The following is a 90,932-nucleotide window of genomic DNA, read 5'->3' as shown; positions in this document are numbered from 1 at the left end:
CTTGCCTGAAAAGGTTCAAATCCGGGATAGGAAACGGTGATGATCTCAGGATTTGCCGGATCATAGGAGATTTCCACCGTATATCCGATCAGGGCAGGTTTGGTTTCATACCTTTGCCCACGGAAACTGATACAGGCACCTTTATCCACTTTTCGCTGCTCATGGTGCAGGAAAGCTTCGGCTACAACGGCTGTATCCAAAAAAGTCAGTGGACGGCTGTCCCGGTTCCATTCCTGCAGTGGTGATATCCCTTCTTCCGGAATGGCGGCACCGAGGCTTTCGTAGTATTCTGCAATGCCATCATGCTTTTTCTTGTGGTAATACTCATCCAGGTAGATTGCCCACAAACGGTTCAGTTCCTCCAATGTTCTGATATTTTTCAGCTTTGATTCCCGGATAAAAGCATCTACCACCTGATGGAACTTTTCGATTTTCCCTTTACTTTTGCCGGATCTTGGTTTTGCATACATCACACGGATGCCCAGCCTTGCAAGGGAAGAACGGATCTGTTTTGCGATATACTGTGTTCCATTATCAAAGTAACAGGAATCGAAGATTCCATACCGGGAAATCGCTTGGTGAAACGTATCTTCAATGATTGATTCTCCCTGATTGTCATAAAACCGGGATGATAGGAGATACCTGGAATGGTCATCGATTGCTGAGGACAGGTAAGTCTGTACCTTAGCCCCATTTCTTCCGATTGGAAGCTTGGGTCCATACTTGATGTCCGCCTGGATCAGCATCATACGGTGCGGTTTGCAAAAGCGTTTGGAAGAACTGTTTCTTGCATCCTGATACATTTGCATCTGCTTTTGTCCGTAACCAGCCTTATAGATATGGCGTTCCAAAGTAGAACGCTTTAAAGTACCGGGTACCGCAAGCCCTTCCGTTTCCAGAATGTAGATGATCTGGGCAACCGACCGCTCCGGAACCTCCTTGCGAAGTTGGATTGCCTGTTCCAACAGGAACGAAAAGTTTTCCGGAAGTTTTTGTGACCGGTGTTTCTCACGGTCAGCAGGTTTTAGCCCTGTAAACTGCCTTTCCGAAAAAGCTTTTTCATAGCGGTAAAGGGAACGGACAGATATGTTGTTTTCCTCTGCAATCTTTTTGCGAAGCTGGATACGCTTTGCATCATCCAGACCAGTCTGGAGAAGCGGTGAAATCAATTGAAAACGCCTGAGGGCTTCTTCCTCTTGCCATTGTTGTCTGTTTATTGTTGTATTCATAAGATAATGACCTCCTTTTGAGACCAATATACCCTTTGGTACTTTGACAGACGATGCAAAGTAGGTGCATAAGCCTTACCAGCGGATCGGGACTAAAAATCCTCCGCTGTTGTAAATCTGGCGTAAGATGATTTCCAACCAGTTTTGATATTGATTCCTGAAAAAATCGAGCAGTGAACCAGGGGAAATCCTCTCTTCATTATAACCCAGCAGGAACTCCCGGATCGTCCTTAAATATCCGTTGATACGTTCAAGATTTTCGCAGAACCATTGCAGCCAGCGGAGCATGGTAGCGCAGGACGGGTAGTCTTCAGAATCTAAGTCTTCCGGCTGTACAACGCCATCCAGCACCCCGGAGATCACTTCTGTTTCGTAATGCTTGTACGGAACAAGACAATCCGGAAGTTCATTATGATAAGAGTGGCAGTTCTTACAATAAAACCGCCGGATGATCAACTGATCTTTTAAACCGCCTTCCTTTCTACGGATGCGTGGGCGTGAATCCCGGTAACGAAGCGTAGCCTGACAGATGGGGCACATATGGGTGGTCACACTGCTCTCAACAAAAAACACCAAAATCCTCCTTGAGGACAAGTGAATAATCTGATATAATAACCATGGTTTAGTGACCAGGGTCTCAGAGTACACAACTTGCCAGGAGGGTGCTCTGAGACCTTTTCCTTTTTGTATGCTGATGACAGTATACAGGTCAATTCAGAGACAGGCAAGTAAATCAGTATTTTGATAATTTATGAGGTCAACAACATGTATTGCTGGATACGGTCAGCCCAGAGTTTTGCTTTTTCTTCTTTGTTCATAGTGTATAGAATACCTCCTGAGTTTTAAGGAGATTGTAGCAGAATAAAAAATGAAAAAAAAGATACGGATGATTACTTACTTACTATTTTTCAACAACTTCAATAATAATTCTCATTTCTTATCATATACCTTAATAGCTTTCTCCACTAGATCACAAACAAAAACGCCCCACACCTGCAGGACGTCCTCTCTCAAATATTCACTTAACTTTCACCTGTAGTAGTCTCTCCGTAGAACTCTATTAACGATTTTCCCAAGGGGTTCACATATATACTCTCTTAACGATTACTTCTACACAATCCACTTTAACTCGCCTGAGAAGTAGTCCTTCAGTAGTTCCGTGGCACTATGACTGCCGTACTATGCCCAGTTCTGCGGCACTTTTACCTACACATTCGGTAGTCCGTTCACCCTGCCGTGGCATAAAAATAAAATTTTTATCATATGATTTTCTCCTTGTGTTATTGAAAGATTGTGTAATTTGACCCCTCTATGTTCTCAATCACTTAATGATATATTTTGTTCCTCTGCCTTTTCCTTCAACTGCAATCACACCCTTTTTCTCCATAGCTTTCAGTAATTGTGTTGTTTTTGATTTGCCAAATGGGACATATGGTGCAATTTCACTTATTGGTTTCAGCATCGTCTTACTTAAAAATTTGTAAATCACTTTTTCGTCTTCGGTTAAATTGACATTCGTTTCAAATATCGGTAGTACAATTTTTATAGCATTTTCTGACACTTCAAATTCTGGTTTTATCAAACTCTCTGCATACAGTTGTTTGATTCGTGTAATTCCTGTTCCAAATATCTCTACTAATCCCAGTCTGTAAAATACATTTGCAAGATTTCTATTTCTTAAAATAGATAGTTTACCTGATAAATATTCTTCTGCCGTTATTCCCGCCGGCAATCCACCCGGAGACACTACTTCTATTCTATCATCAAACATAGAAACTCTGATGTGTGAACTAATATCCCATACCCTATGAATCAAAGCATTTGCAATTGCTTCTCTGAAAGCTGCTTCCGGTATTTTCTCTACCATCTTTCTGTCAGCTCCCTGTATTACTTCATATTGGTAATAATCTCTAAATACAGCAAGTGCTTTTTCATATATTTCTAAAACCGATATATGTTCAAACGTTACTCTTTTTTGAATAATACTGATATTCTCACCGAACTTAACAATATCAATTCCTGAAAAATGATTTTTATCTGCCAAAAGTCCCGCTGCATTATTATAACCATTTATATTGTCATACAGGTTCAATGTCTTTAAAGTATCTTGATTGAAAGTTTCAATGTAAATATTTTCTTTCAGTTTACACTGTAAAATTTCAAAAGATAGCTCCTGATCTTTACAAGGTAATTCTTCAAAGCTAATATTTTTTCCATCTAATACAAGCCTTGAAAATTCCAATGTATCTACCTCTATCGTTGCTGTATCATTTCGTTTGTATGCTTTCGATTTATATAAATACGGTTTTTGAAGACCACTTTTTACAGTAAGTTTTATCGTCTGGTCATTATTCTGTATTTCAAGTGTATAGTTTGGTTGAGGTGATATACTGTCATTGATTTTATTTTCGATATCCAGACAGGCCTGTTTTACATCTGGCAATCCTTTCACATTTCCATTATCATCAACCCCAAAAAGAATTGTTCCACCATTGTAATTCGAAAAGGCACTAACTGTTTTCAAAAAAGTATTCGTAATCGTTTCCTTGAATTCTAATATTCTTGTTTCACGCATAGTAAACGTTCCCTTTCCAACCATAATGATTATATTATATGCAAAAATGCGCAAAAAATCAATCGTATTTTTTTACGATTGATTTTTTTAATTAATTTTGAGTGTAGTATTCTTTTTTGACCAACTGAATTATGACAACTTTTTTAATTGTTCCGATCCGGTCTTCCAAAGGTATAAATAAGGTGTAAATTATTGGTTAATACTCAAGAAATCCAATAAAATCAAGGCTGTCACGACATCCATTAAACATTGCCGTGGCAGATGAATAACACTTTTATCTTACTCATTTTATCTCCTTATATCTTCTCAAAGCCTTGTAAATACTGGCTTTCCAGCCTTTATACACATTTTTCTAAAACAGCTTTTTTTCTCATAAATTCTTGCATTTTCTCATGTTTTTTCGGGCATTTTGGTTATAAATGGGTTATTTTTCTTATCCGGAAAGCCTTACGAAATAAGGCTTTCATGAGTTATTTGTGCATGTTTTTGGGTTACAAACCGGTTTTTATCCAGTTCTTTCTTTGCTTCTTTCAACCTGGCAAGTTCTTTCTTTGCATCGTCATAGCCGGTATGCGTGTAAATATTAAGCGTCACAGATACATCTGAATGGCCCATGAGATATTGCAGAGTCTTTGGATTCATTCCGGAATTTGCCATATTTGTACAATATGAATGCCTACAGATATGCGGAGTAATCAAGGGTAATTGTAACAAATGTTCTTTGTTGTACTTCTCTCTTGCATGCTGCATGTACTTTTCCCAGTGAAGTGCAACCATTGGATTCCCATTCTTATCCAGGAACAAAAATCCCCCATATCCATCCACTGTTGGCTCTTTCTTCGTCTTTTTGCGGTTCTTCAGAATACGAAGGAATGCATCTTTCACATCTTCTTCCATAGGTAGCAATCTGGTTCCACTTGTCGTTTTCGTTGATACAATCTCATACTTCATATCTCTGGTTCTCTGCAATTGATGATCAATTCGTATCACTTCATTCTTGAAATCCAGATCTCTCACGGTAAGTCCACAAAACGCTGATATTCTAAGCCCCGTTTTAAACAAAATGTAAAATGCATCATAGTAACGGTTATAGTGTGGATCATTCTTTACAAATTCCAGGAATCTTGTCTCATCCTCTAATGAAACTACTTCTCTCTTCTGACTGTCATTAACCAGTATCGTACCAAGTTCAAATCCAAATGGATTCTTAAGGATCAGATCATCATCCACAGCCATCTGGAATGCCGGTCTTAACACGCCTCTGATCGAGTGAATTGAACTGTATCCTCGTCCATCTCTCTGAAGCTTAATCAGAAATATCTTCGCATCAAACAGCTTAACGTCATCCACCTTCTTATGAGAAAATTCTTCTTTTTTCAATACATTTACGACAAAATTATAGTTTGCTAATGTATTGTGCTTCACTCCTGTTTTTAATGAAAGATATCTTTCCACCAGTTCAAGCACCGTCAACTTACTTCCGGTGATTCCCTGCATCTGTAAGGACTGTACTTTGCGTTCTTTCTCTCTCAATGAAGAATCCGCTCTTTTGCCTTCCGGCATCTTATCCGATTCTGTCAATCTCCAACTATATAATATTTTTCGCTTTCCAAGTGAATCTGTATATTTATAACGATATCTTCCACTTGGTTCCTGCCATTCTCCCTGCTGGAGAACTCTTCCTTTATCATCACGTCTCTTTGAAATCATATTCTACCTCCAAGGGGACGCAACATGATATTGTTAGTATATCACGTTGCCTCCACCTCGAACACCTCCTTCTTTTTTATTTTTAGTCTTTGTTTTTTTATATTGCACTAAGTGTATCTACAAATCGTTCAAATCTTTCTCTCTTAATCTGCACACGGTTTCCGTTCCACAACAGATATTCTGCATTGGGATTTTCGCTTACCAATTTACGAAGCTTTCCTTCTCCAATACGGAAATATGCCGCCGCTTCCTCAATAGATAATGTATATTTCTTCCAGTATGGTATTTCATAATTACTCATCTGTTCATCTCCTCTCGCATCATTTTCTTCTATGTAAATTTCTCTGACATTGGCGGCAAGCAAGTGGCTCTATACGCGTTGCCACTGCCAATGCCTTTTTTTGCCAATGTAACTGCTTAAGAATCTTTTTTCAGTGAAATTGTCTTTCTGCTTTGATACCATCCATAGTTTAACTGGTCCTCCAAATCTTTTCTCGCATCTCTTCCGGTTCTTGCCGAAATTTCATATGCCTGCAACTCTGCTTCCAGTTCTTCCAGACACATCATTTTCCTTTTTCCCAGCAATTCAAGAATAAGCTTTTTGGCTTTTTCCAATTTCGTCTCTTTCTTTGTTCCAGTATTTCCGGCAAGCAGATCATCAATGGAAATGTCATATTCTCCCATCCAAATAAGTCCTTCATCGCTCAGAGAAAAGGCTACCGGATTTTCCTTTTTCGCCAAGGAATCCTTTTGCTGATAGACCACACGAATATCTTGGCTTTTCTCTTTCTCAACTTTTTCTACAAACAAAATACTTCTGACCGCTGCAGCGATATCCACAGATCCCAGTGTACGATAATCACTCTGCACTCCCGATGCTTTGTTCAAATGTCCAATCAGTACAATGGCACAGCCTGTACGTTCTGCTATATTACTGAGATTGCGAAACAGTGGGCGTATCTCATTGGCTCTATTCATATCCACATTGGCTCCCAGATAGGTCTGTATCGGATCCATGATCATCAGCCTTACATCATTCTGCCTGATTGCCTTTTCAATCCTTTCATCTGTCATGGAAAGCTGCTTTTCTTCCTCATTGATAAAACGGACCCTTGTCATATCTGCTCCACATTTTGCAAGTCTTGGCTTGATCGTATCTCCGACTCCGTCTTCTGCGGTCTGGTAAAAAACATTAAAAGGCTTGATTGGAAGCGCATTTGGAAGTTCTCTACCTGCTGTACAATATGCGCAAAGTGCCATTGCAAGCCATGTTTTTCCTTTTCCCGGATTTCCCTGGATCAGAGTTACTTTTCCAAATGGGATAAATGGATACCATAACCACTGCACTACTTTTTCTTCCACATCTGACATTTTTATGACTGGAATTGGATTTTCTTCCTGTACTTGTTTCTTTTTCAAAGGAATTTTCTCTGCCATATCTTTTCTATCAATTCCTGCTGTCAGACATTCATTCCAGTCTTTCTTTACTGGTCTTAATCGCATCACCATCTTATCGTCAGGGATTTTTTCTGCAAGCTTCTCACAAGCGGCATTTCCGGCAGTATCATTATCCAGGCAGAGATAAATCTTTCGGATATTTTTATGATCTGCAAGATACTGCATCAACGCCTTTTCGCTGACTCCGCCCAATGAAATATAGTGATGGGTTTCCCATCCATCTCCTGTGACGCTCAGAAAAGAAAGCAGATCGATTGGTGCTTCAAAGACAAATAACGTATCATCTGTACCCGTGTGGCTAAATCCATATGCCTTTTCCGATCCCGGTGCATCTCCCCGGTATTTTTCTTTCGTTCCTCTTATGCCTGCATAACGAACCGTTCCTTTCGGATCGCAACCAATAAATATCACGTTGTGCTTTACCGCATCTTCGTAAATTTTCCCTTCTGCAAGCATCTGGTCAATAATCTTTTCAGAGATCTTTCTTTCCTTTGTCAGATACTCCCTCACTCTGTCATTGTTTTCATATGCTTTTGGAAGTTGTAATTTCGCTTTTTCTAAGGGGATGGGGCAGCCTTCATGGCTGCCTGCATCCTCCTGTTCGTTTTTTTTAACTTCCTGTTTATCTTCGCCGGGCAATTCATTGATTAATGTTTTTACAGCTTCCGGAAATGACATATTATAAAATTCCATTAAAAAATCAATGGGATGTCCTCCTTTACTTCCGCTAAAGCGATACCACTCATTATGATCGACTGTCAGACTGTCATGCTTCATCCATCGATATTCTTTTCCTGATTTCTTCAGTTTTTCCCCTCTGGCCCTCAGAAAAGAAACCAGATCTGTTTCATTTGCTCTTGCTATCTGTTCTTCTGTATATCTTGACATTTTCTGTTCCTCCTATAACTCCACTCCATATAATTTTTTCTTTACTCTATCTTTCTTTTGGATCTGATCTCTGCATTCTGTTTTTCTTCTGCAAGCAAATTCTCTGGATCTGGCTGATCTTCTATCTCCATCATTACCAGATCAACGGACCTTTGTACTTTCTGCAATGGTCGAAGCTTTTCCAGAACTTCCTTTTTCTCCGCTTCTAAAGTTTCCTTCTCCTCCGTTGCATTTATCAGATATTTTTTCCAATTGGAAACCGGCACTTTCCCTTCTGCATTCCTGTTTCCCATGACGATTCTTTTCCCTCTGTAGTACCGATTCAGTTCTTTTGCATGCCCTTTTTAAATTTTTCTTTGCCGAAAAATTTGTTTTTATACTCTTCATAAACCGGTCGAAATGTCTCATAATCATCCCATGCCTTTATCAACTTCTTCATCTCCTGAATCAAACTGTCCGCCTCATCAAGATCGTATTGCAAATCATGGCCTCGGCTGCTCAGTTCCTGAATCCGCTGTTCCAGTTCTTCTGGTGTATCAATATTTTCGTCTGACAGAAATGCGATTGTCTCAGCAAGTTGTTTCAGATTTGTGTTCATCGCTTTCTGACTTCTATATTGATAGGTTCTCGCCACTCGGTTTCTCTCGTCATAATATCGCTGTAAATACCCTGCAAGTGTTGGCTTCTGCACATAATACATCTGCCTTTTCAGTTCATATATTTTTTCTGATATCCAAGATTTCAGCACTGTGATTTCCATAGCTATCTGATTAAACTGACTGATCAGCCGGTTCAGATTTCCTAATGCAGTCCGAATTCCTTTTGCTTCCATTGCGCGTACATGTGGTCCTTCATGAATCATCGGGATTCGGTCAATCCCCCGTTCTTTGAAAGAACGTGCATCGACTCGAACAGATAATCCTTTTTCTTTAAACTTTTCATTGCACCGATTTTCCCAGTTTTTTCGCAGATAGATCAGCATCTCCTTGCTGCTCCATCCGGTTGTGGATACTGCACGGTATGCCTGTTTTCCATTTTTATCCAAAACCGGATTCCCCTGCTCATCCATCACCGATATCTTCTTTTCTTTTATCCCCCAGGTTCCATCTTCCTTCAGAGGACGGATCGGAACTAAGATGTGGATATGTGGATTAGGTTCTGCACCTTTCGGCCGCACTGGATCATGAATTGCAAAATCGGCAATCATGCCTCTGGACACCAGTTCTTCCTGGACAAATGCCCGTGCCATTTCAATGTTTTCTTCCATGGAAAACTCGTTCATGAGCGTAATATCAAAGCTGTGAGCCAGCTGTGCTTTTCTTCCGGACTCCGCCCATTCCAACGCATTCCACAAAGTTTCCCTGTCAGCATATTCTCTGGGTGCATGGTCCGGCAGACAAATTTCTGCCATGACCACGCCACGTTTTCTTGTAAAATCACTGGATTCTCCATAGTAGGTACTGTAAAGCTTTTCTCCTGCGCGATATGCCGCCTGAGCAATCACGGACTGTCCTCTGCTTCTCTTCACCTGTGTTAAATGAAAATGATAGCTTGCCATCTCCTACTCCTTTCTGCTGGACTTCCAATATCCAGCTTCTTTTAAGTCTTCAATGGTGCTTTGAAGTTCTGCTTCTCCTGCTTCTATACGATCTCTTCTTCCAACAACCATTTTTGCAATCTCATCACAAAGAACCGGATCCGAGAAAATCCTTTCTGCCAGAAGAAAGAACTCTGCTTTATCAAGCAATTCCACATCTTTGCAAATACATTCAATCGCAGCTCCCCTTGTAATCAGGCGACTCACTCTCGCTTTTTTCGATTTATTCACCTTATATTCTGTAACATTCTGCAATCACTGCATCTTGTGTTCTAATTGCAGTTTTTTCAATTCTTCCGCTTCGATTTTCGATTCAATCCCTGCGATTTCATTTTGTGTACGTGTTACATATTCCTGAAAATTTTCTTTTTTTGCATAATCAACTTCCTCCTTTTATTTCTGTTTTCGTGTTTTCTTTTTATGGGTTAGGCATCTATGCCGGAAGGGATACTCCTTCACCGGATGCAATCCGAAAACTTCTTTTGGAATAGCTTCCAGAAAGAAGTACCCTTCCGGAGGACGCACATACTTGCTAAAGTATATAAGTGCGCTCTTCCGCTTAAGCTCCAGAGATCTTTCTACTCAAACGGCAGCTCCTCATCTTCCGGCACACTCATAAATCCATCTTTCTCATCTTTTGAATCCGTATCGGATGCTTTCTTGTTTTCAGCAAAAAAATGTTCTTCCACAACAACATTGCTGCTGTATCTTTTCACTCCTTCGCTGTCCGTATAACTTCCTGTGCGGATTCGTCCGCTGATGACAATCTTGGTTCTCTTTTTCAAATAGATTTCCGCGAACTCTGCATTCTTTCCGAATGTCACGCAGGAAATAAAATCAGCTTCCCTTTCCCGGTCTTTTCCATATCTCCGGTCAACCGCTAACATATATCGCGCCATTGCGGTTTTATTATCATCCTGCAAATATTTAATCTCCGGAGCTTTTGTAAGCCGTCCCATTAAAATCACTTTGTTCATCTCATCTTCCTCCTTTTTTTGTTCTGATCTACTTGTTCCATATGAATCAGGCCTGGATTCAATTGAGAGCACAAAAACAATTTATTACCATTGCATCAGACTTTCTTTTTTACGCCCTCATATAACGAAACGCTCAGAGGGTAAAATACAGTGGGCAAATGCAAAAAATTTTATTTTTTTGTTTTTATCTCTCACATATACAAAAGAAAAACGGTGTTTTTACAGGGTGTTGGCGAATATTTTTTTATTTTTGCGCAAAAAAATAGCTATAAGACTCCATTTTTGAAATCTTATAGCTTTGCTATACATGATATTAAGTTGTATTTCTAATCATCAATTATTTCCCAATGTCCATTGGAACCACGACCAATAAATCGTATAATACCTATATCTTTGATGTGACGTTTTACAGTCTTGGAACTTATTCCTAACGTCATTGCCATTTTTTCTGTACTGATTTTATTATCCTTTTTTATCATATTCAATATTTGAATTTCCAACGGATTACTCTCTTTTTTCTGAGGGACATTCCGAGGGACATCCTGAGGGACATCCTGAGGGACATTGTAATTCAAATTTGGCATCACAACTGTAAACTGGTACCGATCCGATCTAAAAGACGGCTTTTTACTTTCATCATAGTTGATCTGAAATTCATAGCCACCGATGATTTTTCCGAATCCACTACCTTTACGTTCCATATATCCCAGCCGATTAAATATATCTGCCAAAACCGGGTTTCTTCTCGTTGATGGAACTGTAAGTGGATCTCTGTCCTGAATAATGGAACCGTCCGGCATGCCTCCTGGCGAATAAATTTCCATACGATCATCGTAAATATCAATATGCACTTCACTACCATTCACAAGATAATCTCTATGAGCCAATGCATTAACCAATGCTTCATGATAACTACGTTCTACATATTCCGGCATTTCTTCTCTGGAATTAGCAGTCTTTCTCCACATTAATTTCGCATTTCTCTTAATAAAAGCTTCTCCATTATCAATTAATGACAATACACTTCCAGAATATTCCGCATCGTCAAATGCATCTATTGTACCACCGCTTTTATTTAATCCATTCCACCGGGTACAAAATAATCTTGACCATCGAATAGGGCTTTCATCTGCAACCAAGGCTCCGGCATTTGTCAAATATCCTTGCTCATTCGCCAACCCAAATGATATAAGATCTTTCTCATCAAAACTATTTCCTGTCCATTTTTTATATCTTTCCCGGAGTTTGGAAAAAGCAAAATCTTCCACCTTATACGTAGAAATCTGTGAATCATAAGATGTATTTCTACCGCGCAACACCAGTCTTTTCAATTCCGTTGATGTCGCTTTCACACTCTCGTTTCCAACACGAACATATGCTTCCAGCACACCATCACCCGAATAATAGTACGGTGTCTCTTCACCTTTGAAAATATCCAGTATAATTAATACTTTTCCATCTTCGACCTGTTCAAATCGAAGACGAAATTCTGGAATTGGATCCATCCTTGTCTTAATGATTTCACTTATTTTCTCAGCATCACCATTCGGATTTTCAAGTCCTACAACTTCATCATTATCGGCTATTCCAAAGATTAACGCTCCACCAAGTGTATTTGCAAAAGCACTTACGCTTTTACACCAACTCTTTGGTTTCTTCGCTTCCAAAGATAGCTTTTTGTCATATTCAGTTGCTTCACCGATTAATTGTTTTATATCCAAGCTTTCCACCAACTTTCTAAATTATAAATATTCCCAACACTTTCCATTCTATAAGTCTAACTATATCTTTCGAAAATACTCTTCAACAATCTTATCTAACTGAGCTGCAATTAATTTAAACTCTTTATTCAAATCCAATGTTTTTACACTAATCTTATTTCCGCCCATCACAAAACTGCAATCTGGTGTGATTGCTTCCTCTGTTTTTGCATATAACAACATCCCAGATACATTACCTGTATTCTTCACATCTTGATTCTTAACATATGTAAAAATCTGATACATATTTCCCGAATGAAGCGTTGCCTTGTCATACTGCATCTGCATAGTATGCCCATAATATTTTGTATCTATTATTAAAATTTGCTCTTTATATCTGAGGAAAATATCTGTCTGCATAACAGGCAGAAATCGTATCATACTCTCTTCTGTATCCGAAGGCAAATCCCACTTAACCTGAGCAGCCCTTGCTTCTGACAAATAGGAATGATGTTGCTTGAAGTATTCCAATACAAATTTCTCATAAAGTCTATGAATATGCTCATCAGAAAAAGACATCATCTTATAATTACCTTTGTTTGTAGTCTGAATCATTCCATCTAATACAAAATAACAAACATTCATAAGCATCTCATAATTCTGATTGTTGCGTTGATATATCAGACTGTCCCATCTAATATTTGAAAGTCCTATTTCATCTACCTCATTAAAGAACAGAACTATCTTCTTTAACTCCGCCTTATGCAATTTTTTTACTCCAGTATCCTTGATCAGAATAGTTATTGTAGTCTTCAATATCTGATTAAAGATATTGTTTACTGAGAGTTCATCATACTCGCAAGACAAAAGCATCTTCCTTTGAATTTGGTTTTTAATAGTTCCATAAATATCCAGTTTGCCACGCAAAATGGACAAGTCTTCATTTTTCGTAATGTACTCTCGATAAAGTCCCTGTTTAAGCTGTTGCGAAACACCTTTTGCAAGAATTGCTGCAAATAAATCCTGTACATTGTCAAAATCTTCAGCTGCAACATTATCATAATTCTTCTGTCTAAGGACTTGAAATGCATAGGCAAGCATATAATAAATATTTTTGATAAAAATACCTTTATCGTTAGTCATTGAATACTCCTATTAATAGATTTTCCCACCGCTTAACCTTTTGTCTATCATCAAACCAATATTCTTGCAACATCGGAATAATATCGTAATACACAACTGCCTTCATCCATTCCTCAGTACATTCTTCCTGACCACAAAAATAACTGTGACCAATACGGAACCCCGGTCCAAGAGAATCATCTATATTGATTTCCCTATTCAAATCAATAATCTGTTCTATAAGAGTATTGAAAGTTTCATTTTTCAGTGATGCTTGATATGCTTTAAATCCTTCTGAATTAAATCCAGGCTCCATCTCATAAAAGCTGAATCTTCTTCTAAGCGCATAATCAATCATCGCCAGACTTCTGTCGGCAGTATTCATCATGCCAATAATATAAAGATTCTTTGGTACAGAAAAAGCTGTTCTTGAATATGCCAGTGTAACCGTTGTACCTCTGTAATCCTTTTCAATAAGCATCAATAACTCGCCAAAAATCTTACTCATATTTCCACGGTTGATTTCATCAATAATAAAAAAGTAGTCCTTATCCGGATGCTCGGCTGCATTCATACAAAACTGATAGAAAATGCCATTTGTAAGTTTAAATCCTTCATCTTGTGGCTTATACCCCATAATGAAATCCTCGTATGAATAATTCTGGTGGAACTGAACAAACTCAATTCTGGAATCATCCTTTTCGCCCATCATAGAATATGCCAATCTCGTAGCAGCGAAAGTTTTTCCCACCCCTGGTGCTCCTTGAAGGATTAAATTCTTTTTGTTTTTAAGAAGGTCTACTAAAGTATTATAGTTTTCTTCTGCCATATACACTTCATTAAGAAAATCTTCTTTTTTATATAAGGCAATAGAATTCTGATTACCGTCTGTTCTATACACATAATACGGCGTCAAATCTATGTCTGGTACGTATCTATGTTCTCTTTCTGCTGTCTTTATCTTAACCCATTTAGCGGTAAGTTTACTTGCCAATTCCTCTGTTATTATGAGTTTTTTCCCCAACTCCGTAAGTGTCCACAAACCGTTCTCACCTTTATCAAGAACACCTTCATAAACCAAATAATTGCGAGCCCAATCTATATCATTTAGTACCTGGGCATTACCGGTAGAATTTACCACTTTAAGTTCATCGTCTGTAATACCATAATCTTTAATAATTTTCTGGTGAACATCTGGTCTTTTTCCACTTCCACCCATTTTATACAAAGATTCGATAACAGGTGCATACCATTTTGAGAATTTTGCATCTGAATGCAAGGAATTTAGGTCAATTTCTTTTTGCTGATTATAGAATCTACTAACAAAAAATCCTACATCTAACGTCATCGTTATTTTTCTTGGATCTGGATAACAATCTTCATTCAAAACATTTTGTAAAATTTCATCAAGCTCACTGTCACTAGCAAGCTTTTTTCTAATCTCATCGTAAAGTTTATAACTATTTTCTATATTTGATACCGATCCACCTTTTTTAGGTACAAAATCGCTTCCTATCTCCCTCGCAATTGCACGCACTTCAGAATACTTATAGATGTAATATTTATCCGGATATTTAAGCCAAAGATATGTACTGATCGCATTTGCTGTCTGATAATGCTGTTTCCACGTACCATCATCATATTTGACACGTAAATTTTCTGCTGATGTTATAAATTGTTCAATACGCTGTGCCAGATTTTGAGATTCATCAAAAAGAGCCATAAACATAGATCGAACAGCTTCTGGGTCAGCCATAGCAAATGATTTAATCATACCCCGGGGATAATTATTCATATTAGCCAGCAAATTATAGGTTTTATCTGTTGCTTCCATAAACATATCAAGGAAATTCTCGGCAGATATGTTCCAATGTTCTTGGAAATACTGGATTGCCTCCCACTTATACTTTTCATCTTTCCAATGATTTGGAAAATAATCTTTATAAGCAGCAATAACTGCTACTAATTTTTCTTGGTCAAACATTTACATCCTCCATCTAATATATTCCGTCTACAGAGATATAAAAATTATAACCTATCAACATTGTCTTTTCAATTCGATTTGTTTCACAGAAAAAAGCCATAAGATTTTCTTTTCAAAATCTTACAGCTCTTCTATCATGTTGCGTCCCAAAAATCATCTATATTTACATGTAATATCTGCACAAAATACCGTGGGTTATTATCGGGTTATTTTTCAACCGCCAATGCCTTCCAGGCCTTGATTTTACTGGCTTTTTGGAGAAGCTTTCAAAGAGTGCCGTGGCATACAAACACTATTTTTACCATACACACTTTTCTTCTTGTTTTATTCGCTCTACAATCTATAAAACTCCCAGAATTCACAAAATATATTTCCGCATATCCTTCCAACAGACATTCTTCTCTATCTTCTTTTCAAAAGTTTCCTCAAACTTTGAGTTTCTACAATACGATAATTGGAAAGCCACAGCTGTTTATCTTTACCTGTCAGCTGGGGATTGTTGCTTGTCTCAAATGTATTCTGTACAAGGCTTGCCCCAACCTCATCCCATACTTCCAACGGGTCAAACAGCCAGTTTACTGTTTCTGTTTCCTTAAAATATTCCAGCAATGGCCTGAAAACTACAAATATAGGATAAATATATCCGCTGGAAATCATATACATGGTTTCTTTCTGTAAAAATCCTGTTTTTCCTCCCCGTTCCATATATTCTATACCTTTTACATTCCCAAAATGTGGATGAGAAAAACCCAGCGACTTTTTATACTCATTATATTTATTGGCAAGATCCTGTTCAATATAGTCATACAGTTTTACCAGAACAGGAAGTTCTTTTGTCAGAGCTTTATAAAAGCCGGTATTGTAGGCCTCTTTATATCGCTTAAATACCTAGGCTTTTCCGAAATAGCTCTGAATAGGCGCCATACTGTCATCCGGATATTTTTTTATATCAAATGCATACAGAAGTCTCAAAAGCTCCGAAACATTAATCGGCTTGTTTTCATTGTCCTTATATGCAATTTTTTCTGCATAAGTTTCATCTTTAATGACCCTGTGAATATCCTCAAAACTGTCTTCCAAATTAAATAGGGCAATATCTGAAACCTGTACGGATGTGTTTCTGGCATCGGAAAGCCGTGTAATGTTAAGCACATTGATAATTACTTCAATACGTACATATTTTTCGATGTTTTCCGGAATTTTATCCCGGTTCTGCATAATTGCTGTATAGGTATGTCCGCCATCCAGAATTCCATAACTGAATCTGTCATTTTCATCGTTCTGTTCTCCCAGATCAATAGTTACCTCTGAGTCTGTACTGTTAAAACTAAAGGCCTGAGCAGAAATTACAATTCCCCTGTTGTTAACATAAAAATCTGTTTCCGGCTCCACAACTGCATGAATCAGTCTCTTTGCCACATTGGTTCCCATCTTAGGAACACGGGGATTCACATCCATTGGAATGTTCTCCGGCAGATCTCTCATATTGACAAGAAGATAATAAATCGTTTCATACATTCCCGATTCTTTTTCATCTCGCCTGTAAGGGGATGTTAATGTCGGCACTGCATTTACCTTAAACGTCAATCTTTTGTTCCTATAAAATCCTCTCTTCTGATTTTTCCAAGAACTGTTGCTTTGAGTTTAGTATATATAGTAAATGCACCATAGTGCATAATTGAGGTTTTTATGTCTGAACGAAAGAAATATGATCCTGGATTAGTAAAAGTCGGAGAAATGCTCAAAGAAAAACGAAAAGCACTGGGCGCTGAATATAAAACATGAGAACATTTTATTGAACTCAGAAATTCTGAATTATTTGATAACAGCGACTGGCTTTCTCCACGTCATCTGGCAAATATTGAATCTGGGAAAAACTGGATCAGTATTGAAAAATTAATACTGCTTTCTACTGCGCTCGAAGAAAACCCTGTGGATTTATTTTCCGAAATCATCCATACCTACAGAAAAGGAAAAAATACTTTTTAATTTTACCCACTATACAGTTCTCTTCCTCCCCCTTGTTTTTCCCCGCTGAAGGAATTATAATACGCCCATACAATCACACTTACATGGAGGTGGTATTATGCACTACACCAGCCGTTATCAATCCCCTCTTGGAGAAATTCTTCTGGCAGCGGATAACATAGGACTGACAGGATTATGGTTTTATGGGCAGAAATATTTTGCGCTTCACCTAGATGAAAGTCACGAGGAAAAAACCTGTCCGGTATTAGGGCAGGCAAAGATCTGGTTGGATCTTTATTTTTCCGGACAGAAACCTGATTTTTCTGTTCCTCTGCATCTGAGGGGAACAGAATTTCAAAAAGAAGTATGGGAAATCCTTTGTGATATTCCTTATGGAACCACGGTCACTTATGGAAAAATCGCTGCTGTTCTTGCACAAAAAAGAGGTCTGGAGCACATGTCTGCGCAGGCCGTAGGAAACGCGGTGGCGCATAACCCAGTATCTGTTATTGTACCATGCCACAGAGTACTTGGAAGTAAGGGAAGTCTTACCGGATATGCCGGAGGACTGGAACGAAAAATAAAGCTTCTGGAACTGGAAAAAGTCCCCCGATACTGAGGGACTTTTTCTTTATCTGATTACCTTTTCATTTCATTTACTCAGAACATTCTTCCAAATATTTTTACCAGAACAGCGCCTCCCGGCATTCTTCTCAACCTCTCCCGAGAAGGCTTTTCCATTAAAATATATACTATAAAATAGGTTGCACCTCCCAGTGCAATGGACAGACACAGACAGATCACATTTGACTGAATCAGTTTGTACAGACCATAATATACAAGCCCTGCCACAGCTCCCATAGGTATAGATGCAAGGATTGGATTCAGGTATGCAAATCTCCACGGATTTTTATATCGAAGGTATTTTTTCATAGCCCTGTCGTTCAGAATACATACAACAACCGCATAAATAATCATTGCAACCAGCAGAGAATAAATTCCCAGATCTGTAAAGAGTAAAAGCAGAACAACAGCTACCACATCGACCACCAGCGCTACTGCAGCGGTAATCATTGGAATCTTTGGTCTTCCAATTCCCTGAAGCACTCCGTTTGAAATATTTGACATTCCATTTAACAGAATAGTAAAGGAGCCCAGCATCAGAAGCTTTCCTGCTGTACCATTGGTTCCTCCAAACAGCAGGGATACGATTGGCTGTGCAAGAACGGCTAAGCCTACTGCACAGGGAACAGAAATAAACATGGAAAGCTGCACTGTCTGATCAATTTTTCTTCTGGTTTCTTTTACTGCGCCTGTAGCATAAAGAGCCGAAACCTCAGGAATCATAGAGGTGGGCGCTGCACTGGAAAGGGTCAGAGGAATATTGATAATACTCATAAAGTAAGTTGCATACTCTGCATACATCATACTTAATTTGTCTGCATCTGCTCCCTGTGTTCCGAGAATTTCCGAATAAAGAACACCGTTCAGATACCCATTTACATTATAGATAAATGCGCTGAGAATGATCGGAGATACGATCAGCATGATCAGTTTCAGGATATCCCCATATGATTTTTCTCTGTGTCTCCGGTCACTTTTTACTCTGGCGCGGATGCCTTTCCGGTTCATTCCGTAGACCATCATCATAAACAAAAGCGCTGTCACGACTCCGGCTGTTGTTCCAACTGTTGAGCCGGCAGCTCCCCATTTTGCCACCTGTTCCGGCGTTCCATCTGAAATATTTTTGATAAAAAGCCATGCTGCAAGAAGACTTACAATAGCATTAAAAATCTGTTCAAGAATCTGAGAAACAGATGTGGGAAGCATATTTCTGTATGCCTGAAAATATCCCCTGTACACGCCGAGAATTCCCGAAAGGAATATGGTAGGGGATAAAATCTGCAAAGCCAGAACTGCATTGGGCTGATTGCGGGGAATAATAAATCTGGCGCCAAAAAGGCAGAAGAGAGCTACTGCTCCGCCTACAACAGCCGCATAGATCATAGACCCTCTGAATATTTTCTGTGCGTTTTTGTAATCTCTTAACGCAATCCTTTCTGAGATCAGCTTCGATACTGCCTGAGGAATACTGAAAGATGCGATCATCAAAAGGATCATATAGGCATTCTGGGCAAGGCTGATATAGCCCATTCCCATATTCCCTACAATGGAGGATAAGGGACTTTTATACAACAGGCCGATGATCTTGGATATCATTGCCGCGATCATCAAAAAGGAGGCATTTCTTACAAGATTATTCTTTTTTCCCATGATGTCTCCTTCACACCTGATCTTTATTTTCGATCTGCCAGTCAACTGGTTCCAGACCATTTTCTCTTAAAAATTCATTTGTTCTGCTGAAATGTCTGCAGCCGAAAAATCCTCTGTAAGCAGACAGCGGACTGGGATGCGGAGCTTCCAGGATCAGATGTTTTGGATTGTTCAGCATGGATTTTTTCATCTGGGCCGGACGTCCCCAGAGAAGAAATACAATGGGTCGGTCCTGTTCGTTGAGAATACGGATGGCTGCATCTGTAAACTGTTCCCAGCCAATTCCTCTGTGTGAATTGGCCTGATGCGCCCGCACTGTAAGCACTGTATTCAACAGAAGCACACCCTGGCGCGCCCATTTTTCCAGATATCCGTTATCCGGAATATAACAGCCAAGATCATCATGGAGCTCCTGATAAATATTTACAAGAGACGGAGGGATCTCCACATCTTTTTTTACGGAAAAACACAGACCGTGGGCCTGTCCGTCGTTATGATAAGGATCCTGTCCCAAAATCACCACTTTCACCTCACTGAGCGGTGTAAAATGAAATGCATTAAACATATCTTCTGCAGGAGGAAAAATCTTTCTGGTATTATATTCCTGCATTACTGTTTTGTATAATTTTGCATAATATGACTGGTGAAATTCGCCTTTCAGCGCTTCCAGCCACTCTCCTGACAAAGGAGCCATAACTGTCACCTCTTTATCTTCTTACTGAAATTCCTTTTTCTGCCAGGTAGTCTTTCACCTGACCGATTTCCAGTTCTTTGTAATGAAATAATGACGCAGCAAGAACTGCATCTGCTTTTCCTTTTGTAAACGCCTCATAAAAATGTTCCAGAGTGCCGGCTCCCCCTGAGGCGATTACGGGAATATTCACTGCATCCGCCACTGTCTGAGTCAGTTCCAGATCATATCCGGCTTTTGTACCGTCACAGTCCATGCTGGTTAAAAGTATCTCTCCTGCGCCAAGCGCTTCCACCTTTTTTGCCCACCAGACAGCGTCTATTCCTGTATCCAGTCTTCCGCCATGCTTGTAAATATTCCAGCCTCCGTCATCTCTTCGTCTGGCATCAATAGCAACTACCACGCACTGACTTCCGAACTTTTCCGCAGCCTCTGTGATCAACTGTGGTCTGTCAATTGCCGCAGAATTTACAGAAATCTTGTCCGCGCCTTCTCTGAGAAGCTTCTTAAAATCATCTACGGTGCGGATTCCGCCGCCTACGGTAAAGGGAATAAACACACTGGAAGCAACTGCCCGTACCATATCTGTTACCGTATCTCTGTTTTCGCAGGAAGCTGTAATATCAAGAAACACCAGCTCATCTGCTCCTGCCGCATCATAAGCTCTGGCAATTTCCACAGGATCTCCGGCATCCTTCAGGTCAACAAAATTTACACCTTTTACCACCCGTCCCCGGTTCACATCCAGGCAGGGAATGATTCTTTTTGTAAACATATCATCTCTCCTCTCTGCCAAGCTCTGCAAAATTCTTCAGAATTTCAAGTCCGTATTTTCCGCTTTTTTCCGGATGAAACTGACAGGCAAATACATTGTCTTTTTCTACAGAAGCATGGATCTCCGTACCGTATCCGGTTACTGCCTTTACAATTTCCGGCTCCTGTGCCTGAAGATAGTAAGAATGTACAAAATATACATACGTATCCTGAGGAATATTCCGAAACAGTCTTCCATTGTTCTGAAGCTGCAGGGAATTCCATCCCATATGAGGGATCTTCAAGCCCGGAGACGAAGGTATTTTCAGAATTTTTCCTTTCAGGATTCCAAGCCCCTCTGCTCCCGGACTTTCCTCACTGCTCTCAAAAAGAAGCTGCAGTCCCAGGCAGATTCCAAGAAATGGTTTTCCATCCTCTATCATGTCCCGAATCACCGGAACCAACTCATATCTGTGAAGGTTTTCCATTGCCTGCCCAAAGCTTCCCACTCCTGGAAGAATTACTTTGTCCACACTTTTCAGTATGTCCGGATCCCGGGAAACAACTGTTTTCTCTCCCAGATAGGAGAGAGCTTTTTCTACACTTCTGATATTTCCTGCATCATAGTCTATAATACCGATCATATATCTTTCCTCTTTGTTAAAAATTTACAAAAACTCACATTTTATACATTTATGTTCTTTTATTTGCAGATCCGAAAAACAGATCTCTTACAGTGCCCTGCACTCTTTTATTCATTTCCGGATTTTCTTTCTGTTTTTCAATCCCGAAACGCATCTGCTGCACACCGTCTGTCCTGTAATCCTTATCCGCTTCTGTTTTTATTTTCCGGTTCCGGAAATCTCTTCTTTCCCATGAACCTGATCTTTTTTATGTGTTTCCGTTTCTGATATATCCGGCAAAATGAATCCGTTCTGTATTCATCTCTTCAACGGCTACGTCAAGTATACCCTAAAAAAAGACAGATGCAAAGAGCTTTCTTCACATCTGTCGATTTTTGTCTCAATCTTTTATCTCAATTTGCCCTGTCAAGGGTGAACCAGAATTCCACACCATTGTCATAATTGCGGACACCGTACTCCTGATTATGACTTTCCATGATTGCCTTGACAATAGAAAGTCCGATTCCGCTTCCTCCGTATTCTCTGGTTCTTGCTTTATCCACTTTATAAAACTTTTTCCAGAGATTCGGGATATCTGCTTCCGGTATGGGGATTCCCGTATTAAACACAGTAATTTTTACTCTGTCTCCTTCCGGACACACACAGATTTCAATTTCTCTGTCTCCGTCCAGATGATTCAGCGCATTGCTGGTATAATTGGTAACAACCTCTTCAATCCGAAATTCATCTGCCCATACATACACCGGCTCCTCTGCCTCAAAGCTGACCTTTGCCTCCTTCTGCTGGATCATAATGTCCATGGACTGAAGAATGCCTTTTATCAGGCTTACAATGTCAAAGCGTTCCATTTTTACTTCGTCCCGGCCTTCTTCCAGATGATTCAGCGTCAGAAGATTTTTCACAAGCTTATTCATCTTGGCCGCCTCATCCATGATCACATCACAGTAAAACTCTCTGCTTTCCGGATCGTCTGAAATATTTTCCTTCAGCCCCTCTGCATATCCCTGCACAAGAGCGATAGGCGTTTTCAGTTCATGAGACACATTATTCAGAAACTCCTGCCTCTGCTGATCGATACGAATCTTATTCTCAATATCCTTCTGAAGCTGATTATTTACAGATTTCAGCTCGGAAATTGTCTTTTCCAGCTCTTCTGACATTTTGTTAAAATTCTCTCCAAGCTCGTCAATCTCATTTCCTGCCCTGCATTTATATTTTGCATCAAAATCAAGATTTTTCATTCTGCTGGAAAGAACCGTCAGTTCGCTGATGGGATTGGTGATCCTTTTTGTCACTGCCCATAAAATAACTGCGCTGACTGTAATGATCAGGATTCCCACAAAAAAGTAAAAGCTGTTGGAAATAGAAACACTGTCGCGAATGCTTTCCAGCGGCGTCCGGATCAGAAAGAAGCACCCGTTATCCAGCACGCCCCAGCTTTCTACATAATCCATTTCCACAAACCTGTCGCTGACCTGCTGGATCACATAAGTATCTGTTGAATCCAGAATTTTCGTCCAGCCTTTCTGCTCATCCAGATCATAGGCATAACCAATGAGGCGGGCCTGCAGCATTTTTTCATTGCCGCCCTCAGATGCAACCTCTTTTCCATCTACTGTAATAATAGTCCAGGTAAGATTATTTTCTGAACATTCTCTTTTCAGGCTGTCAGAAATCTCTGCTGTGCTGTTTCCTTCTGCATCTGTTACAATCTTCAGTTTTTGAAGATCATTGACTGCGGCCTCCAGAACCTCTGTTTTTTTTGTGATATAGTACCGTTCCAGAAACAAAAAATTAATAGCGGTGATGGTACACATAGATACCACCAGCAAACCGATAAAGAAAAATTCCAGCTGATGTCTCAGGGAACAAACCTTCTTCTTATGAGTTTTTTCCGACTTTTTTATCTGCAGGCTTTTCTTTTCTGGAAGCAGTTTCCGGCTCATGCTTCGTCAACCTCAAATTTATAGCCCATTCCCCATACTGTCTTAATATACTCGCCCTTTTCTCCCATTTTGCTTCTCAGCTTCTTTACATGAGTATCAATGGTACGGGCATCCCCAAAATAGTCATAATTCCATACAGAATTGAGAATTTTTTCCCTGGACAGAGCAATCCCCTCATTTTCCAGAAAATATGTGAGAAGCTCAAATTCTTTAAAGCTCAGTTCCATAGGTTCTCCGTCCACAGTTGCCTGGTGAGCTGCTTTATCTATAACGATTCCCCCTGCTGAAAGAATATTGTCTGCAGTATCCTGTCCTGTTCTTCTCAAAATAGCCTCTACTCTTGCCACAAGGATCTTTGGACTGAAAGGTTTGGAAATATATTCATCCACGCCAAGTTCAAATCCCAGAAGCTCGTCTCTCTCGTCACTTCTTGCTGTAAGCATAATAATAGGAACTTTGGAATTTTTGCGGATTTCACGGCAGACCTCCCAACCGTCCATTCTTGGCATCATTACATCAAGAAGGATCAGAGCAATGTCCTTTTCTTTATAAAAAAGATCCATGGCTTCCTCACCGTCTCCTGCTTCCAGAACCTGAAAGCCTTTTTTGGTCAGGAAGTCCTTTACCAGCTTCCGCATACGGCTTTCGTCATCTACTACAAGTATTTTCAGGGCTTCCATATGAATACCTCCCGTTTTGATTTATAATGATTATAAGAGATTTTTACAGGCAAAACAATTTTTATTTTACCGTTTTTCTTGTCCTGTGCGAAAGAAGTGTCTTTCCATTCAGCCTGGACAAATCTGTTTTTATTTTTCTATTTATGATATCAGAAGTTTATGTTTCTTCTGTGAACGCCCAAACAGATTTTTTAAAAATTTTGTACTTTTTGAATCCTTTTTTGTTTTTCCGCCGTCTAATAAGCAGATACACAAAAACAAAGAAGCTTCTACTTTAACATCCCAGCCACGACCGGTCAGAAAACCAGGGGAGGAAATCTATGATTGAACACTTACTGCGAAAAGCAAAAAAGGGTGATTCCGATGCCTTCTGCCGTCTGATGGATACGCAGACACAGAGCATGTACAAAATTGCCCGTTCCTATCTGAAAAACGATGAGGATGCCGCAGATGCCATACAGGATACCATCTTATCCTGTTATGAAAATCTTCTGAGTCTGAAAAACAACAAATATTTTCAGACATGGCTTACACGGATCCTGATCAACAAATGCAAGGATATTCTTCACAAAAAGAAACTGACAGTGTATACAGACAGTATTCCGGACACTCCTTTTTACGAAGACGATTTTGAAACCACCGAGTGGAATCAGATTCTGGCTCCTTTAGATGAAAAATACAGGATCATTCTCCTTCTGTATTATATGGAAGGTTTTAACACCAGCGATATCAGCCAGATTCTGAATATGAAAGAAAGTACAGTAAAAACCCGGCTTCAGCGAGGACGGAAACTGCTCTCAGAAGCCTGCCAGTATCAGACCAGGGAGGGACATGCATGATGATTACATTCAACGATAATGAAAAAAAATTAAAAGACGATCTGAACAGGGATATCGCCCTGCCGGCAGTTGTCCATGAAAGAATTAATACAGCCTACCGCATGATCGAGGAACATACGGTCAAACAGAAAAAAAAGACCCGTAATCCCTACCACTGGATGAAAACAGGGGCAAAGGTTGCCGGAGGTCTGGCAGCCGCTGTGGCAGTTGGATTTATTTTCTGCGCAGCCAACCCGGTTATGGCAAGAGAGCTTCCGCTCATCGGAGGAATTTTTGAACAGCTTCAGGATAAAGTAAGCTTTTTCGGGAATTTCTCGGATAAGGCAACCTCTCTTGAAGAGTCTGCCGCTCCAACCTCAGATACAGAGAAACTTCCGGAGACATCTTCCGCTGATGAAACTCCCCGGGAAACAGTTTTCACAAAAACACAGGACGGACTCACCATAACCCTGTCTGAAATTTATGCAAACGATCTGACCTGCTATATTACGGTAAAAGCAGTCAGCGAAGAACCGTTCCCGGATACTCTGATGGATCAGGACGGAAAACCATGCATCTCTCTTGTAACAGAACCCCGATACAGCTTCCTGGAAGATACGGGTATGAATCCTGGTATGCAGTATATCAATCCGGAAGGAGAATTTACGGATGACCATACCTACATAGCTATTTTACGGCTGGATACTCAGTTTGAAGATACCGCTGAATTTGAACAGAAATATCAGGAAATGGTGGATGAGATTCTTGCAGAAATGGGGATTACCATGGATGATATCAATGATGAAACAGAAGAAGGCCATGCTAACCTGGAAGAATTTAACGGCCGTGTTTTAGCACGGGGCGGCGCTCTCCAGTCTCAGTATGTCAAGCCCATTGTTACTCCGGAAACTTATACTCTGAACCTGACCTTTAAGGAATTTATCGGATACAAAGCAGAACCTGAATTCTGGGACAGTGGATATACCCAGGAGGAACTGGAAGCCATGTCAGAGGCAGAATTTCAGGAAATTATGAACCAGATGCCGGAAGAATATTCTCAGAATCCCAATAAATATCAGAATTACTGGTTTAAAGGGGACTGGAGCTTTGAAATCCCGGTAACAGTAGATAATTCCCTGACGGAAACTCTGGAAATCAATGAAACCAATGAAGAAGGCATCGGACTTGCCTCCATTGCCAGAACGCCTTATGAAATCACCATTACTCCTTTGTATAAAGAAGGTTCTGACAGCGACTGTTTCCTGGTTGCTCTGGATGCTGACGGCAATATGCTGCCGTACAACCGCTCTTCCTCTGACTCTTATAATTACGCGATACAGGACAAAAATATCTCATTCATAGATATCTATCTTCTGGATTATATGCAGTACATGGATGAACTGAAAGTTCAGTATTACAATGAAGAGCTGGACAATGCAGAATGGAAAGCCCTGCTGGATGCCAATGCAAGATATCACAAAACCGTCAGTTTTGACAAATAAGTTCTCATAAAAATATCCCGGAGAAGGATTTACTGGCAGACTCCAGAAATTCCTCTCCGGGATTTATAATTTTATCAGGACATCTGATAATAATGCGCGTAGATTCCGTTTTTTGCCAGAAGCTCCTCATGAGAACCGCGCTCTGCAATTCCATTATCTGCAACCACCAAAATCTCATCTGCATTCCGTATGGTGGAAAGGCGATGGGCAATGGTAATGGTTGTCCGGTTCCTGGAAAGCTCCTCCAGACTTTTCTGGATCCAGCGCTCGCTTTCATTATCAAGAGCGCTTGTGGCTTCGTCCAGAATCAGAACAGGCGGATTTTTCAGAAATACTCTGGCAATGGAAATCCTCTGCTTCTGTCCTCCTGAAAGCCTTGTTCCTCTCTCTCCTACAAAGGTGTCATATCCCTCAGGAAGGGACATAATAAAGTCATGGATATTTGCTTTTTTTGCAGCCTCAATAATCTCTTCCATGGAAGCAGAGGGCTTGCCGTAAGCAATATTTTCTTTAATGGTTCCTCCGAAAAGATAAATATCCTGCTGCACAAGACCAATCTGGCTTCTCAGAGATTCCAGAGTCAGCTTTCCTACCTCTTTGCCGTCAATAGTGATCCGGCCTCCGGTTACATCATAGAATCTTGGAAGCAGGGAACAGATGGTAGTCTTGCCGCTTCCGGAAGGACCTACCAGTGCAATAGAGCGTCCTGCAGGAATGGTAAAAGAAATATTATCAAGAACCAGAGTCTCATCATCACTGTAATGGAAGGACACGTTTTCGTAGGAAACCTCTCCTTTCACATCCGTAAGAGGCTCTGCATCCGGAGCATCTACAATATCCGGCTCTGTCTCCATTACATCCAGAAAACGCCGGAAGCCGGAAAAGCCTTTCTGCATCATTTCGATCAGCTCCACAAGAATCTGGATAGGACTTACAAAAATACCGATATACAAAGCATACATGGCCAGATCTCCGGCATTCATTTTTCCTCTGGCAATAAGAAGTCCGCCGAACACCAGTGTCACCAGGTACATCATTCCCTGAAAGAAACGGTTCCAGCCCATGAAATTCCCCATGCAGCTGTAGTTTGCATCCTTGGAGTGAAGAAAAGCCTGATTGCTTTTTCCGAATTTTCTGCGCTCCACTTCTTCATTGGCAAAGGACTGTACCACACGGATCCCTGCCAGAGTATCCTGAAGGCTGGAGTTTACATCACCGATCTTTCTGCGGTTATCCATAAAGGTTTCCTGCATTCTCCGGTTCTGCTTCATGGAAAACACCAGCATGATCAATACCAGGATCAGAAGCGGAATTGCCAGTCTCCAGTTAATAAGAAACAGGAAAACAAATGATCCCACAATCTTGATCAGAGAGATAAACAAGTTCTCAGGACCATGATGGGCAAACTCCGCAATATCAAAAAGGTCGGATACCAGCTTGCTCATCATCTGTCCGGAATTGTTCTGATCATAGTAGGAAAAGGACAGTTTTTCATAATGGTCAAACAGCTGCTGTCTCATATCCCTCTCCATCTTTGCTCCCATCATATGGCCCTGATAGCCCACATAATACACACAAAAACTCTGAATGACATACATGATCAGAAGGCACAGGCCAATGGGAAGAAGGGCCTTCAGGATAGTGGAAGGCTCTTCTGTAAAAACAGTTGCTGTCAGTGTTCTCAGAATCTGCGGAAATGCCAAATCCACCAGACTGATAATGGCGGCGCACAGAAGATCCAGAAAAAACACGGTTTTATAAGGTCCGTAGTAACGGATAAATTTTTTAAGCGTGTACATAATTACCTCTTATCCTTTCATTTTAGTCATACCTATTATAGACGCTATCTTCACGAAATACAATCGGAAAATAGACTCTTCCAGGTACTGAAGCGAGCCTAAAACAAAAAGAGGCATTCTCCCTACGGATGCAGTTTCGATACGGACAGTTCCAGGGTCACATCATAAGTGCCCGACTCCCTTTTCTCAAAAATCAGTTCTCCTCCGTGAGCCCTTACAATCTGTCTGGCAAGCCTTAATCCCATAATATGGACTTTATCTGTCTGGTTGTCCATGTTCTGCACCACAAGTTCCGGGACTCCTTTTCCCGTATCTTTTACAGAAATGTATATTTTTTCATTTTTTTCGTACAGCCTTACCATAACCTGGCACCCTCCCGGATTATGCCTTACACTGTTTCCGATCAGATTCCTCAACGCACGTTTGAGCAGACCGCTGTCTGCAAAAATACGGACCTTCTCCATGTCTGCAGGAATCAAAAGCTCCACATCCACCTCCGGTTCCTGTCCTTTATCCTGTTCAATTTTTTCATTATAAATGTCTGCCGCACACTCCCGGAGAATAAGAGCAGGAGAACACTCTTTTTTATTCAATGGCTGTGCCTCATATGCCAGCTTTGATGTAAGATTCAGATCCGTGATCAGCTGCCGGATCACTAAGCTCTGTCTGCACACCGCATCAGCCAAAGCCTTCTCCTCCTGATTAAGATTGGGACTTTTGGAAAGGCGGTCCGTATAACCTACAATTAACGCCAGAGGCGTACGAATATCATGAGAAACACCTGCAATCCACTCCGTTCTTGCCAGATCTCTTTTGGTCAGCCGTTTTTTCTGTTCCTGAAGTATTTCAGAAGTCCGGTTAAGCTGCGCTGCCAGAATACCTGTCATACCTTTTTCCCTGAGCTTTACCTCCTCTTCCCTGGATAATTTCTCAAGGCCCCTGCCCAGAGGCTTCAGCGCCTGATAAAACCGATATCCCAGCAAAAATACAAAAACAATAATCACGATCGTATTCACAATCAGAGCCCATTTCACATACTGCGGAATCATAGTAAAATTTGTAAGAGTAAGAATCTCACTGTATCTGAAAAAAAATTCCGGATCAAGTCCCACTACCAGAAGTAATTTCCCGGCTTCCCAGACCGCTACCGGATAATCATGAAGATACCATCTTGAAAACCGTGCCACTTCTGAAATTGTATAGGAGCGGTCAAAGCCTGCAGGAAGCTTCCATTCCCATACAACCTCCCCATGTTCATCAAGTGCCATACACCACTTAAAATCTGCCTCTTTCAGCTCCTGTCTCCCTGTGTCAGACAGCTGCCAGGTATCATTTTCCTGATAAAATTCCTTTCCAACACTTTCCAGAGCGCTTCTCTTAAAATCCGGGGCTCCTGCAGAAACCATGTTATGGTAGCCCACCGCCACAAAAACAGCAATATTGCTGATCAATATAACACCAATAATCATACCGGCTGTGACAGAATACCGGCTGATAATCTTAAACAGGCTCTTCATGGCTTTTCTCCCTTTCCTTCTGCCAGCCGGTAGCCCAGTCCCCGTACAGTAAGAAGCCACTGCGGATGAGAGGGATCCTCCTCAATTTTTTCTCTCAGATGCCGGATATGCACCATCAGCGTATTTTCATACCCATAATAACCGTCTCCCCAGGCCGCATTACACAAAGCATCAAAGGTAACGATCCTGCCTCTGTTTTCATGCAGCTTTAAAAGCAATGCCAGTTCTTTTGCCGTAAGAGAAGTCTCGTTTCCCTGAAAACGCACAATCCCATAGTCAAACAGCACTTCGTGGCTGCCCAGACGCAGAATATGTTCCTCCTGAGTTTTTTCTTTTTCCATACGATAGGTTCGTTTTAGTATGGCAGTAACTCTAAGCACCAGCTCCGGCGGCAGAAATGGTTTGGTAATATAATCGTCAGCTCCCAGACCCAGCCCAAAAAGTCTGTCTCTGTCCTCATCTCTGGCAGACAGAAAAAGAATGGGAATCTCTGAGTTTTCTCTCAGCTTCTGAAACAGCTGAAATCCGTCTCCATCCGGCAGCATCACATCCAAAACTGCCATGTCCGGCTTTTCCATCTGAAAAACCGTCAGAGCTTCCTGCACGCATTTTGCTTTTACTATATTTTTATAACCGCTATGTCTTAAAATGTCTGCAATCATCTCCAGAAGTTCCTGATTGTCATCTACAAGCATCAGTTTTCGTTCATATATGTCCATAAAATTTCCCTCCGGTCTGTCTCCTCTTCATTTCTTTTCCTATTATAATTTATTTTTGTACCCATTCCAACTTCTCCTGTATAAAATTAAGCTAAAAATAAGGTACTGTTAAGTCTCACATAAGCCTGATATTTTATACTGTAATCAGTTCAGAAAATAACAATTCACTTTACAGGAGGAACTTTATATGGGACCTGTCATTACCACAAATTCTCTTACAAAAAAATACAAGGACAAAACAGTTGTAAGCCAGTTGGATCTGCGTATTCCCGGAGGAAGCATTTATGGCTTTCTCGGTCCAAACGGCGCGGGAAAATCAACAACTCTAAAAATGCTTCTGGGGCTTATCAGACCCACAGAGGGCAAAATCCAGATTCTCGGAAAAGAAGTCTGCTCCAGAAACCGTCTGAGCATCCTCTCAGATACAGGATCTCTGATTGAATCGCCAGCTTATTACGGTCATCTTACAGGAAAAGAAAACCTGCAGATCATATGTACACTGAAAAATGTTCCGGAAAAAGACATTTCCAGAGTTCTTTCTATTGTTCGTATGGAAGAACAGCAAAACAAAAAAGTCAGTCAGTATTCTCTTGGAATGAAGCAGCGTCTTGGACTGGCTGCAGCTCTTCTGGGAAAACCAAAGCTTCTCCTTCTGGATGAGCCTACCAACGGTCTGGATCCGGCCGGAATCCAGGAAATGAGAGAACTGATCTGTTCCCTGCCCGAGACCCTGGGCATTACAGTTCTTATTTCAAGCCATCTTCTCTCAGAAATAGACCAAATGGCATCTCATGTAGGAATTATCAACCAGGGAGCACTGATCTTTCAGGACAGCCTTTCTGTTCTTCATGAACATAGCCGTTCAAAAATGCTGCTTCACACCTCAGATGATCAGACAGCCCTTCAATACCTGAAGCACTCCGGTATCTCCTGCCACTGGCAGAATGGCAGAATCATGCTGAATACTCTGGAAGACAACCGGATCATGCAGGCAGTTTCTCTTCTGGTAAATTCCGGTATTGGAATTTTAAGACTGGAAGAACAGCAGATGAGCCTTGAAGAGATTTTCCTTCATCTTACAGGAAAGCAGGTGAGCTTATGATTTCTATAACAGCAAGACAACTACGGGCAGAGCGCCAGAAGATCCGCCATACAAAGGCTCTTCTTGTTCCACTGGGCTTTCTGGGTTTTGAAATCCTTTGGACCATGTGGCAGCTTAGTTCTATGAAACCCTCTGAATTTTCACAGGGGTATCTGATGCTGTTCTACAATCTGCCTGTCATGAACACGCTTCTGATGCCCTTAATGATCTCTGTGATTGCCAGTCGGGTCTGTGATATGGAAGTAAAAGGAGATACCCTGAAAATTCTTTATACTATGCAGAAGCAAGAAAGCTTTTTTGACTTTAAATATCTGAACTGTCTCCGATATATAACCGTTTTTGTTATTGGACAGGGACTTATGATTCTCTTCTTTGGAACCGTAAACCATCTAGGTACCATCCGTCCTTCTATATTTTTCATATATCTGATTACAACCTTTGCGGTCAGTACTGTGGTTCTCTCCATACAGCAGACTCTGTCACTGATGTCCCACAGTCAGCTTCTTCCTCTGGGGATTGGAATTGGCGGCAGCTTCCTGGGGCTTTTTTCTCTGTTTTTCCCAAAGCCTGTAGCGCGTCTGGTTCTCTGGGGCTATTACGCAAATTTTTCTGTAGTCGGTATGAACTGGGATCCTGATACAAGAATTATTGATTATTATGTGCTTTCCTTCCCGTTGTCCCGGTTTTTGCTTTTTCTGGCGGCAGGTGTTTTCATCTATTTTATCTGTCGCATGATCGTTGTAAAAAAGGAGGTCTAACCTATGCTTACCCGCTGTATTCTTGCTGAGCGCAAAAAACTGCGTCATTCACTGATCCTGCCGGCCTGTATTCTGATTCCCATTATTCCGGCAATTATGGGAACCTTTAATTATCTTCAGAATCTGGGAATTTTAAAATCAGAATGGTATTCTCTCTGGACACAGCATACTTTATTTTATGCCAGTTTCTTTTTTGCACCGCTGATCGGACTTTACTGCTCCTACTTATGGCGTCTGGAACATCGAAACAATAACTGGAATTCCATTATGACTGCCCCAGTTCCTGTATGCTGCATTTATTTCGCAAAACTTACAGTTATCCTGACAATCACACTGCTGACACAGCTCTGGACAGGAATCTTATATCTGGTCTGCGGAAAAATAGCCGGGCTTCCCGGGTTATTCCCTCCTGATATTTTTTTCTGGCTTCTCCGGGGTACTGTGGGAGCGCTTCCCATATGCGCTCTTCAGCTTTTTCTCTCTATGAAAATACGGAGTTTTTCCATACCTATTGCTATTGGTCTGGTAGGAAGCGTTCTCGGCACTGTACTGAACAGCGAAGGAGCGGATCTCTTCTGGCCCTACTGCCTGATGCTTCTCGGAATGAATGCCAACAAATCCGAAAATACCATGTCCGGTGAAATGCTGCCGTTTTTTATTTCTGTATGCCTGTTTACTGTTATATTCAGCGCCGCATCTGTATGGGAAATGAAACATCGGGATATCCATGCCTGAACAAAAGCTTTCCCCCAGGGCATACCATGAAGCTGCCATTACCCGAAGCAATTTGGGAGATATTTTGACCAGATTAATGAAAACGGAACCAGCTGTTTCCCAAGTCAGAAGATAAATGGAAAAAACAAAACAAAAAATCTGCACTAAAACGAAAAACCACCCTTGACATATAACTGAATTTCTTCTAATATAAGGACAGAAAAGCTTACGTTCGTCTGTTTGCCAGAAGTCATCTTATTTTCAGGGGCTTGTACTGGTTTCGACGGGGGCTTTGAAGTTGGGGAAGCCATCCGCAGACTCTTGGACTGCGTACCAACCAGGAACCTAAATATAAACGCAAACGAACAGTACGCGTTAGCAGCCTAAGTGCTGCTCGTCAGCCCTGACGCACTCACACATCAGGAATCTGGCGCCGACTATGTGAGAAACCTTGCCGGGTAAGCTTTGCCCCGGTAGATGTATTATGAAGCTACTGAAGCAGTAAGCCTGTCGGTGGGCGTACTGCCAAGGGAATGTTAAATCAGCGACTGTGATGGGAGATGCCGCAAGGGATAGGCTTTCGGACGCGGGTTCAATTCCCGCCAGGTCCACTAAAAAAGCCGTGAAACCTACTAAAATCAATAGGTTCACGGCTTTTTTATTTTGCCGGATTTGATTACAAACTCTTAACTGCAACAATATCTTTTCATATCTGAAGCTTCTTTTTATCTATACTTTTCAGTAGATCCATGTCACAAAAGACCGGCGAACACCGAAGCTCCAACCACTGTGCAAAGTCCGCACACAACAATCGCAAGGCTGCTCATAGCCCCTTCTACTTCTCCCATTTCCATTGCTTTGGCAGTTCCTACTGCATGAGCTGCGGTTCCGATCGCCAGCCCCCGGGAAACTGCATGGCGAATACGGAAAAGCTTACATACTGATTCTGCAAAAATATTGCCAAGAACTCCTGTTATAATAATCGTGGCAACTGAAATTGTCACATATCCTCCCAGTTCTTCAGAAACTCCCATTCCAATAGCAGTTGTAATGGATTTTGGAAGAAGAGTTACATATTCTTTATGGCTCAGCCCAAATGCCATGGCCATAGCCAGGATACTTCCCATACTTGCAGCCACTCCTGATAAAATTCCCACCATAATGGCAACCACATTTTTTTTCAGAACATCCAGCTGAATATACAGGGGAATAGCAAGGCAGACGGTTGCCGGTGTCAGAAGATAACTTAAATATTGTGCGCTGGCATTATAGCTGTCGTAATCTACGCCAAACAGGATCAGGACTCCAATAACCAGAAGAATGGAAATCAGAAGAGGATTTAAAATTGCCAGCTTCCATTTTTTCTTTATTGCAAGCCCGATCTCATATGCCAGAAGACTGATCACAAATCCCAGTGTTGCTGAATTAAGAACTATATTTTCCATCTTTTTTCACTCCTCCCTTACTTTCCGGTTCTTTCTGCTTGTTTTTTCCTTTCGATCCATCATAAAATCCGTTACTTTTCCAGTCACAAAAATAACAATAAAAGTGGTGGATACTGTGATTACAAGAAGAGGTACCAGAAACCCCTGAAGCTCTCCCCAGGATGCCATCAGCCCCACACCTGCAGGAATAAACATCAATGGCATGATCTCAATCAGAAATTCTCCTACATCCTTTACATTTTCTACCTTAATTACTTTTGTAAGAAGCAGTACAAACATAAGCAAAAGGCCATAAATACTTCCCGGAATCGGCAGTGGAATAAAATATTTCATCAGTTCTCCTGCACAGGTGACACCCAAAATGATTCCGAATTGTCTCATATACTTCATATCCTGTCTCCTTCTCTGTGGATTCTTCAATATTTGATACATTAAAACGTTACTGTTGTAACTTTAGAATCAGTGTTTTTCATTATAGCACATATCCTTTTTTACACAATAGGAAAACTGACTGATATCCATCTGTTTTTCTTAAGAGAACATGTCAATAACGCCCAAATTGGTCTTACCAGTTTTATTTTTCCGGGAATAAAACGAACGCATCCGCTTCGAACTTCCTGGATTTCTCAACTTCCTCCACTTTACGCGCCTGATGCAGACTGCTATGGACAGTCATATTTTTCAGTCTCGGATCGCATCCTCCCGAAGCGTTTTTATTTGCCAGAATGTACTGATCTGCAAATGAACAAGTTAAAAAAGTGTACAAAATACTTGTTGTTTTGGATTTATAGGATACACAAGTTTAGAATCTTTTTATGTTCGCAAATTACAGATTCTGTTTTGCCAGATTTTGTATTAAGTAATTTATGTAGCAAAATTGTGTATGTGTAAGACTAAATTTTATTGGCGTGTAGGGGGCATGCCCATACGAAGAGTGGAATTTAAGTTTGCATTTTAGTAGTAAATAAAAAAATAATTTTTATGTAGTATCACAGCATATTTAATGTTACAATGAAGTATACTTTCCGCATATATCTGCAGGCGGAAAGCACGTTACTTTATGGAGGAAAATGAATATGAAGAAAGGAAACTGGAAGGCACTTCTTCCAATTGCAGTATTCCTGGTTATGTATCTTGGACTGGGAATTCTTTTCGAGTACGTTCTGAAAATTCCCATGGGCTTTTATAATATTCCCATTGTGGTTTCATTTCTGACTGCTCTTCTGGTTGCATGTATCCAGAACCCCAAATTAAGCTTTGACGAAAAGCTTTCTGTAATGGCACAGGGTGTAGGTGATAAGAATATTGTTACCATGATCCTGATTTTTATGGTTGCAGGCATTTTTGTGGGAGTTGTAGGAAGGGAAAGCGCTGAGAGCGTAGCGTATTTTCTTCTTTCTGTGATTCCTGCACGCTTTGCAGTAATTGTACTGTTTGTGGTAAGCTGTTTTGTTTCTCTTGCCATGGGAACCTCAGTCGGAACCATCACGCTTATTACTCCTATTGCCCTTGCTGTATCCACAGCTTCCGGCTTTGCAGCTCCGCTGTGCGTGGGCGCTGTTATGGGAGGCGCTATGTTTGGAGACAATCTTTCTTTTATCTCCGATACCACCATCGCAGCCTGCAATGGACAGGGATGTGCAATGAAGGATAAATTCCGTGCCAATTTTAAGATTGCGCTTCCTGCAGCTCTTGTTACCCTGGCAATTATTTTTATCCGTACTTCAGGCGGTGCAGACAGTGCGGCAATTATCAAGGATTACAATCTGATCCGAATTATTCCGTATGTACTTGTACTGGTGGGAGGGATTATCGGTATCAACGTTTTTGTAGTTCTTCTCATTGGAATTGTTTCCGGTTCCGTAATTGTTCTGGCAACAGGCGCAACTCAGGCAACTGATCTTCTGGCAAATATGGGAACCGGGGCTGCCGGTATGTATGAAACCACAATGGTGGCTATTCTTGTATCCGCCATCTGTGCGCTGATCCAGAAGTATGACGGATTTACTGCTCTTCTGAATTTTATCCGCCGTATCTTTAAAACTCAAAAGGGCGGAAAACTGGGCATGGGACTTCTTGTAGGCGCTATGGATATTGCAACAGCCAACAATACCGTTGCCATTGTTATGGCTAATCCCATTGCAAAGGAAATGGCAGAGGAATACGATGTAACGCCTCAGACAACCGCTTCCATCCTGGACACATTTTCCTGTGTATTCCAGGGAGTGATCCCCTATGGTGCTCAGATGCTGATCGCACTTTCTACTGCTGCAGAGCTTGGATTTGAAATGTCAGCCTTTGACATTATGCCAAATCTTTATTATCCGTATATTCTTCTAGTAAGCGCTCTGTTCTTTATGTTCTTTGAGCCCGGAAGAAAAAAAGTCAAATAAAACCATACATAGTAAAAAGCTGTGGATAATTCCAGGAAATTTCTCCTGTACATCCGCAGCTTTTTCATTTTCACATTTTACTCGCCCATATCCTCAGCGCATTTTTTCAGTTTTTCTCTGATCGGAAGATGGTAAGGACATCTCTTCTCACACTCTCCGCATTCAATACATGCAGATGCCTTTACCGGCAATGTACTGTAACGGTCTTTTGCCCAGTCTGCCAGATTATATCTCTGAAGATATCCGGCAAACAGAAATACACTTGGAATATTAATTCCCACAGTGCAGGGGGCACAGTAATTACATCTGCGGCAAAAATCTGTTCCCAGCTGTTGTTTTATTTCTTCCATTTTCTGAAGCTCTTCTCCTGAAAGAGGAGTTTCGTCCTCACAGGCTTTTATATTCTGATCCAGTTCTGTCATCTCTGCCATTCCCGGAATCACTACTGTCACATCTCTGTTTGCACAGATATATCGAAGAGCAAGTGATGCGTCCTCAATAGCGCCTCCTGCCAGCGGTTTCATATCAATAAATCCAATATTCTTTTCTGTACAGCGGCGAATCAGTTCCTCTCCCTGATTTTCTACGATATTATATGGGAACATAATTGTCTCCACCCAGTCAAGTTCCAGAGCTTTTTCAAAAACAGCTGTGGAGTGGGCAGTAAGACCGATATGCCCGATTTTTCCCTCTGCCTTTGCCTCCTGAAGAGCCTGGAGGGCTCCGTCCTCTCCCATAACCTGCTCCAGCTGTTCCATGCTGGGATTATGTACCTGATAAAGGTCAATATAATCTGTACGAAGATTTCCAAGGCTTGTTTCAATATCTGCCCTCATAGCATCTTTTGTCCTTGCCATAGACTTGGTTGCCACCACAAATTTATCACGGATTCCTTCCATAGCATATCCCAGATATTCTTCGCTGACTGTATATCCTCTTGCCGTATCAATATAATTGATTCCTTTTTTCACCATTTCGTGAAGCAGTTTCTTTGTTCCCTCAGCGTCAATTCTCTGAATGGGGATTCCGCCAAATCCAAGTCTGGAAATTTTCAGCCCTGTTTTTCCTAAAATTCTGTATTCCATATTCTCTCTCCTTATACCAGAATGAGGCTGTTATCAGCTTCTCTCTGCAGCACATTTTCAACACATTTTTCCCAAAGCCTAAAGCTCGCAGAAAAATTCGAAAATACTGCTGAGATCACTTCTGATACAGCCTCTTATTAAATACGTTCTTCAGATTTTATCTAAATTAAACGCGGGACAGATACTCTCCTGTTCTTGTATCAATTTTTAATTTATCTCCCTGATTTACAAACAGCGGAACCTGTACCTGTGCGCCTGTCTCAACAGTTGCCGGTTTTGTAGCTCCCTGAGCAGTATTTCCTGCAAAACCAGGCTCTGTCTCAATTACTTCAAGCTCAACAAAGAGAGGCGGCTCAATTGCAAATACATTGCCGTTATGAGAACAGATCTTAACGATCTCGTTCTCTTTTACAAACTTCAGAGAATCTCCAACCTGATCTGCTGTAAGCGCGATCTGATCGTAAGTTTCCACATTCATAAAGTTGTAAAGGTCGCCATCGTTGTACAGATAGCTCATATCCACACGGTCAATACGAGCCTGTGGGAATTTCTCTGTAGGACGGAAGGATTTCTCCAGAACAGCCCCTGTAATAATGTTTTTATATTTTGTTCTGACAAAAGCAGCACCCTTTCCAGGTTTTACATGCTGAAATTCAACGATCTGACATACATTTCCTTCAATTTCAAGTGTGACACCGTTTTTGAAATCACCTGCTGAAATCATAATTTATTTCCTCCTTATTGTAATGTTCACTACCCATCATTCTATAATACCATAGCGGTTTTTTCAACTGTTTTTTTCGTATGCCGCTAATTTTTCCTCAATTTCATGAACCAGCTCCTCAAATGGCTTCACTCCTGTCACCACCTGAATGTCCGCAAACTTCTGATAAACAGGATCTCGCTGCTTAAGAAGCTTTTTGATCTTATCATCCCGGTCTTCTCCATCCAGAAGCGGATCTTTGCTGGAGCCTTCCAGTCTTTTTTTCAGTGTTTCCAGTGATCCTTTCAGATATACCACTGTACCCAGCTCTTTCAGATATTTCTGATTCTGTTCCTGAAGCGGAAGCCCGGATCCCAGAGAAATCACTCTTCTTTCACTGTCATTGATCAGTTCCTTCAGCGCCATTGTCTCCAATGCCCGGAAAAACGGCTCTCCAAATTTCTCAAATATCTCTCTTACTGAAAGATTCATTTTCTTTACAATTAATTTTTCAAGATCTACAAAAGGCAGTCCCAGATCTCTGGAAAGCTGCTTGCCTACTCTCGTCTTACCTGAACCCATAAACCCGATGATCACCACATGGTTCATAAAGTCCCCTCCTCTTTCCTGTAAAAATAAAGTACGATTCTTTCCAGATATCGTTTTAAAACGATCTGGATCTCTTCTTTCGGATGGATCGGCTTTACAAGAATATTACGGATTCCCGCTCTTTTTGCTCCATAGATATCTGTAAAAAGCTGATCCCCGATAAAAACGGTGTTGGAACAGTCTGTTCCCAGCAGTTCCATGGCTTTCTGATAATTGCGTACTGCCGGTTTATGTGCGTTTTCAATAAAACGCTCCCCTATTTTTTCATTAAAAGAAGCTACTCTCTGAATCTGGTTATTTGATAAGAAGCAGCTTTTAAATCCGATTTTTCGAAGGCGCTCAAAGAGCTCTACTGCCCGTTTATCTGCCGGTGCCCCGTGAGGCACCAGCGTATTGTCGATATCGAACAGAAGCCCTCTGACTCCCTCCTGATATAATTTTTCATAGTTCACTGCATAAGCAGATTCCAGATATTCATCCGGGAAAAAACATCGAAACATTTTTATCTCCTGCTCTACTTTTTTCAGCGCTGATCAAGCGGCACATATTCCGCTGCTTCCAGCACATTTTTGTATGCGGGACGAATGATCTTGTCTGTATTGATCAGCTCCTCCATACGATGAGCGCTCCAGCCCACAATACGTGCCACCGCAAACATCGGTGTATAAAGCTCCAGAGGAAGATCCAGCATACTGTACACAAATCCACTGTAAAAATCCACGTTGGCGCTGACGCCCTTGTAAATACGGCGCTCTTCTGCAATAACCTCCGGTGCCATTTTTTCTACCATGGAATACAGATTGTAATCCTTCATCCTGCCTTTTTCTTTTGCAAGACTTTCCACAAAGCTTTTAAGGACTTCAGCTCTGGGGTCGGATACAGAATAGATGGCATGACCCATACCATAAATCAGCCCCCGTCTGTCAAAGGCCTCTTTGTGAAGAAGGCGTCTCAGATAATTGCGTACCTCGTCCTCATCTTCCCAGTCATGAACCTCCTTTTTCATATCCTGGAACATACGGATCACCTTAATATTGGCACCGCCGTGCTTTGGTCCCTTCAGTGAACCCAGAGCCGCAGCAATGGCAGAATAGGTATCTGTTCCAGAAGAAGAAACTACATGTGTGGTAAATGTAGAGTTATTACCTCCGCCGTGCTCCATATGAAGAATCAGAGCCAGATCCAGGATCTTGGCTTCCAGATCTGTATATTTCTTGTCAGGTCTCAGAATACGAAGGATATTCTCTGCTGTAGACAGTTCTTTTTTGGGATTATGAATATACAGGCTCTTTCCTCTTATATAGTGGTTGTAGGCCTGATATCCGTAAACAGACAGAAGCGGAAATACGCTGATCAGATTCAGGCACTGGCGAAGTACATTCGGAAGAGAAATATCATCCGGATTATTATCATAGGAGTAAAGGGTCAGCACACTTCTGGAAAGAGCATTCATAATATCCCTTCCCGGCGCTTTCATTACTACATCACGGACAAAGTTTCTCGGAAGAGAACGCTGATTCGCAAGAAGCTGATTAAATTCCTCCAGTTGCTTTTTATCAGGCAGCACACCAAATAAAAGCAGATATGTAGTTTCTTCAAAGCCAAAACGATCGTCCTTTACAAATCCTGCTGTCAGGTCTTTGATATTATATCCTCTGTAATACAGACTTCCTGCACAGGGAACTTCTTTTCCATCCACTACATTCACTGCCTGAACATTGGAAACCTGGGTAAGCCCTGCAAGGACACCCTTTCCGTTAATATCACGCAGTCCTCTTTTTACATCGTATTTCCCGTAGAGTGACAGATCAATGCTGCTGTGATCCTTACACATTTCTGTCAGCTGTTCAATCTCCGGTGTTACTTTCATGTTAAATCCTGTCATACATGATTTCTCCTTTCACATTTCACTTCTGTCCGATCAAGGCCCCTCCTCATTCCTTTCTACTGTTGTTGTTCCAACAATATCCTCAATTGACAGTATACCATTTTTTTTCATTCCGGTCTACAAAAATAAATTCCCGCTTCTGAAAAGCTTCCGGAATGCTTCTGGAAAAATTTTCACAATAAACCGGCTCTTCTCTTCCATAATTTTTTACAGAAAATTTTCACACTGCTCTTTTCAACCTTACCACTTTAGTGTATAATAGCATCATTGCTGACAGATATCTGACAGCAAAAAACTCGGATAAAAATGGATGAGGAGGAATTATTATGTCTTACACAGAAGAGGTATACGAAAGAGTCGTAGCACAGAACCCGGGTGAACCGGAATTCCATCAGGCAGTAAAAGAAGTTCTGGATTCCCTGAAGGTAGTCATTGACAAAAATGAAGAAGAATACCGCAGACTTTCTATTCTTGAACGTCTGGTAGAGCCGGAACGAATCATTTCCTTCCGTGTTCCGTGGGTAGATGACAGCGGAAAGGTACAGGTAAACAAAGGTTATCGTGTACAGTTTAACAGCGCCATCGGACCATACAAGGGAGGACTTCGCTTCCATCCGTCTGTAAACCAGAGCATTCTGAAGTTCCTTGGCTTTGAACAGATCTTCAAAAATTCTCTCACAGGACTTCCTATCGGCGGCGGCAAGGGCGGTTCCAACTTTGATCCCAAAGGCAAATCCGACAGAGAGGTTATGGCGTTCTGCCAGAGCTTTATGACTGAACTCTGCAAGTATATCGGCGCTGACACAGACGTACCGGCAGGCGATATCGGTGTAGGCGGACGTGAGATCGGCTATTTGTACGGACAGTACAAACGTATCCGCGATCTCAGCGAAGGCGTTCTTACAGGAAAAGGTCTTACCTACGGCGGATCACTTGTACGTACTCAGGCTACCGGTTACGGCGTTGTTTACATTCTTGATGAGCTGATGAAGGCACACAATGATGAACTCAGCGGAAAAACCGTGATCGTCACAGGCTCCGGAAACGTTGCGATCTACGCTGCCGAAAAAGCGACACAGCTTGGCGCAAAGGTTGTTGCAATGTGCGACTCTAACGGATATATCCATGATTCTGAAGGTATCAAGCTTGATATTGTAAAAGATATTAAAGAAGTAAAACGCGGACGTATCAGAGAATATGCTGACCGTGTAGAAGGAGCATCCTTTACCGAAGGCGTTGGCATCTGGAACATCAAATGCGACGTATACCTTCCCTGTGCAACTCAGAATGAGCTTGGCCTCGATGCTGTTAAGACTCTTATTGCAAACGGCTGCAAATACATTGTAGAAGGTGCAAATATGCCTACTACTCTGGACGCTACGGAATATGCTATGGAAAACGGCGTTCTCTTCCTTCCGGGAAAAGCATCCAATGCAGGCGGCGTGGCTACCTCAGCTCTTGAAATGAGCCAGAACTCCATGAGACTTTCCTGGAGTGCAGAAGAAGTAGACGAAAAGCTCCACGGCATTATGAAAGATATCTACAAAAAGATCGACGATGCCGCACAGCGCTATGATATGAAAGACAATTTCGTTGTAGGCGCTAACATTGCAGGATTTGAAAAAGTTGTAGATGCAATGAAAGCCCAGGGTATCGTTTAATCCTCCCAGTTCTTAATAAAATTAACGAAAAACTGCCGCAGACAAAGTGCTGATAAACGCTCACTTCTGCTCTGCGGCAGTTTTTATTCTCTTTATGTTCCCAAAAAGTTTTTCATGCTTTTCAGCGCATTTTTTTCCAGACGGCTGACCTGGGCCTGAGAAATCCCTACTTCCTCCGCCACTTCCATCTGCGTTTTCCCGTCATAAAAACGCATTTCTATAATATGCCGCTCTCTGTCTGAAAGTCTTTCCAGTGCTTCCCGAAGCGAAAGGTTTTCCACCCATTTTTCCTCCCTGTTCTTTTTATCACTGATCTGATCCATCACATAAAGAGTATCTCCGCCCTCTGTATACACCGGTTCAAAAAGACTTACCGGATTTTGGATGGCATCCATTGCATAAACGATCATTTCCTTTTCGATTCCTGTTTCCTGAGAGATTTCTGCGATCGTAGGCTCTCTCAGATGCTGCTTTGTATAATTTTCTCTGGCATAAATGGCCTTATAAGCAATATCCCGCAGAGAACGGCTGACGCGGATACTGTTATTATCTCTTAAATATCTTCGTATTTCTCCAATGATCATAGGCACTGCATAGGTAGAAAATTTAACCTGCAGTGTTGTATCAAAATTATCAATGGCTTTCATCAGTCCGATACATCCGATCTGAAACAGATCGTCTGCATTTTCATTGCTGTTCTGAAACCGTCTGATCACACTTAATACAAGTCTTAAATTTCCTTTGATGTACTGCTCTCTTGCTTCTTTGTCTCCCTCCTTGATCCTGCGGAACAATTCCTCCTTTTCCTCGGGCTTCAAAACAGGAAGCTCAGAGGTATTTACTCCACAGATTTCTACTTTATTAAGCGCCATCGAAACATCCTCCTTCTCTCTTTTGCTTATTAAAAGCTTTCTCAGAGACAGGGAGAAATATACTTTTTTCGGAAAAATATAAAAAATATAAGCCCTTGACAGCTTATGTCAGGTGTTCTTTGCGAAAACATTTTTCCTCCTGGATCTGGACCAGAATGATATCATCCCCAATCTGGCAGATACATTTCCAGGGGATCACATACTCGCTTTCTCTTCCAAAAAAGCTGCACAGCCTTCCCGGTCCGGGAACCACCAGCGCTGTGATCTGGCCGGTCTTACAGTCAAATTCCACATCAATGGGACATCCCAGGCATCGGCAGGTGCAGGTATTAATGATTTCTTTTTGTTTCAGCTCACATAAGCGCATAACAGCAACCGTTTTTTCTCAAATATATGTAAAAAAACGCCAGATTATGCATTTCCATTTGTTGACATAAAAAGTAAAATTATAGTATAATGTGCCCATAACAGCAGGGTTTGGAAGGTTTTGCATATCTCTGCTCAACTGGATAGAAAGGGGACAATGCCATGAAATGTCCGTTTTGTGGTCGGGACAATACCAGAGTTGTAGATTCCAGACCTGTAGAAGACACCAATTCCATCAGAAGAAGACGTATGTGTGAATCATGCGGAAAGCGCTTTACTACTTACGAAAAGGTAGAAACCATTCCGTTAAGCGTTATAAAAAAAGACCAGAACCGTGAACCCTACAGCCGCAGCAAAGTTCAGGACGGGATTCTCCGCGCCTGCTATAAACGGCCTATTCCGGTAGAAAAAATAGAAGAGATCATGGATTCTATAGAGGGAGAAATCTTTGACCGGGCTGACAGAGAAATTTCCAGCAATCAGATCGGCGAGATCGTCATGGAACACTTACAGGCGCTGGACGCAGTTGCTTATGTTCGTTTTGCCTCCGTATACAGAGAATTTAAGGATGTCAGTACCTTTATGGAAGAGCTGAAAAAATTTATGGAACCATAATCCGCAGGAGATAAAAATCCCCTTAAACAGACCTGGGCTCATTGCCCTGTCTGTTTAAGGGGATTCTTTTTTTTCTGATCCTGTTTTTATAAATTCCATCAGGCGGTTTCTGATAGATTAAATCCTGTAAATTCCTGTATTTTTTATTCCCGGTTATCTTTTTCCTCAGTCGGAAACCATCCGAAATCCACACATCTTCCCAGATCCCAGCTGTCCCATCCGATCCAGCCTTTTTCGTTTACCGTATCTGTAAGAAGCTTGTAGCTCCAGTAAAAATATCCGCTTCCTTTTTTCCAGGCATTTAACTGAGCCTCTGCCACAGCCTGATAAATCTGCTTTTTCTCCTGTACTCCCAGAGCTTCCTTCCGGCTTCCTTCCTCTCCATTAAGTACACTTCTGCCGCCTTTTGTATCGCAGCCGCAGGCATAAGAATTAAACAGGCACCATTCTCCGCAGATCACTGGAAAATACTGCTCCATCTCCTGAATTTCTTTTTCATAATGCTCCCGGATATATTCCTGATATGCCTCCACGTTCTGTTCACAGCCCTCAGCCTCTGCCATCATCAGATACTGGTGGGTGTCAAGAACCACATTCACATATTTTTCTTCCTGCATAAAATCCTTCCAGGCAAGAAGCTCAAACCCGTCATGGATCACTATGTATTTTTCTTCCGGAAGGAATTTCCTCATTCTGTCATAGGCTCTCACATAAAAATCCTTCAGAAATTCCAGTGTACAGGGGCCGGAGCCTTCTGCCATGTCTTTATCTGCCGCCGGATAACGGTTTGGCACATCAAATAATTTCCAGGCGCGATCCATAACCGGCTCATTAATGGCCTCGATTCCCCAGAGCCCTTTTCTGTTTCCGTATCTTTCTGCCAGACGTTCCAGAACAGAAAGCACAAATTCCACTTCCTCTGGACTTTTCGACCATCTGCACACACCGCAGATACCTCCGTTATCAAAGCCATTCTGTCCCAGAGGCGCAGTATGAAGGTCAAGAAGAATGGTAAGCCCATACTTTTCCGCCCAGTTAAAAGCCTTATCCAGTTCCTTTATGCAGCCTGTAAAGGGTTCTCTGTCCCCAAATACAAAATACGGAACCGGGATACGGACAGCCTCCATTCCCATTGCCTTAATGGTCACAAAATCTCTTTCCGTAATATATTCTGAACGATGGATTTTAATCCTTGCCTCATAAACCTCCCGTGAAAGCTTACGGGGAAGCCAGTATTCATCTTCCGCATCCGTACCCTCAAATAAAACAGGACTCATCCATTTTTCCAGAACCAGCCAGTTTCCAAGATTTACACCTTTTATAAACATTTTATCTCTCCTCTTTTAACAGATAAATTCCCGGAATGCTTCTTCTACAGCTGCCTCATCCTCTGTATCTGCCATAAGCTCCAGAGGCAAATCCAGGTCAAGGCTGAAAATTCCCATAATGGATTTTGCATTCACATAATATTTTCCACTGGAAAGATCCATATCACAGTCAAACTTCGAACAGATTGCATTAAAGCTCTCCACATCGCTGATATTAACCAGTTTTACTTTTCTTTTTACCATAATTCCTGCCTCCCTTTATTCTACTGCCGCAGTTTCGTCTGCCTCGTAATCAAAAAAATCAAAGTCTGCTGTGTGACGGTGCATCATGCGGTCACCGCAGGTAATTCCCACAAAAGCCCCTGTAAATTCCCCAAACTGTGAATACTCATCAGAAAATTTACTGGTGTCAAAGCAGGGACCGATCTCTGTATAATGTTCCCCGTCCATAGACCACCGGAACTGAGATTTTCTGCCGTTGATCTGCAGACGCATATAAATTTCACAGCCATCCTCCACAAGGGTCCGGGCATCACTGAACTCCTTTTTTTCGCCGTTTTCCACCTGAAGTACGGAAACAGCCCCATGTCCCAGAGTATCGCTGAAATATTTATAAAGATAAATAAAATTCATATTGTCATAATAGAGGATCAATCCTGCCGTATGCTGATAGGAAAGAGGTGTAAAATCAAGCTTTGTGGTAATGCGGGCCTGCACGCTGGTAAGCTTTCTTGCAAGAAGGCTCACCTGGTTTAAGGAGCATCCGGATTCCTGTCCCCGAAGTCTCGCCCATCCCGGTCTTGAGGTAAGATCCACAAAGCCTGCCGGATCAATTCGCGGCGCATAATAACCGATCTGAAGAGTTTCCCCGTCAAAATCATCATGAGCCGGAAGCTTACTTGCCGGGCTCTCAGGAAGAGTACTTTCCTGAACAAACTCCTGAGCCATATTGCCGCCCTTCTCCATACGAAGCCATCCATCCTCAGTCCACTTCATACGCTGAATGGCAGTTTCTCTTCCAAGAGTACAGCGAAGCTCAGGCACAAACGGACGCGCAGTCAGATGAACCATCCAGGTCTCTCCGTTCGACAGATCTACATAGCTGGCATGACCGGATTTTTGAAGCACACTGTCCGGATTATAATACCTGGGTTTTAAATGATCCCAGTCTGACCGTTCATTAAAATCTCCGGGACTTGATGTAAGGATCGGATTGCAGGGATCCGGCTCATAGGGTCCCCAAATATTTTTTGACCTGCCCACAGTTACGCTGTGATAATAACCGGTGCCGCCCTCTGCGCACATAATATAGTAATAATCCCCACGCTTTGTCAGATGAGGCGCTTCTATACATCCTCTGTCCGTGCCTCCTCTCCAGAAAGCTTTTGGCATACCCACAATAGTTTTTTTCTCCGGATCATACTCTACGATATTGATAGGCCCGGGTTTTTCATAAGCTGTCCTTGTTTCCCAGTCAAGGGCCACGATATATTTTTTTCCGTCATCGTCATGGAACATAGAGGCGTCAAACCCGGTGGAATGAAGATAAACCGGCTCACTCCAGGGACCTTTGGGATCCTTTGCGGTAATAAGATAATTATCCACATCAAAATATCGTGCATTCATGGAATTCATAACACCGTATACCACATAAAAAAGCTCATCTGCCTCACAGTAGGTCAGGCACGGCGCCCAGATACCCTTTGCGCTTGGAAGCTTTCTGAGATCCGGCTCCCTGTCATTCTGAAGCGCATGGGAATAAAGCTCCCAGTTTTTCATATCTCTGGAATGGTAAATGGGAATTCCCGGAAACCATTCAAAAGAAGATACTGCAATATAAAAATCATTTCCTTTTCTGCAGATACAGGGATCTGCATGAAATCCCGGAAGAATCGGATTCTGAATCATTTTTACCTCCTGTATACTTATCTGCCGGCAGCTCTCTCATGAAGATCACGGATAATGCCGTCAAATTCTTTATCCAGATTATAGAAACGCAAAATCACAAAGCAGGCAATAAATACAACAATGGGAATCCACACAAAACAGAGTCTGATAGAAAACAGTGCGGAAGATGACTGTACTGCCGCTTCTCCCACGTATCCGCCGATTTCAAGGATAATACCCAGAAGCGCGGAGCCTATGCCGTTTCCGATTTTGTAGCCAAAGCTGCAGGCGCTGTTTACCAGTCCCTCTGTACGGTGTCCGGTTTTCCATTCACCATAATCAATAGTGTCAGAAACCATTGCCCAGATTGTCGCTCCTCCGCAGGCATTTCCAATTCCACGGATCACACTGGAAATTACGATCACCGGCATGGTGCTTCCGCCAAATTCCAGAACCAGCATTCCAACAGCTGACAGAATCAGACCCAGAGAGAATACATTTCTTTTTCCGAATTTCTTTACAAGTCCTGCAATAAAAAACATTGCCGCAATCTGAATGGCATTGTAAATTCCGTTGATTGTACTTACCAGATTTTTATCGCCAAGGATATCCTTTGCATAATAGACAGTTGTTCCTCCGTTTACTGCATAATACAGGAAAAATAATGCCAGAACACAGGTCATCATGATCCAGTATTTATTTGCGAACAGAGATTTGATTCCTTCCGCAAAGGAAACCGGCTCTGCTTCTCCGCTGATCTCTGCAACAGAATGCACTCTCTCCTTGGTTCCGATAAAAGTAAGAAGAAAAGCAATCACTGCCAGAATTCCCAGCACTGCAAAGGTTTTTGTCCAGGCAGCCGCATTATCGCCGAAAAACTCTACCAGAGGAAGTGTCACCATATTAATCGTCAAGGTTCCTGCTGTTGCCAGAAGATTTCTGAAAATACTCAGTACAGATCTCTCATAGGGGTTCTGTGTCATTAACGCATTCAGTGAAGAATATGGTACGTTAATTGCTGTGTAAACCACAGTAGAAACAAGGTTGTAGGTAATAAATACATAAACAAGTTTAGCTGTTGAGCCAAGAGAAGCAGGTACGGAAAACAGAAGAATTCCTGCCAGCGCAAACGGAATACACATTCTCAAAATCCACACCCTGGCTTTTCCGTGCTTTGATTTTGTACGGTCCACGATCATTCCCATGACAATATCGCTGATTCCGTCAAATACACGGGATATCAGCATGATCGTACCTACTGCCGCCGCATTTACTCCTGCGTAATCTGTATAGTAAAAAAGCAGGAACGCAGACATTGCCGTGTAAATAATATTGCAGCCGAAATCTCCGCAGCCGTAACAGAAGCGTTCAAAAAGAAGTGCCGGAGTCAGTTTTCTTTTTTCGTTCATTATTCTCCTCCTATTCAGAAATTTTCCTTTAAATTTCTGTGTGATCATTTGTATTTTTCCTGTCTCTGCGCGCCCAGAACAGCCTTTAGATTACTTGTTGTAACCTATTTGATAAGCATATCATAAAACACTTGCTCCTCTGCTGCCAGATATGATAGTATCTTATCAACAGGTTAATAGTATCTTTTTATAAAAAGGAAAGGAGGTTACAGATTATGAAAAAAATACTGACGCCCACCAACTATGAGCTGATTCCATTAAATGATAAGACAAATGTACGCTTTTTTACCTCCATAGATCCGGGCAGCTATGTGGCTCCCCACTGGCATGATGCCGTGGAGATTGTATATCTTCTGGAAGGTGAGCTGAAAGTCATTGTGGGAAATGATTCCAGAAATCTGAAAGCCGGTCAGTGCGCCATGGTAACTCCAAATCAGATTCACTCTACTCTGTGTACCAGCCCCAACCGGGCAATTGTTTTTCAGATTCCGGAAGCCTTCATGGAAAAATTCATTCCCCATGCAAGAAATTTATGTTTCAGCCTTCAGGATCCGGCAGCCTCACCTGTTCTGCAGAGCAAAGTGGAGCTTTTTAAGGAGACACTGATAAAAATGCAGTTTCTCACAGACCTGCAGCCTGACGGAGCTGTTCTCCGGTTTAACAGTCTGCTTTTTGAGACTCTGTTCCAGCTTTATCATAATTTCTGCACAGAAGCGCCCAAAAAAGACACTGTCCAGCACAGCCGTAATCTGGAACGTCTGGAACCAGTACTGCAGTATATTGCATCCAATTACAACCGCCCGATCTCACTGGAAGAGATTTCCGGAGTTGCCATCCTGCAGCCCAAATACTTCTGTCGTTTTTTTAAAAAATGCATGGGAGTCACCTTTCTGGAATATCAGAACGAAATCCGTCTGTCAAAGATTTATAAGGATGTCACCTCCACCAGTGACAGAATATCTGACATTCTGGAACGCCACGGCTTTACCAATTATAAGCTGTTCCGCCGAATGTTTTCTGAACGGTTTCATGCCACCCCTACGGAAATCCGCAAGCATGTATCCTCGTGAAGCACTTTTTATTGTATAAAAAAGACCCTGAGAAGACAAAATCACTAAGTATTGTCCCTCCAGGGTCTCTTTCTTTATGATATTCTCAGGCATCTTTATGCCCGAATTTTATTACATCAGATGATGCTTCTGAAACGCTTTCCAGATTCCGTCCTCAGTTACCTTCGGACAAACCTCATCCGCAATCCTTTTTACAGCTTCACTTCCATTTTCCATACAAATGCTTAAGCCTGCTGTTTCCAGCATTTCCTTATCATTCATACTGTCTCCGAAGCCTACTGAATCGCTGACTGGGATCTGCAGATACTCACATACCTTTCTCACTGCGGTTCCCTTGTTAAATTTACGATTGATCAGCTCCAGATTTACCACGCCATGAGAAACATCCTGAATACAGAACAAAAACTCTTCTTCAAGCGCCTTCCTGGGAGCGTCCAGTCTTTTCATAGAAGGGCTTGTCGCCACAAATTTATAGACCGGCTGATTTCTGTATTCCTCTATAGAACGAATAGAAAAAGTCTTTTTTACAAACTCTCTCCATCGAAGAAATTCGCTGCTGACCTGTTCATCTACATCTTTTTCCACAAAGGCTTTAAAGCTGTCACTGGCATAAGCTTCATCTCTGCACTCTGCAATCCAGCATAAACCGCTTTCTGTTAAGGTGTCCATAGTCTTTATCCTCTGCGCATCTGTCATAGGACAATCATAAATGACATTTTCACCGCACAGGATGTATCCTCCGGCGCTTGCCACAACCCCGTCAAATCCGTACTCTAAAAAAGAGGACAGCATTCCATAATTTCTCCCGCTGCAAAGAAATACCAGATTTCCCGCTGCCTGCGCTTTTCTTACTGCTTCAATGGCAGAAGCCGGAGGTTCGCTGTGTCCGGGCTCCGCCAGAGTACCGTCTATATCCAGAAAAATAACTTTTTTGCTCATATATTCTCTCCTGAAAATTCTTTTGTTCTGTGAAATCAATTCCACATCTCTCAAATTATATTTCCAGAATTGAATCTTGTAAACTGGCATTTTATATTAATCTGAATGCTTTTCATCTGTTTCTTTATACATTTCATTCAAATATGCTTTTCCAGCTCCCTTATGACAATTTTAAGTGCCTTGATCCGGGCATATTTTTTATCCACTGATTCCAAAATATGCCAGGGAGCAAAAGAGGTACTTGTCTTTTTCAGCATTTCGTCCACTGCATCCTCATACAGATCCCATTTTTCACGGTTGCGCCAGTCCTCTTCTGTAATCTTCCACTGCTTCTCCGGATTGTTCTGGCGTTCCGTAAAACGGGCAAGCTGAGTATCCTTGTCAATCTGCACCCAGAATTTAATGATCACAGCTCCCCAGTCAGAAAGCTCCTTTTCAAACTCATTGATCTCATTGTATGCCCTTTTCCAGTCATTTTCTGTACAAAAGCCCTCCAGACGTTCCACCATCACTCTTCCGTACCAGGTGCGGTCAAAAATCGCAATATGACCGTCTTTGGGAAGTCTTGTCCAGAAACGCCAGAGATAATGCCGGGCCTTCTCATGAGGCTCCGGACTGGCAATGGGATGTACTTCATAGCCTCTGGGATCCAGAGCTCCTGTTATCCTCTTTATATTTCCGCCTTTGCCTGCCGCATCCCAGCCTTCATAGGTAATGATCACCGGCACTCTCTTCCGGTATAAACGATTATGCAGCTCCCCAAGATGTTTCTGAAGCTGCTTCAGCTCATGATGATACTCTTCCTCGTTCAGTTCTTTCCCCTGAAGCTCTACTTCTGCCAGCTTTGGCATTTTTACCAGAGGAAAAACATTCTGAAGCAGAGGCGAAGAATGCAGACGGTTCTGCATGGCAATCTCAATACTGCTGATCATGGTATCCAGCACCTGAAGCTCCGCCCATTTCCGGTTTCCTGCATCAATAATATACCAGGGCGAGGAAGGAAGATTCGTATCCTTCATATAGCGGTCAAACACTTTTTTGCATTTTCCATAGTGTTTATTCTGCCACCGATCAAATTTTGTTACACGCCACTTTGTGTCCTCCTCTTCCAGAAGACCTTTCATGCGGGAATCCTGTTCTTCTCTGTCAATGTGCATAAAAAATTTCAGCACCAGATACCCGTTATCTGTAAGCTGCCGCTCAAAACGCCGAACACTTTCAATTCTTTTTTCATATTCTGCTTCCGTAAGCTTTTTCTTCAAAACCTCTTCTGTTGTCTGCTCCATCCAGCCGGAATCCAGAAAAGTGAACTTTCCTTCTTCCGGAATCTGCTTCATGTAACGATACAAAAAAGGCTTTCGAAGTTCCTCTTCTGACGGAGATGCCATAGTTGCAACCTTAAAGAATCTGGGATCAATATTTTTTATCACCTTTCCGATCACACTTCCCTTTCCAGCCGCTGCCCATCCCTCAAAAAGTACCAGCACCGGAAGCCGGTGCTCCTTGATCTTTGTCTGGAGATCATAAAGCCTGTTCCTGTTTTTATCAAGCTGCTCCTCAAATTCCCGTTTTTCCGGAATCTCACCCGGCATCCATTCCTTCAGCATATGCTCACCCCGTTTCTCAGAATTTTCTGTTTCGCCTATATTAACTGTTTTTATTTGTAGTATAACATTATTTTCTGTTAAATTCTATGAGATATACATTTTTTCATTATATATATCAATGCTTTTTCCAAGCCATACTCTCATAAATTCATATTTCAAAAAGTTTTCACTACATCTATAACAAAATTTTACATCTTCCACCTAAAATACTCATGCAAATATTTTCTATCACAGCAGCATAAACCGCATCACTTTTTTAATCCTATAAAAATGCAGATTATATAATACCTACATTTCGATAATATATAACCTGCATTTTGAGCCGTCACATTTTTATTTACTTTAATCCAGATGAAAAACTTTTTTGAGATTCACACAAACAGGACTATTATCGGGATTTGTTTCCATAATATCTGCCATATAATCCCACCATTTTTTATTTATCTCTGTTTCTGCGCCCTCACGCCAAAGCTTTTCATCCTCAATCTCAATATAACCAAAAAGTATTAATGAATTGGAATCCAAAAAAATTGTGTAATTTTTTCCACCATACCTATGTATCATCTCTTTCATTTCCGGCCAGAGAAGATTATGACGTTTTTCATATTCCACTTCCTGACCTTCATATAATTTATCACTAAATTATATATGTCTTTTTAACTATCTTTTTATATCTTCTCAAATGTCCGCAAAGCCTTATTTTATCGGCTCTACGGGCATTTTGCCTTTGTGGTAAACCTCACATATCTAGGCTTATCTTCTTATATTTTCCCTGTCAATCGTGGTTAAAATCGTGGTAAATACTTCTATGCAATTAGACGCTGAACCTCTGATTTTGCGGTATCTATGGACGCATGAGCATACCAGTTCATTGTGATACTGATATTTGAATGCCCCATGATATACTGTAAATCTTTCGGGTTCATGTTCTTGCTTGCCAGTCTTGTGCAGAACGTATGGCGAAGCGTATGCGGTGTGATATGTGGCAAAGGGTTGTCCATGTGGTGCTTGTTGTATTTCTTTACCATACGGACAAATAAAGTGCTGTAATCAATCGCAACTTTAGGCTTGCCTTTGGGATTGACAAATAAGAAGTTGCCCCGTCCGTCTATCACAAATGGTTCTGCCTTTGGGCGTTTCTTCATAACCCGTTGAAATGCTTGTATCGTTTCCTTGCTTAATGGCACTTGCCTTGTTCCGCTCTTTGTCTTAGGCGTTTCAATATAGTAGCCCTGTTCCTTGCTCTTTAATAACTGGTGGTCGATAATCACAACTTCATTTTTGAAATCAATGTCGGCTACTGTCAGTCCGCACAGTTCCGAAATACGAAGTCCTGTCTTTAACAGTATCAGTACATCATCGTAATACTTATGATACACGTTGTCCGTCTTGATGAATGACAGTAGTGCTTGTTCCTGTTCCTCTGTCAATGCGACTTTCTTTTTGGTATCATTTTCTAGGACTTCACTCAACTTGAAATCAAAAGGGTTCTTCCTTACACAATCGTCTTGTATGGCGATATAGAATGACGCTTTTAACGAGCGTTTATGGTTGTTAATGGTATTGTAGGAAAAGCCTTTGTCTTTCATGCGTAACGCCCATTCCTTAGCGTCAGAGGGTTTTATCGTATCAATGCTCCTAGCACCCAACTTGTCCTCTTTCAATAACCGCATGAGCTGTTCCCGTTGTTTCTGTGTGCTTTTCTTCACATTTGCCCTCTGTGCGTTCTGTTTGGCGTAGAGTTGGCAAAGCGTCATTTTCTTGCCTGTGCTGTCGATACCGTCCTCAATATCCCGTCTTATCTGCTGTTCCAGTTCACGAAGTGAGGGCTTTTCCCGTTTTCCCTTTGGTGTCGGGTCTGTGGGTGTCAATCTCCAAGCATACACATATTTTGTGTTTCCAAATGCGTCCACATATTTATATAAGTATTTTCCGTCTGTTCGTTGGCTCTCTCCAGTATGCAGGATACGACCTTTGTTATCCCGTCTTTTTTCTTTCATGGTGTCTGCTCCTTTCCTTGTTGGAAAGAGCCTTGATATGACTTGTGTTCATCATAACACATACAAGGCTCATTTGCATTAGATTGCGTCCAATTTATCAATGACCTTTTCAAACTGTCGGCGTTTAATCTGTATGCGGTTGCCATTCATAATGAGCCAGCCAGCGTCCTTGTTTTCCTCTGCCAAGCGTCTTAATTTGTTTTCTCCAATACGGAAATATTTTGACGCTTCTTCAATGGTAAGGGTGTATTTTTCCCATACGGAAATATCGTTGTTATTCATCAGATACCCCCTTTCCCTTGTTTCGTGTCATACTGGATATAGGGGATAAGGTCGGTGCGGTTTATCCTCTGTAAGTGAGCGGTCAGTTTACTGGAAAGGGAAGTGCTGTATCTTGCCTTATCAAGCATAGTTCCCACTTTTTCCAGTCCACCTAATGCGTCATGTTCTTCCAAGAAGTAAAAACTTTTGACAGCGGAAATCACGCCACCCTCTGTAAGCCATTGCTGTGTTTCCTCAAGAGAATTATGTAGTTTCGGTACTTGCAGTTTTAAGACTTCCACAGCCCCTAAAAAGCGTTCCCAAAACCGACATGTTTTCCATCTGCTCTTATTACTTTCATTTCTGTTTGGTACGACAAAGCGTAGGTTGTTTGCCAATAGCCCGAAAGCCAGTTCTCCCAGTTCCAACGGTCTGTCCTTGAATGTCATGGCAAAGGCATGAGCCTTATCATCACGCAGTTGCATTTCTGTCCGTTTCCAACTGCCGACTTCATCAAGCGTCTTATTATGTTTTGAACAGACTTCCTTATCCTTGTCATAAAAGCGGTAGGACAATCCCGATTTTCCAGCACCGATATAAACCGTTTTTGCGGTGTCGAAATCGTCAAACTTGCTTTCATCAAAGTGGTAGCCCTCACTATTGGAAATAAATTCCTCTTTTTCGCATTTCTTCTTTATCTGCTCTATGGTAAAGAATGGCTTTTCGTTCTTATCATCAATGGCAATATCAAGTCTTGTGAAGTGGAAATTATCCAGTCCGTATCTTCTTTCACAATGTTTGAACATATCCCCAAAGGTATAGTTTCTGCTGTTGAGAATACGGAAAATATCATCACAACCTCTGCCAGTCATAACAAGATAACAGCCTAACCCTTGTGGGTTATCCTCTGTTTTTCTTGCGTCCCCCGATACATAAATATCTCCAATCTGCCAGCGTGCTTGATAGGTTTTGTATTTAATGCTTGCCGGATAGATATTGAAAATGTCAGTCGGTAAACCTAAAATGTGCATGATGACATCTTCGGCGGTTGCAGTATCAAATACAATGCTGATGTAATCAATCTTAACGGATAAATTTTTGTGTGTAGTTATAGTGCATTGCTCCTTTCGTATGCCCCGATTTTTTGCGGGGTATAAATTGCATTTTTTCCTTTATTTATCACAGTTTCTAGGTACTATGACATGTATACGCAGGGCGGTGTTACATATACGCCCTCTGCGAACGCCGAAAGGCGTTCCCTTTCCAAAAGGAACTGTCTGTCCGCTCCACGTCTGGGGGACGTGTCCCGTCCAGCCAGCCCCTTTTGGAAACCATGATTTTCGGTCTGATAGTCCATGCCTGTTCATGCTGTCAAAGCGAAAACAACTCATCTATATGCTTACTCAAGTGTGTGATTGACCCTAGCGTGCTTAATCACTTCATCTGATACGATAATAACGCCAGCAGGATTACTTGTCAAGAAGTTTTTATTGACTTTTCAAAATAAAATAAGTATGATAGGCTTATAAACAGAAAGAAAAGCAACGAAAGGAGCGGTTATACTAAGTTATGGAGGGTTATATAAAGAAAATGATTTTCTTAGGAGAGAACATACAGACCATAAGAAAACACAGGAAAATGAAACAGCAGGAGCTTGCGGACAAAATCGGTATCAATATGCAGAGCCTTTCCAAGATTGAAAGAGGGGTAAACTATCCTACCTTTGATACGCTGGAAAAGATAATGGACGTGCTGGGAGTAACGCCCAATGAATTATTGTCGGGAAAATGGAAGTATGTTAATCAAGCCGAAAAGGAAGTCTGCCAGTTTTTAAGGACGGAAGAACGCCTAAATGCAGAGTTGAAACATGGACACTATGATAACTTCTTTGACAGCGAAGAAGAATGGCTGGAGTATGAGCTGGAACAGTTGCGGAAATACATCACAGACTATATCAACGGAACGGAGATACAAGCGTCCGACCTTTACCCTATCAAGGAATTTATCCAGCACTTGAAATTTCAGAAAATATTAAACCGCTATGATGATTTATACAGCATGGATATGTTTGGGGAAAGCACAGACGGACACAAGTACGGTACGCCTTATCAGGTTGTAAAAATGATAAACCCCAATTCAAAAGAAGATATGGAACTGTTACGGGAAGTATTAAGGAATAATCATTTTGATAATGAGGACGAGTAGCCTTTTTTCTTTTCTGTGTTGGGTAATCAAGAGGAAGAAAGAAGTGTGCATTTTCAAGGCAGAAAAATATCAAAGGGTATGCTGATTTTTGTTGTGGCGGATATATGGAACTGTTATAATATGGATATGAAGAAAGCGAATTGGAATTTGTGGAGGAAAGATAAAATGGATAGACCTATTACAACATTGTTTATGCTAATGTCTGTTGATGGGAAAATAAGTACTGGTGCAACAGATGATTTGGATGTAGATAAGGATTTTCCTAAAATTAAAGGCGTTAATGAGGGATTACACCAATATTACGAAATAGAGCAGACAACAGATTTGTGGTCTTTCAACTCGGGTAGAGTGCAAGAAAAAATGGGAGTAAATAAAAAGAAAATACCAAGGAAAACACCGGTTTCCTTTGTTGTAATTGATAATAAACATTTGAATGAAAATGGTATTCGCTATTTTTGTGCTTTATCAAAAGAGTTTGTGCTGATTACGACGAATACAAGACATCCTGCCTTTAACGTAGAGGATGAAAATCTTCATATCATATACCAAAATGAATTATCCTTAAAAGATGCACTTATAAAACTTAAATCGGAATATGGTTGTGAGAGAATAACAATCCAGACTGGAGGAACATTGAATAACTTATTTCTTCGTGAAAAGCTGTTTGATTATGTAGATATTATTATTGCACCTGTTTTGATTGGCGGCAAGGATACTTCTACTCTAATTGATGGAAAGTCTTTGACAGAAGAATGCGAATTATCAAAATTGGGTGTTGTGAAGTTGCAAGAATGTGTAGTTTTGGAGAACTCGTATCTTAGATTACGCTATGAGGTGATTCATTGACAAATCCCAGTTTATATAACTGGGATAGATTTGCAGTTGTGGAGGTGGTTGATTATGGAATATACTAAAAAGAAAAATTGGATAATAGCAATCGCTGTTGCTATCGTTTATTTAACAATAAGTATTCTCTTTGATTTGTGGTTTTTTTCTTGGATTATATGGGTTGCCTATGCAATTTATAGATTTATCGTGAAATAGATAAATCCAAGCTGTTCAGAAGTACAAATCTCAGTTTGACAATTTCATATCCGTACATAAAAAGACACCGCTTAAGTTAAGGGTGTCTTTTTAGCGCTATTTTATTGTCATATCAAGGCTCAATCAATCGTGGTAAATTCGTGGTAAAATGAATGATTTTCTATACTTCAAAATACTTGAAAACATAGTATTTATGTGGATAATCTAAAAATAGATATAAAATTTACAAGAAATCCCTTTATCATTTTTCTTCCTCCGAAATAGTGCCTTCTGATTTTCTTTGTCCGGGAATAGCACACTAATGTCTCTGTGTTATTCCCGATTCCAAGGGTATTTCCAATTAACAATGAATTTCCAAATCAATAAACATCCTTCCACTCATCAATATTGGACGAATCAAACCTAAACGGAGCTCCCAGAATTACTTCTGTTCCTCCATCTGACGCCTCAATAACTTCATAATCACCAAGTTCTCCGGCAGTGAATTTATCTCCTGATACTCCTGTAATTTCTTCATTTACCAATGCAATTGAAGTATAGGCACCTAACCTTCCAACATCAACTGGATTCCAAAGAAACATATATGGACAAGAATGGGCTTCATCATCACCAATATATTCAGACATTTCTGAAGGCAATCCCAAGCCTGTCAGCTTGCAGGAAGCCCCTGAATCCTGAAGTACCTTAGCCGCTGATGCAATTCCTACTGTTGTCGGTGCACAGATCACCTTTAAATCCGGATAATTTTGTAAAAGTGCCTGTGTAACATCTGTTGATTTCTGTGGTTCATCATCGCCATATGCAATCTCCACAAGTTCCAGCTTACTGTATTTATCTTCTTTCATCACTTCTTTCATAGCCTCAATCCATGCATTCTGATTTGTAGCCTGTGAAGTAGCAGAAAGTATCGCCCATTGTCCTTCTCCGCCGGAAATATCCAGCACCGCATCCATCAAGGCTTCCCCTATCTCTTTCGTTCCTGCTTGATTTACAAAAGTCATTCTGCTTGCAGGATTAACTTTTGCATCCAGACAAGACACTTTAATTCCAGCGTCCATTGCCTCACTAAGACATGCCTGAAGTGCATTTTCATCATTACCTGCAATACAGATTGCATCCATTTCCATTCAAAAGAATCGGTGCATCAATCGCTTCTCCCTCACTAATGTTAAATTTTAAATGGCCATCTCTCGTCTGTGTTACTCCAAGAGTTGTCACCTTTCCCGGCTGTACCTTTGCTTCTACCGAAACACCGCTTCCACGCTTTCCGTGATAAATTCCCATCCCCCGAAGAATTGGTTTCCCTTTTGAAATTGCAAAATGAAATGGACCATCATGTCCCAGAATCATGGTGTCTCTGTTAAAATCAGCGGCAACAATCTCACAAAAACTTCCACCCGTACCACATATATCTGCAATTTTCATTGCCAGAGCTGTTTTTATATCTCCCTCTCCTGCACATGCAATTCCCCTCGCATTCAACAGTGAAAATCCTACAATAAATCCACTTTGTACTGTTTCAAAATAATCATCTCGTCCATGATAATAATACGATACACTGTCCAAATTTCTATCACGTACCATTTTCTCCTGAGCAGATGCAACTCTGGCTGACCAGTTTAATTGATCTTGTGAGGGCTTTCTCGCAATAGGATCTGAGGGAGAATCCCCGGAAATTTCAAAAAAATCCTGTATTTGCTGTAATTTTTGCTGTACCTCTTTCTCTGTCACAGATTTCAGATAATAATCCAGATCGCTCATCTCTAAAATTTCAACGTCCATGCCTGTCTGTGCCTGCAGCATAGTAAAATCACTGTACATATCCAGCATTCCGCTGTAATATCCTCCCAAAAGTCCAAACCTGCTCCACTTTAATGTTCTTTGTACAGAAGCAGCTACACACCATTCTTCAATTTCTTTCCATGCTTTCATTGCTTCTGGCCTTTTCTCCGTCACTTCATCTGCCTTGGCAAATGTCGGAGTTTCATAAAGTCCAAGTAATCCATTTACTACACGAAACGGAATACCAGCTCGATTAAATGCATTTGAAATCTCCGGCACAGAACATCCTACACATTGAGCCAACCAACGATCTGTACCTGTAGACTCATATGCCATTTCTGGTGTAGGCTGCAAATTCAAAATCACTGTCGGCGCCTTATTGATCTGATGTATCGGCAGCACACAGGCACTTGTATAGTAAGTAGCTGTATGAGAAAAAACAATATCTACATTACTTTTGTTAAAAAACTCTCCTGCAGCTCTGCCTTTTTCCTCTGTATCTACCATTCCAAAATTATAAACCTCACCCCATTGGCTGAGTTTCTTTTCAATAAATTTATTATATCCGATCAGGCAGTTATAAAGCCCTTCAAACTGTTCCCAATATGTGCATAAGCCAGCACTGTAGAAACCAATTCTGGCTCTTTTAGGTTCTTTTATTTTTTTCAGATTGCTCATATTTTCACTCCTTATACTGTAATCTTGTTATCGTATTTCATCGTTTACAACCTGATTATATACTGATATAATTTAGAATACATCAAACTATATTTGCATAAAATATCATAATCTTGCTTTTACTGGAGGTTCTTATGAGAAACTCAGCTACACATGAATATATGGAAAATCTGAACTTCAGCTGGACAGACGATTCTATTCGTTTTATCAACACCGCCACTCCCAAAGCCCGTCAGACCTTCTTTTATGTACAGGAAGCAGGTGATTTCTCTACTTTTCCCCCTTACTTTACAGAAAGAGAAAATCTGAACAGTTTTCTTTTAATATATACCTTGTCCGGAAAAGGTCTGTTAAAATATCAGAACAATACTTTTACCCTTTTCCCCGGTTCTCTTGCCTATATCGACTGTATGAACCATCACTATTATGAATGTCTCAAAAAACAGCAGTGGAAATTTTTATGGCTTCATTTTAATGGTCCTTCTGCATTAGGATATTACGAAGAATTTCTACGCAACAATTTCCGTATTCTGGATTCCCTTGATCCTTTTTTTATGGAAAGTACCCTGCGCCGTATTCTTTCTATTACACAAAAAAAGGATCTCCATTCAGAGATCCTTATATCTAGCCTGATTACTGAAATTCTCACACAGATTTTAATTGAAAATGAAACAGAACAGCTTTGTCTTGGATTAATGCCTGATTTTCTGAATACTGCTCTAAAAGAAATAGATACCCATTTCCGCGAGCCACTTACTTTAGAATACCTCGCAGACAAAACAGGCATAAGCAAATACCATTTTGCTCGAGAATTTAAACGTTATATCGGCACCCCACCTAATGAATACCTGATTATTACACGCCTAAACCATTCCAAAGTTTTATTGAAGTATAAAAATATTTCCGTAGAAGAAATTGCCTTTGCCTGTGGCTTTCACCAGGTCAGCCATTTTATTCGTCTGTTTAAAAAACACGAAGGCTGCACTCCTCTGAACTTTCGAAAAGCTTGGTGCAGCAATGAACCTGCCAAACCACCATCAGCTCGCTGATCTGACTGACGATTTCTTCAAAATCACAAATGACATGATTCCGGCCAGCACCGAAGTTCCGGCAAAGTTCAGCCAGATTCCGGTAAGTCCCAAAGGCCATAGGACTACTATCAGAACCACCGGTAAGATCAGCGCCGTAGAAACTGAAATCAGTGTTGCCTCTTTTGCTTTTTCCACCGCTACCACATAACTCTGAGTTGCAAAGGAAAACCATCTTGTCACATAGGTCAGGGCAAACAGCATAACTGCCTGCCGGGACATTTCCATAAAAGCTGCATCCGGATTATTTACAAACATCCGCGTGATCAATTCAGGGAAGAAAAATAATATTCCTGCAGATAAAAATGATATGACCGCGCTTGCCGTATAACAGCATTTTTCAATGGACCGGATACGCCCCGGGTTTCCTGCTCCCAGATTATAGCTGACTGCCGGCTGCAGAGAATCGCACATGCCATAAAGAAGAGGCTGTACAAAGCCTTCGGCATACATAAGGATTCCATAAACAGATACCGCCTGCGCTCCCCCCATTCGCAAAAGCAAAATGTTCAGCAGAATAGATGTAACACGCCCTGCAATGTTGTTGAGAAAGTTCGGCATCCCGCAGCTTATGATCTGCTTTACCATACTTACAGAAAACTCCGACCTGCAGAAATGAAGCTCCATTTTGCCCCGGAAAAACGGCCAGAAGGCTGCTGCGGAGCAGACAAACATTCCTGCGCAGGTCGCAAGTCCTGCTCCCCAGATTCCCCATTTGAATATGTACAAAAACGTAAACTCCAGAACAGCTGTCAGTACAGACATAAATATGTTCAAGAACATACTGCTCTTTATTTTTCCGCAGATTCTCAGATAATTGTCCACTGCAAAAATAATAGTAGTAATCGGGGCACACATGGCATATACTCTCAGATACTGAACTGCCAGCTCAAGAAGCTCCCCCTGTGCCCCCATAAGCTTCAGAAGAGGCTCTGCCAGAACATACAGAACGGTTCCGATCAGCACTCCGGCGCCTACGATCATTATACAGGCGCAGGTAAAAATATTATCAGCGCGTTTTGTTTCCTTTTTTCCAAGACTTACAGAAATAGGAACTGCGGAACCTACACCAATCAGATCTGCCAGTGAAAAATTAATGATCACAAAGGGCATGGCAAGGTTCAGGGCTGCAAAAGCCAGTTCTCCCAGAATCTGGCCAACCAGTATCCCGTCTATTACCTGATAGAGAGCTGAAGCCAGCATACTCACTGCGCCTGGAACCGACGCAATAAAAAACAGCTTTACCGGTGATATTTTTGTAAATAATGTCTTTGAATCCATAACTTCTGTCAATACCCTCCGTTTATTCCCCGGACGGCAGCTCCTCCTTATCAAATATCTCCTTTTGAAATTCTTCCTGCATGTAATCCGTAAACACCTCCATTCCTTTCATAAGGTCTGAAGAAAATTCTCTCAGAGTCCGTTCCAGGGCCTGTTCCTCTGCTGCAAAAACTCTGTTCAGCAGGCTTGCAGCATATAGCTTTCCCTTTTCTGTAAGAATAAGTGTTTTTTCTCTTGTACTGCCCGGAGTTTCCAGTCTGATATACCCTTTCTCTACCGCTTCTTTTACCACTGTATTAAGAGTTGTTCTGGGAACCAGCCATTCTTCGCTGATTTCTTTTTGAGAATGAGCCTTTTCATCACTCAGCACATAATAAAGAAGCAGGCTGTTGTCCTTAACCCCCAGTTTTCTTGCAGCCATGTAATACAAACGGTCAAGACGGTTCATACATTGGTTCATCCTGTCTATGGCTTCTCTGATTTGCTTCATTTCTGTTCCTCCCTTTTCTCAGAGCAGATACTGTCTTTCGTTTCATCTGTCTCTTTGCTTTATAATACGGATTCGTATTTTGTTTATTTGGTATTATAATACGAATCCGTATTATATGCAAGAAGTTTTTATAAAAAAAGCAGGGCCTTATGCCCTGCCTGATATAACTCTTCTGTTAAATTTCCTGTGCCCGGATTGCCCAGCGCATCTTTGTAGATCTGGCGCGGCTGTTTCTGGCGCACTCCTCCTGTGAGGGACGGATCACATTTTTGCTGATGTCACTGTAAATTCCCTCCTTATAAAACTGTTTAAAAGATTTTTTTACCAGACGATCCTCTCCTGAATGGAAGGTAAGGATTGCCGCTCTTCCGTTTGGAGCCAGCACCTGAGGCAGCTTTTCCAGAAAATCATAAAGCACCTCAAATTCACTGTTCACATCAATGCGAAGGGCCTGAAAGCTTCTCTGACAGGATTTTTTTACAGCCTCCTTCCGTTCCTTTTCCGGAATAAAGCTTAAAGCCTGCTCGATCACCTGTTTAAGATCTGTGGTAGTTTCAATAGGACGAATCCTTCTCTGACGGATCACCGCTTTTGAAATTTCCTCAGCATAGGGCTCGTCTGCATTTTCCAGAAGCATTCCGTAAAGCTCCTCCTGAGTCACCTCTTTCAGACGCTCTGCCGCGCTGATTCCTTTCTGAGGATTCATGCGCAGATCCAGAGGGCCGTCCACTTTATAGGAAAAACCTCTCTCCGGATTGTCGATCTGCATGGAGGATACTCCCAGATCAGCCAGAACAAAATCAAATTTCCCTGCTTCCTCTGCTACCTGGTCAATATTTCTGAAATTCAGAAGCTTAACTGTAAGGATATCTTCTCCGAATCCCTGTTTTTTCAATCTCTCTTTTGTTTTTTCTGATTCAATGGGGTCTACGTCCAGCCCGTAAATATGTCCCTCTCCTTTCAGACATTTCAGCATCTCCAGAGTATGCCCTCCATATCCCAGGGTAGCGTCCAGGCCGCGCTGTCCCGGCTGTATCTGAAGAAAATCCAGAATTTCCTTCACACAGATAGAAATATGCATACCTGCCGGAGTACTTCCTTTTCGTATTACTTTTTCTACCACATCTGCATATTTTTCCGGCTGATGCTCTTTATATTTTTCACTGAACCGCTTCGGGTGGGTTCCGGAATATCGCACGCGGCGTTTATGTGGTTTTTCCTGATTTTCCATTATCTATTCTCCTGTCTGTTTCTGTTATTTTTTATAAAATCATTTTTGGTAACCAACTTACAGCTTCTAAGATCACAGGCATTTTACAATGAACGATTTTACCTTTTTCTGCATTCAGATAAAATATGGCTGTACAGTACATACCTGCCTGCTGATATAAAAGCTGTTTTAAAAACCTTCTTTTATCAGAAAAACTTGTTACTATACTAGAATATCAGAAAATCTCTGAAATCACAATGAAAAGAATCCTCTAAAAAAATTGACGAAAGATTAACATTTTTCTTCTTTACTTTTTTCCTGATTTGGCATAGAATGTTTCATTACAACTATAAAACTGTCATACCAGTTAGAAAAAAGAAAGTGGTGAATGAACATGAAACGCAGGTTTTTCTTTGGGCTTCTGACACCGGGCAGGATTATTTTTATTCTTATTTTAATCTATATTGCTCTGCTTACAGTGCCTTATCTGCGGCACAAAAAAGTTTCAGAAAATTTTCAGAATGACTTCAGTCAGAGAGAGTTTTACAGCTCCCAGGCGGGAAGCGAGCGGATTGCCTACATAAACGACAACACAGACGCTCTTCTCTATCGCCTTCAGATGATCGAACAGGCAGAGCAGGAAATTATTCTCTCTACCTTTGACTTTAACGCCGACAAAGGCGGAAAAGATGTTATGGCTGCGCTTATGAGTGCCGCGGACAGAGGCGTAAAAGTCCGGGTGATCATTGACGGCTTCAGCGGTTTTCTGGATGTAAAGGGAAAAGGAACCCAGTGGTTCCAGGCTCTGGCCTCCCATAAGAACATTTCTCTTCGCATCTACAATCCGCTCACGCCTTTAAAGCCCTGGAAAATGCAGGCCCGTCTCCATGACAAATATCTGATCATTGACCATCAGATGTTCCTGCTGGGAGGAAGAAATACAACCAATCTGTTTCTTGGGGATTACTCCAAATCAAAAAATATTGACAGAGAAATTTTTGTGTATGAGACAGAAGATAATAAAGCTTCCTCTCTCTATCAGCTCAAAGCTTATTTTGAAAAAATATGGGCTCTGAAGGACAGCCGGGAGTTTACCTGCAAAAAACTTTCTGATGAAATTCAGGAATGTATTGCGTCTCTGAACAACCGTTATCAGAAGCTGAAAGAAACATATCCGAAGGCTTATACGGACTGGGATTTCCAGAAGCTCACCTTTGAGACAAATAAAATTTCCCTTCTCTGCAATCCTCTGGAAGCAGAAAACAAAGAGCCCTGGATGTGGTATTCCATCCACCAGCTTATGCTTCAGGGAAAAGAAACGCTTATCTACACCCCCTATATCATCTGCGGAAAAGAGATGTACCAGGATCTTACAGACCTGAAGGACAACAATATTCCCCTTGAAATCATTACCAATGATGTTACCAGCGGAGCAAACCCCTGGGGATGCACGGATTATCTGAACCAGAAAGAAAAAATCTGGAAAACCGGCGCAAAGGTTTATGAATTTATGGGCGGTCATTCCTGCCATACAAAAGCAGTTCTGATCGATGACAGAATGAGTATTGTGGGCTCCTACAATCTGGATATGAGAAGCACCTACCAGGATACAGAGCTGATGCTTGCCATTGACTCAGAGAAATTAAATTCCATGATCCGAAAAGAAGCAGAAACAGACAAGACCTACAGTAAAACCATGGGACCTGACGGAAACTATATTCAGGGCGAAAACTATGTTCCAAAAAAACTCAGTACAGGAAAGAAAATCTTCTACTGGACTCTTCGGGTTCTTACTGTACCTCTCAGAAAATTCCTGTAATCTTTCTGAGTCTGCAGAATAAAAAACTTCCTTTCATTGATCAGGCTGTTTCTAATAAGCCTTCTGCAGCTCAGATCATTACTTCTGTCTTTTAAAAATATTTACAAAAAAAGACACTGCATCCGGAAATGCGCTCCGGGGGAAGCTCCCCGGAACATCCATTTCCTGTGCAGTGTCTCTTTTTTTGTAGCTATATGTGTTTTTATGACAGTTCCAGCTTTCCTGTATAAAGCTGATAATAGGTTCCTTTCATTTTGATCAGATCCTCATGATCGCCTCTTTCAATAATATTTCCATGATCCAGAACAATAATCGCATTACTGTTGCGGATTGTGGAAAGTCTGTGCGCGATTACAAATACAGTACGTCCTTTCATCAGGTTGTCCATACCTTTTTGTACAATACTCTCTGTTCGTGTATCAATACTTGAAGTTGCCTCGTCAAGAATCAGTACAGGCGGATCTGCCACTGCTGCCCTGGCAATGGACAAAAGCTGTCTCTGTCCCTGTGAAAGCTCCTCACCGTCACCGCTGAGCATTGTCTGATATCCATTAGGAAGCATCTGGATAAACTGATCTGCATGGGCAAGGCGCGCTGCCTGGTAAACCTCTTCGTCTGTGGCATCCAGCTTTCCATAACGGATATTATCCATAATCGTACCGGTAAACAGATGCGTATCCTGCAGGACAATTCCCAGAGAACGGCGGAGGTCATCCTTTTTAATCTTTGTAATGTTAATTCCGTCGTAACGGATCTTGCCTTCCTGAATATCATAAAAACGATTGATCAGGTTGGTGATCGTAGTCTTTCCGGCTCCTGTAGAGCCTACAAAAGCAAGCTTCTGTCCAGGCTTTGCATACAGGCTGATATTTTTCAGGATTACTTTATCTTCATTGTAGCCAAAGGTCACATTCTCAAAAACAACATCTCCGGTCAGCTCTGTATAGGAAACAGAACCGTCTGCAGAATGAGGATGTTTCCATGCCCACATTCCTGTGCGCTCCTTACATTCTGTAATATTTCCGTTTTCGTCCTTTCTGGCATTTACAAGAGTCACATAACCTTCATCTTTTTCCGGCTCCTCGTCGATCAGCTGGAAAATACGCTCTGCTCCTGCAAGCGCCATAACAATGGAGTTAAACTGCTGAGCCACCTGCATAAACGGCTGAGTAAAGCTTTTTGTAAACTGAAGGTAGGAAGCCATAACTCCAAGAGTGATTCCACCTACTCCGATAACAGAAAGGAAACCGCCCAGAACTGCTGTAAGAACAAACTGAAGATTTCCGATATTTCCGATTACCGGTCCCATCATATTTGCAAAAGTATTTGCTCTGGAAGCGCTTTCAAAAAGAGCTTCGTTTAATTTATCAAACTCTTCTTCTGATTTTCTTTCATGGTTAAATACCTTGACAACTCTCTGTCCGTTCATGCGCTCTTCCACAAAGCCGGTTACATCTGCCAGAGACATCTGCTGGCTGACAAAATACTTTCCACTGTTCCCACCGATCTTTCTGGTAACAAAAGTCATAACAAAAATAACTGCAACAGCCAGAATTGTCAGAAGCGGACTCAATGCCACCATGGAAATAAAAGTGACAATAATGGTAAAAAAGGACATCAGCGCCTGGGGAATTGCCTGGCTGATCATCTGTCTCAGAGTGTCGGTATCGTTTGTGTAAAGACTCATAATAGAGCCGTTTGTCCTCTGGTCAAAATAGCGGATCGGAAGAGTCTGCATATGTTCAAACATATCGTCTCTCACCTTTTTCAGAACACCCTGTCCGATATAAACCATCATTCTGGTGTAAATAAAGGTGGAAACCACTCCCAGAAGGAAAATGCATCCCAGAACTGCAAGCGCCCGGTAAAGCTCTGTAAAGTTCGGACTCTGCTGTCCGATCAGCGGAATAATAAAATCATCCAGCAAAAATTTCAGGGACAAAGATACGGAGATCGTTGCCACAGAGCTGATAAGAATACAGACAAACACCAGGATAAAACGCATTTTATAGGTTTCTGTCACATATTTCAGAAGGCGCTTTGCTGTCTTTAACGTATCCTTGGACAGCTTTGGTTTTCCGTTTTGTTTCTTATTCATTCTCTTCACCTCCCCGTACCTGAGATTCATATACTTCTCTGTAGATTTCATTTGTTTTAAGAAGCTCCTGAGAGGTTCCCACACCTGCAACAGCACCTCCGTCCAGAACAATGATCTGGTCCGCATCTTCTATAGAAGCAACGCGCTGCGCAATAATGATCTTTGTAGTATCCGGAATTTCCTCACGGAATGCCTTACGGATCAGTGCGTCTGTTTTTGTGTCAACCGCGCTTGTGGAATCATCCAGAATCAAGATCTTCGGTTTTTTCAGAAGCGCTCTTGCAATACAGAGCCTCTGCTTCTGTCCGCCGGAAACATTGTTTCCTCCCTGAACGATCTGGGTTTTATATCCGGCCGGAAACTCATTGATAAATCCGTCTGCCTGAGCCAGTCTGCACACTCTCTGTACCTCTTCATCACTGGCATTTTCGTCTCCCCACCGGATGTTTTCATAAATGGAACCGGAAAACAGCACATTTTTCTGGAGAACCATAGATACCTGGTCCCGCAGAGCTTCCAGGTTATAATCACGTACATCGATTCCGCCAACCTTCACGCTTCCCTCTGTCACATCATAGAGACGGGGGATCATCTGTACCAGGGTGGACTTTGCACTTCCGGTTCCGCCGATAATTCCAACTGTCTGACCGGATTTGATATGAAGATTAATATCCTTCAGGGAAAGATTTCCGCCCTTTCCTCCATAGCTGAAGTTTACATGGTCAAATACGATTTCTCCATTTGGAACCTCTTTTACAGAATCCTCATTATCTGCCATTTCCGGCACTTCCTTCAGCACCTCTGTAATACGGTCTGTAGATGCCTCTGCAATCATGATCATAACAAACACAAAGGTAACCATGGAAAGGGACATCAGGATCTGAAGCGCATACACGATCACACTGGTAAGCTCTCCTGTTGCCATACTTCCAAAAACAATGCTCTTTCCTCCGATAGCAACCAGAAGAAGAACCACCGTATACATGGTAAACTGCATAACCGGAGAGTTCCATGATACGATTTTTTCCGCCTTTGTAAAAAGATCATACACATATTTGGAAATTCCGTGAAACTTACGGATCTCAAAATCTTCTCTGACAAAAGCCTTCACCACACGGGACGCATTTACGTTTTCCTGAACAGAATTATTCAGCACATCATACTCGTCAAACACCTTGACGAAGTGGGGATGGGCTTTCTTTGCAATAAAGATAAGGGTTCCGCCAAGAAGAGGAATCACGATCAAGAATAAAAGCGCGATTTTTACATTGATCATTAATGTCATGACCCATGAAAGCAGCACCATGATCGGAGCCCTTACAAGAAGACGGATACTCATCATGTATGCCATCTGCACGTTTGTAATATCAGTTGTCATTCTGGTAACAAGTCCTGAAGTGGAAAAATGATCGATATTCTTAAAAGAAAATTCCTGTACCTTATAAAAAATATCATGTCTCAGATTTTTTGCGTAGCCGGCTGCTGCCACTGCCGCCATTTTTCCTGCGATCACGCCAAACCACAAAGCCAGCATAGCCATGACCACAAGGATCAGCCCGCGCTGGACAATGTAGTTGATATTCCCCTTGGCAATGCCAACATCAATGATCTTTGCCATTTCCATGGGGATGAGAACCTCCATCAGGACCTCAAGGATTACAAATAACGGAGCCAGCACTGACTGTTTTTTGTATTCCCGGACTGATCGTAAAAGTGTCTTATTCATCTTTTCTGTCTACCTCCTTATTCTCCCTGTTCTTTTCTGCAAGATTCTGACACATCTGATAAAGAACTTTTTTGCACAGAAAAAGATCCTGCTCTGACACACCCTCAGTCATACGGATCTCGGTTTCATGAATATGCTCCAGAATACTTGGACGCAGAGCCTCTGCTTTTTTTGTGGGAAGGATTCTTTTCAGTCTGGCATCCTCTTTTACGCTTTCCCGGTAGATAAACCCGTTTTTTTCGATCAGCTTGAGAATACCTGATACTGTAGATTTCCTGACCTGGAACTCCTCTTCAAGATTTTTCTGATAAATATCTCTGTGAAGAGTTTCCAGCAAAATATAATTCAGTATATGCCTCTGCATCGGCGTCAGCTCGTCATCCTCCACAGCCTCCTCAGGCTTCTGATTCCGTTTCAGCTGGTGATTCAGCATCCTCACCAGTCTTCCCGTATGCATGTTCCTTATTTTTTCATCAATATCCTGCATGATCTGCACCTCAATTTATTTAGTTAGCGTCCTAACTTTTTCATATTATACAGACAGAAAATTTTAATGTCAATACTTTTTTCAGGTCTGTTCCCCATTTCGTTCCATTTCTTCTAACTGCTCTTTTTCTGTTATACTCCAAGCTCTAACAGCTTCTTCGCTTCTTCCAGCCGAACATAAAACTGCGGATAAAAATCTTCGTCCTCTTTATATGGAGTATAATAAAACCTGCTGAGAACATACATATTCAGGTTCTTAATCAAAGTCTCATCCTCTGTCTCATAAAACACCTCCTGAACATCCAGAAGAAAATTATGCCAGTCCAGGACAAACTTTTCGTACTGTTTCAGATTTGGAGTGTCCAGCCATTTTTTTACTTTGATCTTGGAACGGTTTTTCTTTTTGCATTCATGGATCTGAAGAATATACTTAAATCCGTCCTCTGTATAATAGCGTCCCAGAGGAAACAGTCTGCAGAATCCCGGTCTGATATCATGTATGGAGCAGCGTCCCTCTGTGTTCAGAAACACACAGCACTCCTGCTCCCCTCTCATGGCAAGATGGGGAAGAATATTTCCGTCAGTGATTCCCAGCTCCAGAACACTTCCCAGAAGCTCCTCCGGTGATTTTTTTAATCCCGCACAAAGCCTGTGCACATCTAAAGGATCAAGAATCACTGTATCTCCCATTCCCTGACAGCAGTCGCTGCACCCTTTGCAGTCCTGACAGTCTGCCTTTACCATGTCGTTTGCTTCATATAAATTTCCGTCAGAAATTTCTTCCAGTGTAACATTTCGCTTCATAATAAAATTCTCCTCTGTAAGATTTTTCTCTCAGGCTTCCCAGTCATAGGCGATTCGCGGGGAACCGTCGTCAGTATTAATGATCCCACATCTGCAGAATCCGTTTTTTGCCAGAGTGTTCTGCATGGGAATGTTGTCCTTATGGGTATCGATTCTCAGATAATCACAGTTCTCTTTTGCAAAGTCAAAACAGAACCTTGCGATTCCCTTTATACTTCCGTCAGACGCCACTCTGTGCAGCACTCCATAGGGGCTGTTTCTGTGCCAGTTTCCCTCCCGGATCACCCGGTATGTAGGATCCTCTCCCTTAAAAAACACAAATACACCTGCAATATGTTCTTCTTCCGTGCACACATAACAGATTCCCTTTTCCATATCCTCCCGGACAAGCTCCGGAGAAGGATAAACCATTCCCCACTGGTCAGGATTTCCGTGCTTCTTCATAAACTCTCTTGCATATGTATAAATCCTCAGAATATCGGAAAGATCTTTTCTCTCTGCTTTTCTTATTTTCATTTGTTTTTTCTCCTTTTCTATCTCATTGTACAGGAGTATAATATTGGTTGTCAATCAGGATTCCCCCTGAGAAACCCTATATAGAAACGGAGGAAACAGAACATGCGATCTCTCGCTGTCTATTTAAAAAACTACAAAAAAGAGACCATACTTGCTCCCTTTTTCAAGTTTCTGGAAGTTGTATTTGACCTGATGGTTCCTGTTGTGATCGCTCACATGATCGATGTGGGAATTGCAGAAAATAACCGCGGTGTCATTATCCGGAGCTTTTTGATTCTGATCCTTATGGCAGGCGCAGGTCTGACTGTCAGTATCACCGCCCAGTTTTTTGCAGCAAAAGCAAGTACGGGATTTGCCGCAGAGCTTCGTCAGTCTGTGTTTGATCATGTACAGGGACTTTCCTATTCTGAGCTTGACCGTCTTGGAACCGCCACCCTGATCACAAGACTGACCAATGATATCAATCAGGTGCAGAACGGACTGAACATGGGACTCAGGCTGCTGCTTCGCAGCCCTTTTATCGTTCTGGGCTCCATGGTTATGGCGTTTACCATTAATGTACGCTGCGCCCTGGTGTTTGTTGTGGCAATCCCGGTCCTCTTCCTTGTTGTTTTTGTTATTATGTATCTCAGCATTCCGCTTTTCCGTAAAGTTCAGGGAAAGCTTGACAGAGTTACAGGTCTTACAAGAGAAAATCTTACCGGAGTCCGCGTGATACGGGCTTTCTGCCGGGAAAGAGAAGCTGTAAAAGAATTTGACGAGAGTAACCGTGAACTGACCAGGCTTAACGAATTTGTGGGACGGCTTTCTGCGCTTCTGAATCCGGCTACCTATGTTCTCATTAACATTGCCACTGTTTTTCTGATCAGCGCAGCCGGAGTCCAGGTAAATATGGGCAGTATGCAGCAGGGAGAAACAGTAGCTCTTTACAATTACATGGCTCAGATGATCGTTGAGCTTATTAAGCTTGCCTCTCTGATCATCACACTGAATAAGGCAGCCGCCTGTGCAGGCCGTGTAGCTGATATTCTGAACGTCCAGTCCTCCATGGATTATGTAACTGAAACCAAAACACAGCCAGTCTCAGACTGCGCAGTTGCTTTTCAGGACGTTACCTTTTCCTATGCCGGAACCAAGGCTCCCAGTCTTTCCAATATCAGCTTTTCCGTAAAAAAAGGCCAGACGGTGGGCATTATCGGCGGTACCGGAAGTGGAAAAACAACCCTTGTGAATCTGATCTCCCGATTTTATGATGCAGATCAGGGAACGGTTCTTCTTAACGGTCAGGATATTTGTAAATATTCTCAGGCAGATCTCTGCAGCAAAATCGGAATTGTTCCGCAAAAGGCCGTGCTGTTTAAAGGTACTATCCGGGAAAACATGAAGCTTGGCAGGGAAAATGCTTCTGATGAAGAAATCTGGGAAGCTCTTTCCATGGCACAGGCAAAAGAAATCGTAGAAAAAAAACAGGGACAGCTTGATTTTACTCTGGAGCAAAACGGAAAAAATCTTTCCGGCGGCCAGCGCCAGCGCCTTACCATTGCCCGGGCTCTGATCAAAAATCCTAAAATCCTCATTCTGGATGACAGCGCCAGCGCTCTTGACTTTGCCACAGATGCAGCCCTGAGAAAATCGCTTCACACGCTCAGCCACAAAACAACCACTTTTCTTGTATCCCAGCGTTCCTCAAGTATCCGTCAGGCTGACCTGATCCTTGTTCTGGACGACGGAACCCTGGCCGGTCAGGGCACTCATGAAGAACTTTTAAAATCCTGCGCCCCATACAGAGAGATCTTTTTCTCTCAGTTTCCCGATGAAAGGAAAAAATATGACGCAATGCAAAATACCGGAGAACTTCCCGCAAAAGGAAAGGAGGCCAATTCATGAGCGCAATGAATAAAAAACGGACAGAAAGCACGGAAACCCTGAAAAAAGTGCTTCGCTTCATTGGAAGATACCGTATTCTTCTGGTTGTCAGTATTGTACTGGCTGCCGCTTCCGTGCTTCTGCAGCTTTATGTTCCCATACTTTTCGGCAATGCCATTGATCAGATCATTGCAGAACAGAAGGTGAATTTTTCTCAGATGTGGCGCTGGCTTCGCCAGGTACTCCTGGTTGTATTATTTTCAGGCGCAGCCTCCTGGATCATGAATCTTATCAATAACCGGATCGCCTACCGCACTGTGCAGGATATCCGGGCAAAGGCCATCCGCCATATCCAGAAGCTGTCTCTTTCTTACCTTGACAGCCACAGTACAGGAGATATTATCAGCCGGATAACTGCAGATGCAGATATTCTTTCAGACGGGCTTCTCCTGGGCTTCACCCAGCTGTTTTCCGGCATTGTCACCATTATCGGAACACTGGTTTTTATGTTCTCCCGGAACGTGGTCATTACCATCATGGTAATTGTGCTGACGCCTTTGAGCTTTTTTGTGGCAAAATTTATTTCTTCCCACTCTTTCCAGATGTTTCAGCGTCAGAGCAGCGCCAGAGGACAGCAGACAGCTCTTATTGAGGAAATGATCGGAAATCAGAAGCTGGTTCAGGCCTTTGGCTATCAGGATAAAGCGTCTGAGCGCTTTGCCCGCATCAATGAGGAGCTGAGAGAATCAAGCCAGCAGGCTGTTTTTTACAGCAGCCTTACCAATCCCTCCACACGGTTTGTCAACAATGTGATTTATGCAGGAGTCGCCCTTGCAGGCGCTTTCCTGATTCCGGGAGGCGCTCTGACTGTAGGTGGACTTTCTGTGATGCTTGCCTATGCCAATCAGTATATGAAGCCCTTTAATGATATCAGCTCCGTAATCACTGAGCTTCAAAATGCTCTGGCCTGCGCCGCCAGAATCTTCGCTCTTCTGGAAGAAAAGCCGGAAAGCCCTGATCCGTCAGAATCACTTTCTGATGTAAAAGGTTCTGTTGAAATTGATCAGGTTTCTTTCCGGTATACGCCTCACAGGCCTCTGATCGAAAACTTTAATCTGAAGGCAGAGCCTGGCAGGAGAATTGCTCTTGTAGGTCCTACCGGCTGCGGAAAAACCACCTTCATCAATCTTCTGATGCGATTTTATGATGTAAATTCCGGAACCATTTCCGTGGATGGAAAACCTGTAGATCAGATATCCAGACACTCTCTCCGAAGCAGCTACGGAATGGTGCTTCAGGATACCTGGATCAAAAACGGCACTGTCCGGGAAAACATTACCATTGGAAAGCCGGATGCCTCTGAAGACGAGATCATCCAGGCAGCAAAAATGTCTCACAGCTGGGAATTTATCCGCCGTCTTCCTGACCGTCTGGATACAGTTATCACAGAGGACAGTCTCAGCCAGGGACAGAAACAGCTTCTCTGTATTACAAGAGTTATGCTGTGTCTTCCGCCAATGCTGATCCTTGACGAAGCCACCTCCAGCATTGACACCCGTACAGAAATGCTGATCCAGGAAGCTTTTGACCGGCTTATGCAGGGACGGACAAGCTTTATTGTGGCACACAGACTGTCTACCATCCGCAATGCTGATGAAATCCTTGTAATGAAGGACGGCAGTATTATTGAACAGGGAACTCATGATGAGCTGATGAAAAAAGGCGGCTTTTATCATACCCTGTACAACAGTCAGTTTGTAAATACCGCAGAGTAATCCTCAAAGGAACCAGGCGCACAGGCCCGATTCAGGCTCTCTCAATCCCTCAATTTATGACGGACTTACTCTGATTTTGCAACAGGGGCAGGTGCGGCTCATACGAGTCACACCTGCCCCTGTTTAGGACTATTTATTTCCCGACAGTCCCCTGAAACTTTTCCATTCCAGTTACTGTCAGTCCTGTGCTTCTTTTTTACTGTTCAAATACTCCTCTGTCAGCGCCACTGCATCCAAAATACACTTATCGCAGGTACAGAGCACCTTTTTTGTCTCAACGCCTTTTAATTCACGGCAGATATAGGAACCATTATTTTCTTTAAATTTGTTTATATATTTTTGTACAGCCTTATAAGTCTGTGTCTTTGTAGGAGCTCCCTTCTCAGGATCACCTACGCTGTTCTCCAGTCCTATGATCATTGTCATTCCTGAAAGAGCGCCGCACATTTCCATCATCCCCATTCCAAGGCCAAATCCCTCTGAAATTCTGAACATTTCCTCCTCATTGATGCCAAGCTCTTTACAGAAGGTACAGGCAACCGCCTGTGCACAATTATATCCTTTTTTATGTAGCTCAATAGCACGTTCTGCTTTTGTATTCATCATCATTCTCCTCGTGTAAATTATTTGTTTTTATCTGAATTTCGGAAATCTTTTCTGTACTGTGTTATTTTTCATCCTGGATACGGGATAAAATATCTTCCCAGGCTTCCTCATCAATCTCCTCATTCCGAAACAGTTTTCTTCTGTCCTCCTCTGTGATCTTCCGGATCACCCGGCAGGGATTCCCGGCCGCAACAGACCAGTCGGGAATGTCTCTTGTCACAACACTTCCCGCACCGATCACTACGTTGTTTCCAATATGGACCCCGGGGCATACCACCGTATTTCCCCCAAGCCACACATTATCCCCTACCGTCACTTCTTTTCCATACTCATACAAAGTATTTCTGGTGTCCGGGTGAACCGGATGACCTGCTGTATAAATAGCTACATTTGGCGCAAACTGACAGTTATCGCCGATTCTTACCTTTGCCACATCCAGAATCGTACAGTTATAATTTGCAAAAAAATTCTTACCAGTCTCAATATTTTTTCCATAGTCGCAGTAAAACGGCGGATTAATAAAAGCATTGTCCGACTTACCCAGAAGCTCCTTTACCACCTCTGCAATTCCGTCAAAATCCGCCCGGTCCATAAAATTCAGTTTCTGAAGAATTCTCCTGCACGCAACCTGCTCTTCAAATACGCTTTCGTCAGAAATATAGGCAAGCTGCGCATCTCTGCGTTTCCTCATATCCATTCCTTGTGTCTCCTTTTCCATCCTGTTTCCAGAGCCCAGTTCTGCATATCTGAATACATTTTTCCTTTTATTTCTCCATAATCTGCCCAGATCAGAAAGTGATCTTTTTCCGTAGGTTCCTGTACTTTGTCAAGCAAATCCCCCATATAATATCTCTGTATTGGGTGAAACAGACCTTTTGTATCGTGAACACTGAAGGCCTCCGCAGAAGCCAGATATTCTTTTACTGTACATTCGCATCCACATTCCTCCAGGCATTCTCTTCTGATACATTCCTGATCGTTTTCTGACCCCTGGATACCACCACCAAGAAGGAACAATCCTCTGGCGGTGCGCACTACTGCTGTTTTTTCCCCGGAAAATATAACCAGGTAAGCGCCTGATCTGTCATAATACTGTCCTTTCTCTCTCTGTCCAAAAATCTTATGCATATCCTTCACGTCCTTTCCTGCACTTCTGCAGATACACAAACGCAGCCACACAGATCACCCCTGACAAAAGTGATCCTGCCGGAGCCGCAAGTCCCATTGGATACAGCGTATCCGGAAAATATACTGACGCCAGATACGCGCCCGGCACACGGGCACATATAATCGAAAGAAAATTATGTAAAAATGAGATTCCTGATCTTCCACAGGCACAGAAGTACCCGCTGAAACAGAAATGAACTCCTGCAAGCATACAGTCCCAGATATAAGAGCGCAGGTACTGTCCGCCGGAAACAGCAACCGCCGCATCATCAGTAAACAGCTTTACAACCGGCACTGAAACAAACTGTGTAAGCACTGCTACTGTAAACCCGAATCCCACGGAAATCATCACCGCGTACTTCAGAGTTTTTACTGCGCGCTCCGGTTTTCCGGCTCCGATATTCTGTGCAGAAAGAGCAGACACTGCTGAAAGCATGGTGGACGGCACCAGGAACACAATTCCGATCAGCTTTTCCACAATTCCAACTGCTGCCGCATCGTTCAGTCCTCTTCGGTTGGCAATTACTGTAATCACTATAAAAGCGATCTGGATAAACCCATCCTGAAGCGCCACAGGAATACCGATTTTTAAAACCTGCTTCATTACCTCTGCATCAGGTCTGAAATCCTGCTTTTTCAGAGAAATTCCCGTTTTTCTCCTTAAAATAACGATCAGAGCAGTGATCACACTGATGGTCTGGGACAGCACAGTTCCCAGGGCAGCGCCGGATGGTCCCAGATGACATGCTCCAATAAACACATAGTCCAGCACAATATTAGCGCCGCAGGCCACTGCAATAAAATACATGGGACTTTTGGAATCGCCCATTCCACGGAAAATGGAGCTGATAATATTATAGGCAGTAATAAAAGGTATTCCCATAAAACAGATAGTCAGGTACCTGACTGTACCGGAAACCGCTTCCCCGGGAGTGGACATAACCGCAACTATGGGATCAACGAATACCAGAAGCAGCACAGTAGAAACCAGAGCCACTGCCATAAATAAAGTTACCGTATTTCCGATCACTGATGCAGTCTCCTGCTTTTTCCGGGCTCCCACCGCCTTCCCGATCACTACTGTAGAGCCCATGGCAAGTCCCACGATCATAACTGTCAGCATATGCATGACCTGGCTTCCCACAGAAACTGCCGTAATGCTGTCTACTCCTTCAAACTGACCGATAATAAACAAGTCTGCCATACCATACAAGGTCTGCAAAAAATATGACAGAAGATACGGAAGTGAAAAGAACACAATATTTTTAAATACACTTCCTGAAGTAAGATTTTTTTCCATAATGCCTAAACTCCAAGCCTTTCAAATTCTCTTCGCAGCTCTTCTGCATCTTCCAGGGTATTTTTCCAGCCAAAGGTCTTCATATCCACCTTCCAGCCCTTTTCTGTCCACAATACCCGGATTCCTTCTTTTTCCAGCAAAAGTCTCTGCATATCACAGGTCTCAAAAGCCCCTGCGCCGCTTAAATAGCCCTGAGCATTTACCACTCTGTACGCAGTCTTCTGTCCTGCTTTTCCAGTCCGGAGCGCGTAGCCTGCCTGTCTTGCATTTCCGGGAACACCGCAGAGAAGCGCAATCTGCCCGTACGAAACCACTCTGCCTTCCGGAACTTTTTTCATAACAAGATCCGCCCGCTTATAAAAGTCCATTTTTACTCTTCCCCTTCCTGAAAATCCAGTTATATCATACCATAAAAATTTCTGCCAGGTAACTGGTAAATCCCCCAAACATTTTTTCCAGACCGGTCAGGAAGAATTTTAAATTTCAAGCCGGACCTTTATTTCGCAGCTTTAACAGCTCTCCTTCAGAAACTGTGATCTCCGTCCTCACTCTTTAGGGATCGTAACCTCTCCCGCAATATCCACAGAAAAATATTCCCTGATTTCTCTCAGACTGTCCGTCTGTCCCAGAACCCACATCAGTTTTGCCATGGCTGCCTCTGCAGTCATATCATAGGCCTGCAGAACACCGCTTTCCAGAGCTCTCCGCCCTGTCTCATACACAGAAAGATTGCTTCCCTCATATCTGCACTGGCTGCCTGCAAGTATGACCATTCCATTTTCTACTGCCTTTTTCACAGCTCCGATAAAATCATTTTTCAGAAACGGCATTCCGCCAAGTCCAAAGCCTTCCACATAAACGCCCCGGCAGCCTTTTTCCTGAAGATAGTCCAGGATCGAAGGATCTGTTCCCGGGTATAATTTCAGCAGAAATACTTTGTCTGAATAGGATGTCTGGGGACGGAAGATTCCTCTTTTTTCCACAAGGTTTTCCCGGCAGATATGAAGTCCCAGAGAACTGATTTCACCAATATAAGGATAATTAATGCTTTCAAATGCGTCAAAACTCATGGTCCGAACCTTAGAGGCGCGGCATCCCAGCATGACCTTACGGTTAAATGCCACAAATACTCCCGGACAGCCGCCAGCCGCCATATGAATCCCGCAGCGGCAGTTTTCCATAGCGTCTGCCACAGGATCTGCTATGGACAACTGACTTCCTGTTACCACTACCGGAATGGAAATATTCTGAAGCATAAACGACAGCATAGAAGCTGTGTACGCCAGTGTATCTGTCCCGTGGATCACTGCGATTCCCTGATAGTCCCTGCTTCTTTTTGCGATCAGCTCCGCCAGCCTTGCCCAGTCCTCCGGGAAAATATTAGCGCTGTCCACAGAGCAAAAATCCTCTGTTTCCAGTTCCAGATTCCGGGACACCATACGAAGCTCGTCCAGCATATCTCTGCTTTTCATTCCCGGCATCAGACCATTTTCGCCGTTTACAGAAGAAAGCGTACCGCCTGTATTTATAATAAGGATTCTTTTTTTCATATGATCTCTCCCTTGTTTCCTCAAAAATTATGCTGATGTTTTTGCCGAATAATGATTTTCAGCTGCTTTCTCACATCTCAGTTTTTGCAAAATATTCATGTATTCTAATGTTATCTTCATCATTTTATCAGCAAATATTCAAGGTTTCAACAACTCTCTTGTCCGGTCTTTTCCAATGAATCACAAAACTTCCGGTCTTTGCTGTCATAATACAGCTCCGTACCGGAAGTTTTATTATTTTGTATTAACGCTGAGATACTCTTAGTTGTTTCCCTCTTCTTCCCCTGATTTTATGTTTTGTTCCCTCCTGAGGAGGCTTGCAAAACCATACAAGCATCACTGACACAAGAAGTATAATCCCCAGTACAAGAACTGCAAGAACCCTGTTGCCCTGCGATGCTGTCCCTGTGTACTCTGCCATATCAAATCCGACAACAGTCAGCGCTGCCGATACGGGATAAACGCTTCTTAAAATTCCTGTTTTAAAAAACAGACAGGCATATCCCACCAGAAAAGCCGCCACGGCTCCTCCCATAAATCTTCCTTTTTTTCTGCTGTCAATAATAAGAAGAGGAAGAACCACAATATAAATACATACCGAGAGTCCTGCCATCTGGAAAAAATATCCTGTAAGTACCGAAAAGCCGGCTTTTGGAAGTCCTGCAAAAAAGCCAACAATAATCGCAGCAAAAAAGCTGTAAATTCCAAATCCTACGGCAAGGATGCCGGAGGTCAGCAGCTTTCCCCAAAGGAATCTGTGGAAGGAAACCGGCACCGTCAGAATGTTTTTTAAGGTATCATCTGTGTATTCTCTGTTAATCAGATAGCCTCCTGTTAAAGTGATCATAACTGGCAGAAATATCTGAGCATTTCCCCATATGGTACTTTCCAGCAATGCGGCAAGATCATAATAAGGATCCTTTAATGCATCGTTCATGGCAAACTGTGAAAAAAGCTGAAGCAGCGGTGAACAAAACATCCCGATCAGAGCAATCAGTAAAATATGGTATCTTTTCATTTTCTGAAATTCTGTTTTTATAATAGCTGTCATTTTCCCTGTCCTCCTACACATCCTGTTTTTTATAAACCTGTATGATCAGTGCAATACAGACTGCCGCTTCTGATAGAAGGACTGTAAAAACCAGTGGTCCGGAAATAAAATATGGCTGAAAGCGCTCATAAAATTCTGCCAGAACCTCTCCCACATTCTCTATAGAGTGAAATTGGTACAGCCACCGAAAGATCATCGGAACAGGTAAAAATGTAGGAAGATTAAGTCCTGCCGGAACCATGAGAAAGCTGTCATTGATCCGAAGAATATAATTCAGTGTTACATATGCAAAGGCAATGATCACTGAAATAATATAGGATTTGTTACACCACACCACAATAAAAATGCAGGGCATGGACGCAGCCCATAAAAGCACTCCTGTAGCCAGGGTAAGAATCAGCTGCTGTCCGGCTTCCTCCAGACGGATTCCGGATATCACAGACATCGCAGCCGCGATCATATATCCGGCAGCTTCATAGGCAATGTCAAAAATAAGAAGTACAAACAGCTTTGCCATGGTAAGCCTTCCCTTTGTAACAGGAACACACATCAGATTTTTTAAAGTATCATAATCATGTTCTTCAAAAAACAGATTTGCCGCCAGGACAACGGTCAGAGGGATCAGAAGCAAAAATCCGTTTTCCTCCCGTATTACGCTCATGAGATCATCAAAACTACTGTCTGACAGCAGCAATGAATAAAGTACAGGCATAATAAAAGTTGTAAGAAAAGCTGCCTGAAACAGTCTTTTTCTCTTCAGCTTCAGAAATTCACATTGGATCAGTCTAAGCAATGCCCTCACCTCCGGTCACACGTCTGAAATAATCCTCCAGGCTTTCCTCACAGATATGAGCCTCGCACACCTCCAGTCCGTTTTCCACAAAGGCTTTTACAATCTGTCCTGTGGGCAGGTTCAGATTATGGACGATCAGCCTGTGATCATCCTGTATGGTAAAACGCTTCTCATGGAATCTCAGTTCCAGAATTCTTCCCGCCTGAGCTGTATCAGATACAAAAAAACGGATATGTCTGCTGCTCTTCTGTTCCAGCTCCGCAAGACTTTCCTCCTCCAGAAGCACACCATGATCAATAATTCCGATATCATCTGCAAGAAGCGAAATCTCAGAAAGAATATGGCTGGAAATCAGAATTGTTTTTCCTCTTTCTCTGCAAAGAGCCTGAATAAAGGAACGTACCTCCGCAATTCCAATAGGGTCCAGTCCATTGACCGGTTCATCCAGGATCAAAAGCTCCGGATCATGCATTACTGCAAGAGCAATGGCCAGTCTCTGCTTCATTCCAAGGGAATACTGTGAAAACAGTTTTTTATCTTTATAGGGAAGCCCCACCAGATCCAAAGCATCTCTTATTGCATTTCTGTCAGGGATTCCCCTCAGCGCTGCAAAAATACCGAGGTTTTCCGTTCCGGTAAGATTCGGATAAAATCCCGGAGCTTCTATGAGACTTCCGATTCTTGGCAGGATTTTCTTTTCATTTCCTGACACAGATTTTCCAAAGATCCTTATCTGTCCGGATGTGGGCTTAGTAAGTCCAAGGAGCATTTTCATGGTTGTGGTTTTTCCCGCTCCATTTCTTCCCAAAAGCCCGTAGATACGCCCCTCTTTTACATGAATGCTGAGATCCGAAACACTTTTCTGCTCTCCATACTGCTTGGTAAGATGGTCTGTTTCAATCAGATATTGTTTCATTTCCTTATTCCTCCTTTTCTGACTGAAATGATACCATATTAACCTTATGATAATCTTATCTTAACCTTGCAAAATCCTTGCATTTATTCACACAAAGGAAATGTAAGCGTAAATCTTGTACCTTTTCCCGGCTGACTTTGGACAGCAATTCTGCCTCCCATTTTTTCTGTAAGCTGCCGAGCAATAGACAGTCCCAGTCCGCTTCCTTTTTCCGAACGGGCTCTGTCGCATTTATAAAGCCGCTCAAAAATATGTTTCAGATCTTCGCTTTCCATTCCTACACCATTATCTGATACTGAAATACTTACTTCCCGGGCTTTTTGCAGCATCCTGATTTCCACCCAGCTTCCATGGCTGTGAGAAAGCACATTCTGTATCAGATTATTTAAAATCCTTCTGTAACACTCTGCATCCAGAGACACCTGAGCAGGCCTGTCCGGAATCTGTATATCATAGTCAAAACCTGTGTCCTCAAAAACAGGTATCCAGTCAATGAGAATATTCCTGGTCAGCTCAGCAGCTTCCAGTATTTCCCTGTCCATGGCAAATTCATCTGAGTTCAGCCTGAACCAGTCAAAAAGAATATCAATATATTCCTTCAGATCATGAGCCTTTTTTCGTGCGGTCTCCATATATGCTTCCCGCTCATCTCCTGTCACAAGCTGTCTGTGTACTGCATCCAGATATCCGATCAGCGTTGTAAGCGGAGTCCTTACATCATGGGAAAGGCTTGTCATAAGCTGCCTGTTTGTTTCCTCAGCTTTATTCAGCGCAAGAATCCGCTCTTCATAGGAACGAATGATTCCATTAAGCTCATAGGCAAGAGGCGCTGTCCATTCACCGGGAGCTGCAAGGATCCTTCTGTTTCCGTTTCCCATTTTTACTTCCTTAAGCGCCTCTGTCATTTCTGAAAGCTGTTTTTTTATACCGTACAATAAAAAAACAGAAGCTGCAAAAAAAGCTGCTCCTGCCAGAAACATTACTACTCCCACTGTCATTTTATACCTCCCTGTTAAACCGGTAACCGATTCCCTTGATCGTCTGAATATATCTGGGATTTGCCGGATTTTCTTCCAGCTTTTTTCGAAGTCTGCTGATAACTGCCATAATATTATTGTCATCATACACATAAGGCTCTTTCCAGACAGCCTCGTAAATCCTCTGCTTTGTTAAAATTTTTCCCTGATTCTCAGCAAGAAACATCAGAACGTCAAATTCCTTTGGCGGAAGCTCAAAGGTTCCATTTCCTGTTTTTACTGAACGCTCGTCTATGTTCACACAGAGTCCCTCATACTGAAGGATCTCCTGACTGTTTCTGTCCCTGTTAAAGCGTGTATATCTTCGTATCAGAGAAAAAATACGGGCAAGAAGCTCATCCATATGAAAAGGCTTTGTCAGATAATCGTCTGCGCCTTCTCTTAGGCCTCTTACTTTGGAATAATTATCGTTTTTTGAGGTAAACATAAGAACCGGAACCTTGCTTTTCTGCCGTATTTTTTTCAGCGTCTCAAATCCGTCCATCCCCGGCATCATCACATCCAGAATAATAAGGTGATACTCCCGGCATTCCAGCATTTCCATCCCTTCTCTTCCGGTTCCGCAAAAATCAGCTTCTATCCCCTCATTTTCCACACTTTTTTTAATAAGGATGCACAGTTCTCTGTCATCATCTATAATCAGAATCCTGCTGTTTTCCAAAATTTATTCCTCTGCATTTTTATTCTGCTTCCTGATTGTGATCTGCTGCTTTTACTATAACCTGGCTGCAGATTATTCTGCCATAAAATACTGAAGCATTTCGTAAGCTACCCGGCTTCCTTCCATGATTTCCGGAGGAAGCAAAGCCATTGCCACACATTTCAGTTCCTCGTCCCTGTTTTCCATATTCTGAAGATACGCATAATCTCCGTCAATTCGTTTTACCTCATAATCAATACGCTCAAACATTGTGATTTCCCTTTCTGTCTTATTTTATTTCTTATCTGTGATCCCTCATAAAATTTCCCGCATGCGCAGATTTTATGCTTCCGGTTCCCTGTTATTCTTCTTTCATCTTTTTAAAAACCGGCACATACAGGCACAGTGTCACAAGCATGACTGCCATCATTACACAGATCATGCCGTTCACAAGCCATAATGGAAGAACCGGAAACAGGAACAGTATCAGCATACCCGCAAAAAGCGTTGCTGTACAGACCTTTCCAAACCACATTGCGCCATCCAGCATTTTTCCTTTTTTCAAGAAAATAAGTCCCTGAATTCCCATGTATCCTTCTTTGATGATCATGAGTACGATCAACACCCACATTAAGGGATATCTTGTTGCAAGACATACCGCAAGGGCGCCATGCGTCAGCTTATCTGCAATGGGATCCAAAGCTTTTCCAAGCTCTGTTATCGTATTAAAACGTCTTGCTATTTTTCCATCAAAAAGGTCTGTAAGACTGGAAATAAGAACTACAAAGGCTGCATACAGATATTCTCTTTCACTTTCTGCTGTAATATATAAATAGCAGAACACCGGAATAAGAAGGATCCGGAAATATCCCATAATATTGGGAATAGAAAAGATCTCTTTTTTTGTAAATTTTTTCATTGGTACACCTCGTTTTAGCATCCAGCTGGTTTCTGTAACATGTTCTGCAAAATCCCCCGGGGTTAATAACATTGAAATTTTATTCTCTGTAGATCCAGCTCCGGTAAAACAGGACACAAGAAGCCTGCTGTCGGAGACAATCCATACAGCAGGCCCTGCTTTATACCGGAGCTGATACTACAACTACCCGGTTGCGTCTTGCCAGAGCTACCGCAATGTGGCATAACTCCAGGCTGGCGCATATCTTATCTGCCATGGTGATGATCCATGCTTCTCTGTTTTTGGGAACCGGCCCCAGAGGAAACATATGTGTCAGAATTGCATTCCATTCCTTTTCGCTGATATCAAATGTCCTTGCACTGTTGTCAGCCGCAGCTTTGGGATGATAGAATGCCTGATGTTCTCCTGTAGGCGTTTTCTGCCGGAAATCATAGGGGCAAAAATCATGTAAAAGTCCGGCTCTGGCTGCCACTGTAGCATCACATCCCAGCTTTTTGGCCAGCTTCCATGATATATAGGAAACATTAATGCTGTGCATTAATCTGTTTGTCCACTGATGATGTTCATAGAGACTGAGAGAAAGAAATTCTTTATTTTTAAGAATATCCTCAACCTCTGAAAGATACGCCTGTGAGACTTCATCCGATAACTGAATGTCCATCGGCAATCACTCCCTTCCTTGTTCTACTTACATTATGACAATTCCTTCAGAAAATGCAAGGGATTTCACAGAATTTATATTCTTTTTATATTCTGTCTGTTACCTGTTCCCTTCGTTCGCAGTAACTTCTGTCTTTCTTCAGGCTGTCCGCAAATCGTTTTATATGCCTGTTCACAAAATCCGGAGCATCACAGCAGGAATTGTGTCCTGCTTCAGGTATCCATACCAGCATACAGTGCTCTCTGCGTTTCCAGTTTCTGTTATACCGTTTTGCAGAGCCGGCAGCATCCTTTTCACCGCATAATACAAGATAAGGGCAGGAAATCTCATATGGAAGTTTTTTCTCCACAGCCTGTGCAAAAATACGAAATCCGTGGTCTGCAAGATCGCAGTATTCTTTTTTTCCGTAGGAAAGCATCATGCGAACCATAAGCTTTCTCCCGTATTTTGTTTCAGATGTCCCCTCTGTTCCAAATTTCAGCAGCATTTTCCAGGGAATAGAACGATACATCCACTTCGTATGCTTCAGCATCAGAAGTTCTGCTCCTGTATAATATTTTCTCTTAAGGGGACAGGAATCTATGGAAACAAAACCTGATACAGACTTCGGATATCTCTGCATATAAACCTGAGAAATATACCCTCCAAGAGATTGCCCAACCAGTACAGGTGAGAAAATCCCCTCTCTTTCCAAAATCTGTTTCAGATAATCGGCCATATCCTCCATAGTAAAACACAGTGTAAAGGGACGGGATTTTCCATGTGCCGGAGCATCCCAAACCATACAGTTATAATCTTTTCTCAATGCTTCTGTCTGTTTCTCAAATAATCTGTGATCAGCTGTCAGACCCGGCAGAAATATCAGCCATTGTTTTTCTTTTCCTGAATATGCAGTCCAATAATAAATTTTTCCATAGGGTGTTGTATATACTTTTTCTTCCATGTTTTCTACAATGATTCCCTTCTCTTTTTTACAGCCATACGTTTCATTTTCACAATCTCTTATATCCCGCAGTTCCAAAGATACTCACATCTGTTCTGATATTTTCGCTTTCTGAATCTTATCCGTATAACTGTTTTTCCTATCATACACCTGTCGTCCAATAAGGTAAACAGGTTTTATTGCTGTTCATTCCACAACCTGGTTTTTACTGCTTGACAACTCCATAAAATCATGTAAAAATAGCCATGTTTGCCTGATTTTTTATAGAAAACTATAAAAGGGCAAATTTGAAAAAGCACACAAAATTATCATGAATTTGTCTTTATAAGATGCGCATATAGAGCTTAATATTTTTTGTCCGTATATTACGGATTCTATTATGCAAAATTCGATATTTGCTCATTTAGAGTTTTATAATTAAAAATACGAAAACAACAAAGGAGGAAATGTTATGTCAGGTCAGGTTCGGGATATGACAAAAGGATCACCTGGCAGACTGATCATTCTGTTTGCCATTCCCTTAATGTTGGGAAACATCTGCCAGCAGCTTTATACTATGGTAGATACTATTGTTGTAGGACAGATTGCAGGAGTTCAGGCTCTGGCTGCTTTGGGCGCGGTTGAATGGATCACCTGGATGGTTCTTGGTGTTTCTACCGGCGCCACACAGGGATTTTCTATTCTGATTTCTCAGCACTATGGCGCAAAAAAAGAGGATTTTTTAAAACAGTCTGTTGCACGAAGCTATGTACTTACCGCCGTTATTTCCGTTGTTCTTCTGACAGTCAGCCAGATTTTTGCCCGGGGGATCCTGGTGTTTTTAAATACTCCGTCAGATATTATCGGTATGTCTCTGATTTATCTGCGGATTGTATTCTGCGGAATACCTGCAGTTGCTGCCTATAATGTGTTTGCTTCTGTACTGCGCGCTGTCGGGAACAGCCGTACTCCACTGACAGCAATGATCATTGCGGCTTCTGTCAATGTAATACTGGATCTTTTATTTGTGGCAGGCTTTCACTGGGGAGTTGCCGGCGCTGCCATTGCTACGGTTACCGCTCAGCTTTTTTCTGCAGTATACTGCTTTCTTGTTGTCAGAAAAATAAAACTGCTTCATATCTCCCGCCAGGATCTTCAGCGCCGTCCCGGACTGGACCAGAAGCTTCTGAAGCTTGGAACGCCTGTCGTTTTTCAGAATACTATCATTGCAATTGGAGGTCTGGTAGTTCAGTATGTGGTCAATGGCTATGGCTTCCTTTTTGTTGCAGGCTTTACCGCAACAAACAAATTATACGGTATCCTTGAAATGGCAGCTATTTCCTACGGATATGCCATTGTGACCTATGTTGGACAGAATCTGGGAGCCGGGGAAATCGGCCGCATAAAAAAAGGCGTTCGGTCAAGCACCTTGCTTGCTTTTCTTACCTCAGCCCTGATCTCCTGCGTTATGTTTATTTTGGGAAAACAGCTTTTGTCCATGTTTATTTCAGGAGATCCTTCCCAGGCCGGACAGGTATTGGATATTGCCTGGAAATATCTTTTTATTATGGCATGTTGTCTCTGTATCCTGTATTTCCTTCATGTATACAGATCAGCCCTCCAGGGTCTGGGAAATACCTTTATCCCCATGCTCAGCGGTGTTGTTGAGTTTGTTGTACGTGTAGGTGTTGCAGTTTTTCTTCCTTTTATTATGGGAACAGACGGAATTTTTTATGCTGAAATTGCTGCCTGGACAGGGGCTGCGGTCCTTCTTATTATCAGCTATTTTTCTTCAATAAAGAAATATTCTTTAGCCGGAAAAGACTGAAACATATCTGCAGCGGTTATGCTGCAAAATCTTGAGGTGTCTATAGCCATGGGAGTCCATAAACGGGCTCCCTTTTTCATATAACAAAATATGTAACGGAGATCAGTCAGCCCGGCTCTTTAACGGTATATCAGAAAAACAATTACATCAGCTTATCACAATAATTGCAGGAAATTGATTTCTGTTACCCTCTGTCTGCCAGCGGAATTATAACTGTCTTATTTTAATCCAAGGAGATGATATAGTTCACTATGAGGTCTTTCCGAATATTTTTCATAAATATCAATATAATCCGGATCTTCTGTTCTGTCACAAAACGCCGGAAAAATAAAGCCAAATTCCGGAACACCTGCCTCATAATCACCTGTTACCGGACATATTGCACAGATTAAATATTCATAAACCTCTTCAGAATCCCAAAGACTTTCCTTATCTGTTCCTTTTACGGGAATATCATAAGTACCATGAAAAAAAATCACTGCATAATCATAAGTAAAATGACATTTTTCTGCAACCAGATCATAAAATGTATCCAAAAGCGCATCATTTTTAAGCGCACATGATTTCAGCCCTAAAAGCAGCTGACGCATTTTCACTGAGTCACGTCCTGTAAACTGATATCTTTTTAGATTCTTATTGGTTTCTGAAAAAGGAATTGCCTTTGCTATGGAAAGATTTTTGGCTTTGTCTGCGGACGATAATTTCAAAAAATTTGTATTAAAGGTTCCGTCAACAAATCCATCTTTATCCATATAACAGCCTACAATACGCGTCATTGCTGTACGAGAAACTGTCATACGTCTTGTAAGTTCCAGCATATATTCCCGGTTTATCTTTAACATAAAATTCCTCTTTTCTTCTCCTGTTAATAATGCAAGACACATCGCCAGCATTGTTCCCTGGGTGTTAATTCGTTCATAAATAAACTTCTGTGTGGGAATTTTAAGAGTCCACTCTAAAAGCTCTAAAAGATTTAAAACTATTATCCATGCAAAAAAGTCATAAATCAAAACACTGACTTATTTGACGCTTACAAAACTCCATCTGATTGCATCCTTGCGGAGCGTTTTTTGTTTACCAGAAAAGTCAGTACAGAATATATTTTTCCCGGTAAACAAAAAAAGTAGCCGATACGGCTACTGATGTTGCACATTCAAAACTACATACATGTTGACATTTGGAATCGTGTGACCAAGCTTTCGCTCGAATGCGGTCACCTCATGACTCCGTCATTCGGTGCCTTTTGCTTCGCAAATGTCCAGTCCAGTTAAGAACCACTCCTTCACAAGCAAGCTTGTTCCGTCCTGTTTCTTTCCTGTCCTGACCGCTTTCTCGCTTTTTGGTCAAGCCCTCGACCGATTAGTAGCAGTCAGCTCCATACGTTACCGCACTTCCACCTCTGCCCTATCTA

Annotated in this window: 87 protein-coding genes, 1 other RNA gene and 2 pseudogenes; 20 read left to right on the top strand and 70 right to left on the bottom strand. The window is 41.9% G+C overall.

The features are described 5' to 3' along the window. The 15 genes from NSA57_RS11780 to NSA57_RS19630 form a co-directional block, all read right to left on the bottom strand. Nucleotides 1-1,229: DDE-type integrase/transposase/recombinase (locus NSA57_RS11780; RefSeq protein ID WP_257464931.1), on the bottom strand; the 1,229-nt coding region annotated here is incomplete at its 3' end. A gap of 75 nt (nucleotides 1,230-1,304) precedes the next feature. After that, nucleotides 1,305-1,802, bottom strand: a complete 498-nt coding sequence (locus NSA57_RS11775) for a DUF6431 domain-containing protein (RefSeq protein ID WP_257464929.1) — start codon at nucleotides 1,800-1,802, stop codon at nucleotides 1,305-1,307. A gap of 748 nt (nucleotides 1,803-2,550) precedes the next feature. Beyond that, nucleotides 2,551-3,804, bottom strand: a complete 1,254-nt coding sequence (locus tag NSA57_RS11770) for an ATP-binding protein (RefSeq protein ID WP_257464928.1) — start codon at nucleotides 3,802-3,804, stop codon at nucleotides 2,551-2,553. Nucleotides 3,805-4,251: 447 nt separating this feature from the next. Further along, the gene (locus NSA57_RS11765) at nucleotides 4,252-5,514 is read right to left on the bottom strand and encodes a site-specific integrase (protein WP_257464927.1); all 1,263 of its coding nucleotides are present in this window, start codon (nucleotides 5,512-5,514) and stop codon (nucleotides 4,252-4,254) included. A gap of 97 nt (nucleotides 5,515-5,611) precedes the next feature. Beyond that, a complete protein-coding gene (locus NSA57_RS11760; protein ID WP_118030255.1) occupies nucleotides 5,612-5,815 on the bottom strand; it encodes an excisionase in 204 nt (67 codons plus the stop codon). Nucleotides 5,816-5,931: 116 nt separating this feature from the next. After that, nucleotides 5,932-7,860 carry an AAA family ATPase gene (locus NSA57_RS11755; protein WP_257464926.1) on the bottom strand — a complete coding sequence of 643 codons (1,929 nt, stop codon included), beginning with the start codon at nucleotides 7,858-7,860 and terminating at the stop codon, nucleotides 5,932-5,934. A gap of 41 nt (nucleotides 7,861-7,901) precedes the next feature. Then, nucleotides 7,902-8,153, bottom strand: coding sequence for a hypothetical protein (locus tag NSA57_RS11750; RefSeq protein ID WP_257464925.1), 252 nt, complete (start codon nucleotides 8,151-8,153; stop codon nucleotides 7,902-7,904). A gap of 29 nt (nucleotides 8,154-8,182) precedes the next feature. Then, entirely contained in the window at nucleotides 8,183-9,418 is a 1,236-nt protein-coding gene (gene mobQ, locus NSA57_RS11745; protein ID WP_257464924.1) for a MobQ family relaxase, read from the bottom strand. A 3-nt stretch (nucleotides 9,419-9,421) separates the two neighbouring features. Beyond that, the gene (locus tag NSA57_RS11740; protein WP_257464923.1) at nucleotides 9,422-9,712 is read right to left on the bottom strand and encodes a DUF3847 domain-containing protein; all 291 of its coding nucleotides are present in this window, start codon (nucleotides 9,710-9,712) and stop codon (nucleotides 9,422-9,424) included. A gap of 323 nt (nucleotides 9,713-10,035) precedes the next feature. Then, nucleotides 10,036-10,434: a single-stranded DNA-binding protein gene (locus NSA57_RS11735; protein ID WP_257464922.1), complete on the bottom strand. Its 399-nt coding sequence runs from the start codon at nucleotides 10,432-10,434 to the stop codon at nucleotides 10,036-10,038. A gap of 326 nt (nucleotides 10,435-10,760) precedes the next feature. Further along, nucleotides 10,761-12,164 carry an ATP-binding protein gene (locus NSA57_RS11730; protein WP_334304833.1) on the bottom strand — a complete coding sequence of 468 codons (1,404 nt, stop codon included), beginning with the start codon at nucleotides 12,162-12,164 and terminating at the stop codon, nucleotides 10,761-10,763. Between the two features lie 51 nt (nucleotides 12,165-12,215). Beyond that, complete coding sequence (mcrC, locus tag NSA57_RS11725) at nucleotides 12,216-13,277, bottom strand: 5-methylcytosine-specific restriction endonuclease system specificity protein McrC (RefSeq protein ID WP_257464920.1); 1,062 nt, start codon at nucleotides 13,275-13,277, stop codon at nucleotides 12,216-12,218. Further along, a complete protein-coding gene (locus tag NSA57_RS11720; protein ID WP_257464918.1) occupies nucleotides 13,270-15,240 on the bottom strand; it encodes an AAA family ATPase in 1,971 nt (656 codons plus the stop codon). The genes mcrC and NSA57_RS11720 overlap by 8 nt, the downstream gene beginning before the upstream one ends. Before the next feature lie 402 nt (nucleotides 15,241-15,642). Further along, a complete protein-coding gene (locus NSA57_RS19635) occupies nucleotides 15,643-15,945 on the bottom strand; it encodes a hypothetical protein (RefSeq protein ID WP_330671337.1) in 303 nt (100 codons plus the stop codon). A 183-nt stretch (nucleotides 15,946-16,128) separates the two neighbouring features. Next, complete coding sequence (locus NSA57_RS19630; protein ID WP_330671336.1) at nucleotides 16,129-16,827, bottom strand: AIPR family protein; 699 nt, start codon at nucleotides 16,825-16,827, stop codon at nucleotides 16,129-16,131. Nucleotides 16,828-17,034: 207 nt separating this feature from the next. Between NSA57_RS19630 and NSA57_RS19950 the strand changes: the two genes are divergently transcribed. Next, a complete protein-coding gene (locus NSA57_RS19950; RefSeq protein ID WP_257464935.1) occupies nucleotides 17,035-17,229 on the top strand; it encodes a helix-turn-helix domain-containing protein in 195 nt (64 codons plus the stop codon). 97 nt (nucleotides 17,230-17,326) lie between these two features. Continuing rightward, nucleotides 17,327-17,827: a methylated-DNA--[protein]-cysteine S-methyltransferase gene (locus NSA57_RS11705; RefSeq protein WP_022066848.1), complete on the top strand. Its 501-nt coding sequence runs from the start codon at nucleotides 17,327-17,329 to the stop codon at nucleotides 17,825-17,827. Nucleotides 17,828-17,868: 41 nt separating this feature from the next. On the opposite strand, the gene NSA57_RS11700 is transcribed toward NSA57_RS11705, so the two are convergent. The 6 genes from NSA57_RS11700 to NSA57_RS11675 all read right to left on the bottom strand — a co-directional run bounded on the left by NSA57_RS11700 (nucleotide 17,869) and on the right by NSA57_RS11675 (nucleotide 24,196). Continuing rightward, entirely contained in the window at nucleotides 17,869-19,482 is a 1,614-nt protein-coding gene (locus tag NSA57_RS11700) for a putative polysaccharide biosynthesis protein (protein WP_138270792.1), read from the bottom strand. Nucleotides 19,483-19,492: 10 nt separating this feature from the next. Continuing rightward, nucleotides 19,493-20,176: a uracil-DNA glycosylase gene (ung, locus tag NSA57_RS11695; protein WP_022066846.1), complete on the bottom strand. Its 684-nt coding sequence runs from the start codon at nucleotides 20,174-20,176 to the stop codon at nucleotides 19,493-19,495. 13 nt (nucleotides 20,177-20,189) lie between these two features. Then, nucleotides 20,190-20,948, bottom strand: coding sequence for an imidazole glycerol phosphate synthase subunit HisF (gene hisF, locus NSA57_RS11690; RefSeq protein WP_147600033.1), 759 nt, complete (start codon nucleotides 20,946-20,948; stop codon nucleotides 20,190-20,192). A gap of 1 nt (nucleotide 20,949) precedes the next feature. Beyond that, nucleotides 20,950-21,570, bottom strand: coding sequence for an imidazole glycerol phosphate synthase subunit HisH (gene hisH / locus NSA57_RS11685; RefSeq protein WP_173752975.1), 621 nt, complete (start codon nucleotides 21,568-21,570; stop codon nucleotides 20,950-20,952). Between the two features lie 392 nt (nucleotides 21,571-21,962). Next, nucleotides 21,963-23,516 (bottom strand): sensor histidine kinase, encoded by a 1,554-nt coding sequence (locus tag NSA57_RS11680; RefSeq protein WP_257464917.1) that lies wholly within the window; start codon nucleotides 23,514-23,516, stop codon nucleotides 21,963-21,965. Continuing rightward, nucleotides 23,513-24,196 carry a response regulator transcription factor gene (locus tag NSA57_RS11675; RefSeq protein ID WP_257464916.1) on the bottom strand — a complete coding sequence of 228 codons (684 nt, stop codon included), beginning with the start codon at nucleotides 24,194-24,196 and terminating at the stop codon, nucleotides 23,513-23,515. The genes NSA57_RS11680 and NSA57_RS11675 overlap by 4 nt, the downstream gene beginning before the upstream one ends. Before the next feature lie 320 nt (nucleotides 24,197-24,516). Here NSA57_RS11675 and NSA57_RS11670 point away from each other — a divergent pair, with 320 nt between their 5' ends. Together NSA57_RS11670 and NSA57_RS11665 are read left to right on the top strand one after the other, a co-directional pair. After that, nucleotides 24,517-25,035, top strand: coding sequence for an RNA polymerase sigma factor (locus NSA57_RS11670; RefSeq protein WP_022066841.1), 519 nt, complete (start codon nucleotides 24,517-24,519; stop codon nucleotides 25,033-25,035). After that, nucleotides 25,032-26,516 (top strand): DUF4179 domain-containing protein, encoded by a 1,485-nt coding sequence (locus NSA57_RS11665; protein ID WP_306814097.1) that lies wholly within the window; start codon nucleotides 25,032-25,034, stop codon nucleotides 26,514-26,516. The genes NSA57_RS11670 and NSA57_RS11665 overlap by 4 nt, the downstream gene beginning before the upstream one ends. A gap of 74 nt (nucleotides 26,517-26,590) precedes the next feature. On the opposite strand, the gene NSA57_RS11660 is transcribed toward NSA57_RS11665, so the two are convergent. From NSA57_RS11660 to NSA57_RS11650, 3 genes are all read right to left on the bottom strand, one after another. Then, nucleotides 26,591-28,315 carry an ABC transporter ATP-binding protein gene (locus NSA57_RS11660; protein ID WP_257464915.1) on the bottom strand — a complete coding sequence of 575 codons (1,725 nt, stop codon included), beginning with the start codon at nucleotides 28,313-28,315 and terminating at the stop codon, nucleotides 26,591-26,593. 122 nt (nucleotides 28,316-28,437) lie between these two features. Continuing rightward, nucleotides 28,438-29,832, bottom strand: a complete 1,395-nt coding sequence (locus NSA57_RS11655; RefSeq protein ID WP_022066838.1) for a HAMP domain-containing sensor histidine kinase — start codon at nucleotides 29,830-29,832, stop codon at nucleotides 28,438-28,440. Further along, a complete protein-coding gene (locus NSA57_RS11650) occupies nucleotides 29,829-30,551 on the bottom strand; it encodes a response regulator transcription factor (RefSeq protein WP_022066837.1) in 723 nt (240 codons plus the stop codon). The genes NSA57_RS11655 and NSA57_RS11650 overlap by 4 nt, the downstream gene beginning before the upstream one ends. A 187-nt stretch (nucleotides 30,552-30,738) precedes the next feature. On the opposite strand from NSA57_RS11650, the gene NSA57_RS11645 reads away from it, so the two are divergent. The 4 genes from NSA57_RS11645 (at nucleotide 30,739) to ssrA (ending at nucleotide 33,739) form a co-directional block, all read left to right on the top strand. Then, nucleotides 30,739-31,653, top strand: a complete 915-nt coding sequence (locus NSA57_RS11645; RefSeq protein ID WP_022066835.1) for an ATP-binding cassette domain-containing protein — start codon at nucleotides 30,739-30,741, stop codon at nucleotides 31,651-31,653. Further along, nucleotides 31,650-32,411 carry an ABC transporter permease gene (locus tag NSA57_RS11640; RefSeq protein WP_147600027.1) on the top strand — a complete coding sequence of 254 codons (762 nt, stop codon included), beginning with the start codon at nucleotides 31,650-31,652 and terminating at the stop codon, nucleotides 32,409-32,411. The genes NSA57_RS11645 and NSA57_RS11640 overlap by 4 nt, the downstream gene beginning before the upstream one ends. A 3-nt stretch (nucleotides 32,412-32,414) precedes the next feature. Further along, entirely contained in the window at nucleotides 32,415-33,146 is a 732-nt protein-coding gene (locus NSA57_RS11635) for an ABC transporter permease (protein WP_022066833.1), read from the top strand. Nucleotides 33,147-33,390: 244 nt separating this feature from the next. Next, nucleotides 33,391-33,739, top strand: a transfer-messenger RNA (tmRNA) gene (gene ssrA, locus NSA57_RS11630). A 138-nt stretch (nucleotides 33,740-33,877) separates the two neighbouring features. On the opposite strand, the gene NSA57_RS11625 is transcribed toward ssrA, so the two are convergent. Together NSA57_RS11625 and NSA57_RS11620 are read right to left on the bottom strand one after the other, a co-directional pair. Continuing rightward, nucleotides 33,878-34,570, bottom strand: a complete 693-nt coding sequence (locus NSA57_RS11625) for an LrgB family protein (RefSeq protein ID WP_257464914.1) — start codon at nucleotides 34,568-34,570, stop codon at nucleotides 33,878-33,880. 6 nt (nucleotides 34,571-34,576) lie between these two features. Continuing rightward, complete coding sequence (locus NSA57_RS11620) at nucleotides 34,577-34,960, bottom strand: CidA/LrgA family protein (RefSeq protein ID WP_138270821.1); 384 nt, start codon at nucleotides 34,958-34,960, stop codon at nucleotides 34,577-34,579. A 686-nt stretch (nucleotides 34,961-35,646) separates the two neighbouring features. Between NSA57_RS11620 and NSA57_RS11615 the strand changes: the two genes are divergently transcribed. Next, nucleotides 35,647-36,963, top strand: coding sequence for a Na+/H+ antiporter NhaC family protein (locus NSA57_RS11615; RefSeq protein ID WP_138270822.1), 1,317 nt, complete (start codon nucleotides 35,647-35,649; stop codon nucleotides 36,961-36,963). 77 nt (nucleotides 36,964-37,040) lie between these two features. Here NSA57_RS11615 and NSA57_RS11610 read toward each other — a convergent pair whose 3' ends face one another. The 5 genes from NSA57_RS11610 to NSA57_RS11590 all read right to left on the bottom strand — a co-directional run bounded on the left by NSA57_RS11610 (nucleotide 37,041) and on the right by NSA57_RS11590 (nucleotide 41,245). Next, nucleotides 37,041-38,048 (bottom strand): aldo/keto reductase, encoded by a 1,008-nt coding sequence (locus NSA57_RS11610; protein ID WP_257464913.1) that lies wholly within the window; start codon nucleotides 38,046-38,048, stop codon nucleotides 37,041-37,043. A 166-nt stretch (nucleotides 38,049-38,214) separates the two neighbouring features. Beyond that, nucleotides 38,215-38,772: an elongation factor P gene (gene efp / locus NSA57_RS11605; RefSeq protein ID WP_022066828.1), complete on the bottom strand. Its 558-nt coding sequence runs from the start codon at nucleotides 38,770-38,772 to the stop codon at nucleotides 38,215-38,217. A gap of 63 nt (nucleotides 38,773-38,835) precedes the next feature. After that, entirely contained in the window at nucleotides 38,836-39,360 is a 525-nt protein-coding gene (locus tag NSA57_RS11600) for a shikimate kinase (RefSeq protein WP_022066827.1), read from the bottom strand. Next, complete coding sequence (locus NSA57_RS11595; protein ID WP_022066826.1) at nucleotides 39,357-39,860, bottom strand: YqeG family HAD IIIA-type phosphatase; 504 nt, start codon at nucleotides 39,858-39,860, stop codon at nucleotides 39,357-39,359. The genes NSA57_RS11600 and NSA57_RS11595 overlap by 4 nt, the downstream gene beginning before the upstream one ends. A 23-nt stretch (nucleotides 39,861-39,883) precedes the next feature. Beyond that, entirely contained in the window at nucleotides 39,884-41,245 is a 1,362-nt protein-coding gene (locus NSA57_RS11590; protein WP_257464912.1) for a citrate/2-methylcitrate synthase, read from the bottom strand. A gap of 329 nt (nucleotides 41,246-41,574) precedes the next feature. On the opposite strand from NSA57_RS11590, the gene gdhA reads away from it, so the two are divergent. Then, nucleotides 41,575-42,909, top strand: a complete 1,335-nt coding sequence (gene gdhA / locus NSA57_RS11585) for an NADP-specific glutamate dehydrogenase (protein WP_138270824.1) — start codon at nucleotides 41,575-41,577, stop codon at nucleotides 42,907-42,909. Between the two features lie 92 nt (nucleotides 42,910-43,001). Here gdhA and sigG read toward each other — a convergent pair whose 3' ends face one another. Both sigG and NSA57_RS11575 read right to left on the bottom strand, forming a co-directional pair. Next, nucleotides 43,002-43,781, bottom strand: a complete 780-nt coding sequence (sigG, locus tag NSA57_RS11580) for an RNA polymerase sporulation sigma factor SigG (RefSeq protein WP_022066823.1) — start codon at nucleotides 43,779-43,781, stop codon at nucleotides 43,002-43,004. 103 nt (nucleotides 43,782-43,884) lie between these two features. Continuing rightward, nucleotides 43,885-44,148 (bottom strand): PRC-barrel domain-containing protein, encoded by a 264-nt coding sequence (locus NSA57_RS11575; RefSeq protein ID WP_022066822.1) that lies wholly within the window; start codon nucleotides 44,146-44,148, stop codon nucleotides 43,885-43,887. 161 nt (nucleotides 44,149-44,309) lie between these two features. Between NSA57_RS11575 and nrdR the strand changes: the two genes are divergently transcribed. After that, the gene (gene nrdR, locus NSA57_RS11570; RefSeq protein ID WP_022066821.1) at nucleotides 44,310-44,762 is read left to right on the top strand and encodes a transcriptional regulator NrdR; all 453 of its coding nucleotides are present in this window, start codon (nucleotides 44,310-44,312) and stop codon (nucleotides 44,760-44,762) included. 143 nt (nucleotides 44,763-44,905) lie between these two features. Here nrdR and NSA57_RS11565 read toward each other — a convergent pair whose 3' ends face one another. The 4 genes from NSA57_RS11565 to NSA57_RS11550 are packed head-to-tail and all read right to left on the bottom strand — an operon-like array spanning nucleotide 44,906 to nucleotide 49,386. Further along, complete coding sequence (locus tag NSA57_RS11565) at nucleotides 44,906-46,090, bottom strand: glycoside hydrolase family 5 protein (protein ID WP_257464911.1); 1,185 nt, start codon at nucleotides 46,088-46,090, stop codon at nucleotides 44,906-44,908. A 15-nt stretch (nucleotides 46,091-46,105) separates the two neighbouring features. After that, complete coding sequence (locus NSA57_RS11560; RefSeq protein ID WP_022066819.1) at nucleotides 46,106-46,333, bottom strand: HPr family phosphocarrier protein; 228 nt, start codon at nucleotides 46,331-46,333, stop codon at nucleotides 46,106-46,108. A 15-nt stretch (nucleotides 46,334-46,348) separates the two neighbouring features. Next, the gene (locus NSA57_RS11555; RefSeq protein ID WP_257464910.1) at nucleotides 46,349-47,998 is read right to left on the bottom strand and encodes a glycoside hydrolase family 43 protein; all 1,650 of its coding nucleotides are present in this window, start codon (nucleotides 47,996-47,998) and stop codon (nucleotides 46,349-46,351) included. A 17-nt stretch (nucleotides 47,999-48,015) separates the two neighbouring features. Next, the gene (locus tag NSA57_RS11550; RefSeq protein ID WP_173752965.1) at nucleotides 48,016-49,386 is read right to left on the bottom strand and encodes an MFS transporter; all 1,371 of its coding nucleotides are present in this window, start codon (nucleotides 49,384-49,386) and stop codon (nucleotides 48,016-48,018) included. Nucleotides 49,387-49,601: 215 nt separating this feature from the next. Here NSA57_RS11550 and NSA57_RS11545 point away from each other — a divergent pair, with 215 nt between their 5' ends. Next, nucleotides 49,602-50,456, top strand: a complete 855-nt coding sequence (locus NSA57_RS11545; protein WP_257464909.1) for a helix-turn-helix domain-containing protein — start codon at nucleotides 49,602-49,604, stop codon at nucleotides 50,454-50,456. 111 nt (nucleotides 50,457-50,567) lie between these two features. Here NSA57_RS11545 and NSA57_RS11540 read toward each other — a convergent pair whose 3' ends face one another. The 7 genes and pseudogenes from NSA57_RS11540 to NSA57_RS11510 all read right to left on the bottom strand — a co-directional run bounded on the left by NSA57_RS11540 (nucleotide 50,568) and on the right by NSA57_RS11510 (nucleotide 56,620). Next, a complete protein-coding gene (locus tag NSA57_RS11540; protein ID WP_173752963.1) occupies nucleotides 50,568-51,395 on the bottom strand; it encodes an HAD family hydrolase in 828 nt (275 codons plus the stop codon). Nucleotides 51,396-51,532: 137 nt separating this feature from the next. Next, nucleotides 51,533-53,002 carry a polyphosphate:AMP phosphotransferase gene (gene pap, locus NSA57_RS11535; protein WP_257464908.1) on the bottom strand — a complete coding sequence of 490 codons (1,470 nt, stop codon included), beginning with the start codon at nucleotides 53,000-53,002 and terminating at the stop codon, nucleotides 51,533-51,535. A 342-nt stretch (nucleotides 53,003-53,344) separates the two neighbouring features. Further along, nucleotides 53,345-53,644: pseudogene (gene rhaM / locus NSA57_RS11530) on the bottom strand (L-rhamnose mutarotase); the annotation flags it as partial. Between the two features lie 164 nt (nucleotides 53,645-53,808). Next, a complete protein-coding gene (locus NSA57_RS11525; protein WP_257464907.1) occupies nucleotides 53,809-55,002 on the bottom strand; it encodes a site-specific integrase in 1,194 nt (397 codons plus the stop codon). A gap of 78 nt (nucleotides 55,003-55,080) precedes the next feature. Next, complete coding sequence (locus NSA57_RS11520) at nucleotides 55,081-55,284, bottom strand: excisionase (RefSeq protein WP_257464906.1); 204 nt, start codon at nucleotides 55,282-55,284, stop codon at nucleotides 55,081-55,083. Continuing rightward, nucleotides 55,284-56,345 (bottom strand): replication initiation factor domain-containing protein, encoded by a 1,062-nt coding sequence (locus tag NSA57_RS11515; protein ID WP_330671338.1) that lies wholly within the window; start codon nucleotides 56,343-56,345, stop codon nucleotides 55,284-55,286. The genes NSA57_RS11520 and NSA57_RS11515 overlap by 1 nt, the downstream gene beginning before the upstream one ends. A gap of 113 nt (nucleotides 56,346-56,458) precedes the next feature. Then, nucleotides 56,459-56,620: a hypothetical protein gene (locus NSA57_RS11510; protein WP_162210806.1), complete on the bottom strand. Its 162-nt coding sequence runs from the start codon at nucleotides 56,618-56,620 to the stop codon at nucleotides 56,459-56,461. 212 nt (nucleotides 56,621-56,832) lie between these two features. Between NSA57_RS11510 and NSA57_RS11505 the strand changes: the two genes are divergently transcribed. The 3 genes from NSA57_RS11505 to NSA57_RS11495 all read left to right on the top strand — a co-directional run bounded on the left by NSA57_RS11505 (nucleotide 56,833) and on the right by NSA57_RS11495 (nucleotide 58,512). After that, a complete protein-coding gene (locus NSA57_RS11505) occupies nucleotides 56,833-57,468 on the top strand; it encodes a helix-turn-helix domain-containing protein (RefSeq protein ID WP_008819043.1) in 636 nt (211 codons plus the stop codon). A 165-nt stretch (nucleotides 57,469-57,633) separates the two neighbouring features. Next, nucleotides 57,634-58,314, top strand: a complete 681-nt coding sequence (locus NSA57_RS11500; RefSeq protein WP_008687246.1) for a dihydrofolate reductase family protein — start codon at nucleotides 57,634-57,636, stop codon at nucleotides 58,312-58,314. A 54-nt stretch (nucleotides 58,315-58,368) separates the two neighbouring features. After that, a complete protein-coding gene (locus tag NSA57_RS11495) occupies nucleotides 58,369-58,512 on the top strand; it encodes a WxxxWxxW domain-containing protein (protein ID WP_008687245.1) in 144 nt (47 codons plus the stop codon). A gap of 359 nt (nucleotides 58,513-58,871) precedes the next feature. Here NSA57_RS11495 and NSA57_RS11490 read toward each other — a convergent pair. Together NSA57_RS11490 and NSA57_RS11485 are read right to left on the bottom strand one after the other, a co-directional pair. After that, a pseudogene (locus NSA57_RS11490) lies at nucleotides 58,872-59,633 on the bottom strand (substrate-binding domain-containing protein); the annotation flags it as partial. After that, nucleotides 59,608-60,972: an L-fucose/L-arabinose isomerase family protein gene (locus tag NSA57_RS11485; RefSeq protein WP_257464904.1), complete on the bottom strand. Its 1,365-nt coding sequence runs from the start codon at nucleotides 60,970-60,972 to the stop codon at nucleotides 59,608-59,610. The pseudogene NSA57_RS11490 and the gene NSA57_RS11485, both read right to left, overlap by 26 nt. Before the next feature lie 161 nt (nucleotides 60,973-61,133). Here NSA57_RS11485 and NSA57_RS11480 point away from each other — a divergent pair, with 161 nt between their 5' ends. Beyond that, nucleotides 61,134-62,021, top strand: coding sequence for an AraC family transcriptional regulator (locus tag NSA57_RS11480; protein ID WP_173752959.1), 888 nt, complete (start codon nucleotides 61,134-61,136; stop codon nucleotides 62,019-62,021). On the opposite strand, the gene NSA57_RS11475 is transcribed toward NSA57_RS11480, so the two are convergent. The 3 genes from NSA57_RS11475 to rsmH form a co-directional block, all read right to left on the bottom strand. Then, nucleotides 62,010-63,353: an MATE family efflux transporter gene (locus tag NSA57_RS11475; RefSeq protein WP_257464903.1), complete on the bottom strand. Its 1,344-nt coding sequence runs from the start codon at nucleotides 63,351-63,353 to the stop codon at nucleotides 62,010-62,012. The genes NSA57_RS11480 and NSA57_RS11475 overlap by 12 nt on opposite strands. 10 nt (nucleotides 63,354-63,363) lie before the next feature. Then, nucleotides 63,364-63,831, bottom strand: coding sequence for a MarR family winged helix-turn-helix transcriptional regulator (locus tag NSA57_RS11470; RefSeq protein ID WP_257464902.1), 468 nt, complete (start codon nucleotides 63,829-63,831; stop codon nucleotides 63,364-63,366). A 175-nt stretch (nucleotides 63,832-64,006) separates the two neighbouring features. After that, entirely contained in the window at nucleotides 64,007-65,062 is a 1,056-nt protein-coding gene (rsmH, locus tag NSA57_RS11465; RefSeq protein WP_257464901.1) for a 16S rRNA (cytosine(1402)-N(4))-methyltransferase RsmH, read from the bottom strand. Between the two features lie 367 nt (nucleotides 65,063-65,429). Here rsmH and NSA57_RS11460 point away from each other — a divergent pair, with 367 nt between their 5' ends. Continuing rightward, nucleotides 65,430-66,860, top strand: coding sequence for a phospholipase D family protein (locus tag NSA57_RS11460; RefSeq protein WP_257464900.1), 1,431 nt, complete (start codon nucleotides 65,430-65,432; stop codon nucleotides 66,858-66,860). Nucleotides 66,861-67,062: 202 nt separating this feature from the next. Here the strand turns inward: NSA57_RS11460 and NSA57_RS11455 are convergent, their stop codons facing one another. From NSA57_RS11455 to NSA57_RS11435, 5 genes are all read right to left on the bottom strand, one after another. Next, nucleotides 67,063-68,958 (bottom strand): ABC transporter ATP-binding protein, encoded by a 1,896-nt coding sequence (locus NSA57_RS11455; RefSeq protein WP_257464899.1) that lies wholly within the window; start codon nucleotides 68,956-68,958, stop codon nucleotides 67,063-67,065. After that, entirely contained in the window at nucleotides 68,951-70,684 is a 1,734-nt protein-coding gene (locus tag NSA57_RS11450) for an ABC transporter ATP-binding protein (RefSeq protein ID WP_257464898.1), read from the bottom strand. The genes NSA57_RS11455 and NSA57_RS11450 overlap by 8 nt, the downstream gene beginning before the upstream one ends. Continuing rightward, nucleotides 70,677-71,171: a MarR family winged helix-turn-helix transcriptional regulator gene (locus NSA57_RS11445; protein ID WP_022067506.1), complete on the bottom strand. Its 495-nt coding sequence runs from the start codon at nucleotides 71,169-71,171 to the stop codon at nucleotides 70,677-70,679. The genes NSA57_RS11450 and NSA57_RS11445 overlap by 8 nt, the downstream gene beginning before the upstream one ends. A 131-nt stretch (nucleotides 71,172-71,302) precedes the next feature. Then, entirely contained in the window at nucleotides 71,303-71,974 is a 672-nt protein-coding gene (locus NSA57_RS11440; RefSeq protein ID WP_147600007.1) for a YkgJ family cysteine cluster protein, read from the bottom strand. Between the two features lie 30 nt (nucleotides 71,975-72,004). Continuing rightward, nucleotides 72,005-72,490 carry a GNAT family N-acetyltransferase gene (locus NSA57_RS11435; protein WP_257464897.1) on the bottom strand — a complete coding sequence of 162 codons (486 nt, stop codon included), beginning with the start codon at nucleotides 72,488-72,490 and terminating at the stop codon, nucleotides 72,005-72,007. Nucleotides 72,491-72,592: 102 nt separating this feature from the next. Here NSA57_RS11435 and NSA57_RS11430 point away from each other — a divergent pair, with 102 nt between their 5' ends. Further along, a complete protein-coding gene (locus NSA57_RS11430) occupies nucleotides 72,593-74,377 on the top strand; it encodes an ABC transporter ATP-binding protein (RefSeq protein WP_257464896.1) in 1,785 nt (594 codons plus the stop codon). A 5-nt stretch (nucleotides 74,378-74,382) separates the two neighbouring features. Beyond that, nucleotides 74,383-76,131, top strand: coding sequence for an ABC transporter ATP-binding protein (locus NSA57_RS11425; protein ID WP_257464933.1), 1,749 nt, complete (start codon nucleotides 74,383-74,385; stop codon nucleotides 76,129-76,131). Between the two features lie 177 nt (nucleotides 76,132-76,308). On the opposite strand, the gene NSA57_RS11420 is transcribed toward NSA57_RS11425, so the two are convergent. From NSA57_RS11420 to NSA57_RS11350, 15 genes are all read right to left on the bottom strand, one after another. Continuing rightward, a complete protein-coding gene (locus tag NSA57_RS11420) occupies nucleotides 76,309-76,734 on the bottom strand; it encodes a C-GCAxxG-C-C family protein (protein ID WP_147600046.1) in 426 nt (141 codons plus the stop codon). A 64-nt stretch (nucleotides 76,735-76,798) separates the two neighbouring features. Further along, complete coding sequence (locus NSA57_RS11415; RefSeq protein WP_303004238.1) at nucleotides 76,799-77,434, bottom strand: sugar O-acetyltransferase; 636 nt, start codon at nucleotides 77,432-77,434, stop codon at nucleotides 76,799-76,801. Beyond that, complete coding sequence (locus NSA57_RS11410) at nucleotides 77,425-77,865, bottom strand: NUDIX domain-containing protein (protein ID WP_257464895.1); 441 nt, start codon at nucleotides 77,863-77,865, stop codon at nucleotides 77,425-77,427. Before NSA57_RS11410 ends, NSA57_RS11415 begins: the two co-directional genes overlap by 10 nt. Next, entirely contained in the window at nucleotides 77,858-79,204 is a 1,347-nt protein-coding gene (locus NSA57_RS11405) for an MATE family efflux transporter (protein ID WP_257464894.1), read from the bottom strand. Before NSA57_RS11405 ends, NSA57_RS11410 begins: the two co-directional genes overlap by 8 nt. A gap of 5 nt (nucleotides 79,205-79,209) precedes the next feature. Further along, nucleotides 79,210-79,572, bottom strand: a complete 363-nt coding sequence (locus NSA57_RS11400; protein ID WP_173752948.1) for an MGMT family protein — start codon at nucleotides 79,570-79,572, stop codon at nucleotides 79,210-79,212. A gap of 177 nt (nucleotides 79,573-79,749) precedes the next feature. Further along, nucleotides 79,750-80,754 (bottom strand): asparaginase, encoded by a 1,005-nt coding sequence (locus NSA57_RS11395; RefSeq protein WP_147600000.1) that lies wholly within the window; start codon nucleotides 80,752-80,754, stop codon nucleotides 79,750-79,752. A 244-nt stretch (nucleotides 80,755-80,998) separates the two neighbouring features. Next, nucleotides 80,999-81,805, bottom strand: a complete 807-nt coding sequence (locus NSA57_RS11390; RefSeq protein WP_173752946.1) for an ABC transporter permease — start codon at nucleotides 81,803-81,805, stop codon at nucleotides 80,999-81,001. 13 nt (nucleotides 81,806-81,818) lie between these two features. Further along, nucleotides 81,819-82,598 (bottom strand): ABC transporter permease, encoded by a 780-nt coding sequence (locus NSA57_RS11385; protein ID WP_022067518.1) that lies wholly within the window; start codon nucleotides 82,596-82,598, stop codon nucleotides 81,819-81,821. Next, on the bottom strand, nucleotides 82,591-83,514 hold the full coding sequence (locus tag NSA57_RS11380; RefSeq protein WP_138271473.1) for an ABC transporter ATP-binding protein: 924 nt from the start codon (nucleotides 83,512-83,514) through the stop codon (nucleotides 82,591-82,593). Before NSA57_RS11380 ends, NSA57_RS11385 begins: the two co-directional genes overlap by 8 nt. Nucleotides 83,515-83,597: 83 nt before the next feature. Continuing rightward, nucleotides 83,598-84,506 carry a sensor histidine kinase gene (locus tag NSA57_RS11375; protein WP_390427208.1) on the bottom strand — a complete coding sequence of 303 codons (909 nt, stop codon included), beginning with the start codon at nucleotides 84,504-84,506 and terminating at the stop codon, nucleotides 83,598-83,600. 7 nt (nucleotides 84,507-84,513) lie between these two features. Beyond that, nucleotides 84,514-85,212, bottom strand: coding sequence for a response regulator transcription factor (locus NSA57_RS11370; RefSeq protein ID WP_147599996.1), 699 nt, complete (start codon nucleotides 85,210-85,212; stop codon nucleotides 84,514-84,516). Nucleotides 85,213-85,284: 72 nt separating this feature from the next. Beyond that, nucleotides 85,285-85,461 carry a chorismate--pyruvate lyase gene (locus NSA57_RS11365; RefSeq protein ID WP_147599995.1) on the bottom strand — a complete coding sequence of 59 codons (177 nt, stop codon included), beginning with the start codon at nucleotides 85,459-85,461 and terminating at the stop codon, nucleotides 85,285-85,287. A gap of 91 nt (nucleotides 85,462-85,552) precedes the next feature. Next, complete coding sequence (locus tag NSA57_RS11360) at nucleotides 85,553-86,110, bottom strand: CDP-alcohol phosphatidyltransferase family protein (RefSeq protein WP_257464891.1); 558 nt, start codon at nucleotides 86,108-86,110, stop codon at nucleotides 85,553-85,555. 160 nt (nucleotides 86,111-86,270) lie between these two features. Then, on the bottom strand, nucleotides 86,271-86,771 hold the full coding sequence (locus NSA57_RS11355) for an HD domain-containing protein (protein WP_022067523.1): 501 nt from the start codon (nucleotides 86,769-86,771) through the stop codon (nucleotides 86,271-86,273). Between the two features lie 85 nt (nucleotides 86,772-86,856). Further along, entirely contained in the window at nucleotides 86,857-87,792 is a 936-nt protein-coding gene (locus NSA57_RS11350) for an alpha/beta fold hydrolase (protein WP_306814095.1), read from the bottom strand. A 373-nt stretch (nucleotides 87,793-88,165) separates the two neighbouring features. Between NSA57_RS11350 and NSA57_RS11345 the strand changes: the two genes are divergently transcribed. Next, nucleotides 88,166-89,521: an MATE family efflux transporter gene (locus NSA57_RS11345; RefSeq protein WP_257464890.1), complete on the top strand. Its 1,356-nt coding sequence runs from the start codon at nucleotides 88,166-88,168 to the stop codon at nucleotides 89,519-89,521. A 218-nt stretch (nucleotides 89,522-89,739) separates the two neighbouring features. On the opposite strand, the gene NSA57_RS11340 is transcribed toward NSA57_RS11345, so the two are convergent. Further along, nucleotides 89,740-90,363 carry a DUF4317 family protein gene (locus NSA57_RS11340; RefSeq protein WP_257464889.1) on the bottom strand — a complete coding sequence of 208 codons (624 nt, stop codon included), beginning with the start codon at nucleotides 90,361-90,363 and terminating at the stop codon, nucleotides 89,740-89,742. Nucleotides 90,364-90,932: the final 569 nt, after the last annotated feature.

Origin of the sequence: Blautia caecimuris, from assembly GCF_024622975.1 — a bacterium.
In the GTDB taxonomy this organism is placed as follows: Bacteria; Bacillota; Clostridia; order Lachnospirales; family Lachnospiraceae; genus Blautia_A; species Blautia_A caecimuris.
This window is presented reverse-complemented; position numbering and strand designations above follow the sequence as displayed.

What these genes read in the sequence shown, in the direction of transcription:
- NSA57_RS11770 (WP_257464928.1), bottom strand. Translation starts at nt 3,804, where the DNA reads ATGCGTGAAACAAGAATATTAGAATTCAAGGAAACGATTACGAATACT.
- NSA57_RS11765 (WP_257464927.1), bottom strand. Translation starts at nt 5,514, where the DNA reads ATGATTTCAAAGAGACGTGATGATAAAGGAAGAGTTCTCCAGCAGGGA.
- NSA57_RS11760 (WP_118030255.1), bottom strand. Translation starts at nt 5,815, where the DNA reads ATGAGTAATTATGAAATACCATACTGGAAGAAATATACATTATCTATT.
- NSA57_RS11755 (WP_257464926.1), bottom strand. Translation starts at nt 7,860, where the DNA reads ATGTCAAGATATACAGAAGAACAGATAGCAAGAGCAAATGAAACAGAT.
- NSA57_RS11750 (WP_257464925.1), bottom strand. Translation starts at nt 8,153, where the DNA reads ATGGGAAACAGGAATGCAGAAGGGAAAGTGCCGGTTTCCAATTGGAAA.
- mobQ (WP_257464924.1), bottom strand. Translation starts at nt 9,418, where the DNA reads ATGGCAAGCTATCATTTTCATTTAACACAGGTGAAGAGAAGCAGAGGA.
- NSA57_RS11735 (WP_257464922.1), bottom strand. Translation starts at nt 10,434, where the DNA reads ATGAACAAAGTGATTTTAATGGGACGGCTTACAAAAGCTCCGGAGATT.
- mcrC (WP_257464920.1), bottom strand. Translation starts at nt 13,277, where the DNA reads ATGACTAACGATAAAGGTATTTTTATCAAAAATATTTATTATATGCTT.
- NSA57_RS11720 (WP_257464918.1), bottom strand. Translation starts at nt 15,240, where the DNA reads ATGTTTGACCAAGAAAAATTAGTAGCAGTTATTGCTGCTTATAAAGAT.
- NSA57_RS19635 (WP_330671337.1), bottom strand. Translation starts at nt 15,945, where the DNA reads ATGGAACGGGGAGGAAAAACAGGATTTTTACAGAAAGAAACCATGTAT.
- NSA57_RS11705 (WP_022066848.1), top strand. Translation starts at nt 17,327, where the DNA reads ATGCACTACACCAGCCGTTATCAATCCCCTCTTGGAGAAATTCTTCTG.
- NSA57_RS11700 (WP_138270792.1), bottom strand. Translation starts at nt 19,482, where the DNA reads ATGGGAAAAAAGAATAATCTTGTAAGAAATGCCTCCTTTTTGATGATC.
- ung (WP_022066846.1), bottom strand. Translation starts at nt 20,176, where the DNA reads ATGGCTCCTTTGTCAGGAGAGTGGCTGGAAGCGCTGAAAGGCGAATTT.
- hisF (WP_147600033.1), bottom strand. Translation starts at nt 20,948, where the DNA reads ATGTTTACAAAAAGAATCATTCCCTGCCTGGATGTGAACCGGGGACGG.
- hisH (WP_173752975.1), bottom strand. Translation starts at nt 21,570, where the DNA reads ATGATCGGTATTATAGACTATGATGCAGGAAATATCAGAAGTGTAGAA.
- NSA57_RS11680 (WP_257464917.1), bottom strand. Translation starts at nt 23,516, where the DNA reads ATGAGCCGGAAACTGCTTCCAGAAAAGAAAAGCCTGCAGATAAAAAAG.
- NSA57_RS11675 (WP_257464916.1), bottom strand. Translation starts at nt 24,196, where the DNA reads ATGGAAGCCCTGAAAATACTTGTAGTAGATGACGAAAGCCGTATGCGG.
- NSA57_RS11670 (WP_022066841.1), top strand. Translation starts at nt 24,517, where the DNA reads ATGATTGAACACTTACTGCGAAAAGCAAAAAAGGGTGATTCCGATGCC.
- NSA57_RS11665 (WP_306814097.1), top strand. Translation starts at nt 25,032, where the DNA reads ATGATGATTACATTCAACGATAATGAAAAAAAATTAAAAGACGATCTG.
- NSA57_RS11660 (WP_257464915.1), bottom strand. Translation starts at nt 28,315, where the DNA reads ATGTACACGCTTAAAAAATTTATCCGTTACTACGGACCTTATAAAACC.
- NSA57_RS11655 (WP_022066838.1), bottom strand. Translation starts at nt 29,832, where the DNA reads ATGAAGAGCCTGTTTAAGATTATCAGCCGGTATTCTGTCACAGCCGGT.
- NSA57_RS11650 (WP_022066837.1), bottom strand. Translation starts at nt 30,551, where the DNA reads ATGGACATATATGAACGAAAACTGATGCTTGTAGATGACAATCAGGAA.
- NSA57_RS11645 (WP_022066835.1), top strand. Translation starts at nt 30,739, where the DNA reads ATGGGACCTGTCATTACCACAAATTCTCTTACAAAAAAATACAAGGAC.
- NSA57_RS11640 (WP_147600027.1), top strand. Translation starts at nt 31,650, where the DNA reads ATGATTTCTATAACAGCAAGACAACTACGGGCAGAGCGCCAGAAGATC.
- NSA57_RS11635 (WP_022066833.1), top strand. Translation starts at nt 32,415, where the DNA reads ATGCTTACCCGCTGTATTCTTGCTGAGCGCAAAAAACTGCGTCATTCA.
- NSA57_RS11625 (WP_257464914.1), bottom strand. Translation starts at nt 34,570, where the DNA reads ATGGAAAATATAGTTCTTAATTCAGCAACACTGGGATTTGTGATCAGT.
- NSA57_RS11620 (WP_138270821.1), bottom strand. Translation starts at nt 34,960, where the DNA reads ATGAAGTATATGAGACAATTCGGAATCATTTTGGGTGTCACCTGTGCA.
- NSA57_RS11615 (WP_138270822.1), top strand. Translation starts at nt 35,647, where the DNA reads ATGAAGAAAGGAAACTGGAAGGCACTTCTTCCAATTGCAGTATTCCTG.
- NSA57_RS11610 (WP_257464913.1), bottom strand. Translation starts at nt 38,048, where the DNA reads ATGGAATACAGAATTTTAGGAAAAACAGGGCTGAAAATTTCCAGACTT.
- efp (WP_022066828.1), bottom strand. Translation starts at nt 38,772, where the DNA reads ATGATTTCAGCAGGTGATTTCAAAAACGGTGTCACACTTGAAATTGAA.
- NSA57_RS11600 (WP_022066827.1), bottom strand. Translation starts at nt 39,360, where the DNA reads ATGAACCATGTGGTGATCATCGGGTTTATGGGTTCAGGTAAGACGAGA.
- NSA57_RS11595 (WP_022066826.1), bottom strand. Translation starts at nt 39,860, where the DNA reads ATGTTTCGATGTTTTTTCCCGGATGAATATCTGGAATCTGCTTATGCA.
- NSA57_RS11590 (WP_257464912.1), bottom strand. Translation starts at nt 41,245, where the DNA reads ATGACAGGATTTAACATGAAAGTAACACCGGAGATTGAACAGCTGACA.
- gdhA (WP_138270824.1), top strand. Translation starts at nt 41,575, where the DNA reads ATGTCTTACACAGAAGAGGTATACGAAAGAGTCGTAGCACAGAACCCG.
- sigG (WP_022066823.1), bottom strand. Translation starts at nt 43,781, where the DNA reads ATGGCGCTTAATAAAGTAGAAATCTGTGGAGTAAATACCTCTGAGCTT.
- NSA57_RS11575 (WP_022066822.1), bottom strand. Translation starts at nt 44,148, where the DNA reads ATGCGCTTATGTGAGCTGAAACAAAAAGAAATCATTAATACCTGCACC.
- nrdR (WP_022066821.1), top strand. Translation starts at nt 44,310, where the DNA reads ATGAAATGTCCGTTTTGTGGTCGGGACAATACCAGAGTTGTAGATTCC.
- NSA57_RS11565 (WP_257464911.1), bottom strand. Translation starts at nt 46,090, where the DNA reads ATGTTTATAAAAGGTGTAAATCTTGGAAACTGGCTGGTTCTGGAAAAA.
- NSA57_RS11560 (WP_022066819.1), bottom strand. Translation starts at nt 46,333, where the DNA reads ATGGTAAAAAGAAAAGTAAAACTGGTTAATATCAGCGATGTGGAGAGC.
- NSA57_RS11555 (WP_257464910.1), bottom strand. Translation starts at nt 47,998, where the DNA reads ATGATTCAGAATCCGATTCTTCCGGGATTTCATGCAGATCCCTGTATC.
- NSA57_RS11550 (WP_173752965.1), bottom strand. Translation starts at nt 49,386, where the DNA reads ATGAACGAAAAAAGAAAACTGACTCCGGCACTTCTTTTTGAACGCTTC.
- NSA57_RS11545 (WP_257464909.1), top strand. Translation starts at nt 49,602, where the DNA reads ATGAAAAAAATACTGACGCCCACCAACTATGAGCTGATTCCATTAAAT.
- NSA57_RS11540 (WP_173752963.1), bottom strand. Translation starts at nt 51,395, where the DNA reads ATGAGCAAAAAAGTTATTTTTCTGGATATAGACGGTACTCTGGCGGAG.
- pap (WP_257464908.1), bottom strand. Translation starts at nt 53,002, where the DNA reads ATGCTGAAGGAATGGATGCCGGGTGAGATTCCGGAAAAACGGGAATTT.
- NSA57_RS11525 (WP_257464907.1), bottom strand. Translation starts at nt 55,002, where the DNA reads ATGAAAGAAAAAAGACGGGATAACAAAGGTCGTATCCTGCATACTGGA.
- NSA57_RS11520 (WP_257464906.1), bottom strand. Translation starts at nt 55,284, where the DNA reads ATGAATAACAACGATATTTCCGTATGGGAAAAATACACCCTTACCATT.
- NSA57_RS11510 (WP_162210806.1), bottom strand. Translation starts at nt 56,620, where the DNA reads ATGGACTATCAGACCGAAAATCATGGTTTCCAAAAGGGGCTGGCTGGA.
- NSA57_RS11505 (WP_008819043.1), top strand. Translation starts at nt 56,833, where the DNA reads ATGGAGGGTTATATAAAGAAAATGATTTTCTTAGGAGAGAACATACAG.
- NSA57_RS11500 (WP_008687246.1), top strand. Translation starts at nt 57,634, where the DNA reads ATGGATAGACCTATTACAACATTGTTTATGCTAATGTCTGTTGATGGG.
- NSA57_RS11495 (WP_008687245.1), top strand. Translation starts at nt 58,369, where the DNA reads ATGGAATATACTAAAAAGAAAAATTGGATAATAGCAATCGCTGTTGCT.
- NSA57_RS11485 (WP_257464904.1), bottom strand. Translation starts at nt 60,972, where the DNA reads ATGAGCAATCTGAAAAAAATAAAAGAACCTAAAAGAGCCAGAATTGGT.
- NSA57_RS11480 (WP_173752959.1), top strand. Translation starts at nt 61,134, where the DNA reads ATGGAAAATCTGAACTTCAGCTGGACAGACGATTCTATTCGTTTTATC.
- NSA57_RS11470 (WP_257464902.1), bottom strand. Translation starts at nt 63,831, where the DNA reads ATGAAGCAAATCAGAGAAGCCATAGACAGGATGAACCAATGTATGAAC.
- rsmH (WP_257464901.1), bottom strand. Translation starts at nt 65,062, where the DNA reads ATGGAAAATCAGGAAAAACCACATAAACGCCGCGTGCGATATTCCGGA.
- NSA57_RS11460 (WP_257464900.1), top strand. Translation starts at nt 65,430, where the DNA reads ATGAACATGAAACGCAGGTTTTTCTTTGGGCTTCTGACACCGGGCAGG.
- NSA57_RS11455 (WP_257464899.1), bottom strand. Translation starts at nt 68,958, where the DNA reads ATGAATAAGAAACAAAACGGAAAACCAAAGCTGTCCAAGGATACGTTA.
- NSA57_RS11450 (WP_257464898.1), bottom strand. Translation starts at nt 70,684, where the DNA reads ATGAATAAGACACTTTTACGATCAGTCCGGGAATACAAAAAACAGTCA.
- NSA57_RS11445 (WP_022067506.1), bottom strand. Translation starts at nt 71,171, where the DNA reads ATGCAGGATATTGATGAAAAAATAAGGAACATGCATACGGGAAGACTG.
- NSA57_RS11440 (WP_147600007.1), bottom strand. Translation starts at nt 71,974, where the DNA reads ATGAAGCGAAATGTTACACTGGAAGAAATTTCTGACGGAAATTTATAT.
- NSA57_RS11435 (WP_257464897.1), bottom strand. Translation starts at nt 72,490, where the DNA reads ATGAAAATAAGAAAAGCAGAGAGAAAAGATCTTTCCGATATTCTGAGG.
- NSA57_RS11430 (WP_257464896.1), top strand. Translation starts at nt 72,593, where the DNA reads ATGCGATCTCTCGCTGTCTATTTAAAAAACTACAAAAAAGAGACCATA.
- NSA57_RS11425 (WP_257464933.1), top strand. Translation starts at nt 74,383, where the DNA reads ATGAATAAAAAACGGACAGAAAGCACGGAAACCCTGAAAAAAGTGCTT.
- NSA57_RS11420 (WP_147600046.1), bottom strand. Translation starts at nt 76,734, where the DNA reads ATGAATACAAAAGCAGAACGTGCTATTGAGCTACATAAAAAAGGATAT.
- NSA57_RS11415 (WP_303004238.1), bottom strand. Translation starts at nt 77,434, where the DNA reads ATGGATATGAGGAAACGCAGAGATGCGCAGCTTGCCTATATTTCTGAC.
- NSA57_RS11410 (WP_257464895.1), bottom strand. Translation starts at nt 77,865, where the DNA reads ATGCATAAGATTTTTGGACAGAGAGAGAAAGGACAGTATTATGACAGA.
- NSA57_RS11405 (WP_257464894.1), bottom strand. Translation starts at nt 79,204, where the DNA reads ATGGAAAAAAATCTTACTTCAGGAAGTGTATTTAAAAATATTGTGTTC.
- NSA57_RS11400 (WP_173752948.1), bottom strand. Translation starts at nt 79,572, where the DNA reads ATGGACTTTTATAAGCGGGCGGATCTTGTTATGAAAAAAGTTCCGGAA.
- NSA57_RS11395 (WP_147600000.1), bottom strand. Translation starts at nt 80,754, where the DNA reads ATGAAAAAAAGAATCCTTATTATAAATACAGGCGGTACGCTTTCTTCT.
- NSA57_RS11390 (WP_173752946.1), bottom strand. Translation starts at nt 81,805, where the DNA reads ATGACAGCTATTATAAAAACAGAATTTCAGAAAATGAAAAGATACCAT.
- NSA57_RS11380 (WP_138271473.1), bottom strand. Translation starts at nt 83,514, where the DNA reads ATGAAACAATATCTGATTGAAACAGACCATCTTACCAAGCAGTATGGA.
- NSA57_RS11365 (WP_147599995.1), bottom strand. Translation starts at nt 85,461, where the DNA reads ATGTTTGAGCGTATTGATTATGAGGTAAAACGAATTGACGGAGATTAT.
- NSA57_RS11360 (WP_257464891.1), bottom strand. Translation starts at nt 86,110, where the DNA reads ATGAAAAAATTTACAAAAAAAGAGATCTTTTCTATTCCCAATATTATG.
- NSA57_RS11355 (WP_022067523.1), bottom strand. Translation starts at nt 86,771, where the DNA reads ATGGACATTCAGTTATCGGATGAAGTCTCACAGGCGTATCTTTCAGAG.
- NSA57_RS11345 (WP_257464890.1), top strand. Translation starts at nt 88,166, where the DNA reads ATGTCAGGTCAGGTTCGGGATATGACAAAAGGATCACCTGGCAGACTG.
- NSA57_RS11340 (WP_257464889.1), bottom strand. Translation starts at nt 90,363, where the DNA reads ATGTTAAAGATAAACCGGGAATATATGCTGGAACTTACAAGACGTATG.